This is a genomic window from Corynebacterium sp. Marseille-P8863 (assembly GCF_946902955.1).
In the GTDB taxonomy this organism is placed as follows: Bacteria; Actinomycetota; Actinomycetes; order Mycobacteriales; family Mycobacteriaceae; genus Corynebacterium; species Corynebacterium gottingense.
The window spans coordinates 56043-168721 of sequence record NZ_CAMPQC010000001.1; the positions used below are offsets into that span (position 1 = coordinate 56043).

Here is a 112679-nt window from a genome sequence, read left to right on the forward strand (position 1 = left end):
GGGCGATGCCCGCGGCGGTGGCACCGCCCGCGCCGCGGAGTCTGCCGGCCCAGGCAGTGCCGGCGCTGACGACCAGCCCCACCCCGAGCCCGACAACGAAGCGGCCGAGGAGCAACCCGTGCCCGGGGATACCCAGCATGAGGTAGGCGTTGCCCGCGGTCGCGATGACGGTGCCCGCAACGACGGCGGGCCGTGACCCGAACCGGTCGGCGGCCCACCCGCCGACGAGCAGGCTGGGGAAGAGCCCGACCGCGTAGATGCCGTAAGCGCTGTTGGCTAACACTGCGGAGACGTCGTGGTCGCGGCGCAGGAGAACCAGCACCGACGCGAAGTGGTTCGCTGACCACCCGGCCGTGATGAGGAACGCGAGGGCGAGGAGGAATGGTGCGCGGGCGTTGTCGCGCGGGCCCGGTGCAGCAGCTCCCATGGGGCTCCTTCCGCCCGGGGATGAGCACTGGCGCCCTGGTCCTCGGGACTTATGTGTCGCGGCGGCTTTCCGGCAGCAAGCGGGGGACAACCTTGCCCGTCGCGTTGCGCGGGAGTGTGTCCACGAAGTTTACGTCGCGGGGGATGGAGTGGTCAGCCAAATGGGCTTTGACCCATTCACGAATTGCCTGGGGAGTCAGGCGCGCGCCGGCGTCGGAGCGTTCGCGCACCACCCACACGGCGATGCGCTTGAAGGTGTCGGGGTCGTCGACGCCGCCGGAGTGAAGCTCGTCCACCCCCGGCATCTTCTCCAGGACCTCGGTGACGGATTGCGGGTGCACGTTCTCGCCGCCGACGATGATCATGTCGTCGTTGCGGCTTAAGACGTGGAGGTAGCCGTGCTCGTCGAAGTAGCCGAGGTCGCCCATTTCCACGAGGCCGTCGATGGTCACGATGGGTGTGTCCGGGTTGGTGTAGCCGCGCAGGGCCGTTTCGTTGTTGAGGAAGATGCGGCCGACTTCGCCTTGGGGGACTTCCTGGTCGTTGGCGTCGTAAAGCTTGAGCACCGTGCCCGGCGGGACGCGGCCGGCGACGGAGAAGTCGCTGGCCAGCAGTTCCGGGTCGGCGGCTGCAGCGAGGGCGAGTTCGGTGGAGCCGTAGATGTTGGCCAGGATGGGGCCGAAGCGGTCGTGCATGCGCTCAATGATGGCGGGGGTGAGCGCGTTGCCGGCCGAGCCGATGAACTTCAGGTGCGAGGTCTCGTAGCGCTCGTTGCCGGGGACGTCCAGCATCTGTTTGAAGAAGACAGGGGAGGAGACGAGCCCGTCGCAGCGGAAGTTCTGGATCTGGCGGAACACGTTCTCGGGATCGAAGACGCGCTGGGTCACCACGGTGCCGCGCACGCCGAGCGTGATGTTGAGCGCGGACCACCCCCAGGTGTGGAAGATGGACGCCGTCATCTGGATGGTGTGGCCGGAGCGGAACGGCATGGCTTCGAGGTAGCCGGCTACCACGATCGGCAGCTTCGGCTCGGGGCGGAGGATGCCTTTGGGGATGCCGGAGGTGCCCGATGACATGAGCACCATGTCGCCGTGCGCGGGGAAGGTGGGGAGTGCGGGGAGGTCGCGGGTGCCGCGGGCGATGATGCCGGCCTGGGTCAGCTCGTCGCCGTGGTCGCGGGAAGTGTGCGCCCACACCGTGGTGACGTGGTCGATCCCCTCGGGGATGCGGTCGGCGAACTCGTCGTCGATGAACAGGATATTGATGTCGTTTTCCGCGATGATGCCGGCGAGCTGCTCGGGGGAGGAACCGATGTTGAGCAGGAAGATCGTGCCGCCGGTGTAGCCCTTCGCCGCGAGGGGCAGGATGATGCCGCGGCCGTTGCGCGCCATCACGCCGATGCGCAGCGCGTCGAGGTCCTGCGTGCGCTGGACGTCAAGCATCCAGCGGCCGAGGGCGCGCGAGTGGTCGCGGAGCTGGTGGTAGGTGAGGAGGCCGTCGTCGTCGATAAGCGCGGTGCGCTCGGGCACTGCCGCAGCGCCCTGCTCGACCTCGCGGGCGGTGGTGAAGTGGTAGCGCGCGAGCGCGGGCGCGAGGGTGAGCAGCGCTTTCGGTCCGCCTTCGGCGCTGATGAAGCCGGCGCGGGTGGCAGCGCGGAGGAAGCGGGCCGCGGAGCGCGCGGTGAACGCGGCGCGGCCCACGGGAGAGAGTGCGGGGTACGGCATGGCGCGAGGTCCTTCTTTCCCTGAAAAAACTGGCAGAGACAGTGTATCTGCTTAGTTATACAAAATGATTTGGGGTGTTAATTCAGTAAACGTATGTGACTCATGTTGTGTGGAAAGTATGGCACGGGTAACGTTTGTCCACGACTTGGGGATACACATCCTGTACATAATGCCGCCACAAGGAGCATACGGAACATGACGCGCACTTCACTTCGTACCAAGGTTGCTGCCACCTGCGCAGCGGTCCTGGCCACCATCGGCTCCGTCGGGGTTGCCGGCACGGCCGTCGCACCGGCCGCGCAGGCGCAGGAGCGAAACCTGGTCATCCTCGGCGACTCCGTTATCGCGGACCCGAGCGGCCCGCAGTGGGCGGCGGGCAAGCTCGGGCTGGACCCGCGCGGTTCCTCTTCCGTGACCACGTGGTGCCCGACCTCGCCAACCAGCTGGGGCAAGCAGGCGGCCGGCCGACTCGGGCTGCCCGCCTGGGACTACTCCTGTACGGGCACGGTCTCCATCCAGAAGGGGCCGCAGTTCGCCTCCCAGGTCACCCGCGCCGTCAACGAGGGCGGTCTGACCCCCAGCACGGCCCGCGTGATCATCTCCACCGGTTTCAACGACACCTACCACAACGACGGGCGCGATCGAGCCGCTTTTCGACGCGACTTTGTCGCCGCCATGGTGCCGCAGATCAACCGCATTCGCGCTGCCGCCCCTAATGCGCGCATCCAGATCGTCGGCTACCCCAAGATCACGCAGGGTGATCGCGTCTGCCTCTTCCATGTAGCGCCGAACGTGTCGGACTACACCCCGTTCGCGGCGGTGCAGGAGTGGGAGGACTCCGCGCAGTGGGCGCAGGTTGACCTTGCGCGCGCGACCGGTGTGGAGTTCCTGGACATGAAGCCGTCCACCTGGAACAACAACATGTGCTCACCGGATAACCAGCGCATGTGGGCCGGCCTGGTGGACTTCTACGGCGGGCCGGGCAACCTGCCCATCCACGTCAACCAGCGTGGCCATGCCCACGTCGCGGCTAGGATCGCCGCATCTTAAACCACAATTGGATCGCCGCAGCGCCGGAGCATAACGCGGCAAATCCGAACAAACTGACGCCGACCATGTTTGGCCCGGCCTCGCTGAAGTAGTTGAGCGCCATGTTGGCGAGCGTGAGCAAGAATACGCCGGCGTTGATGTTGGCCGCGCGCTGCAGCTTGCGCTTCGGGCGCGACGGGAGGCTGTGCGCATAGCGCTTCGCGTCACCGAATTCTTCCTCCACCGTCGTGCCGTTTTCCTCGGCGAACGCGTGGGCCTCCGCAAGCACTTCGCGGATCTCGCGCTCGCGGTACTCACCACGGGCGCGTAACTCCCCGGCGACCGTGCTGTCCCAATCGCCGGCGGCAGGAGTGGTGTGTGTGGCGTCGTCGGGCGTCTGCTTCTTCCACGGCAAGAAGAACGCCGCGGCCGACATGATAAGCGCGAGGATCAGGCTCCACCCGTTGCCAAACGGCAGGTCGATCGTGCTCAGCGCCGAAATGAGCCACGCACCGATGAGGCTGAACGCCACGAGCGGGATGGCGGAAATGGCACCGGCCTTCCACTTCGCCATGCGGGTGTAGAGATTCCAGTACGTTGCCAGCGTGGCGCTCAGCCCGAGCGCGAGGACCGCCGGGGTGATCGCCATGCCAAGGGTGACGTCTTCGTTCCAGGTGGCGATGGTAATCCCGATGGCGAAGCCTGCCGTGGCGACGAAGAAGATCCAGGCCAGGCGCGGTGGGCGCGCCGGTCCCTGACTCATGAATGGGTCTGTGCCGCCGTGTGCCAGGTCGTCGCGGACCTCGGCTGCGTGGGATTCTGCCCACTCGTCGGCCTTGCCGAAGGCGGCCTCGGGCGTGAGCCCGTCGGCGTCTGCGTGCGCTGCGGCATCGGCAGCGGCTTGCTCGGCCGCGTCGCGGGAAAAGCCGTGGTTGAGGGTGAGGACGAGGGTTGCGCGGTCGGTCCAGAAGCTCATTTCGTGTCCTTTCGGGTGGTAGTGGGGTTCGCGGAATTGGTGGGGTCGGTGCGCGCCGGGCCGTCGCGAAGCGCCGCCCTGAGCTGGTCGAGTTGGGTGCCGTAGTCGAAGAGCTCGGCCTTGCCCTTGGTGGTGATGGAGTAGGTCTTGCGGCCGGGCCCGCTTTCGCTGGGGGCCCAGTGGGCTTCGATGAGGTCGGCGTTCTCGAGCTTGCCCAGGACGGGGTAGAGGGAGCCGCCCTTTGGTCTGCCGAAGCCGAGCGATTCGAGCGATTGTGCGATGGCGTAGCCGTGCGCGGGCCCGTCGGCGAGGCATCGGAGGACCGCAGCCGACATGAAGGCGCGTATCCAAGGTTGGGGGAATGTCATGTACCTAAGTATGAAACGTATCTAGGTATGTGTCAAGATTTTGGTTGGTGTGAGGGGTAATGCTCGGATAAGTGACAGATCTCCAAATTCTGGTACGGTAGGGCCCTATGAGTATCCAAAAGGTCCAAGGAGTCATCGCTCGCGAAAAGGGTGCAGACGTTGAAGTCACCACCATCGTCATCCCGGAGCCGGGCCCCAACGATGTCGTGGTGAAAGTCCAGGCCACCGGTGTGTGCCACACCGACCTGGCATACCGTGACGGCGACATCGAGGACGCCTACCCGTTCCTCCTCGGCCACGAGACCGCTGGCGTGGTCGACACTGTCGGCGAGGACGTCACCCACGTGGCGCCCGGCGATTTTGTCGTGCTGAACTGGCGCGCAGTCTGCGGCGAGTGCCGCGCCTGCCGCAAGGGCGACACGAAGAACTGCTTCAACACCCACAATGCCTCCAAGGGCATGACCTTGGAGGACGGCACCGAGCTCACCCCGGCGCTGGGCATCGGCTCGTTCGCGGAGAAGACCCTGGTCCACGAGCTGCAGTGCACCAAGGTGAACCCGGACGAGGATCCGGCGGCCGCGGGCCTGCTCGGCTGCGGCATCATGGCCGGCCTCGGTGCGGCCGTGAACACCGGCGACATCCAGCGCGGCGATTCCGTCGCCGTCTTCGGCCTGGGCGGCGTTGGCCTGGCCGCAGTGGCGGGTGCTGCACTCGCGGGCGCATCGAAGATCATCGCGGTGGACATTGACCAGCGCAAGTGCGACGCCGCCACCGAGACTTTTGGCGCCACCCACGCCGTGTGCGCGAAGGACCTCAGCGAGCAGGAGGTCATTGATAAGGTCCGCGAGCTTACCGATGGCTTCGGTACCGACGTGGCGATCGACGCCGTGGGCATCCAGCCCACCTGGCGCCAGGCCTTCTACTCGCGCGACCTGGCCGGCCGCATGGTCATGGTGGGCGTGCCCAACCAGACCGACCACATCGACGTGCCGGCTATCGACGTCTACGGACGCGGCGGCTCCATCAAGTCGGCCTGGTACGGCGACTGCCTGCCGGAGCGCGATTTCCCCACCTACGTCGACCTGCACCTGCAGGGCCGCTTCCCGCTCGGCGAGTTCGTCTCCGAGCGCATCGGCGTCGGCGACGTGGAGGACGCTTTTGCCAAGATGAAGCGTGGCGACGTGTTGCGCAGCGTCGTCGAGTTCTAGTCAGACCGAACCCGAAGGGACCACCATGACATTCCGCGTAGAAAACGTTGTGACCTCCGGCCTGTTCAAGCTGGACGGCGGCGAGTGGGAGGTGGACAACAACGTCTGGATCGTCGGCGACGACAGCGAGGTCTACATCATCGACGCCGCCCACGACGCCAACGCCATCGCCGCCGCGGTGGGCGACCGCCGCGTCAAGGGCATCATCGCCACCCACGGGCACTCGGACCACATCGACGCCGCACCAGAGCTCTCTCGGCTGGTCAACGCGCCGGTGTACCTGCACCCCACCGACGGTTTCCTGTGGCAGCGCGAGAACCCCAACGCGCAGTATGAGCAGCTTGTCGACGGCACCACGTTCCAGATCGCCGGCACCGACCTCAAGGTCCTGTCCACCCCGGGCCACTCGCCCGGCTCCGTGGTCGTCTACGCGCAGGAGGCCGGCGAGCTGTTCTCGGGCGACACCCTGTTCCAGGGCGGCCCGGGTGCGACGGGTCGCTCGTTCTCGTCCTTTGACACCATCATCCACTCCCTGCAGACGTCCGTACTGGACCTGCCCGCGGAGACGGTGGTGCGCACCGGCCACGGCGACCACACCACCATCGGTGCGGAGGCCCCGCACCTGGAGGAGTGGATCCGCCGCGGCTACTAGGCCGAGTGTCTAGGCCGTCGTCTTTAGAAGCCTTGCTCGTCTGCCATTTTGCTGAGCCATTTCGGCTCGTCAACACGCAGAGAGAGGTCGGATTCGACATCCTCGATTCGTTCGTTGTAACGGCGAATGAGGCGAGCGAGGCCTTCACGGATTTGGTCAGAGCTGTACAGAGCAAGTTCCTCGATGTTTGTCCCGATGTAGGATTCTGCCTCGACTATGCCCACGCTGTGGTCAATCGCGGCAACTTCGGCGAGCTGTTTCGCTGCCAGAACGCGAGACGCAGGAACGATAATTACTGGGCGTACCTCTTCGGATAGGTTTTCTCGGCATCGGTCCATGAGCTTCTCCATTGGAGAAACGGTCACGTGAAACGCGGTGGTGCCTAACTGGAAATCGCCATGGCGATCAGTCTGGAGGTCCGCTGTGTTGGCTTTATCCCGTCCCACATCGAGATCCGGGAAACGGAGCTCAAGTTTTGCGCCAATCAGGTGTTGGAGCACTGTGCCGGTGGGGCGGTCTTCTCGGGCAGCAGCTGCCTCGAGGATCTCGCCAACCGTGAGTGAAACGGGCTTGCGGTGGTTCAGGTCGACTTTGATCCGTTGTTTGTCAAAGTAATCAACTTTTGCTTTTTCGACGAAAAAGGACTCGAGTTGATCCGCCAGGGCTGCAACGTCTACGCCGTCGATGTTGACGCGATTCCAACGCGCAACGAGGCCTTGTGCCTTAGGGATAGTCCCGCGGGAGGTTCTCCCACCTTCAGAGGTGTATTTTCTGTGCTCGCCGTGTTCAGCCAGGATTTTCTTTATTGCTGTGCCGGAAAGGCCGCGAACCTGACTTTGATTTTCGGAGAGTAGACGTTCTTGGGGGATTGGAAGACCGTCGCGGACCATCCTAGAAACGATTAATCCAACATTGATCGTATTCGTTTTCGCACTTCTATCTCGCTTGCGATGGTCTTCATACCAGTCTGTCGCTTCACCGAGAAGTTCGATGAACGCTTCTTCTACGCGACTCGTATTTGAGTCGTTAGAGTGCATGCTCGTCATATGCGCCCCCTCGAGTCTTCAGGGCAAGCGGAACCAGCGCTTCTCGCGAAAGCCAAGACACAACTGGCACAGCTACCGCATCGCCAAAGCCGTATTGAATCTGGGATTCTCGTAATCCACTGAGGTTGTACCACCCTGCCCCCATGAGGCGTGCGTACTCCAGGCCGGTCATCCAGCGGACGCGGATCCTGCCATGTCCCATGACCGCTACTGCTTGCTTCGATGAGCCGCCACGTGCCGTACGCAAGCATCCGGCGATGTCTTCCGCGCGCATTTCCCAGGTAGGCACACCGTTTCGCGTTCTCCGGTAAGCAGTGCGAGCGGACAATTCGCGCGCGTTGATAAACGCATCAGCGCGCAGTCGTTGCGTCGTCGACATGGATTGGATGAAGTTGTCGGTTCGCCGACTGTCCCACCACCGTGGGTCATCATCTGCGAGGTGCTCGACTTCGCTGCTGAACCCCTCCTTGCGCGGAGCAGGAACGGGTGGGAAGGGAAACTTGAAGGTGCGCAAGCCGTCCTCTTGGTGCACCCACGCCACTGAATCTGGTCGCAGTGCGGTGTCGTCCTTGCCTCCTTCGAGTGGTTGCTTTGCGCCAATGAGGAAAAGCCTTGGACGGGACTGCGGGATAAACCTGCGTGCATCTATGATGACAACATCTACTGCGTACCCAAGCTCATTGAATTCCCGGATCGCGGCGCGGAGATCATCGCCACCGTGGGAAGACGCGAGGCCGACAACATTCTCTAAGACTGCTACGCTTGGTCCGCGATTCCCCATTTCGCGGAGGACTTTGGTGAAACCAAAGAAAGCAGATGATTCCCGACCGCTGATCCCGCTCCGTTTTCCGGCTAATGACAGATCCGTGCAAGGGGAGGAAGACCAGGCTATGTCTGCGTGCGGTACTTGGTCGGGGTCAACATCAAACACGTTTTCCAGTGCAAAGTCACCGTCGCCCCACTGGCCCGAGTACATGGCAAATTTATTCTTGTCGTAGTCGTTCGCCCAAACCGTCGAAATTCCAGCGTCGGCCATTCCGGCTCGCGCGAGACCGATACCAGCGAAAAACTCGATAGCGGTCGGCTGGTCAGTTGAGGGGACGGGATATAAGTGAGGCATGGGGGACTCCTCGAGGAGCGGTTGAACTTAGGGCTGTCTAGCTTAGCGAAAATCGCATACGAGTTTTTGCTGGCCCCTATGCTCCGGCTTTCTCAAGCTCGGCGTCGATGACCTGGGCAAACTTCTCAAAGGGCAGCGCGCCCTCAAGCACCTGGCCGTTGATGATAAAGGTCGGGGTGGCGGTGACCTCGGACTGCTGGGCGAGCGTGTTCGCCTCCGAAAGCGCCTGGTCGTACTTGTCACTTTCCGCGTCCGAGCGGAACTGCTCGAGGTCCGGCACGCCGGCCTCCTTGGCAAAGCCCGCGAGCTCGTCGAGGGAGAAGTCCGGGTGGCCCTCTACCTTGGAGGCGGCCGCGACGTAGGCCTCCTGGAACTCGAAGAACTTGCCCTGGTCCGCGGCGGCGCGGCCGGCGCGCGCCCCGTTGAGGGCGCCTTGTCCATTGATGACAAAGTCGTTCATCTCGAAGCGGACCTTGCCGGTGTCCACGTACTGCTCCACAATCTCCGGCATCGTTTGCGCGGCGAAGCGCATGCAGTAGGGGCAGGCCCAGTCGGAGAACTCGGAGATGACGACGGGGGCGTCGACGTCGCCAAGCGCCATGGCGTCGTCGGCCTCGCGGCGAGCAACATCCACCTTCGGGGCCTCTGCCTGGGTAGACTGCTGGGCCGTCTCCGTCGCGGCGGGCGGCGTCGCGGTCTGGTTGCCAATGAGATATCCGCCCACGCCGGTGCCGATGGCGAGCACGGCCGTAAAGGCCCACATCAGGGGCGGGATCTTCGTATCGCTCACGGTAAAACTGCTCCTATTCAGGTTGCGATGCTTGAGGCGCTGCGCCGTACGGATCTTCCGGGCGCACCGCATTCTGCAAGGCTACCGCGCGGGCCAAGCGGGCATAACGTAGCTCCTGTTCGCGGAACCGGGTCCACGTGGAGATGGTGGTGAAGAAGAACGCGAAGATGAGCGCGTACAGCATGAGATCCGTGCCGCGAGACACCCCGAGCCAGTTGGCCAGCACCGTGACGTCGTCGGGGCGCAGGATCGCCCAGATTGCCGCGAAGACGAGCACCACGAAACCGAGCTTGACCCACGCCTTCGCGTTCGCCTTCTTGCGGTGAGTGAAGAAGTAGATGACCAGCACCAGGGTCGCCAGGATGAGGAACAGCTGGATCATGGGAGCCTCCTTGCCACAATGCCGTCCGCGAGGATGTTCACACCGTTGATCAGGGACTGGCCCTTGCTCATGGAGTACTCGGTGTACAGGATGTCCACCGGCTCCTCAGCCACGCGCCACCCCCGCGCATCAATCATGCTGACAATTTCGGAGGCGTGCGACATCCCATTCATGCGGATGTTCATCTCGTGTGCCACTTTGGCATTGAAGGCGCGCAGGCCGTTGTGCGCGTCGGTCAGCCCAAGTCTGCGGGTGCGAGGGGAAAGGAGCACCACCGTTCTCAGCACGAGACGCTTGATCCACGGCACCTGCGTCTCCTCCTGGCCTGCAAAGCGGGTGCCCACGACGATGTCAATCGGCTCGGTGCGCAGCCGGTGGATCATGCGCTTAACGTCTTTGACCTGGTGCTGGCCGTCGGCGTCGAAAGTGACAAAGTACTTCGCGCCGGGCTGAGTACGCGCGTACTCAACACCCGTCTGGATCGCGGCACCCTGGCCAAGGTTCACCGGGTGGTTGACCAGGTGTGCGCCCGCAGCGTGGATCGACTCGGCGGAGTTGTCGTGCGAGCCGTCATTGACCGCCACGATATTGGGAAACGTTTCCCGCGCGTGCTCCAACACGTCCTGGATGACCTGACCCTCGTTGTAGCAGGGGACGATGAGCCAGGTGTCGGTGAAGGACTCGTGCGCGCCCTGTTCACGCCCTGGGTATTGCGCCGAATGCTTATCGACGCCGCGAGATTGGTTCATAGCGCTCAATACGTTACCGGTCTCGATGGAAAAGTAGGGCGTACACGCGCGTGAGCAGCCTGTGAGGAATAGTCAGCGAAAACGGTGTTCACTTACTTCGATGGAACAGCACGCCATATGCGCGCTGCATGAGGTGTAGTGGGAGCGCGCGGTAGAGGTTTCGGAGGACGAAGTTGAGGCGCGCGCGCACCGGCGAGACTAGGCCATACTGAACCAGCGCGGTTTGAAGTTCTCTTTCAGCCTCGCGTACGTTGTTCGCGGAACGGCGTCTGAACTGGTCTTGATCCACTCGAAAATATGTTAGAGGTTCTGGGAGATTATAAAGTTTCTTCCCCTGCGAGATCATGCGTGCCCATAAATCGTAGTCCTCCATGCCACGTAGATCGCGGTAACCTCCTACGGCAAGTACGTCGGCGGTGCGAAACATTACCGAAGGGTGGTTCATTGGGGAGTTGAGTCGGACGTATTTTGCAATCGCCGAGGGAGATTCCGGCAGTTTTCTAATATTGCCGTGACCCGCTTCGTTGAACTCCCTCATCGAGGAGCCGACTACCGAGATGTCAGGGTGCTTACTGAGGAAACTGAGCTGAGTCTCGATGCGGTGTGGGAAAGCGGCATCGTCCGAGTCAAGGCGTGCGACAAATTCGGTGTCGACTGCACGAAGTCCAGCTGCCAGAGCTTTCCCGAGGCCAACATTTTCTTCCAACGGTAGCGTATCGACGTTGTTGAGAAGCGAATGGACGTCCTGGGCGATTGGGCCGTCGAGAACTACGAGAATGCGTTCGGGCGGCCGAGTCTGTGCTTGTAGGCTCTTCAGGGCGAAGGCGAGATCTTCAGCTTTCGTATTTGCGTATACGGACATGAGTACTGTGACTTCGCCTACGCGCAATGACTTGACCTGCTTTTCTTCGAATTGTGAACGTGTGATCTCAGGGCAAATTTCTCTGAAGCCCTGAGATTTCGCATCTGGCTAGTTCAAGGTTTTTAAAATACCATTCCCCGACCATGTGTGGCAGAAGTTGACTGCTTTTCTCCAGTCATTTCCTGCGGCGACAGCTGCCCACCTTCCTTGAGCATTGTTGTATAGGTCCATTTCCTTCTCAGCTTGCGGACCGGTTGTGAACTTCTCGTGATTAGTCCCAATCAGTTTCGCTGCATTTTCTCCGAGATCGATTGTCATTGATGCGCTCCACCAGCAGTGACGCCAGGCGTCTCCTCTTCCGTTGTGTGAGGAAGTCGGATAGAAGCGAATAGCTTCGTCGGAAGCTTGATCGGCGAGTTGCTTTGCTTTGTAGCATTTGGACGCGCCTAGCGTGATGCTGCATTGAGCAATCTCAGCAGCACTTAAAACGGTTCGGCTGTAGGCTGATCGCGTTTGTGCGTTTGGGTGCGCAAAGGCGGCTGCATCTTCAAGCTCCGCTGTGACTGCGAGTTTGGTTTCCAGACTGAGGTTGTCGAATTCCTGCCAAAATTCCTCTTCGGAAAGAGTGCGACTTTGTTCGATGAAGGCTTTCGCATCAGCTTCTGCTGTCGGAGTGATTCGGCTTCGGTCAACGCTGCTAAAACCTTCGGTATCAAGCTCCTGGGTATCCGCGTGGGCGAGAGGTGTCAGGCCTAGTGCAAGAGTGAGTGTTGCTGCTGCAGTATTTTTGCCAACATGGCATCTCCTTGGGTGTGTGGGGGCGACCCGGTAGTTTTCCGGGTAAAAGTATTGCATCAAAAAGTGGATGAGGAAAAGTGCTTTGTCAGAACTTTTTCTAGTCCCGCGCTGCGTCCAACAAGTAGCGCCCGTAACCCGATTTCAGCGTGGCGCGGCCGAGGGCCTCGAGCGCGTCGCGGGAGATGAACCCCTCCCGGTAGGCGGCCACCTCGGGCGAGCCGATGATGGTACCGGTGCGCTTCTGCATGACCTCCACGTACGCGCTGGCCTCGCTCATAGAATCAATGGTGCCGGTGTCTAGCCACACGTCCCCGCGGTGCAGCCGGTGGACCTTCAGCGCGCCCTCGCGCAGGTAGGCCTCGTTCACGCTGGTGATTTCCAACTCGCCGCGCGCGCTCGGGGTGATCTGTTTGGCAATCTCCACCACCTTGCTGTCGTAGAAGTACAGGCCCACGACGGCGAAGTTGGACTTCGGTGTTTCCGGCTTTTCCTCGATGGACAGGGCGGTGCCTGCCGCATCGAACTCGACGACACCGTAGCGCTGCGGGTCCGAGACCTCGTAGGCGAAGATGGCGCCGCCGTCCACGTCGCGGGTCTCGCCAAGAATCCGGGTGAGCTGCGTGCCCTCGAAGATGTTGTCCCCCAACACGAGTGCGACCGAGTCGTCGCCGATGAAATCTTCCCCGATGATGAAGGCCTGCGCGAGCCCATCCGGGGAGGGCTGGACTGCGTAGTTGAGCATGACTCCGAAGCGTGAGCCGTCGCCAAGCAAACGCTTGAACGCGCCCGCGTCCTCCGGGGTGGTGATGATGAGGATGTCGCGGATACCTGCGCTGATCAGCGTGGTCAGCGGGTAGTAGATCATCGGCTTGTCATAAATGGGCATGAGCTGCTTCGAAATGCCCTGCGTGATCGGGTACAGGCGCGTGCCGGACCCGCCGGCCAGAATGATGCCTCGCATGCGTCCCAGACTAGCCGGTCACACGACGTCCACCCGCGCTGATGCCGCGTTTACTCCTGTGCCATTTCCTTCATGAAGTCTTCGAAGGTGTAGCGGCCGGCGGCGATCTCGCGCACGTCGAACCTCACTGCCAGGCCCAGCACCGTGGTGAGCACGCCCAGTACGAGCAACGCGATCTGCGGCTTGCTGATCTTGGAGAAATCGCCGCTGGACATCGCCTGCAGGATGTCCGGGGCGGAGGGCGCGGCCGTCGACGTGGTGGTGGTCGGCGTGATCGTGGGGGTGGTGGTGACCGTGACCGTCGGGGTTGTCACGGTGGTGGGACTCGGGGTGGCGGTCGGCGTTGCGGTTGCGGTGGTGGTCCCGGTTGCCGTTGCCGTCGGAGTGGCAGACGTCGTCCCTGTCTGCCCTGTCTGCCCTGTCTGCCCTGTCTGCGCAGCGTGCGCCGGGACTACGAGGCCCGCGGCTCCTAGGACGGCGACGGTGGCCAACGCGACGGACTGCGTGCGGGGCATCTGCGAGCGAGACATGGTGGAGCTCCTTTTACTGTTTCCTCAGGCAAAGCAAGTTCAGCGTCTAAACCTACTGCATCGCGAGGTACAGGGCGAGTGCTGCTCGCCAATTGGTTGGCGTGAATCCGGTCGCCTTGATCTTGTCCAGGCTCAGGGTGGACTCCGCCGGGCGCAGTGCCTCCGGTCCGTTGAGCTCGGCGTACTGCGCAGTGGTCACCGGGTGTACCTCGGAGGGGTCGTGCCCCACGCCGATGAACACGGCCATGGCGATCTCGTCGCGGCCCACCGCGTCCCCGTCCGAGGTCAGGTTGTATACCCCGTACTCAGCTCGGGTGCGAAGCAGGTGCGCGATGCCCTTGGCCAGGTCCTCGGCGTACGTGGGGCGGCCGCGCTGGTCCATGATCACCTTCGGCTCCACCCCGCGCGCGGCCAGCCCTGCCATCGTGGACATGAAGTTGTTGCCGTCGCCGAAGACCCAGGCGGTGCGCACCACGTAGTGCTTGCGCGCCACCTGCGCCGCGGTATCGCCCGCGGCCTTCGACGCCCCGTAGGCCGACAGCGGAGAGGGGGCCTCCGCCTCGTCGTGGACCTCACGGGTGCCGTCGAAGATGTAGTCGCTGGACACGTGCACCAGCGTCAGATCGTGGGCATTGCTTATCCGCGCCAACTGTGCCGGCGCCTCAGCGTTGACCGCCCAGGCGGTGGCGCGGTCGTCCTCGGCACCGTTGACGTTGTTGTACGCGGCGCAGTTGATCACGGCCCAGTACTGGGAGAAGTCCAGGTCGGGCATGTCGGTGAGGTCGAACTCGTCGTGGGTGAAAAAGTCGGCCTCATCCTCGCCGTATACCTGCCTGAGTGCCCGGCCCAGCTGGCCGTTCGCGCCGGTGACGAGGATTTTGCGGGGTGGGACTGGCGTGGCGTCGGCAAGCATTGGGTGCTTCGTGTCTGCCTCCGAAAGCTCGGTGGGCTCGAGCGGCCACTCGACCTCCTTGTACGAGCAAAACGCGTACGAACCGTTCGGGTTGTAGCGCTGATTGACCAGGTAGATGTAGGTCGTGGCGTCCTCGAGCGCCTGGAAGCCGTTGGCCACGCCGCGCGGTACGAACACCGCGATGTCCGGGGTGATCTCTAACCCGAACGTTTTGCCGTAGGTGAGCGAGTCCTCGCGCATGTCCACCCACGCGGCGTAGACGCGGCCCGTGGCCACCGAGATCCACTTGTCCCACGGCTCGGCGTGCATCCCGCGGGTGGCGCCGCGCCGGGCGTTGAAGCTCACGTTCTGCTGCGCGGGCACGAGCGCCTGGCCGACCCAATTCTCCTTGAACCAGCCGCGATTGTCCTTGTGGACGGTCAGCCGTTCAATCTGCAGGCCTTGAATCGGGGTCTCACACATGCTGGCCAGTCTAGAGCCTGCCTATTGGCCGCGCGCCGCGTAGCCCGCCTCGACCGCGTCCTTGCCCGCGGCCCACCAGGACTCGTGGTCGCGGTACCAGGCAATCGTCTGCTCCAGGCCCGCGCGCAGATCCGTGTAGCGCGGCTGCCAGCCCAGCTCGCGGCGCAGCTTCGTCGCGTCCATGGTGTAGCGCTGGTCGTGGCCGGGGCGGTCCGTGACGTGCTCGTAGGTGCCGCCCATCAGCTCGCAGATGGCCTTGATGACCTGCTTGTTGGTCACGTGCGCGCCGCCGGCCCCGATGTTGTAGGTCTGGCCCAGCTCGCCGCGCTCCAGGATGGTGAGCACCGCGTCGTTGTGGTCGTCCACGTGGATCCAGTCGCGCACCTGCGCGCCCGTTCCGTACAGTTTCGCGGGCTCGCCGCGCAGCAGGTTGGTGATTTGCCGGGGGATGAACTTCTCCACGTGCTGGTAGGGGCCGTAATTGTTAGAGCAGTTGGAGATGGTCGCCGGGATGCCAAAGGAGCGGACCCACGCGCGCACCAGGTGGTCCGATCCCGCCTTCGTCGCCGAGTAGGGCGAGGACGGGTTGTACGGCGTTGCCTCAGTGAAGGCGTCCGTGCCGCCGAGGGCGAGGTCGCCGAAGACCTCGTCGGTGGAAATGTGGTGCAGCCGCGCGCCGTGCTCGCGCACCGCCTCGAGCAGCGTGTACGTGCCCACCAGGTTGGTCTGGATGAACGCCGAGGGGTCGCGCAGCGAGTTGTCGTTGTGCGATTCCGCCGCGAAGTGCACCACGGTGTCGGCGCGAGCGACGAGGCGGTTGACCAGTGGGGCGTCGGCGACGTCGCCACGCACGAGCTCCACGTCGCACCCGGCGAGGCTGTCCCGATTGCCCGCGTAGGTGAGCTTGTCCAGCACCACAATCTTGTCCACCCTGCTGAGCGCCATGCGCACGAAGTTGGACCCGATGAACCCGGCACCGCCGGTGACCAGCATTGTTCCCATAGGGAACTACCTTAGCGCGCGCCGCAGCCCCGCCACATGCACCAGCGCGCCGGCCAGGGGGCCTGCGAAGAGGGCAATGCTTATCGACGCCACCGTGCCCCCACCCTCAGCACCCACCGGCGCCGCGAACAAAATCCCAAACGCCACCGCCGTGGCCGTGAGCCACCCGGCGACGTACCAGCCGTGACGCTCCAGGGCGAGCACCGCAACACCGGTGATCATGAGCGCGCCCATGAACGCGGACGCGAAGGTGAGCACGCCCAGCGACACCCCGCCCATCGCGTACTCCGGCGAGAACGCGATGCGCAGGATGAGCGGGCCGACTGCCCACGCGGCGACGAACCCCACCGCGCCGAGGCCCAGGACCGCGCCAATTGGCATGGCCAGCGCCGCGTAGATCCGGTCGCGGTGCTCCACAAACCGGACCACCAGGGCCGACTGGAAGCGCTGCAGCGGCACGAGCACGGGCGCCCTGGTGAGGATCACGGCGTTGATCACCGCCGCCACCGGCGCGCCGGGAAACGCCGCGTTGATCACGGCGGGGAAGCCGGTGATTAGCGCCGCCGACGCCCCGGAGGCCACCATGGCGGTGACCATGCGGCGTACGAACAGGCCGCTGTCCACATCCACCGGCACCTGCAGGTGCTCCCGGCGCAGCAGGGTGAGCCAGCTCGCCGCGCCGATCACGGTGATGAGCAGGAAGACCGGCAGGCCCCACCCGGCGGCCCACGCCACCACGGCGAGGACCAGGCGCACGCCCGAGTCCAGCGTGAAGAGTGCGGCGTAGCGGTCCCACAGGTGTGAGCCGGACAGGACGCCCGCCAGTACCGCCTGGAATACGTAGCTGATCAGGCCGATGGTGAGCAGGGCGGTGGCGGTGCCCGGGGACTGCGGTACGACGGTGCCCATGAGCAGGGCGCCGCCGACCGCCACGACGACGAGGACCACCGCCGCGAGCCGGGCACCGATGCGCCACGGGTTAGCCGCGCCACGCTTGCCGGTCTCGGCGGCGGAGGCGACGGCGCGGGTGGTTTCGTGCGTGATGCCGTCGACAAGCCCGGCGCCCGCGAAGAAGACGCTCCAGAACGCGGCGAAGTACCGGTAGCCCGTCTCCGGGTCCAGGGCGCGGGCGGCGACCCAGAGCACGATGAAGCCGCTGATGGCCGCGAAGATGGTGGCCAGCGTCAGGTTCTTCACTGCGTGCGCTCCGCCGTTGCTGTGTCGCCGATCTGGCGTTCCAGCCAGGTGTAGATCATGGCCTCCACGCGCGCCACCTGCTCGTTGTCGGCCGCGCCCGCGTGCCCGCCGACGGTGTTTTCAAAGTAGTCGACCGGCTGGCCGGCTTCCCACAGCGCGAGCGCGAAGGTGCGCGCGTGGGCGGGGTGGACGCGGTCGTCGCGGGTGGACGTGGTCACCAGGGCCGGCGGGTAGGCGGGGGCGCTGGCCACGTTGTGCAGCGGCGACCACGTCTCAATGAAGGCGCGCTCGGCAGGGTCGTCCGGGTCCCCGTACTCCGCCATCCACGACGCCCCGGCGGAGAGCGTGTGGTAGCGCAGCATGTCCGTGAGCGGGACCTGCACCACGGCGGCGCCGAAGCGGTCCGGGTACTGGGTGAGCGCACCGGAGGTGAGCAGCCCGCCGTTCGAGCCGCCGCGGATAGCAATGCGCTCGGGCGTGGCGTAGCCGCGCGCGACGATGTCCTCCAGCACGGCGCGGTGGTCCTCCCACACCTTGTGGCGGTTCGCCTTCACGGCCTGCGAGTGCCAGTTGGGGCCGAACTCGCCGCCGCCGCGCAGGTTGGGCTGTACGTAGAAGTAGCCCTTGGACAGCCAGGCGATGCCGCGCACGTTGGAAAACGACGGCGTGAGCGAGACCTCGAAGCCGCCGTAGCCGCCCACCAGCGTCGGGCGCGGGCCGCGCGAGAAGTCGCCGGTGATGTAGTAGGGGATCCGGGTGCCGTCGGCGGAGGTCGCCCAGTGCTGGCGGGTCTCCAGCCCCGCGGTGTCAAAGAGGGCGGGGGCGTGTTTGGCCGCGTTGGGGTGATCGGGCGCGGTGGCGTCGAGAAGCGAAAGCGTGCTCGGCGTGGTGAAGCTGGAGGTGTTGAGCCATACCTCATCGCCGTCGAGCGGGCTGGTGGCCACAATGTGTGCGGCCGAGGCCGGCGGGAGCGGGACGTCGGTGCGCTCCCAGGTGCCGAGGGCGATGCGCTCGATGCGGGTGGACACGTTGTCGAGCGTGGTGACGAAGGCGTAGTTGGCGGTCAGCGAGAGGTCTTCAACCGCGCCTGAGTCGGACAAGTCGGACAGGACGCGGAAGTCGCGCTCGCCCGCGAGGAAGCGCTCCAGGTCGGTGACGGCGAGCGCGCCGGCCGGGATCGTTGCGCCCTCCGGCTGGTAGTCGGTGCGCGGGATGATGAACAGCCACTGCTTGTAGGGCACCGCGCTGCAGTCCAGCGGCAGGTCCAGCTCCTGGCCGTCGACCCAGGTCCGGGACGTGTAGAAATCCAGGGCGCGGGTGATCACGGTGCGCTCGTAGCCGGGAGTGGGGTCGTAGGAGGCGCCGACGGCGACGTCGCTTACCTCGCCGCGGAAGATCTCCTCCGCCTGCGCGAGCAGCGTGCCGCGGTGCCAGCGGCGAACCTGCGCGGGGTAGCCGGAGTGGGTGAGCGAGTCCTCGCCCAGGTCCGTGCCCACCAGGAGCGTGTCGCGGTCGACCCAGCTCACATCGGTCTTGGCCTCGTCGATGCGGAAACCGTCGGCGACAAAGGCGCGGGTGTGCAGGTCAAACTCGCGGATGGTCACCGCGTCGGCGCCGCCTCGTGACAAGCGCAGCAGCGCTCGGTCCTGCGTCAACGGCAGCACGGTCGCGCCCTTCCACACCCAGTCCTCACCCTCTGCGCGGGCAAGCGTATCCACGCTCACCAGTTCCTCCCACTCCGTGACAGGAGCCAGGAACTCGGGCAAGGTGGTGCGGCGCCACACGCCGCGGGGGCGCGAGGCGTCGCGCCAGAAGTTGTAGAGGAAATCGCCGCGGCGCAGCACGTAGGGGATGCGCGCGTCGGTGTCCAGGGCGGCGCGGATGTCGCTCCGGAGGCGCGCAGCCTCCTCGGCGAGCGGGCTGCCGGGGGCGGTCAGCGAGGCCTCGGTGTCGGCGGACCACGCGTTGGCCCACGCCAGCGCCGCATCGCCGGTGATCTGGTCGAGCAGCGCCGGGTCGATCGCTCTGCTGCGGGGCTGGGTGCTCTGCTTGCTCTGCGGGTGCATCTACATCCCAAACGCAGGGGCGATGGTGGTGAACCATGCCTGCTGGATGTCGTCCTGCCAGTACCCCCAGGAGTGCGTGCCCGCGTTGCGGAACTCGTAGTGCGCCGGGATGTTCAGCCCGTCGAGCTTTGCGCGCAGGTCGTGGTTGCACTGGTTGATGGCGGCCTCGATCGCGCCACCCTCGACCTGCAACGTGGCGGCGGCGACACCCGCCGCGATCTCCGGCACGCCGGCCTCGCCCACCAGGTAGCTGACCTGGTCCTTCCGGCCAGCCAGGCCGGTGGAGGAGGAGATGTAGAGCTTGGTGCCGCGCAGGCGCTCGGCGTTGGCCAGCCCGTCGTTCCACACATTGTTCGGGCTGCCCATCGGGCCCCACATCTGCTCCGGGGTGATCTCCTGGAAGTTCGGGATGTTCGCCGCGCGGTTGACGGTCACGCGCCCGTAGTTGTATCCGTGCGGAGAGGCGGTGGCGGCGCAGCCGGAGAACGAGGCGGCGGCATCGTAAAAGCCCGGGCGATGCTCCGGCAGCACGAGCGCGCTCGTGCCGGACATGGAAAAGCCGACGATGGCGCGGCGGTTGTCCGCGTTGAGCGTGCGCTCCATCGGGCCGGGCAGCTCCTGGGTGAGGAACGTCTCCCACTTCTGTGGCCCGCGGACGTAGCGCCCCTGCGGGTTTTGGTCTACCCAGTCGGTGTAGTACGAGAACGCGCCCGCCTGCGGGATGACTACGTTGACGCCCTTGCCCGCAAAGAACTCGCGGGTGGTAAAGGACTTCAGCCAATCCTGGTCTTGCTCCGCGCCACCTGCGCCGTTGAGCAGGTAAATGATCGGGGCGTTGGGCACGCGTTGCCCGGCGGAATTGGTCGCCGGGATCACCGCGACCGGGATGTCACGCCGCATGGACGGCGAGTAGACCTGGTACGAAAGCACGTTTTTGTGGTCTACCTGCTGGGTCCACGACTGCGGGCGGTTGGTGTTCAGCGCCAGCGGCGGGTTGGACCGCGCGTCCCACGCCTTCACGGTGCCCACCGGGGTCTGCCCCGCGACCTGGGCGGCGGTGACGGTGGCAGCGTCCGCCGCCGGAGTCATTCCGCAGGCCAGAGCGATTGTCGACGCCGCGGCAACCACGGCTCCCTTCAAATTCATCAGTCCAGCATTCCTTTTCCAGGTTGTCTTGGGAGTAACAGAGAGAAGCGGGGGTGCCCACTGTTTCAGATATTGTCGAGTGCTCATCTTACGTTACTCATGGGGCAATTGAGGTTACAGTGTGCGACAATAGGCCGCACAGTTTGTAACAGCGGTGACAGAAAACGAGGTTTTTCACATGAACGGATTGGAAACCATCCAGGTCCAGATCAACGAGGCGCTCGGCCAGATCCTCAACTTTGGCTCGTCGACCTCCTCCACCATCGCCTACGGCCTGGGGCTGTTCTAAGCCGCACGTTTGTGGCCCAATAGTTTGAGGGCTGGCCTGCACCCGGTGCAAGCCAGCCCTCAAGGCGTTTCCGGCGGGCGACTAGTTGGCGTCGGCCGCGGTGGTCTCCGTCGGCGCTGTGGTTTCAGTGGTTTCAGTGGTTTCCGTTGCCTCATCCGTCGCGGTGGCGGCGGCGGACTCGGAAGGCTCGGCGGACTCGGAGGACTCAGCGGCAGTGGTCGTTTCAGTCGGCTCGGTTGGGAGCGTCGGCAGGGCCGGTGCTTCCGGTGCGGCGGTCCCGGTCGGCTTCTCGGGGGCCGCCGGGGTGTCCTTCTCGGTCGTGGTCTCCGGCTCGTCCGGGAGCAGCGCCGGGCGGATCACGGTTGCCCAGGACTCGCGCATGTCCTCCAGCCAGGACGGCCAGGAGTGGGTGCCGGTGGCGCGGAAGTTGTAGTGCGCCGGGATGCCCTTGGCGTCCAGCTTGGCGCGCAGGTCGTGGGTGCAGGCGTTCATCGCGCCCTCGATCACGCCGCCCTCGACCAGGAGGGTGAGGTGGTTAGAAAAGGCGCGGCTGGATTCCAGGTTGCGCTGGTTCTTCAGGTAGCCGATGGTGTCGGTCTCGCTGACCAGGCCGGTGCCGCTAGAAATGTACAGGTCAGTGCCCTTGAGGTACTCCGCCATGACGAGCGCGTCGTTGTAGCGGTTGTACTCGGAGCCCATCGGGCCCCACAGCTCATCCGGGGTCAGGCCGCCGCCGCGGTTCACCGTCAGGCCGACGAAGAACCAGGGGAGCGGGCGGGAGGTCGCGGCGCAGCCGGAGAAGGAGCCGACCGCCTTGTAGAAGCCCGGGTTGTGCTCAGCGAGCAGGAGCGAGGAGGTGGCGGACATGGAGAAACCGGAGACCGCGCGGCGGTCGTTGGTGGTGTCCATGTACGGCTCGATTGCCTGCGGCAGTTCCTTGGCCAGGAAGGTGGACCACAGCTGCTTGCCGTTCATGTAACGGTTCTTGTCCGGCTCGGTGAGCCAGTCCACGTAGTAGGAGAAGGCGCCCTCCATCGGGATGACCACGTTGACGGGCTCGTGGCCGAGGGTGCGGTCGAGGGTGCCGCCGGCCTGGGCGATCCAGTCCGTGTCCTGCTCGGAGCCGCCGGCGCCGTTGAGCAGGTAGTAGGTCGGCGCGTCTTTGATGTAGTTGCCCTGGTCGTCGGTCGCGCGGATGATCGCGACCGGGATGTCGCGCTCCATGGAGGGGGAGTAGACCTCGACGGCCTCGCCACCGTCGAAAAGCTTGATCTTGTCCACCCATTCCTGCGTGCCGCCGGTGGCGGCGGGCAGGGAGCGGGTGAGCGGCTTGACGGTACCGGCGGAAGTAGCGCGCTCCTCCTGCATGTTGTTCAGCTTGTCGGGGTCGGTTTCGGGGCCGGACAGGACATCGTCGATAAGCGCGCCGACCTCGCCCTCGTCCCCGGTCGGGTTGGAAGCGCCGCCGCCGTTGGCGTCGGTGAGCTTGCTGTCGGAGTCCTCGGCGTCCGAAGTTGGCTCGCTCGGCGCAGAGGACGCAGACGACTCAGTGGACTCAGAAGACTCAGTGGTCTCTGCCGGCTCAGAAGATGCGGTGGATTCCGTCGTCTCCGGCATGGTCGCGGAGGTGGTGGATTGTGCGGCGGCGATCTGCGCGGGCTGGGTGCCTTCCTCGCTGTCGGCGCTGAGGTGGATACCTGCCGGGACCGCGGCTGCGGCGATGGCAACTGCGGCGACGGCGGCGAGTGCGGGGCGCGTGAACTTCACGGTGGCTCGCTTTCCTAGTTAGCTGTGTAAACGGTGTGAACAAACGGGAGGGCTCGTCGTTGCTTCCGTATATATTGCCAGACGGCCGTCACGTTACAGGAGCGAAACCGGAGTACAGGGTGTTTCGGGGTGCTCGGTACCCACATTCGGGCGCTGTACGGCACTCGCGGAAGCGCGATGTGGGGGAATGCATACCCAAAGTTGGGGAATGCACGTATCCTGTGTGGCGTGAGTAAAGAACATTTTGACGTTGTTGTCCTCGGCGCGGGCCCCGGTGGGTACGTTGCCGCCATCCGTGCAGCTCAGCTGGGTAAGAAGGTTGCAGTTGTAGAGAAGCAGTACTGGGGCGGTGTCTGCCTCAACGTGGGCTGCATCCCGTCCAAGGCGTTGATTAAGAACGCTGAGGTTGCAGAGATTTTCAACCACGATGCCAAGACGTTCGGCATTAAGGGTGACGTGGAGTTCGATTACTCGGACGCCCACAAGCGCTCCCGCCAGGTCTCGAAGAAGATCGTTGGTGGCGTGCACTACCTGATGAAGAAGAACAAGATCACCGAGATCAATGGCCTTGGTTCCTTCACCGACGCGAACACGATCGAGATCACCGAGGGCGACGACAAGGGTAAGACCGTCACCTTCGACGACTGCATTATCGCCACAGGCTCCGTCGTGCGCACGCTCCCGGGCATTGAGCTGTCCGAGAACGTTGTCTCCTACGAGGAGCAGATCCTCAACCCCGAGGCCCCGAAGAAGATGGTCATCGTGGGCGCCGGCGCGATCGGCATGGAGTTCGCCTACGTGCTGTCCAACTACGGCGTCGACGTGACGGTTGTGGAGTACATGGACCGCGTCCTGCCCAACGAGGACAAGGACGTGTCCAAGGAGATTGCAAAGAAGTACAAGAAGCTCGGCGTGAAGCTGCTGACCGGCCACGCCACCACCGCCGTGCGCGACAACGGCTCCGAGGTCGAGGTGGACATTCAGAAGAATGGCACCGACAAGACCGAGACGCTCACCGTGGACCGCGTGATGATCTCCGTCGGCTTCGCCCCGCGCACCGAGGGCTACGGCCTGGAGAACACGGGTGTCGAGCTGACCGAGCGTGGCGCCATTGCTATCGACGATCGCATGCGCACCAACGTCGAGCACATCTACGCCATCGGCGACGTCACCGCGAAGCTGCAGCTCGCCCACGTCGCGGAGGCTCAGGGCATCATCGCCGCGGAGACGATCGCGGACGCGGAGACCCTGGAGATCGAAGACTACATGATGACCCCGCGCGCGACCTTCTGTAACCCGCAGGTCGCGTCCATGGGCTACACCGAGGAGCAGGCGAAGGAGAAGTGGCCGGACCGCGAGATCAAGGTTGCGACTTTCCCGTTCTCCGCGAACGGCAAGGCTGTCGGCCTGGCCGAGACCGCCGGCTTTGGCAAGCTCATCGCCGACGCCGAGTTCGGCGAGATCCTCGGCGCGCACCTGGTCGGCCCGCACGTCTCCGAGCTCCTGCCGGAGATCACTCTGGCCCAGCGCTTCGACCTCACCGCCGGTGAGATCGCCCGCAGCATCCACATTCACCCGACGCTGTCCGAGGTGCTCAAGGAAGTTGCCCACGGCGTCGAAGGTCACATGATCAACCTGTAGGCAGTTGCTTGTCGACGCCACCGTCGACCCACCCCAAGCGCTCCGGTTTTCGCCGGGGCGCGTTTTGTGTGCCATGGGGGCGTCGAAAAGCGAAAGCTCAACCTGGAGTTGAAACTAAGGGCGAACTTACCAACGAAAGGTTGACACATTAAGGGGTGCGGGCAGGGGGATCATGAACAAAATGCGGCGAGAGTGTGCAAGGTCACAAATTACCGTAGGGTGGGCTGGGAACGTTGAAAGTTGCTGGGAGCGGGCGCGCTCTGGGGGTCAAGCGAGAAAGGTATTCCCATTATTCGAGGTGGGAGGGGGTGCGGGAGCGCGGAAGTGGCGCGAATAAATAGGTGGGGTGCCCAAAGGTTGCCTACAGTAGTAGCGACACTGGAGGTGCCATGACTGTACAAAACGCAGACCGTGAAGCCATTCGTCACGGTAAAATCACTGAAAAGCCGCTGCGCGAGCGGCCGTCCTACCCAACGTGGGCTTTGAAGCTGACCATGGCCGTCACCGGCCTCATTTTCGGTCTTTTTGTGCTCGGCCACATGGTGGGCAACCTGAAGATCTTTATGCCGCTCCACGCCAACGGGCAAGCGCCGATTGATGAATACGGCCGCTTCCTGCGCGAGATCGGCGAGCCGCTGCTCCCGCACGAGGGCTTCCTCTGGATCGCCCGCATCGTGCTGCTCGTCTGCCTGGTGCTGCACGTCTGGGGTGCGTTCACGCTGAAGGCGCGCTCGTCCCAGTCGCGCGGCAAGTTCAAGCGCACAGGCCTGATGGGTGGCTGGCAGTCCACCGCGACCCGCTGGATGCTCATCACCGGCGTAATCCTGCTGCTCTTCGTCATCTTCCACCTGCTGGATCTGACCACGGGCCAGGTCGTCGCCTCTGACCAGTTCGTCCACGGCGAGGTGCGCAACAACATGCTCGCCACCTTCGCGCCGGGCCGCTGGTGGGTCACCCTGATCTACGTCGTGGCCAACCTCGCGCTGCTGATGCACCTGACCCACGGCATCTACCTCGCTGTTTCCGACCTCGGTTGGCTCGGCGAGCGCGGCCGTGGCCTGATGGTCCTGCTGGCGTACGTCCTCCCGTTCATCGTGGTCATCGGCAACGTCGTGATGCCGATTGCCATCGCGTGCGGATTCGTCCCCGACTTTTCCCGGTAACGGCTGATAGAGGAGAAACACACTATGACTACCGCATACAACCCCAATAAGGGTGCTCAGGGCGGCGCAGCCGACACCGCCGCTACCGGCGCAGTGGGCGCCCAGGGTGCTGCCGGCCAGGAGACGTCCGGCGGCTTCCGCCAGCCCGAGTCCGCCGCTCCCGGCGTGACCCCGGGGCACATTCTGGACGCGGCGGAGCCCAACCGCGACGAGGTCCGCATGAAGGACATGTGGGGCTACCAGAAGGACCACATGAACCTGGTCTCCCCGCTGAACCGCCGCAAGTTCACCGTCCTCGTGGTGGGCACCGGCCTGTCCGGCGGCGCTGCCGCCGCGGCGCTGGGCGAGCTGGGCTACAACGTGAAGGCCTTCACCTACCACGACGCACCGCGCCGTGCGCACTCCATCGCCGCGCAGGGTGGCGTGAACTCCGCCCGCGGCAAGAAGGTGGACAACGACAGCGCGTACCGCCACACCAAGGACACCGTCAAGGGCGGCGACTACCGCTGCCGCGAGTCCGACTGCTGGCGCCTGGCTATCGAGTCCGTCCGCGTCATCGACCACATGAACGCCATCGGCGCCCCGTTCGCCCGCGAGTACGGCGGCACCCTGGCCACCCGCTCCTTCGGCGGCGTGCAGGTCTCCCGCACCTACTACACCCGTGGCCAAACGGGCCAGCAGCTGCAGCTGTCCACCGCGTCGGCGCTGCAGCGCCAGATCCACCTGGGTAACGTGGAGATCTTCACCCACAACGACCTGATGGACCTGGTCATCACGGAAAAGGATGGCAAGAAGCACTGCGAGGGCATTGTCACCCGCAACCTGATCACCGGCGAGATCGTGCCGTTCACCGGCCACGCCGTGATCCTGGCCACCGGCGGTTACGGCAACGTTTACCACAAGACCACGCTGGCCAAGAACTCCAACTCGTCTGCCATGATGCGCGCGTACGAGCGCGGCGCGTACCTCGCCTCCCCGGCGTTCATCCAGTTCCACCCGACGGGCCTCCCGGTCAACGCGAAGTGGCAGGCAAAGACGACGCTGATGTCCGAGTCGCTGCGTAACGACGGCCGCATCTGGACCCCGAAGGAAAAGGGCGACGACCGCGACCCGAAGGACATCCCGGAGGAGGAGCGCGACTACTTCCTCGAGCGCCGCTACCCCGCGTTTGGCAACCTGGTGCCGCGCGACGTGGCCTCCCGCGCCATCTCCCAGCAGCTCAACGCCGGCTACGGCGTTGGCCCGCTGCACAACTCCGCGTACCTGGACTTCACCGACGCCATCGAGCGCCTCGGCGAGGACACCATCCGCGAGCGCTACTCCAACCTGTTCGAGATGTACGAAGATTCCATCGGCGATGACCCGTACAAGGTCCCGATGCGCATCGCCCCGACCGTCCACTTCACCATGGGCGGCCTGTGGACCGACTTCAACGAGATGACCTCCATCGACGGCCTCTTCGCCGCCGGCGAGTGCTCCTGGACCTACCACGGCGCGAACCGTCTGGGTGCGAACTCCCTGCTCTCCGCGTCCGTGGATGGCTGGTTCACCCTCCCGTTCACCGTGCCGAACTACCTGGCCAACCACCTCGGCGAGGAAGTGCTGCCGGAGGACGCGCCGGAAGTCACCGAGGCTGTCAACCGCGCCAAGGACACCATCGAGCAGATCATGTCCGTTAACGGCACCGACCCGCACGGCCCGGAGTTCTACCACGAGCAGCTCGGCGACATCCTCTACGAGCACTGCGGCGTCTCCCGCACGGTCGAGGGCCTGACGGAAGGCATCCAGAAGATCCGCGCGCTTCGCGACGATTTCCGTGCCAACATCTCTATTCCGGGTTCCCCGAACGAGATGAACCAGACCCTCGAGGCCGCACTGCGCCTGGCCGACTACATCAACCTCGGCGAGCTGATGTGCATCGACGCCCTGGACCGCGACGAGTCCTGCGGTGCGCACTACCGCATGGACCACCTCACCGAGGATGGCGAGGCAGAGCGAGACGACGAGAACTGGTGCTTCGTCTCCGCGTGGGAGCCGGCCGGCGAGGGCGAGTTCATCCGCCACGCAGAACCCCTGTACTTTGATTCGATCCCGCTGATGACAAGGAACTACAAGTAATGAAACTGACACTTGAGATCTGGCGTCAGGCCGGACCCGACACTGAAGGGCACTTCGAGACCGTCCAGGTGGACGACGCCGTCGAGCAGATGTCCATCCTGGAGCTCCTTGACCACGTGAACAACAACCTGGTCGAGGAAGGCAAGGAGCCGTTCGTCTTCGCCTCCGACTGCCGCGAGGGCATCTGCGGCACCTGTGGCCTGAACGTGAACGGTCGCCCGCACGGCGCGGACACCAACACCACCGCCTGCCTGCAGCGCCTGTACAACTACAAGGACGGCGACACCCTGAAGATTGAGCCGTTCCGCTCCGGCGCGTTCCCGGTGATCAAGGACCTCGCCGTGGACCGCTCCGCGCTGGACCGCGTGATGCAGCAGGGTGGCTACGTCTCCATCAACGCCGGTACCGCACCGGACGCCGACACCCTCGCCGTGAACCACCACGACGCGGAGACCGCGCTGGACTACGCGGCCTGCATCGGCTGCGGCGCCTGCGTCGCCGCCTGCCCGAACGGTGCTGCGCACCTGTTCACCGGCGCGAAGCTCAAGCACCTGAAGCTGCTGCCGCTGGGCAAGCAGGAGCGCGGCCGCCGCGCCCGCAACATGGTCGACGAGCTGGAGACCAACTTCGGCCACTGCTCGCTCTACGGCGAGTGCGCGGACGTCTGCCCGGCGGGTATCCCGCTGGACGCGGTCGGTGCGATCAACGCCGAGCGCGCACGTGCAGCCTTCCGTGGTGGCGACGACTAGGCCGCCGTATACTATCTACCGAGTATTTGAAGCAGGACGAGAGAAAAGAGTCATCATGGCTTCCGAGCACGCAGTTGCAGACATCAGCAGCGAGTCTTTCCCGACGTACAAGTCGGCACTCGCGGACACCTACATCGAGGGCTACGACCCGGTTTCCCTGGGCGCTCCGCACTCCTCGCTGAACCGATTCTCCACCTGGATCGCGATGGCCCTGATCCTGGCGTCCCTCTCCGGCTTCGGCTTCGCCGTCTGGGGCGGCTCCGCCATGATCGCCGGCTTCGGCGCACAGGAGAATGACTACAGCCAGATCCTGCTCATCCTCGGCCTGATCGTCGTCGCCGCCACCCTGATCCTCGGCGCGGTCCTCATCGCCGTAGGCCGCAAGGACTACAAGGCGTACAGCAAGGCCACCGGCCGCGTGAACTAGCGCCGCACGCCCTGCGCCACTTCCCCCGACTGCGGAATTTTCCCGCGGGCGGGGGATTTTTGGTGCACGGGGGCGTCGCTAAGCAACTCGAACTGCGCGGGGCCGGGCTGCCATAATCAAGGTATGTCTCAGCACGCGATGATGCCCGCGCCCTCGAACGAGGCAGAGCGGCGGCGGATCCTCCGGAATCACAAGATTTTTGTCACGAGCCTGCTCGGGCTCATGGCGGTGATCTTCCTGTCCTGCTCGTGGTGGCAATCGCACGGCGCGCCCGCCTGGGTGGGCTATGTGCGTGCCGCGGCGGAAGCCGGCATGGTGGGCGGGCTGGCGGACTGGTTCGCCGTCACCGCGCTGTTCCGCTATCCCATGGGCCTGCCGATCCCGCACACGGCGATCATCCCCAACAAGAAGGACCAGGTCGCCGACGCGCTCAGCGAGTTCGTCAGCGAGAACTTCCTCAACGCTCGCACCATCACGCAGAAGGTGATGGAGGCGAATCTGCCGCAGCGCGTCGGCACGTGGCTCACCCGCCCCGCCAGCGCCGAGCGGGTCAGCCAGGAGGTCGGCGACTTTACGGTCCGTGTCGTGCGCGGCATCGATCCTGCCGACGCGGAGGCGTTCATCAACACCCAGCTCATCGACCGCCTCGCTGAGCCCACGTGGGGTCCGCCCGTCGGCCGCGCGCTCGAGGGCTTCATCGCCGACGGCAAAGCGGAGCCCATCGTCGAGGACATCCTCGCCTGGTCGCGCGCGAAGCTGGACGGGATGGAGCAGAGCATCGTCACGCTTATCGATGACCGCATGCCCCGCTGGGCACCGAAATTTGCCAAGGACCTGGTGGGGGAGAAGGTGTATACCGAGCTGGTGAAGTTCATGGCGGAGGTGGACCGCGACCCGAACCACGAGGCGCGCCGCGCCATCCGCCGGCAGCTGTCCCAGTTCGCGCAGGACCTGCAGTTTGATAGCCAGATGATTACGCGCGTCGAGGCGCTCAAGGGCGACGTGATGGGCTCCACCGCTGTCACCTCCGCGGCAAGTAGCATGTGGGAGCAGCTCGCGGACACTATCGTGGCCAACGCCACCGACCCGCAGAGCATGCTGCGCCGCAAGGTGGCGGACGCCGCCGCGGAGTGGGGCGGGAAGCTGGCGAACGACCCGGAGGTGCGCGCGTCGGCGGAGCAGAAGCTGGAAAAGGTGGTGCACTTCGCCGCTGAGAACGGCGCGGACCAGATCGTGGGCATCATCGCGGAGACCATCCAGCGCTGGGACGGGGCGGAGGCCTCGGACAAGATCGAGCTCATGGTGGGCAAGGATCTGCAGTTCATCCGCCTCAACGGCACGATCGTGGGTGCACTCGCCGGGCTGGTTATTTACACTGTGTCTCAGCTGCTCTTCTACTAGCTTTGTTACTCGCTCACGCACTCGACTGAAAGGTTTTCTAACATGGCTGACAATTCTTTCGACTCCGCATCCAACCCCTCCGAGTCCGGCGATCTGCGGGCCAACCTGCGCGACGCGGGCCAGGCAATCGTTGCCGCCGGCTCCTCCCTCGGCGCGATGATCAGCAAGCACGCCGGCAAGTACACGGAGGACCTGCCGGAGAAGCTGAAGTCCGCTACCACCAGCGCCCGCGAGCGCCTGGACCAGGCCGATAGCGAGGGCGAGATCCGCGCGGCGGCCTCCAACTTCGTCGCTGAGGCAGAGAAGCAGTTTAAGGCGTTTCAGCAGCGCGACCTGGAGTTCTCCGACGACGTGAAGGGCTCGCTGCAGAAGGCCGTGGAAGATGCGCGCGGCCTGTTCAACGAGAAGATCGGCGAGCTGCGCGGTGGCGGTGCCGGCACCGCCACGGGCCAAGGCGCGGACAGCGTGCTCGATGATGTGCGCGAGCGCCTCGAGTCCCTGTTTGCCCGCGTGCAGGAGCAGTTTGGCGGCGCGAACCAGCGCCCCGATATTATCGATGGCGAAATTGTCGCCGACGAGGATAAGTAACGTATGACCCCGACTCTTGCGAACCTGAGCACCGTCACGATCATCATGAGCATCCCGACGATGCTCAGCGCCCTCTTCTTCTTCGCGGTGGCGATCGCGGGCTTCGCCGGGGTGTACTTTGCGCTGTCCACCCGCGCGGATGCGTTTGACGCGGCGGACCGGCAGAACAAGAACACGTGGGCGCTCATCCTGGGTGGCTCCGCCCTGGTCTGCCTGCTCCACCTGCCGTTCATCATGTGGTTCGGCGCGGTGGCGATCGGCGTGTACTGGCTGGACGTGAAGCCCCAGCTGGATAACATTCTGCGCGGCAACTACGGGTACTAGCGGCGCATGAACGACTACGAGTGGCTGGCCACCCGCCGGGGCACGTTCCTGGCCGGTGGCCCGTTTGCTGCCCCGGACGACCGGGGGAGCGCGGGCCTTGTCGTCGAGCCGACCCAGATCCCACAGGTGCTTCGCCGCAGTCTTCCCGCCATCGCCGTCGTGGGCTGGCCCACCGGCCGCCACCACAGCGTGATCAAGGCGGCGGAGGCGCGCCTGGCCGCCGAGTCCGGCGCCGACGAGATCTGGCTCGCGCTCGACCCCGATGCCGCGCAGGGCGCCGCGCTTGCCGACGCCATCGCGGTCCACCAGTCACTCACCGTCCCAGTGGGCATCGTCTGCCCCGCAAGCGCAACGGATACCGCGCTGCGGGTCGCGGAGCAGCTCGGCGCGTCCTGCCTAGCTGTCCCGGCCGCCGCCGGGGTGCCCGACACGCCTGTCGACGTCGCCGTCTACGGCGCCGATCCGGGCGAGGAGGCCGCGATCACGTGGCTGGAAGTCGGCGCGACCCGGGTCTTCGCCCGTTCCGGAGCACAGTCGGACTAGGCCGCGGCGCCGTACTGGCCCTGCGCGTTCTGCATCTCTGCAAAGTTCACGTTCTCGCCAGTCATGGTGACGCGCACGCCGCCGGGCACGACGCTGAACTCCTGGATGTTCATGCCGTCGGCGCTCTGGTCCTCCATGCCCTGGCTCATGGCGTCGCTCAGCGCGCTCGCGGCCTCCTCGGGCAGGTCCATGCCGAACAGCTGGGTGCCGGTGGCCTCGAAGCGCATCTGGCCCTGCTCGGTGATGGGCTTGAGGTCCAGCGCGGCCACCCCTCCGGTGAACTCGATGTGGACGGTGCCGGCGTCGGGGTCGGTGTTCACGTCGGAGACGTTGATCACGCCGCTGAGGAAGGAGTCCTCGCCCATCTGCTGCTGCAACTGCTGGTTGAGCATCGCGCGGATGAGGTCATTGGTGAGCTCGGTGTCCACACGGAACGACTCGGCGACGGGGTCGCCGGAGTCGTAGCGGATGTTGTCCATGACGATGTGCGAGGCGGGGTCGCCGGTCACCTGGTCGCCGTTGACCACCAGGGTGGACGGGGTGTCCAGGTCGATGTGGGGAAGCTTGCCAGACACCAGGCCGAAGATTACCGGCTGCGGGCCGAAGGAGACGTCGGGCTCCGCGCCGTCACCGCCGCCCTGGGCGGACGAGGTCTCGGCGTTCTTGTTGAACTCCGAGGTGATCTGGTTGGCCATGAACATGCGGATCCCGCCCTCGGCGATGAGGAGCAGGACGAGCAGTGCGGCAAGGATGCCGACGATGACTTTCCACGCGGTTTTCATGCGGCCTAGTGTACGGCAGGGTCCACCGCCGCCCAGTCCACGGTGAGCACGTTGTCGCGCAGGGGTCGCCGCACCGGGTGGATGGGCCACCCCTTGGCCACGAGTTCTTTTCGGGCCTCGCGCCAGCGCACGCGGGGCCCGTATGGGTCGAAGGGGGCGGCGTGGGCGTAGGCCGCGTTGGCGTCGGTAAGCAGCACGTGGATCTTCTCGCCAGGGACGTTGCGGTGGATGAGGGCCTTGGGCAGGCGCTCGGCCACGTCACCCGGTTCGGCGACGTCGAAAGGGTCCCAGGCGAGGGTGAGGGAGCGGGGGCCGGTGGCGTCGAGAAGCACCCAGGTGGCGCGGCGGCCGATCTCGTCGCAGGTGCCTTCGATGAACATGCCGCCGGGGGCGAGGCGTTCGCAGACGGTACGCCAGGCCTCGTCCACCTCGGCGACGTCGTATTGGCGCAGCACGTTGAAGGCGCGCACGAGGTGGGGGCGGTAGCCGGCGAGCTCGAATCCGCCGAGCTCGAAGCGCACGCCGTCGCGCGGCGGCAGCACCCGGTCGGGGTGGATCTCCAGCCCCACGACCTGAGTGGAGGGGTTGGCGCGCCGCAGCCAGCGGGACCACTCGACGGTGGTGGTGTGCGAGGCGCCGTAGCCCACGTCCAGCGCGAGCGGCTCCCGCGCGCCGCGCAGCAGGGAGCGGATCGCGGGGTTGTAAAAGGCCCAGCGATCACAACGGCGCAGGCGGTTGTACCCGGTGGTGCCGCGGGTGATTACTCCGTACGGCTTGCCGGGGCCGGCCTGCGCCCTGAGGTTGTGGTGGTGCGGGGAGATTTACAGGTTCTCCGCGATCCACTGTTCGGTGAGCTTGGCCTCGTTTGCCACGATCTCCTCGAGCGCCTCGGCCACCTTCGGCTCGAGCGCTGCGCCCATGAACGGGATGTCTACCTTGGCCTCGTTGTCGTAGGCGAGGGTGGTGGTGTCGCCCTCGCCGGTCATGGTGATCTCGCCGGAGAAGTCGACCGGGGTGCCCTTCACGTCGCCGGTGAAGGTGTGGTTGGCGGTTGCGCCGTCCAGCTTGCCAATGTTGACCACGCGCTTGAGCTTGAGGTCCTGGCTGATCATGGCCTGCGCGGCCTCGGGCAGGATGGACTTGGGCAGCACTTCAAACAGGGTGGCGGTGTCACCGGTGAACTCGTGCAGCTGGCCCGGCTCCGGGGAGAGCTTCTCCGCGATGAACTCCCAGTACGCCTGGGTGGCGTAGGCCTCGGCGACCTTCTCGGCCGGCTGGTTGATGGTGACGGTGGTTTCACTTCGTGCAGTCATGCCCAACAGACTACCGTTGGTGGGGTGTCTGATTCATCTTTCGCCTCCCTGACCACGCTGCGCGTCGGCGGCACCCCCGCTGACCTGATCCGTTGCACGACCGCCGAGGAGCTCGCGGCCACCGTCGCGCGCCTGGACGCCGCGGGCACGCCACTGCTGGTCGTGGGCGGCGGCTCGAACCTGCTCGTCGCCGAGGGGAAGTTGGACCTCGTTGCGGTTGTCGCAGCAAACGCGGGCATCACGCTTGTCGACGCCCCCTCGTCCCCCTCCTCCCGCACCACCCTGCGCATCGGCGCGGGCACCGTGTGGGACGACGTGGTCGCCTACGCGGTCGAGCGGGGCCTCGGCGGAATCGAGGCGCTTTCCGGGATCCCGGGGTCTGCGGGCGCCACCCCGGTGCAAAACGTTGGTGCGTACGGCGCGGAGATTGCCGAGGTGCTCACCCGCGTGCGCCTGTGGAACCGCGAGACAAACACCGACGAGTGGGTGCCCGCGAGCTCCTTGGATTTGGCGTACCGGTACTCCAACCTGAAGTTCACGCACCGCGCGGTCGTGCTCGAGCTGGAGATCGAGCTGGAGCGCCGCGAGCTCTCGGCCCCGCTTCGCCACCTGGGCGGCGAGCAGGTCCCGCTGGCGCAAGCGCGCGCCTCGGTGCTGGCTACGCGCCGGAAGAAGGGCATGGTGCTGGACCCGGAGGATCATGACACGTGGTCGGCCGGCTCCTTCTTCACCAACCCCGTCGTGGAGTCGGCGCTGGCCGACGCGATTGAGCGCGAGGTTGGCGAGGAGGGGATGCCGCGCTTCCCGCAGCCTGATGGCAAGGAGAAACTGTCGGCGGCCTGGCTCATTGAGCGCGCCGGGTTCCCGCGCGGTTTCCCGGGCGAGGAGGCGCCGGCGCGTTTGTCCACGAAGCACACGCTGGCCCTGACCAACCGTGGCCGGGCGACTGCGGACGATATTGCGGAGTTGGCACGGCGGGTGCAGCGTGGCGTCGAGAAGCGCTTTGGCGTGGCGCTGGTGCCCGAGCCGGTGTGGGTCGGGCTCCCCCCGCTTAGCTGAGCATGTTGAGCAGGTCGTCGCGCACCTCGCGGCGGCGGATCTTGCCCATCTGATCGCGGGCGAGCTCCTCGAAGTGGTAGAAGGTGCGCGGCACCTTGTAGCGGGTGAGGTTCTCGCGGGCGAAGTCCTTGAGCCCCTCCGGGTCGAGCGCGGCGCCGTCGCGCAGCGTGACGCAGGCGACGACGTCCTCGGAGCCGTCCTCGCGGGGGCGCCCCACCACCGCCACATCGATAACGTCGCGGTGCTTGCGCATGACTTCCTCGACCTCGGCCGGGTAGACGTTAAAGCCGCCGGTGATGATGAGCTCCTTGATGCGCGAGACCAGCTTGATAAAGCCGTCTTCCTCCATCACGCCCATGTCGCCGGTGCGGAACCAGCCGTTGTGGAAGGCCTTCTCGGTGGCTTCCTCATTGTTGAAGTAGCCGCCGAAGACCTGCGGGCCCTTCACAAGGATCTCGCCCGGCTCGCCGAAGGGCATGTCCTCGTCAAGGTTGTCCTCGTTGGCGATGCGGATCTGCGTATCCGGGAACGGGATGCCGATGTAGCCCGGGCGGCGGTCCTCGGTGCGCGGGTTGCCCACGATGATCGGGGAGGTCTCGGTGAGCCCGTAGCCCTCGACCAGGTGGCCGCCGGTGAGCGACTCCCATTCCTCGATGACCTCGACGGGCAGCGAGGACGCGCCGGAGAAGCCGACCTGCACCTTGGACATGTCGACGTGCTTTTCGCGGGCCGTCTTCACAATGCGCTCGAAGACGGTGGGCACGCCCGGAATGAATGTCGGCGGGCGCTTCTTCAGGGCGTTCATGATCAGGTTCATCTTCGGCGCCGGCAGCAGGTTAAGCTCGCTGCCCACCAGCATCATGAGGGTGAGGGAGAAGGTGAGGCCGTAGGCGTGGAAGAAGGGGAGGGTGGCCAGCATGCGCTGGCCCGGCTCCTGCAGTTCCTTGACCCAGGCGCGGCCCTGCACCGGGTTTGCGTGCAGGTTTTTGTGCGAGAGCACCGCGCCCTTCGGCGCGCCGGTGGTGCCGGAGGTGTACAGGATCACGGCCGGCGAGTCCGGGGTGAGCGCCTCCGGGATGTCAATGTCCGCGCCCTCGCCGCCGATGGCGGAGCCGGTGAGCGCCTCGAAGGGGACGGTGTTGGTGCACGGACCGGTGAGCTGTGCGCGCGCCTCGCGCACCTTGGGCAGTGGGATGCGCAGCGCCAGGCGCGTCTTGCGCGGCATCGCGCGCGTCATGTCCACGCTGATCACCGTCTCCAGCGGCGTGTCCGGGCGAAGCTTCTCCAGCGTGTCCGCGGTCTTGTCCCACACGATGGCGATGCGCGCGCCGTGGTCGGCGAACTGCGGGCGCAGCTCGTTGGCGGTGTAGAGCGGGTTGTGCTCGACGACGACCGCGCCAAGCAGCTGCACCGCGTAGAAGGCGACGATGTGCTGCGGGCAGTTGGGCAGCATGATGGCCACGCGGTCGCCCTCGCGCACGCCGAAGGCTTTGAGCCCGGCGGCGGCGCGGCGGACGTCGCGGTCCAGCTCCGCGAAGGTGAGCGTGCGGCCGAAGAAGGTCGCCGCCGGCTTGTTCGCGTTGTTCTCCAGGTTCTGCTGGTACATCTCCGGCAGGGTGGTGGTGCCGTATTCCAGGGAGTGGTCGGTCCACTCCGGGTAGTACTGCAGCCAGGGCTTTTCCTGGTTCGGGTTAAAGGCGGAACCGGAGTTGCCGGTGCCGGAGGTATGCACTGTGGAAGACATGCCCCACACCTTACGCTTCCGTAGCTTTCTCTACCGTAGCGGGAGATGTGGGGCTTCTGTGAACTTCTGCGCCTCGTTGCGGCCCGTAATGTTCCGTTATGCGCCGTCCTCTTCCAGCATCCGGATGAGCGTGCGCTGCACGTCCCGTCGGCGGATCTTGCCGGTCTGGTCCCGGTCCAACTCCTCGAAGTGGTAGAAGGTGCGCGGCACCTTGTACCGGGTGAGGCGCTCGCGCGCGAAGGTTTTCAGCCCCTCCGGGTCGAGCGCCGCGCCGTCGCGCAGGGTGACGCAGGCGACGACGTCCTCGGATCCGTCCGCGCGGGGCCGGCCTACCGCGGCGATGTCGGTGACGTCCGGGTGCTGCCGGATCGCCTGCTCGACCTCGTCGGGGTAGACGTTGAAGCCGCCGGTGATAATGAGCTCCTTGATGCGCGCGACCAGCTTGATCCACCCGTCCGGCTCCATCACGGCCATGTCGCCGGTGCGGAACCAGTCCTGGTAGAAGGTCTTCTCGGTGGCCTCGGGGTTGTTGAGGTAGCCGGAGAACACCTGGGGGCCGCGCGCGAGGAGTTCGCCGGGCTCGCCGTCCGGCACGGTCTCCGTCGGGTTGTCCGGGTTGGCAATGCGGATCTCCGTGTTGGGGAAGGGGAGGCCGATGTAGCCGGGGCGGCGGGTGCCGTCGAGTGTGTTGCCCGCCAGGATTGGCGAGGTCTCCGTGAGTCCGTAGCCCTCGATGAGCCGGCCGCCGGTGGCCTGCTCCCACTGTTCGATGGTGTGGGCCGGGAGGGTGGACGCGCCGGAGATGGAGGTGTGGATAGAGGAGAGGTCCGCGTGGGATTCGACGGCCCAGTCGATGATCCGGTCGTACAGGGTGGGCACGCCCGGCAGGACGGTGGGCCGCGTCTTCAGGATGGCCTTCTGGTACAGCTCCGGCTTGGGCGCCGGCAGCAGCACCATCTGCGCGCCGCAGGTGAGCGGCAGCGCGTAGTTCAGCGTAAGGCCGTAGACGTGGAACATGGGCAGGATGCCCAGCACTTTTTCCTCTACCGCGCCCCAGTTTTCCAGCCAGGACACGCCCGCGGTGAGCACGGAAGTGATGTTGCGGTGGGTGAGCGGCACGCCCTTCGGCGCGCCGGTCGTGCCTGAGGTGTACAGGATCACCGCCGGGTCGTCGGCGCTGATCGGCGGCTCGCCGGCCGGTACCCCGCCGCGGCTGGCAACGTGCGCGCCGCCGCGCCCCTCCAGGAGGTCCTTCATATCGATCGTGCCGGGCGCCGGGCCGGTGAGCTGCGCGCGCTTGTCTCGGATTGGGCCGACTGGCACGGAGAGCGCGGCGCGCGTGGCCCAGGGCATCTCGTCGATCATGTTCACGGAGACGACGGTCTCAAGCGGGGTGTCTTCGGTGAGTGTGGTGAAGGTGTCCGCCTGCTTGTCAAAGACGATGGCCACCTTCGCCCCGTGGTCGATGAACTGGTCGCGCAGCTCGTAGGCGGTGTAGAGCGGGTTGTGTTCCACCACGGTTGCGCCCAGCCGTAGTACGGCGGTCAGCGCCACGACGTGCTGCGGGCAGTTCGGCAGCGCGAGCGCGACGCGGTCGCCGCGGCGCACGCCGAGCCCGGCAAGCGCGTTGGCCAGCCGGGTGACCTTCTCGTTGAGCTGCGCGTACGTCAGTGCCTTGCCCATGAACCACGTGGCGTCGCGTTGCGGGGTGGCGGCCACGTTGGCATTGAACATGCTGACCAGGGTGTCGCTGCCCAGCCTAGGGTGCGGGTCCGTCCACTCCGCGTACTGCTGGATCCAGGCCTTCTCGTCGGATGCGCTCACCGTCACTCCTTAGTTATAGTGAAATAAGTAGATGCGAGTATAACCTACGCAACCGTAACTTTGGAAAGTTTTTCGCTTGGAACATCCTCCGAAACGCATTCGCGTTGCACGCTTCCCCCAGCTGCCTTAGGCTTGGTGCCCACACGTTCAGGGGGAACAATTCAAGGGGGATTTCTGTGACCACGCTCAGTGACGGCCCAATCGAGCTCGTCCCGCCACAAGCGCTCGACCACTCCAACCTGGTCGATCCCGTCAAAGCGCCGCCAAAACGCGGCTGGCGCAAACTCGTCCACACCGCCACGCGCGGCCGGATCAACCCCGGCGGCTCGCACAAGGAGCTCGAGCACGAGCAGCTTATCGACGCCATCCGCGCACCCCTCCGCGGCGACTACCGCATCGCCGTGATGAGCCTCAAGGGCGGCGTGGGCAAGACCACGACGACCGTGGCCCTCGGCGGCATCTTCGCCGAGACCCGCGGCGACCGCGTCATCGCCATCGACGCCAACCCGGACCTGGGCACGCTCGCCCAGCGCGCCGCGGCGACCACCCCGGCGACCATCCGCGACCTGCTCGCCGCGCCCGACACCTCGCGCTACCCGCAGGTGCGCGCTTACACCAACCAGTCCAGCTCCCGGCTCGAGGTGATCGGCTCCGAGCGCGACCCCGCCGTCTCCGAGGCGTTCTCCGAGCTGGACTACCGCCGCTCCATCGACATCCTGCAACACCACTACAACGTCATCCTCACCGACTGCGGCACCGGCCTGATGCACTCCGCCATGGCGGGCGTGCTGGACCTGGCCAACGCGCTCGTGCTGGTCACCTCGCCGGCGCTCGACGGCGCCCAGTCCGCCGCCGCCACGCTGGACTGGCTCAATCTCCACGGCTACGACCAACTCGCGGCCAACTCCACCGTGGTCATCTCCGCGGCCGCGCCGGGCAAGCCCACCATTGATACGGACAAGCTCGCTGCGCACTTCGCGTCGCGCACCCGCGCCGTGCATGCAATCCCGTACGACCGGCACCTCGCCGAGGGGGCAGTGGTGGACCTGGACCGACTGGCGGCGCCCACCAAGCGCGCCTACCAGTACCTCGCGGCCGACGTGGCCAGCGACTTCAGCGCCTGGCACAAGCACGCCGCCTACTAGGTACGCGCGCTGCATTACCCTGGGGCGCTATGGATGCAGATGCACTGCGCGTGGGAATGATCTCCATGCACACCTCGCCCCTGGAACAGCCCGGCGTGGGCGATGCCGGCGGCATGAACGTGTACACCTTTAACGTGGCAAAGGGGCTCGCGCGCCAGGGCGTCCAGGTGGACGTGTACACCCGCGCGACCCGCCCCAGCCAGGGGGAGGTGGTGCAGGTGTGCGAGAACTTCCGGGTGATCAACATCGTCGCCGGCCCCTACGAGGGGTTGCACAAGGAGGAACTGCCCACCCAGCTCGCCGCGTTCGCGGGCGGTGTCGTCCAGTTCACGCGCGCCCACGACCTGCGCTACGACCTCATCCATTCCCATTACTGGCTCTCGGGCCAGGTCGGCTGGCTGCTCGCAGACTTGGCCGGCATCCCGCTCGTGCACACGGGGCACACGTGGGCGGCGGTGAAAAACGCGGCGTCGAATAGCAGCTCCGAGGGCGAGGCCCGGCGCATCTGCGAGCAGCAGCTCGTGGACAACGCGGACACCCTCGTGGTGAACACCCGCGACGAGATTGACGAGCTCTCCCGGCACTACGACGTGGACCCCTGCAAAATCAGCGTGGTCACCCCGGGCGCGGATACCGAACTGTTCACGCCGGGCACGAACCGCAACACGGAGCTGGCGCGCCGCCAGCTGGGCATCCCGCTGCACGCCAAGGTCGTCGCGTTCGTGGGGCGCCTGCAGGACTTCAAGGGGCCGCAGGTGCTCATCCGGGCGCTGGGCCAGCTCCACCGCGAGCAGCCGGGCCTGCCGGTGCGCGCGATTGTGTGCGGCGGGGCGTCGGGAAGCGGTGCGAGCGTGGACCACTACCGGCAGCTCGCGCGCGACGAGGGCGTTGGACACCTCGTGCGCTTCCTGGGGCCACGGCCGCCGGAGGAGCTGGTGTCCATCTACCAGGCGGCGGACGTCGTCGCCGTGCCCAGCTACAACGAGTCGTTCGGCCTGGTCGCGGTCGAGGCGCAGGCCACCGGCACCCCCGTCGTCGCCGCGCGCGTGGGCGGGCTGCCGCTCGCGGTGGCGGAGGGGGAGACCGGGGTGCTCGTGGATGGTCACGAGCCCGCCAGCTGGGCCGAGGCGCTCGGGGCATTGCTTGACGACGATCCCCTGCGCATCCCCATGGGCGAAGCCGCCGTCGCGCACGCCGCCACTTTTAGCTGGCAGGAGAGCGCGAAGGCGCTGGTCGGCGTCTACGAGCGGACGATCGCCGAGTTTGAGCCCGGGATGGACGACCGCCGCGCCATCGGCGGCTAGTGCGGGCTAGTGCGGGCGGCCCTGCCCGAGGACGTCGTTGAGCAGGTAGTTCGCCCCAGTGACCGCGAGCTGCTGGGCGTGGTGGTCAGCCGCCGCGCCGGCCATGTTTGCCACTTCCTGCGCGCCCTCCACGGAGTTGACCTGGCTCGCGCGCTGCGCCAGGGTGTTGGCATCCTGCTGCGCGACGGCGACCGACTTGTCCCAGGCCTCCTTCGGCGTGGAGATCTCCACCTCCGGGTTCTCCTCCTGGATTGTGTTCATGACCTGGTCGAACTCCTGGTTCAGCGAGGTGTACTCCGCGTGCGGGGCCGTCGACTGCTCCAGCGTGAACTCCTCGTTGACGTGTCCGTCGGGCACGCCGTAGGCGTCCTCGATGATGCGGTCCGCCGGCTGGGCCTTGCCCAGCGGGCCGATGCCCATGGAGGTGACGCCGATGACGGCGCCGTCGTTCGGGTCGTAGTTGATGCCGCCGGAGTCGCCGCCCTGGTAGTTCAGGCCCCAGGAGTAGACGCCGTTGCGGCTGCGGCCGATCTGCGTTCCGCAGGAGCGGCCGGACGTCGCGCCGTCCTTACAGATGGGCTGGCCGAAGTTGTCCGTGCTGAACTGGTTCACCGGCAGGGTGGGGTAGTCGCGGATGCTGCGCAGCTGCACGGGGGCACTCACCGGGGCGCCGGCCGCGTTGCTGGACTGGGAGATGCTGGTGGCGGGCACGGAATCGTCGATAAGCACGACGCCCCAGTCGTCGGTGTTGACGGTGTCCCAGAAGAACTCGTGCGGCCAGAAGGTGTGCTCGTACTCGGTGGGCTTGTGGGCGGCTTTGCGCTCGCCGATGCGCGGGTATTTGCCGGCGACGGGGACGGTGGCCTCGGTGCTAAACGTCGGGGTTTCGTTGTCCTGGAGCACGCAGTGGCCGGCGATAAGGAGGACGCGCTCGCCGCGGATCGTGCCGCTCGGGCCCTGGGAGCAGGACGCCACGCTGGCCTCAGGTGGGATGGTGATGTGCCCGTTGGCCGCACCCTCGAGTGGCATCTCGGTCTGCGGCTCCTGCGGGAAGACGCGGAACGCGCCGCCGGGTGCTACCAGCGCGGGCTCCTGCGCCGTAGCGGGGGCGGCGAAAGTTGCGGCGAGTGCTGCGGCGGAAAGCGCTACGGCCACGACTTTACGGGTGCGGGCGAGCTTCATAAGTCCTCCTCGAATGGTGGTTTAAAAGGTCTGTCTATGAGAGTACGTGAACGCATGCTGAACGGAATCGTGGCATGCTGGGAACCATGAGTAACGGAAAGCTAATTCTTGTCCGTCACGGGCAAAGCGAGTGGAACAAGTCCAATCAATTCACCGGCTGGGTTGACGTCAACCTGACCGAGCAGGGTGAGCAGGAAGCAATCAACGCAGGCAAGCTCATGGCCGAGCAGAATGTGCTGCCCGACATGGTGTTCACCTCTCTGTTGCGCCGCGCGATCCGCACCGCAAACCTGGCACTCAACGCGGCTGACCGTCACTGGATCCCGGTGGAGCGCAACTGGCGCCTCAACGAGCGCCACTACGGCAAGCTGCAGGGCCTGAACAAGGCGGAGATCCGCGACGAGTACGGCGAGGAGCAGTTCATGACCTGGCGCCGCTCCTACGGCACCCCGCCGCCGGAGATCGACCCGGAGAACGAGTACTCCCAGACCCACGACCCGCGCTACGCCTTCCTCCCGGAGGTGCCGCGCACCGAGTGCCTCAAGGACGTTGTCGAGCGCTTCCTGCCGTACTACGTCGACGTCATCCTGCCGCAGGTGCTCGAAGGTAAGACCGTGATGATCGCCGCGCACGGCAACTCCCTGCGCGCGCTGGTCAAGTACCTGGACAACATTTCGGACGACGACATTGCCGGGCTAAACATCCCGACCGGCATGCCGCTGGTCTACGAGATTGACGCGGACGGCAAGGTCCTCAACCCGGGCGGCACATACCTGGACCCGGAGGCCGCCGCTGCCGGCGCCGCTGCCGTGGCAAACCAGGGGCAGAAGTAAGACCCTAAAGTTGTCTGCATGACCCCACTTATCGCCTTTTTCCTGGGCATCGCAGTCGCCGCGCTCGCCGCTCCAATCCTGCGGCGGGCGCTGCGTTGGCGCGAGCGCAACCGGGAGTACACGGCGGAGTCGGAGCCGCAGGCAAGCTCGATCAGCCAGATGTATCACCTGGCTATTCAGGGCTCCCCCACGGGTATCGCCGTCATGGAGCGCTCGGGACACGTCACGCTTTCCAACGCTCGCGCCCACGACATGTCCGTCGTGCACGACGGCACCGTGAACCCCGAGGTGTGGGCGGTGGCCGAGGAGGTCTTCGACGACCAAGAGGAGCACATCCTCGCCCTCGCCCTCCCGCAGCGCGCAACGGGCAGCCGGATTCGGAACGTGCGCGCCGTGATTAAGCCGCTCACGCTCACCCAGAACTCGTACGCCGTGGTCTACGTCACCGACGAATCCGAGAACGTGCGGATGGAAAACGCGCGCCGCGACTTCGTGGCCAACGTCTCCCACGAGCTGAAAACGCCGGTCGGCGGCATGGCGCTGCTTGCAGAGGCGCTCATGGAAGACCCCACGGACGCGGACATGGTCACCTACTTTGGCGCGAAGCTGCAAAAGGAAGCCCACCGGATGGGGGAGATGATCACAGACCTGATCTCCCTGTCCAAGCTGCAGGGCGCGGAGGCGCTCCCGGACATGAGCCCGGTGCGGGTGGACGAGATTATTGACGACGCAATCGAGCGCAACCACGTCGGCGCGGAAAACCGCTCGATCGAGCTCATCCGCGGGGAACGCACCGGGCTGCGCGTGATGGGGGACCGCCCCCTGCTCACCGCAGCCGTGTCCAACCTCGTCTCCAACGCGGTGAACTACTCGCCCGACGGCAAGCCGGTGAGCATCACCCAGAAGGTGGTGCGCGGCAACGTCCTGTACCTGCGCGTGACCGACCGCGGTATCGGCATCGCCCCCGAGGACCAGAAGCGCGTCTTCGAGCGCTTTTACCGGGTGGACAAGGCCCGTTCGCGCTCCACGGGCGGGACCGGCCTGGGCTTGGCCATTGTGAAGCACGTGGTGGCAAACCACGGGGGTAACATCAAACTATGGTCCCGGCCCGGAACGGGATCGACGTTCACCATTGAGCTGCCGATCTTCGACCCGGAGCAGGCCGCGGAGCGCGCGGAGCTCGAGCGCGCGGCCGCCGAATCGGAAGCGGCGGGCGAGCCAGCAGTGACGGCCAAGGGGCAGCCGAAGTCGGGCACGAACACCCCGGTGCGTAACGTCATGCGTCGAGTGAAAGCCAATAAGTAGGAAAGGGAAGACCTGTGACAACCATCCTGATCGTTGAAGACGAAGAATCTTTGGCTGATCCCCTGGCCTACCTCCTGCAAAAGGAAGGCTTTGACACGCTCGTGGCACAGGACGGGCCCAGCGCACTTGACCAGTTCGGCGACAACGACGTGGACCTGGTCCTCCTGGACCTCATGCTGCCGGGCATGTCCGGCACCGAGGTGTGCAAGTCGCTGCGCTCCGTCTCCTCGGTCCCGATCATCATGGTCACCGCCCGCGACACGGAGATTGACAAGGTCGTGGGCCTGGAGCTCGGCGCCGACGACTACGTGACCAAGCCGTACTCAACCCGCGAGCTCATCGCCCGCATCCGCGCCGTGCTGCGCCGCGGTGGCGAGACGGAGGAGGCGAAGCCGGCCGAGCAGGAGGTCCTCGTTGGCGGCCGCGTCAAGATGGACATTGAGCGGCACACAGTGCTTATCGACGGCACGCCCGTCCCCATGCCACTCAAGGAGTTCGACCTCCTGGAGTACCTGATGCGCAACGCCGGCCGCGTCCTCACCCGCGGCCAGCTCATCGACCGGATCTGGGGCGCGGACTACGTCGGCGACACGAAGACGCTCGACGTCCACGTCAAACGCCTGCGCACCAAGATCGAGGCGGAGCCGTCCAAGCCGAAGCTGCTGGTCACGGTCCGCGGCCTGGGCTACAAGTTCGAGGGCTAAGCCTGCTTCCGGGCCGCCGGGTGAACCGCTTTCGCCTCGGCGGGTAGCGCCGCGCGCGCCGCGCAGTGCGCCGCCACGATCTCGTAGGGCTTCTCGCCGATCAGCGCGGTGAGCTCGTCCTTCATGGACTGCCACACCGGCGTCGCCGAGCCGCTGCCGGTGGGGGTGTGGCAGCTGGGGGCGCTGGTGCACCACCAGTCGAAGTCCTCGCCGCCCCCGCCCCACTGGCGCCGGTCGTACTCGCCGATGGTGGTGCGCAGAATCTCCTCGCCGTCGGAGCGCTCTTCGTACTCGTCCTCGCGCGAAAACGGCACCTGCCAGCACACTTCCGGCTTGGAGCCGATGATGTTGCGGCCCTCCGCCATCGCCCACTGGTGCAGGGCGCACCCCGGCCCCGTTCCTTCCTTTGAACGGTTGGCAAAGATGCACGCGCCGTCGACCACGCGGGTCTTAATGTGCGGCCCGTCGTCCTCTTCCTCGGTGTCGTCCCACTCCAGCCACGGCTCCAGGATGGTCGGGTCGGCGTTGGCAATGTAGGAGTCGGTCTCGGCGGGCCGCAGCTGCCAGTACTTCGCCGGCATTTCCGCAACGGCGTTGTAGAGGTCGTCGCGGTCCGACTCGTCCGAGAGGTACGCGCCGTGGATGCAGCAGCCGACCACGGGGAAGCTCTCATCAATGCCCAGGCACTCGGGCGTGCCAAACCGGCACGACCAGGTGGATTCCAGCCAGGTCAGGTCGAGGCTGAAGTAGTGGGTGGGGTCGTCGGGGTGGACGAACTCGAACCATTCGTGCGGGAAGTCTGGGCGGGTTTCGCGCCCGGCCAGGATGGACTTTCCGGCCGGCGAGTCTGCGGGGAAACCGAGAAAAACTTGGTTCGAAGCTGGCTGATTCACACCTCAACACGGTAGACCCATTACCCTAGTGGTGTGCGATTAGGTGTATTAGATGTTGGCAGCAATACCGTCCATCTCGTGGCGGTAGATGCCCACTCCGGCGGCCGCCCGACCCCGATGAGCGATTGGAAGCAGCCCCTGCGACTTGTGGAGCAGCTGGACGCGGACGGCAATATCGAGGACAAGGGCGTGAGCAAGCTTATCGACGCCGTGCAAGAGGCCAAGGACCTCTCCGACAAGCTCAAGTGCGATGAGTTGCTCGCGTTTGCCACCTCGGCGGTGCGTTCGGCGACGAACTCAGACGCGGTGCTGAAGAAGGTGGAGAAGAAGACCGGCGTGCAGCTGCGGGTCATCTCCGGCGAGGAAGAGGCGCGTTCCACCTTCCAGGCGGTCCGCCGCTGGTACGGCTGGTCCGCCGGTCGCATCACCAACCTGGACATCGGCGGCGGCTCCCTTGAGCTGTCCACCGGCACCGAAGAGGTGCCGGACTTGGCCGTGTCGCTCAACCTGGGTGCCGGCCGTCTGACCCACGAGTGGTTCGACACCGACCCGCCGGAGCGCAAGAAGATTAATGCGCTGCGCGATTTTATCGACGCCGAGCTCGTCGGCCCGGCCGACGAGTTCCGCGCGCTTGGCGAGGCCGGCCTGGCCGTCGGCACCTCCAAGACGTTCCGCTCCCTGGCCCGCCTCACGGGCGCCGCGCCCTCCTCGGCCGGACCGTACGTGCAGCGCACACTCACCGCCCCGGGGCTGCGCCAGCTCATTGCCTTTATTTCCCGCATGACAGCGGCGGACCGCGCGGAGCTCGAGGGCATCAACTCGGACCGCTCCCACCAGATTGTCGCGGGTGCCCTGGTGGCCGAAGCCGCGATGCGTGCACTTAATCTTGATAAGTTAGAGATCTGTCCTTGGGCGTTGCGCGAAGGCGTCATTCTGAAGCGGATTGACCAGGGACTTGCCCCAGGAGATGACGAAGGAGACAACGCCTAATGTCTGAGGAACGGCAGCTGACCGTTGCGGAGCTTCTTGCCCGGGCCCAGCAGGACAACCCCGAGGCAGGCAAGCGCCGTCGGCGTCGCCGCAGCTTGGAAGACGGCGGCGTGTCTGTCGCGGAGCTCACCGGGTCCCTGAAGAAGGTCGAGGCGCGCCCGCCGGAGTCGAAGCACTCCAACGTGCCTATCGACGCACCCCCGCAGCCCCCCAAGGGCGCGAAGCCAACCGGCGCTTCCGCCCCCGTCGAGGTGGTGAAGGTTTCGCCGGAGCCGGCGGAGCCGAAGCAGCCGGCGGAGCCAAAGCAGCCCGCGGAGCCGAAGGCGCCGTCCGCGGGCGACACCGCCGTCCTGCGGAAGGTCCCCGACGCGTCCGCCCCGAAGGCTGCGCCCAGGGCTGAGCCGAGAACTGAGTCTCAGACTGCTGGCGCGTCGCGTCCGGTGCGTACCGAAGACACGTCGCAGATCCCGGTCGTCGCGCCGGAGCCGTCGGCAACCGCGCCCGTCGAGCCGCGCGAGGAGCGCCCCGTCGAGCCGGCAGCGCCTGTCCAGTCGCCGGAAGCAGCGGAGGCAGCGGAGGTGGACGAGCCGGTTGACGAGGGCGTCAACCCCATCGTCCTGGTCCTGCTGGTGTTCGTCGGCGTCCTGCTCGGCGTGCTCGGCTTCCTCGCCTTCCAGTGGGTCTGGGCGCACATGTCCACCATCGTCGCCGCGATCCTGGGCGTGGTCGCCGTCCTCGCCGTCATCTTCGGCGTGCGCGCGATGCGCACCGGCAAGGACGCGCTGACCGTCACGATGGCGGGCATCGCCGCCGTGGTCATGGCGTTTGGCCCGGCGCTGATCTAGACGCCCCCGCAGTACAAACCCTCCACTGAGCCCTCCACTGAGCGCAATTGCCGGTGGAGGGTTTAGTCTGTCCACCATGGAATCCACGACTGCACCCACGTTCCAGGGCAAGATTGCCATCCTCGGCGCCGGCAGCATCGGCGAGGCCCTGCTGTCCGGCCTGGTGGCCAGCGGCATCGACCCCAAACAGATCACGGCCACGAACCGCACGGCGGCGCGCCGCGACGAGCTCGCCGACCGCTACGGCGTCAACGTCACCGACGACAACAACGGCGCCGTCTCCGAATCGCAGGTGGCGTTCCTGTGCGTGAAGCCGGGCCAGATCCTCGGCCTCATCGAGGACATCAGCACCGACATCGCCGATTCCGACTCCGCTACGGTGCTGGTCTCCATGGCCGCGGGCATCTCGCTGCAGGCGATGGAGGAGGCCGTCTCGGCCGCGGGTACCCCGATCGTGCGCGTAATGCCCAACACCCCGATGCTGGTGGGCAAGGGCCTGCTCGCCGCGGCGTTCGGCCGCTTCGTTGACGACGAGCAGCACGCCGCGATCAGCGAGCTGCTCTCCGCGGCCGGCAAGCTCGTCGAGGTCAAGGAGAAGCAGATGGATGCGGTCACCGCGCTCTCGGGCTCCGGCCCCGCCTATTTCTTCCTGGTTGCAGAGGCGCTTGTCGACGCCGGCGTGTCCCTCGGCCTGCCCCGCGACCTCGCCACCGAGCTCGCCTCCGCCACGGCCGCCGGCGCCGGCGCGATGCTGGAGGGGGAGCAGACGCCGACCGAGCTGCGGGCCGGGGTGTCCTCGCCGGCCGGGACGACGGTGGCGGCCATCCGGGAGCTCGAGGAGTCCGGGCTGCGCGGCGCGTTCTACCGGGCGACGGAGGCCTGCGCGAACCGTTCCGCGGAGATCGGGTGATGGTGTGTGGGGGTGGGTGTGGCGTCGATAGGCACTCTGCGTCCCACTCTTCACATCAATGACGCGGTGTCTCTGGGGACTCACAGAAAAATTTTGGCACTCAGGTCGCATTCGGCCCTGGTTTCACGATAGTCTGGTTCAGGCACGTGCGTGTTCGTCCTGTGGGAGGGGAAGCCTACAGCGCGACCGTGCTGAAGGGTTAAGTATTTTATGGCAAACGAAGACAAAGGTAAGTTCCTGACAGTCGCAGAGGTCGCAGAGATCATGCGCGTCTCCAAGATGACGGTGTACCGCCTCGTGCACTCCGGCGAGCTGCCGGCCGTGCGCGTGGGCCGGTCGTTCCGTGTGAACGAGGGCGCGGTGAATGAGTACCTGGAGTCCTCCGTCTACGACGTGGGATAACGCCCTTGCGCTGCAACCGGCGCCGCTCGCTTCCAGTCAAGGCGGGCGGCGCCGGATTTTTGGTTGGACACGCGGCGGGCTGTATGCTGTCAACCATTGATGTCGGCGCACGCCCTGCGGAGTGTGCACCTCACGCCGGCCCGTTCGCCCCGCTTGGCGGGGTGGCGGTCGCGCTGACAGGCACTGTACGTACACCAAGGAAACGAGGAAGCCCCATGGGTTCTGTGATCAAGAAGCGCCGCAAGCGCATGTCCAAGAAGAAGCACCGCAAGATGCTGCGCCGCACCCGCGTTCAGCGTCGTAAGCTGGGCAAGTAGGCCCTGTCGGCCCGCACCCGTTCCCGTTGGGGCGGGTGCTTTTTCGTGCCCGCGCACCTGTGCCGGGTGGGGTGCGGCCTAACTGACGAAGACCGGATGACGAAAATGCGAGAGGTTAGTCGCATCTTCGTCATGGCCGTCTCGTCATCCTTCAAGAGCCGCATCAGTATGGTCGGCGCCCCGCCTCGCCGCGGCCACACCCGCCACACCGGCAACCGCGACCGCACCCGCAACGCCCAGCGCCACGCGGCTGCGCGCCAGCTTGCGCAGCGGCCGGTACTCGCGCACCGCCCACCCGGCTGCGCGGGCGTGGCGGCGCAGCGCCCGGTCCGGGTTCACCGCCACCGGCACCCCGACCATGCCGAGCATGGGCAGGTCATTGATGCTGTCCGAATAGGCCGTGCATTTGTCCAGGTCAAGGCGCTGGATCGCGGCAAGCGCCGCCACCGCGTGCTTCTTGCCGGGGCCGTGCAGGATGTCGCCGACCAGCCGCCCCGTGAACACCCCGTCCTGCTCCTCCGCGACGGTGCCCAGCGCGCCGGTGAAGCCGAGCCGCTTCGCCAGCGCCTGGCCGATCTGCACGGGCGTGGCGGAGACCAGCCACACCTGCTGGCCCGCGGCGATGTGCATGCTGGCCAGCTCGATCGTGTCCTGGTACGCCTTGTCCAGCATCTGGCGCTCCACGATCTCCTGGCACAGCGCCTTAAGCTCGTCGACGCGCTTGCCTTTCACAATCCCCAGCGCCTGCTCGCGCCCCGCGGCGATGTCCGAGTGGCTCTCCGCACCGCGCAGCCGGTACCGGATCTGCTTGAGCAGGGCCGGGAACAGCTCGCCGGCGGTGATGAAGCGCCGCCTCGCCAGCCCCTCGGCGAGCAGGATGAGCGAGGAGCCCTGGATGAGGGTGTTGTCCACGTCAAAGAACGCGGCGGCCTCGGTGTCCTGCGGCACGTCCGGGTCCGGCGGGGTGATGGTGGGGGTGCCGGCGGTGTTGAAGGCGCCGCCGACGGAGTCGATGCCGAGCGAGAAATCGTCGATAGTCAGCCCGAACGTTTCCTCGATGGCGGCCGCCGCGGCGGCTTCGCCGGCAGTGCGTTGGGCGGAGTCATCGAGCGGGGGCAGGGCGAGTTCCTCCAGGAAGCGCCGGAAGTTTCCGTGGGAGACGGACCAGTACGCGAGCAGATCGCGGTGTTCGGTCATGTCCTGCCTTTCGCGGTCGGGGATGCGCGTGAGATAGCTTGGAACTCTGGAATATCGTACCGCTTGGGTTTCCGCGGAGAGGGAGTGACCAAACGTGAAGAGGGTCGAGCTCATGGTGCGCGAGGGCTGCGGGTCGTGCGACCGCGTCGCCGCGCAAATCCGCCCGCTCGTGGCGGAGTGCGGCGCGGAGCTTTCGCTTATCGACGTCGACGCCAACCCCGACAACGCCGCCGAGTACGGTGACCGCGTCCCCGTCGTGGTGATCGACGGCGAGGAGTTCGCCTGCTGGGAGGTAGACTCGGACGACCTCGTCGCGGAACTCAGGTCGTAGCGGGGTATCCTTTAGTTTGATTTTTTCTGGATTTGGCTGGATTGCTGGAGTGATTGTGTGAGTGTGCTCGTCGTAGGGATGTCGCACCGTTCTGCGCCGGTGGCGCTGCTGGAGCGGCTGAGTATGGACGAGACGGTGCAGCACGACACGGCGACGGCGCTGGTGTCCCGGCCCGCGCTGACGGAAGCGATGATCATCTCCACCTGCAACCGTCTCGAGGTCTACACCGTGGCGACCGCCTTCCACGCCGGGGTCGAGGACGTGCTGCACGTGCTCGCGGACGTCTCAGGCGTGCCCGAGGCGGAGCTGCGCGGCTACCTCTACGTGCGCTACGCCGACGCCGCCGCGGAGCACATGTTTACCGTGGCCGCGGGGCTGGACTCCATGGTGATGGGGGAGCAGCAGATCATCGGCCAGGTGCGCTCCGCCTACTCGGACGCCGCCGAGCGCGGCACCGTCGGCCCGGCCCTGCACTCGCTGGCACAGACCGCGCTGCACACCGGCAAACGCGTGCACAGCGAGACTGCGATTGATGATTCCGGCGCGTCGATGGTTACGCTCGGCCTGGACCAGGCCATGCGCGAAATGGAACGAGAGGACTTCTCCGGCACCACCGCGCTGGTCCTGGGGGCGGGCGCGATGAGCTCGCTGGCCGCCACCCACCTGGGCAAGCGCGGCGTGGACAAGCTGATCATTGCGAACCGGACGCGCTCGCGCGCTGAGCGCGTGGCCGAGCACGCCCGGGAGGCGGGCGTTGCCGCGGAGGTCGTGGACTTCAACGCCCGCGCCGGTGCCATCGGTCGGGCGGACATCACCGTCTCCGCCACGGCGTCGGACGACTTCACCATCACCCCCGAGGACCTGTCCGGCCCGACCGTGCTGGTGGACCTTTCCCTGCCGCGCGACATCGATGACGCCGTCACCGAGCGCGACGGCGTGCGCCTGATCAACATCGAGTCACTGCACGCGACGTTGCGCGACAACGACAGCGAGGATTCCCGCGCGCTGCAGCAGGCGGAGGCCATCGTGCGCGAGGAGGTCGAGGAGTTCAGCTCGGAGCAGCGCGTCCGCGACGTCGCGCCGGCGGTGACGCGGCTGCGCAAGACGGCCGCGGAGGTGCAGGCGCAGGAGCTCGAACGGCTGCGCGCGCGCCTGCCCAACCTCTCCGAGGAGGAGTTTGACCAGGTTGGTAGGGCGGTGAAGCGTGTCGTCGATAAGCTTCTGCACACGCCGACGGTGAAGATTAAGGAGCTCGCCGCATCCTCCGAGACGGTGAGTGTAGAAATGGCGATCGAGGAGCTGTTCGGGCTCGGGCGATCCTCGGTGGCGGTGGACGCGCAGCGCCTGCCGCGGCCGGACGAACTGCAGGCGAAGGAGAACTGATGCTCAAGATTGGTACCCGCGGGTCCCACCTGGCCACCACGCAGGCAGGTCACGTGCGCGACGCGCTGATCGCGGGCGGCACTGAGGCGGAACTGCACATCGTGACCACCGCCGGCGACCTGAATATGTCGCCCGTCGAGCGCATCGGCGTCGGCGTGTTCACCACCGCGCTTCGCGACGCCCTCGCGTCCGGCGAAGTTGACGTGGCCGTCCACTCGTTCAAGGACCTCCCCACGGCTGGCGACGCCCGCCTCCACCTCGTCACCCCGGAGCGCGAGGACAACCGCGAAGCGCTCATCGCGCGGGATGGGCTGACGCTCGCGCAGCTGCCGCAGGGCGCGAAGGTGGGCACCTCGGCGCCGCGGCGCGTCTCGCAGTTGCGTTCGCTGCGCCCCGACCTGGACATTCGCCCGCTCCGCGGCAACATCGAAACCCGCATGAGCTACGTCGAGCGCGGCGAGCTGGACGCGATCATCCTCGCCTACGCGGGGTTGTGCCGCGGCGGGTACGCCGAGCGCGCCACCGAGGTGTTCGACCCGGCGACGCTCATGCCCGCCCCGGCGCAGGGTGCGCTGGCCGTGGAGTGCCGGGCGGACGACGCGGCGACGCGCGCGGCGCTCGACGCACTTGTCAGTGCGGAGGCGACCGCGTGCGCCGCCGCCGAGCGCCAGGTGCTGGCCACCCTCGAGGCGGGCTGCACCGCCCCGGTCGCGGCGTACGCGGAACTGGGGGAGCACGGCGCGCTGACGCTCCACGCTGGCGTCTTCGCCGTGGACGGCTCCGCGCAGCTGGTGGAGACGTTGACCGGCACCGATGCCGCGGCGCTGGGGCGCGAGGCCGCCGAGAAGCTGCTCGAGCGCGGGGCCGCGGACATCATGGAGTAAGACGCGGGTTTGGTTTTCGGGCCGCTTCCATCTTAAGGTGTAACTACCATACGTCGGATTGCCCCGGCGCAACTGGGTCCCATGGGGAGGGCGCGCCTTGCTGCGCGCAGCCCGCACTGAGCGTCCTGTTGCGCCGAGGCTACTGTTTTGCGCCTTAGAAAAGATCGTTCTATGACATTGCCCTCGCTTACGCCCCCACCGGGGAAGGTCATCTTCGTCGGTGCAGGCCCGGGCAACCCTGATCTGCTTACCGTCCGCGCACGCGAGGTGATGGAAACTAATTCTATCGCCCTCGTTGATCCGGACGTCGCTCAGGGTGCCCGAGACGTCGTCGCCGCTAAACTGCCTGTTCCCAAGGCTAAAATGCAGGCCGCCGACGAGGCGTACGCGCGCATGGTCGCGGAAGCGAAGGAAGCGGGTGCGCGCCGAAAGCCGCCGCGCCCGGACGACCCGACCGCGGCCGAGGTAGAGGAGCTCGCGCTGTCCGCCGACACCATCGTGGAGGCCGTGCAGCGCGCCCTGGGTGAGGCCGCAGCGTCCATCGAGCGCGGCGAGGCCGGCGACGGCGACGTGGTCCGCCTGGTCCGCGGCAACCCGCTGACCCGCGACGCGGTGATGGAGGAGATCTCCGCCGTCGCCGCCGCGGGCATCGAGTTCCAGGTCGTGCCGGGCATGAGCCTGCCGTCCACGGTGCCGTCGTTTGCGGGCATCGCGCTCGGCTCCACCTACACCGAGGCGGACCTGACCTCCGGTATCGAAGGCATCGATTTTGACCAGCTGGCGTCCGCGCCGCAGCCGCTGGTGCTGCAGGCGGAGCAGGAGCAGCTGGCCGAGATCGCCGACGCGCTCATGGAACGCGGCTTCGGACCGTCCACGCCGGTCGCGGTGACGACCCACGGCACGACGCGCCTGCAGCGCACCGTCGACGCCACCCTGGAAACCCTGGGCAAGCTGGACGCCGACCTGCCCGGATCCCTCGTGGTCACGCTCGGCGCGGTGGCGGATGACCGCTCGAAGTACTCGTGGTGGGAGAACCGCCCCCTCTACGGCTGGCGCGTCCTCGTGCCGCGCGCGAAGGAGCAGGCCGGGCCGATGAACGCCCGCTTGAGCTCCTACGGCGCGATCCCGCAGTCCGTCCCCACCATTTCTATGGAGCCGCCGCGCAACCCGGCGCAGATGGACCGCGCGATCAAGGGCATCGTGGAGGGCCGCTACCAGTGGGTCCTCTTCACCTCCGTCAACGCCGTGAACGCGGTGTGGAAGAAGTTTGCGCAGCTGGGCCTGGACGCCCGCTCCTTCGCCGGCGTCCACCTGGGCGCGGTGGGACAGAAGACGGCGGACGCGCTGCGCGCCCGCGGCATGTTCCCCGAGCTGGTGCCGCACCGCACGAAGCAGAACGCGGCCGGGATGGTGGAGATCTTCCCCGAGTACGTCGAGGACATCGACCCCGTCAGCCGCGTGCTGCTGCCGCGCGCCGACCTCGGCTCTGACCTGCTCGTCGACGGCCTGAAGGAGAAGGGCTGGGAGGTCGACGACGTGGTGGCGTACCGCACGGTGCGTGCCGCCCCGCCGGCTCCCGAGACCCGCGACATGATTAAGACGGGCGGCTTCGACGCCGTCTGCTTCACCTCCGCGTCCACGGTGAAGAACCTCGTGGGCATTGCGGGCAAGCCGCACCAGCGCACCATCATCGCCTGCATCGGCCCGAGCACCGCGGCCGAGGCGAAGGAGCAGGGGCTGCGTGTGGATGTGGTGCCCGAGGTGGCGGACGTGCCTTCGCTTATCGACGCCCTCGCGAACCACGTCGCCAACCTGCGTGCTGCCGGCCAGCTCCCGCCCCCGCGGAAGAAGCGCCGCACCCGCCGCAAGCCCGTGGCCAAAGCGTCCGGCGAGTAGGTACGCACGGCCACGGGGCCTATGATGGTGGCCATGTCTACCTACGATTTGCCCCGCCGTCCCCGCCGCCTCCGCCAAAACGCCGCGATGCGCGCGTTGACCGCGGAGACGCGCTTGCACCCAGCGGACTTCATTCTCCCGATGTTTGTGGCCGACGGCATCGAGGAAAAGCGCGAGATTACGTCCATGCCGGGCGTGTACCAGCACACCACGGACTCCCTCAAGGCGCTGTGCCACGAGGCGCTCGAGGCCGGCGTGAAGTGCATCGACCTGTTCGGCGTTCCCCTGGACGAGGACAAGGACGCCACCGGTTCCGTCGCCTGGGACCCCGAGGGCGTGCTCAACCGCAACCTGCGCGCGCTGCGCGAGGAGTTTGGCAACGACCTGCTCATCATGGCGGATACCTGCCTGGACGAGTTCACCGACCACGGCCACTGCGGCGCCCTGAGCACGGACCGCTACGGCAACCAGTTCGTGGACAATGACGCCACGCTGCCGCTCTACGCCCAGATGGCTGTCTCCCAGGCGGAGGCGGGCGCGCACATCGTGAGCCCGTCCGGGATGATGGACGGCCAGATCGCCGTTATCCGCGAGGCCCTCGACCAGGCCGGCCACCAGGACGTGGCCATCATGGCGTACTCCGCCAAATACGCGTCGAAGTTCTTCGGCCCGTTCCGCGACGCCGTCGGCTCCTCCCTCCAGGGCGACCGCCGCACCTACCAGCAGGACCCGGCCAACATCCGCGAGTCGCTGCTGGAGACGGAGCTGGACCTCGACGAGGGCGCGGACTTTGTCATGGTGAAGCCGGCCCTGCCGTACCTGGACGTACTGAGCCAGGTCGCCGAGATTTCCCCGGTGCCGGTGGCCGCCTACCAGGTCTCCGGCGAGTACGCGATGATGGTCGCCGCCGGCCGCAACGGCTGGATCGACTTCGAGGAAACGATGATGGAGTCGCTAATGTCCATCAAGCGCGCCGGCGCGGACCAGATTCTGACCTACTACGCCATCGAGGCAGCAAAGGAACTGAAGTAGCGTTTATGGTTAGCCTTCCCCCGACGCCCCAGCGGGCACCGGAGCAGCGCCCGATGCCGGGCGGAGGAGCGTCGTCAAGCACTTCGATGCCCGAGGCCGTGCGCCTCATGCTCGCGTGCTGGGCGGTGATGATCGGCGGCGAGCTGATTCACCAGATCCTCACCGTCGTCATGACCGTGCTGGACCCCGCCCCGCTGCGCGAGAGCGCCAAGGAGGCGGCGAAGGGCCAGGATCTCAGCGACGCCATGCTCAACCTCGGCATCTACGGCTCGGTTGTGCTCATGGCGCTGATCCAGCTACTCATCCTGGCCGGGTTTGCCGTCGCGCTGCGCATGGTGGCCAACCGGGGGAAGCGCGCGGCGGCGGCGCGACGCCTCCTGCAGATCTTTGCCACCTTCTTCGCGCTGCGCATGGTCACGCTGTACATGATGTCGCCGGGGTCCACGGCGGTGCCGATCGCGCTGTACGGGGCGGACGGCGTCGTGCAAATCATCCTCGGCGTGGCGGGCGCGATGGGACTGTTCTACGCTTCGCAGAAGGACTCGGGGGACTGGGTAGAGCCGCCGGCGCACCAATCTCCGCAACAGCCACAGCACGACGATCCCGCGGGTAAACAGTAAAGGAGCAACCGATGGCCGGAATGTTTCCCACCTTCGTTGCAGACCCGAACGACCCCAACCGCCGCTACACCGGCAAGGTCGGCGAGGCCTGGCCCGGCCAGTTGCGCGCCGGGTACTACGCAGCGCTGGCCGGCGCCGTGCTGCTGCTGTTGTTCGGCATGCTCATGCTGGCCAGCGGCGCGCCGAAGGACGCGGACGCCGAGTTCGCGGACGCGTTTGCGCGCAACATGCGCATCGTCGCCTGGTGCAACATCGTCCTCGCCCTGGTGATCGCGGGGTGCGCCTCCTACTTTGCGCGCGGCTCCAAGACAGCGCGGCGCGTGTTTGCCATCGCCGCCGCCGTGGCGATCTTCCTCAACCTGGCCGGGTTCTTCCTCAACGTGGCGGGCTGGGGCGTGTTCGCGGTAGTGATCGTGCTGGTTGCGGCGCTGTTCTTCGCGTTCCGCCCCGCGGCGAACGCGTTTGTGGACGAGCGCAGCGGCTCCCCCTGGCGGGGCGTGGACTAGCGCGAGGGATTCAGCATGTCAGAGCAGACTCAGCAACAGACGGCTGCGCTCGAGCAGACCATTGTGGCCGCCCGCGAGGCGGCGAAGGAATGCGGCGTGGACCTGGACTCGCCCCGGATCGGGGCGGATGGCAACCCGCAGTACCCGAACACCTCTTTCGCCTTCGAGCTCGACGGGCTCGAGGACGGACCACAGCTCAAAGACATCGAGGCGGCGCTGGAGGAGCTGGACGGCGTCGCCGCGCGCCTGGTGTACTCCTCCAAGACGGCGTGGATCACCGCGCCGAGCACCACGCCGATCGCGGACCTCGAGGCCGTGTTCGCGCGCTTCGGTGTGAGCGCCCGGCTTACGGATTCCACGCTGCGCCGCAGGGTGCTCGGCCGGGCGGCGGCCGCGCGTCCGGTGCCGCGGCGGGGCGTGCGGGGGCTGAGCGGGAGGCGTCGAAAGTTGCGCCACGACGAGCTGGTCAGCCTGCGCCGCGCCCGCGCGCAGGGGTTCGTGGACTCGGCGTCGCGCGCCGCGCGCGCCCGGGAGAACGAGGACGTCCTGTTCACCGCCCGCGACCTAGTCACGCCGGTGCGGATGTGGTTAGCAATCGTGCTGACGCTCCCGGTGCTGCTCCTCACGTACGTCTCCGACCTGCAGTTTGACGGCTGGCAGTGGGCGTGCTTCGCGCTGACCACCCCGGTCGCACTGTGGTGCGCGTTCCCCTTCCACCGCGCGATGGCGGGCGGCGTGCGCCGCGGCATCTCGGCGCTGGACGGAGCAAGTTCCATCGCCATCCTCGCCGCCTACTTCTGGTCCGCCGCCGTGCTGCTGTTCACGCCGGCGGGGGAGCTCAACTGGCGCAACTACGGCAGCTGGGTCCCGCTCACCATGGTGGAGGAGCCCGGCCTGTTTTTCGAGGTCGCCTGCACCATCACCTCGCTCCTCCTCGTCGGCCGCTTCTTCAGCATGCGCGTGCGCCCGCACCTGCAGGAGGACCTCTCCGGCCGTGTCCCCGACGCGGAGTCGACCTACATGGTCCGCCGCCGCTCGCGCACGGGCAAGGTCATCGAGGAACCGCTGCCCGCCGCCGAGATCAACCGGGGCGACGACATTGTCATCCTCCCGGGCGCGATCATCCCCGCCGACGGCGAGGTGGTCGGCGGTTGCGGCACGCTCGAGCAGGAGCTTATCGACGCCCACGAGTCCCCCACCCTCAAAGTGGGCAGCCACGTCTACGCGGGGTCGGTGCTGCGCAAGGGGAAGGTGAAGATCCGCGTCTCCCGGGTCGGCCACGCGACCCGGCTGGCCTCGGTCAACCGCTGGCTGGAGCGCGCCTCGGAGCACCAGAACGCGACGACGATGGTGTCCACCCGCGCCGCGGGCATGCTCATCCCGGTGGCGTACGTGCTGGCGGTGCTGGACTTCGGCCTGTGGCTGCTGTTCACGGGGAACCTCAACGCGGCGTTTTCCACGGCGCTGGCGATCCTGGCGGTGGTCGCGCCGGTGGCGCTGGCGATCTCGACCGCGCTGGCCATCCGCCTGGGCATCGAGTCAGCAGCGCGCAACGGCATCCTGGTCCGCGACGGCTCCACCTTCCGCACCCTGGAGGCCACCGACGTGGCCGTGTTCAACCGGGTGGGCACCCTGGTGGAGCCGAAGATGAAGGTGGAGACGGTCACCGCGGAGATCGGCGAGGACCCGGCTTTGGTGCTGGGGATCGCGGGCGCGCTGTCGGTGGAGTCGGATCACCCGGCGTCGCGTGCGATTGTGAAGGCGGCGCGCGAGGCCCGCGACAAGCGCGACAAGGACGCGGGCGGGCCGACCTGGTTCGAGCTGGCCAACGAGGACACTACCCCGGACGGCTCGGTGCGCGGCCGCGTCACGCTGACCTACGAGGACCAGCGGACAGAAAACCTGGACGCCATCCTGTGGCGGCCCACGAACCTGTCGCAGCTGCAAGGCCGGCTCTCCCTGGCCGCCACGGCCGGCGGCACCCCCGTCGTCGTGCGCTGGAAGGGCCGCGACCGCGGCGTCATCACCCTGTACGACCCGCCGAAGGCAGACGCCACCAGCGCGATTGACCGGCTGGAATCCATCGGCGTGGAGACCATCATGCTCACGCGCGATACGTACCCGGTGGCGCGCCGCTTCGCCGACTTCCTCGGCATGTCCCGCGTGCTCGCGGGCATCACCGCCCCAGACAAGCCGCACGCGGTGCGCGCGCTGCACACCAAGGGCGCGACCGTCGCCATGGTGGGCGACCACAGCGCGGTGCGCACCCTGCGCGTCGCGGACGTGAGCATCCTGTACGCCGACGACGCCCTGCTGGGCGCGAACACGGGCAAGGTGGAGGAGAAGTGCAACGTGCTCCTCCTGCGTCGGGACGTCACGGCGGTGCCACAGCTGGTGGAGCTCGCGCGCCGGGTGTGCCGCACCATCGACTCGAACATGGTGATCGCCTGGACCTATAACGCGGCCGCGATCCTGCTGGCCATCGCCGGTGTGCTGCCCCCGGTCGGGGCCACGCTGCTCATGCTGGGCAGCTCCCTGGTCATCGAGTTGCGCTCGGTGCGCGTGCGCCATTTCCCGGCCTGATTTCTACCGCGTAGGCTGGGAAACCATGACCAGACGCGACCTTTCCTCCGCCCCGCTCATCGAGGCCGCCAATGGCCGCACCCCGTCGCGCACCCCGGTGTGGTTCATGCGCCAGGCGGGCCGTTCACTGCCCGAGTACCGGAAGGTGCGCGAGGGTATCCCGATGCTGGACTCCTGCTTCATGCCGGAGCTGCTCGCTGAGATCACGCTGCAGCCGGTGCGCCGCCACGACGTGGACGCGGCGATCCTCTTTTCCGACATTGTCGTCCCGCTCAAGGCGGCGGGCGTGGGCGTGGAGATCGTCCCGGGCCGCGGCCCGGTGATGGACGCGCCGGTGCGCTCGCTGGCGGACGTGCAGCACCTGCCGATCCTGGACCACACGGTGGACGAGGTCGCCGAGGGCATCCGCATCATCCTGGACGAGCTCACCGATACCCAGGCGCTCATCGGCTTCGTCGGCGCACCGTTCACCCTGGCCAGCTACCTCATCGAGGGCGGACCGAGCAAGAACCACGAGACCACGAAGGCGATGATGCACGCCGAGCCGGAGACGTGGCACGCGCTCATGCGCCGCCTGGTGCCCACCATCATCACGTTCCTGCGCACCCAGGTCGAGGCGGGGATCGACGCCATGCAGCTGTTCGACTCGTGGGCCGGCTTCCTCACGGAGCGCGACTACCGTGAGTTCGTCCTGCCGTACTCCACGGAGATCCTGGAATCAGTCGCGGGGGAGATCCCGCGCATCCACTTCGGCGTGTCCACCGGCGAGCTCCTCGGCGCGATGAGCGAGGCCGGCAGCGAGGTCATGGGCGTGGATTGGCGCGTCCCCCTCGACCGCGCCGCCACGCGCTTCGCCTCCCCCCGCGTCCTGCAGGGCAATTTGGACCCGGCGATGCTCTTCGCCGGCGAGGAGGTCGTCGCCCGCGAGGTCGCCCGCATTAAGGGCGAGGCGGAGCAGGCGCTTATCGACGGCCACGCCACCGGCCACATCTTCAACCTCGGCCACGGCGTCCTGCCCACCACGGACCCGGACGCCATCACCAACGCCGTACGGCTTATTCACGACACTCACAGCACGGAGGCTTAAATGCACATCGCCATCATCGGCGCCGGACTCGCCGGCCTGACCTGCGCCTACGAACTGCGCGGCAGCGGGCACGAGGTGGACGTCTACGAGGCCACCGACCGCATCGGCGGCAAGCTCTACACCGTCGCGTTTGAGGGCGGCCCCACCGACATGGGCGCCGAGGCGTTCCTGTCGCGCCGGGTCGACGCGGTCGAGTTCTTCACCGAGCTGGGGGTGGGGGACTCGCTCGTCGTGCCGTCCGGCCTCGGTTCGCTGGTGTACGTGGACGGCGAGGCGCGCCCGCTTCCGCGGGGCGGTGTGATGGGGATCCCGGCGGCGTCGGCAAGCGTTGCCCACCTTGTGAGCGAGGAGACCGCCGCGCGTATCGACGCCGAAGGCGACGCCCCCGGCTTCGAGTGGGAGATCGGCGGCGACGTGAGCGTGGGCGCGCTGGTGCGCGAGCGCTACGGCGACGAGGTGGTGGACCACATCGTGACGTCGCTGCTCGGCGGGGTGTACTCGTGCAGCGCCGACGACCTGGGCGTGCGCGCGACCATCCCGCAGCTGGCCGAGGAACTGGACCGCCTGGCCGAGGCGGGCCCGGTGCACCTGTCGGAGGCCGTGCGCAACCTGGAGCAGGCGCGCAAGGAGCTGCCGACCGGCCAGGGCCCCGTCTTCAGCGCGTTCCGCGAGGGCTACCAGGAGGCGTACGAGGCGCTGGCGGAGCAGTCCGGCGCGAAGATCTACATCGACGCGTTCATCTCCGCGATCACGCGCGAGGGCGAGGGCTATCGCCTCAAGGGCGGGGAGGACGCGGTGTACGACCGCGTGGTGCTCGCCGTGCCCGCGCCGACGGCCGCGATGCTGCTGAAGCAGGTCGAGCCGGAGGTGGCGGCCACGCTCGCGCCGATCAAGCTGGCCAACTCGGCGGTGGTGGGCATGCGCTTTGCTAGCGACGACGGCCTGCCCCAAAATTCGGGCGTCCTGGTTGCCGCGGGCGCGGAGGATGTGCACGCGAAGGCGTTCACGCTCTCCTCGCGCAAATGGCCGCACCTGGCCGAGCGCGGCGGGGCGCTCGTGCGCGCCAGCTTCGGTCGCTTCGGCGACGACGTGGCGATCCGCGCCTCCGAGGATGACCTGGTGGACTGGGCGCTCGATGACCTGCAGACTGTCACCGGCTTCGACGGCCGCGAGGCCGGCCTGGAGGAGATCTTTGTCCAGCGCTGGTTCGGCGGGCTGCCGCGCTTTGATGAGCACCACCTCGCCACCGTGGACAAGGCGCTGGCGCAGCTGAGCGAGTCCGGCTCCGGCATTGCCGTCATCGGCGCGTGGGTCGGCGGCGTGGGCGTGCCCGCCGTGATCGCGAATGCGCGCGAAACTGCGCGGGGTCTGGGGAAAGACTGCTAACCTGCTGGGTATGCAGAAAACTCTTGGACTTGTGCTGGCCGCGAGCTGTTCGGCGGCGTTGGTTGTTGCGCCTCCGGCGCTGGCTGAGGACGCGGCGTCGGTGTCGCAGGAGCGCTGTGTCGCGCTGCGCACCGCTGTACACGACGCGACCGACGCGCTGCGCTCCGCCGAAGCGCGCGACCACGAGGCGCAGCAGGCGCTGGACGCGGCGCAGCGCGATGTCGACGCTGCGGAGCAGGAGCGCACGGCGAGCGCGAACCTGGTCAAGGATGCGCAGCGTGCCCTCGACAGCGCGACCCAGGACCGCGACGCCGCGCAGACCGCGGTGCCGGGAGGCGTGACGGTCGACTCCGCCGAGGCGGCACTCACGCAGGCAAAGGCGCGCGCCGAGGAGGCCCGCGCTGCGCTGGAGGCGAGCAAGGCCGAGGCGCGGGCCCAGTTCGACCGGGGCTCGCTCGGATTCTTCGAAGCGATGGGGGCCGACGACGCCGTCGCGGAGCTGCACACGGACTACCGCTTTGACAAGGTCGATGAGGTGACCGGGCAGACCGGGTACCGCATCGCGGACGACACGCGCATCGGCGCCAAAGGTGACGCGACGCACCTGGACAACATGAAGGCGGCAATCGAGTGGCTGCCGGAGGCGAACGAGCTCCGCGAAAGCGAGGGCCGTGACGCGCTGCCCGTCACGGATGCGTTGATGGCGCAGGCGCAGGTGAACATCAACTGGTCACAGCAGCTGCCGCGCGGCCACTCTCACAACGGGTGGGATAACTTGTCGTGGAACGCGGAGAACCCGTTCGACGGGTGGTTCCACGAGGAGCGCCCTAAGTACTTCGAGGCGAAGGAGCAGGGGCGCGACCCCTTCGCCGCGGGCGCCGGCCACTACATGGCCTTGGTGAACCCACAGATGCGCGCGACCGGTTTCGCGGTGAACACGGAGGAGTTCCTCTACCACGGCTTTACGTGGCGCGTCGCGCACGCGCAGACGTTCGCTCACCTCACAGTGGAGGGGCCGACGTATTCGGTAGAGGAGTACACCGAGCGCTTCAACACCTACTACGACGAGCTCGTCAGCGCCGTGAACGAGGGCGATGCGCAGAAGCAGGAAGCACTCGAGCAGCGCGAGGCTGCCGTGGCCCAAGTGGAGGACACGCTTACGGCGGCGCGGGCGCTGCGTGCCGCCGAACAGGCCGTGGCGAAGCGCGCGCAGGAACTCGAGGCAGCGAAGCAGGAGCAGTCGGCGCGCCAGGCCGCGGCCGACGAGGCCCTGGCGGCTGCGAAGCGCTCGCTGGGCGAGGCGACGCAGGCCGCCGAGGCTGCACAGGTGGCCGTCAAGGAGGCCCGCGCGAACGCCGCGGAGGCCACGGCCGAGTACGAGCCCGTGAAGGGGGAGTGCGCGCCGGCGGCCGGTGAGCAGAAGGATGGCTCGTCGACGGGCGGCATCATCGCCGCCGTGGTGCTCGGCCTGCTGGCGGTTGTGGGAATTGCGGTGGCGTCGAACCCTGCGCTGCTGAATATGTTCTAACTCGGTAGACTTTACGTCTATGTCGAGCGAGGACGCGGACGGCGAGGGCAAAGTCCAACAGCACACCCCGGAATCGGAACCGGAGTGGTGGGATCAGCCAGGCATGCCCTGGAACGAAAAGCCCACCAAGGCGGACTACTGGTGCCTGGGCTGGTTCGGCTTCATCGGTATTTTCGGCCTCGCGCTCATTCCGTTCCGCGCCTGGCTGCTGGGCCTGGACCCGCCGATCATGCTGGCGTTGACGGGATCGAGGATTGGCGCGGCGTCGACAGGCGCCCTGGCCTCGGTGGGTGAGGCGCAGCACTGGCTGCTGTACCTGCTCATCGGCTCGATCGTGGCGATCAAGTTCGACTGGGTGTACTGGTGGGCCGGCAAGCTGTGGGGGCGCGGCATCCTGGACGTGCAGGCGCAGAACTCCAAGCGCGCGGCGAAGAACATCGCGCGCGTGGAGCGGTGGGGGATGAAGCTGGGCTGGCTGGGCATTTTCCTGGCGTACGTGCCCATCCCGCTGCCGATCGCGTTCGTGGTCTTCGTGCTCATGGGCATGACTGAGATGCCGCTGTGGAAGTTCATGCTCCTGGACTTCGTGTCCAAGACGCTCTGGTCGCTGGGCTACGTCGCGCTCGGCTGGTGGATCGGCGAGCCCGTGGTGTACGTGCTGGAGCAGTACGCGCGCGTGGCCAATTGGATCGCGATCGGCCTGCTCGTGGTCATCTTCGTCGGGGCGATGCGCCGGAAGGGTAAGTAGGCGTTCGCCCCCATCGCCTAGGATGGGCAACTATGACAACTTCGGCCAAGTACCCAACGTCCGCACACACGTCCCGCTCCGCCGAGCTGTGGCAGCGCGCGCAGCAGGCCACGCCCGGCGGCGTGAACTCGCCGGTGCGCGCCTTCGGCTCGGTCGGCGGCCAGACGCGCTTCATCGAGAGCGCGCACGGGAGCACGCTTATCGACGTCGACGGGAACGCCTACGTCGACCTCATCAATTCCTGGGGTCCGATGATCCACGGCAACGCACACCCGGAGATCCTCGAGGCAGTGCAGAAGGCGATGCGTGACGGCCTGAGCTTCGGCGCGCCCACCGAGGCGGAGGTACAGATCGCGGAGATGATCGTGGGCCGTACCTCGGTGGAGGAGGTGCGCATGGTCAACTCCGGCACCGAGGCGACGATGTCCGCGGTCCGCTTGGCGCGCGGCTACACCGGCCGCCCCAAGATCATCAAGTTTGACGGCTGCTACCACGGCCACGTCGACGCGCTCCTCGCCGCAGCAGGCTCCGGGCTGGCCACGTTCTCCCTGCCGGACTCGCCGGGTGTGACGGGCGCGCAGGCGGCGGACACCATCGTGGTGCCCTACAACGACATCGAGGCCGTGAAGGCCGCGTTCGCGGAAAACGAGGGCGAGATCGCCGCCGTGATCGCCGAGGCAGCCGCCGGCAATATGGGCACGGTTGCGCCGCAGGACAACTTCAACACCAAGCTCAAGGAGGTCGCGCACGCCAACGGCGCGCTGCTGATCCTGGACGAGGTGATGACGGGCTTCCGCACCTCTTACTCCGGCTGGTACGGCGTGGACCACGTGGCGGGCGACCTGACCACCTTTGGCAAGGTCATCTCCGGCGGCCTCCCGGCCGCCGCCTTCGGTGGGCGCAAGGAGATTATGGAGCGTCTCGCGCCGACTGGGCCGGTGTACCAGGCGGGTACCCTTTCGGGCAATCCGGTCGCGATGGCGGCGGGCATGGCGTCGTTAAGCTTGGCCTCGGAGGACATCTACCCGGTGCTGGAGCGCAACGCCAGCACCCTGGCCAAGCTGGTGTCCGACGCGCTGAAGCGCGAGGGCGTGGCGCACAACGTGCAGCGCGCCGCGACGATGCTGTCGTTCCGCTTCGCCGAGGGCGAGGGCCACAACTTTGCTGACATGAAGGCGGCGGACACCTTCCGCTACGCGCCGTTCTTCCACGCGCTGCTGGACAACGGCGTGTTCGCCCCGCCGAGCCCGTTCGAGACCTGGTTCGTCTCCACCGCGCTCACCGACGAGGACTTCGGCCGGATCGAGGAGGCCCTGGTGCCCGCGGCGAAGGCTGCGGCGCAGGCGGTGGCGCCCGAGTGACGCGCACGACTGTGCACCTCGTGCGGCACGGCGAGGTCTACAACCCGAAGAAGGTGCTCTACGGGCGCATGCCCGGCTACCACCTGAGCTCCCGCGGCCGGTCGATGGCGGCGGTGACCTCGCAGTTCTTCGAGGGGCGCGACGTGACGTACCTGGCGGCGAGCCCGCTCGAGCGCGCGCAGGAAACGGCGGAGCCGATCGCGGAGGTGACCGGCTGCGAGGTGCACACCCGCACCGACATCATCGAGGCCGGCAACACCTTCGAGGGGCTGCGCACCAAGGGCTGGCGCAGCCAGCTGGTCAACCCGATCCGGTGGCGGCATATGACGAACCCTCTGGAACCGAGCTGGGGCGAGTCCTACGAGGCGATCCGCGCGCGGATGTGCGACGCCGTGGACAGCGCCCGCGCCGAGGCGGAGGGCCACGAGGCGGTGCTGGTGAGCCACCAGCTGCCCATCGTCATGGTGCAGCGCTACGTGCAGGGCAAACGCCTCGCGCACGCGAGCCGCGAGTGCGACCTGGCCAGCGTGACGTCACTTGTGTTTGACGGCGACGTTGTTGTTGACTGGTCCTACGACACTCCGGCCGAACGCATCTAGCCCGCTCTGCTGGGCCAGCGTGCCGGAGTTTTTGAACAGATGAATTGAGAGGTGCCCATGTCCCGACGGACCGCGCTGAGCGCGATCGCAGCGCCGATGGCCGCGTTGCTCCTGCTCACCGGCTGCGCCAGCTCTGGTGAGGGAGACAACTTTGCGTTCCATTCCCCGGGCGGGCAGACCGAGATCTTCTACGAGGAATCCGAGCGCAAGCCGGTGGAGCACTTCAGCGGCGAATCGCTCACCGAGCCGGGCACTACGGTGGACCTGCACGACTTTGACGGCAAGATCGTCGTCCTCAACGCCTGGGGCCAGTGGTGCGCGCCCTGCCGTGCGGAGGTGGATGACTTGCAGGAGGTGCAGGAGCACCTGGACGCGGACGGCACCGGCACCGTCCTGGGCATCAACGTGCGCGACCCGCAGCCGGAAATCGCCCGCGACTTCGTCGCCGACAACGGCGTGACCTACCCGTCGATATACGACCCGCCGTTCAAGACCGCTTCCTTCCTCGGCGGCGTGCCCAGCTCCGTGATTCCCACGACGATCGTGCTGGATAAGCAGCACCGCCCGGCCGCGGTGTTCCTGCGCGAGGTGACCGCCCAGGACGTGCTTGAGGTGACCGACAAGCTGGCGCAGGAGGGGCAGAGCTAGCGTGGGCGAGGCGTTCTCAGAGGTTGTGGCCACCGGGCCGCTCCTGCTCGGCATGTTGGCCGCCGCGCTGGCTGGCCTGGTGTCCTTCGCGTCCCCGTGTGTGGTCCCGCTCGTGCCCGGCTACATGTCGTACCTGACCAGCGTGGTCGGCGGCGAGATGACCGTGGACCAGGACGGCGTGCGCGTGAAGTCGCGCCGCTGGGCCGTCGCCGGTGCCGCCGGCCTGTTCGTGGCCGGCTTCACCGTGGTGTTCCTGCTGGCCACCGTCTCCGTGTTCGGCGCGATCAGCTTGATCACCCTCAACGCCGAGGTGCTCATGCGCGTCGGCGGCGTGATCACCATCGCGATGGGCGTGGTGTTCCTGGGCGCGGTGCCTGCGCTGCAGCAGGACCGGCGCTTGCAGCCGCGGCGCTGGGCCAACGTGCTCGGTGCCCCGCTGCTCGGCGGCGTGTTCGCGCTGGGGTGGACGCCCTGCCTCGGGCCGACGCTGGCGGCGATCATGTCGGTCTCCGTCGGCACCGAGGGGATGACCGCGGCGCGCGGCGTCCTGCTGGTAGTGGCGTACTGCCTGGGCCTCGGCCTGCCGTTTGTGGTGGTGGCGCTGGGCTCCGCGCAGGCGGTGCGCAGCGTCGAGTTCCTGCGCCGCCACTCCCACACCATCAAGGTGATCGGCGGCGTGCTGATGATCCTCGTCGGCGTGCTCCTTGTCACCGGCGCGTGGAACGTGTTCGTCGGCTGGATCCGACAGTGGACCTTGCAATATGGAGCGACGGTGATCTGAGATGCAACTGGTATCGGCGGCAACGACCTGGCTGCGCAAGACGTGGCACTGGCTGACCAGCATGCGCACCGCGCTCGTCCTGCTCTTCCTCCTCTCGCTCGCCTCCATCCCGGGCGCCCTGCTCCCGCAGCGCAACGTGAGCGAGTCGCTCGTGCAGGACTACCTGGACGCCAACCCGACGATGGGTCCGATTTATGACAGGTTGCAGCTTTTCGACGTCTTCAGCTCCTCCTGGTTCGTCGCCATCGTCACCCTGCTGATGATCTCCCTGGTCGGCTGCATCATCCCGCGTTCCATGGACCACTGGCGCGCCTACCGTGCCACCCCGACGCGCGCGCCGCGCTACCTCTCGCGGATGCCCATGCACGCGCAAGCCACGGTGGACGCCGGCCAGGACGAGGTGGAGGCGAAGGTCCGCCGCCTGCTCAAGCGCTGGCACGTGGCCGCCTACTCGCCGGAGGAGGACCGCGCCGGGACATTCTCCCTGGCCGCCGAGCGCGGCTACACCCGCGAGCTGATGAACCTGCTCTTCCACGTGGGCATCGTCGGCATGATCGTCGCCTTCGCCGCCGGCCGCATGGTCTTCTACGAGGGCCAGGTCATCGTGGTGACCAACTCCGAGTCCCAGTACGCCGTGCCGGTGGAGCAGTCCACCGAGTTCTGCAATACGTCCCCCGCCAACTTTGACGTGTTCCGCGCGGGGCCGCTTTTCGACGGCACCGGGCTCACCCCCTTCTGCATCGATGCACACAACTTCCGCGCTGAATACTTAAACAGCGGCCAGGCGAACGGCTTCTGGTCCGACGTGTCCTACACCGACGACCTGACCGCGCCGAAGGATAGCTGGCAGGAGACCACCCTGGCGGTCAACCACCCGCTGCGCATCCACGGCGACCGCGTCTACCTGCAGGGCCACGGGTTCGCCCCGCAGGTCACGGTGACGTGGCCCAACGGCGAGACTCGCACCCAGATGATGCAGTTCCGCCCGACGGACACGCAGACGTTCCTGTCCTCGGGCGTGATGCGCTTCGACCCGCCCGCCGGCATGTTCCCGGACCTGGCGGACCGCCGCCAGAACCAGATCGCCCTGGAGGGAAACTTCGCGCCGACGGCCCAGTGGGGCGGCCAGGACGGGGAGACGCTGCAGTCGTCGTTCCCGTCGATGGATGACCCGGCGCTGTCCATGGACATCTACCGCGGCGACGCTGGCTTGGACTCGGGCCGCCCGCAGAACATCTTCGTGCTCGACCAGATGCTCATCGCGGAAGGCCAGCTGCAGAAGCTGGAGCGCGTCAACCTCACCCCGGGCGAGGAGATCGCCGTGGACGGCGGGATCAAGGTGCGCTTCGACGGCGCGGCCGAGTACGCCAACTACCAGATCTCGCGCGACCCGACGCAGGTGTGGGCACTGGTCACCACAGTGATCATGCTCGCCGCGCTCGCCGGCTCGCTGACCATCAAGCGCCGCCGCGTCTGGGTCCGCCTCGCCCCGGTCGCCGGCGGCGGGACCGCGGTGGAGATCGCGGGCCTGGCGCGCACGGACCGCGCCGGGTGGGGCCCGGAGTTTTCCGAGCTCGTCGAGGAGATCCTGGGGGAGCACCCGGATGATGACGGGGACGATGACGAGCTGGATGACCTTGGATAATGGCCCGCTGATGGAGTAGATTGAGCACCATGCTTGTCAACACCACCATGGCGGAGTTGTCCGATCTGACCTTCCGCACCGCGTTCATCATCTACATCGTGGCGCTGCTCATGGCGTGCGTGTACTACGGCCGCGTCCTTGCGGTCGTGGACGTGCGGCGCGAGCGCCGCGCGGCGCAGCAGGAGCGCGCCGCGGAGAAGGTGGCGGTTGGGGCTGGGGGGCCGGTGGTCGTCGAAAAGCAACTGCCCCCGGAGCCCGAGCTCGACGACGCCTACGAGAAGCGGGTGGCCGCCGCCCGCAAGTGGGCGGGCATGACGCAGGCCCTGGTGTGGGTCGGCGTGGCGCTGCACATCGTCGCGTTTGTCACGCGCGGCATCGCGGCGCGGCGCTTCCCGCTGGGCAACCTGTACGAGTACATCCTGTTCATGACCGCGGTGATCATGGTGGCCGCCGCGATCGTGATCGGGCGGAAGGGCTGGCACACGGTGTGGCCGTGGCTGCTGTTCCCCATGGTCATCGCGATGTTCCTCAACTCCACGGTGTTCCACATGCAAGCCGCCCCGGTGGTGCCGGCGCTGCAGTCCTACTGGATGCCGGTGCACGTTTCCACGGTGTCGATCGGTGCCTCGGTCGGCATCGTCTCCGGCGTGTTCGCGCTGCTGTACCTGCTGCGCATGTGGCAGCCGAAGGGCGAGGAGCACGGCTTCATTGGCAAGATTGTGCACCCGTTGCCGTCGGCAAAGACGCTGGACCAGATCACCTACAAGACGGCGATCATTACGCTGCCGCTGTTCGGCATCGGTATCGTCTTCGGCGCGATCTGGGCCGAGGTGGCCTGGGGTCGCCCGTGGAACTGGGACGCGAAGGAAACCGTGTCCATGATCACCTGGATCCTGTACGCCGCTTACCTGCACGCGCGGGCCACCGCCGGCTGGAAGAACGCGAAGGCGGCGTGGATTAACGTCTTCGCGCTGGCGATGACCATCTTCAACATGACCTACGTGAACACGGTGATTGCGGGTCTGCACTCGTACGCGGGCCTGAACTAGCTGCGTTAGACTCACCGGTTATGAAAGTTCTTATCACTGGCGGGGCCGGCTTTATCGGCTCCACGATCGCTTCCTGTTGCGCCGACAACGGAATTACCCCGGTGATTCTGGACGATTACTCCACCGGCCTGCGCGCCTTCGCCGAGCGCTTCGACCACTACGAGGGCGACATCGCCGACGTGGCGCTGCTGCACCGCATCCTGGACGATCACCCGGACGTCGAGGCCGTGGTCCACTGCGCCGCGAAAATCGTCGTGCCGGAGTCCGTCTCCCGCCCGCTGTACTACTACGAGAACAACGTGGGCAAGGCCACGACCTGCGTGCGCACCCTGTCCGAGCGTGGTGTGAAGCGCGTCCTGCTCAGCTCCACCGCCGCCATGTACGTCCCCGGTGAGGACCTGATGGTCACCGAGCAGAGCACGGCAGACCCGTCGAGCCCCTACGCCGCCTCGAAGTGGATGCTGGAGCGAGTGCTTGCCGACGCCGCCTCGGCCGGCCTCATCCGCGCCATCTCACTGCGCTACTTCAACCCCATCGGGGCGGACCCGCAGCTGCGCACCGGCCTGCAGAACCCGGCCCCGTCCCACGCGCTAGGCAAGATGATCTCCGCCTACCAGGCCGACGAGCCGTTCACCGTCACCGGCGTGGACTGGCCCACCCGCGACGGCTCGGGCCTGCGCGACTACGTCCACGTGTGGGACCTGGCCCGCGCGCACGTCGCCGCGCTGAAGGCCGAGGCGTCAGCGCTGGCGGACTACGAGGTGATCAACCTGGGCACCGGCCAGGGCACCACCGTCTTCGAGCTGGCAAACGCGGTCGGCGAGGCCACGGGCAAGCCCCTCGAGGTGCGCACCGCCCCGCCGCGCGACGGCGATGTGGTCGGCTGCGCCACCCGCACCGAGAAGGCCGAGCAGTTGCTCGGCTGGCGCGCGGAGTACACCGTGGCGGACGGCGTGCGCCACTCGCTCGCCTGGGCGGAGAAGCTGCCCGAGGTGCTGGAACAGCGCTAGTTCCGGCTAGCTGCCCTCCCCGTCGCGGCGCTTGCGGCGCTCTTCCTCTTCGCGTCGCTTGCGCTCCGCCTCCTCGCGGGCGCGCCGCTCCTTGAAGCGGTTCTTCTCAATGTTCCAGAGGAACTCCTCATCATCGTCGGGCCCCTTGATCTGCGGCCGCTCCGGCGCCTGCTCGACCTGCTTGTTCGAGCCGGGCCCGAAGGCGCGCCACATCAGGTACACGGCGAGGACGATGAGTACGAGGAGTAGTAGCCTTCCCATGACTTCCAACATACTTGGTGGCCGTCTAGGGTTAGGCATATGCAACAACAACCGCCGGAAGTTGATCCCGCCGCCCGCTCGCGCGCCAATAAGGCCGCCGCGATCTACGGGCTGTGCAGGCTCGTGCTGTTCATCGCACTCACCGTGGTGATCCAGGGCGCGGCCATGCTCATCGGCGCCCCAGTGCCGCTGATCATCTCCGCGCTCCTCGCCCTGATCGTGGCGTTCCCGCTGTCCATGCTGGTGTTCAAACGCCAGCGGATTGAGGCCACCGAGGCCGTGGCGCACTGGCGCGAGCAGCGCAAGCTGCGCAAGGAGTGGATCTCCAGCGAGCTGAGCGAGCGCTAGCGCCTACCCGAACAGGGCGGCGATGGCGAGCATGGCGGGCAGCGAGAGGAACGTGGTGAGGAAGACGGTGTCGCGCGAGACCGTCTGGCCGACCTGGTAGGTGGCGGCGTAGTTGTACACGTTTTGCGCGGTGGGCAGCGCCGCGAGGATGAGCGCCGCGTAGAGCTCGGTGCCGTCGAGGCCCAGGGCGTACCCGACGCCGAGGGCGATGGCGGGCATGCCGACGAGCTTGAGGAGGGTGGCGGTGAGCGTCGGTAAGCGATCATGCGTGAGCACGGAATCCCCTTTCAGCGAGGCGCCGAAGCTCATAAGGATGAGCGGGATGGACGCGCCGCCGAGGATCTCCAGCGGCGCGAGCACGGGCTCGGGGACCTCCCAGCCGGAGGCGGAGACGGCGAAACCAGCGAAGGCGGCGAGCACGACCGGCGCCGTTATGCCCGCGACGATGGAGCCGCCGATCGAGCGCAGGCTCGCCCCGCCCGCGTTGAGGCCGGCGATGATGACGGGGGAGAGCACCGCCATTTGCAGCACGAGCGCGGGCACGACGTAGGTGGCGTCGCCGATCACGTAGGTGGCGATGGGCAGCCCGATATTGACCGAGTTGTAGTAGCTTGACGCGGCCGCGCCCGCCATCGTCTCGGCGAAGCTGCGGCGGAACAGCAGGGCGCTGAGCAGCCAGTACAGGAGCATGGTGGCTACCGACGCCACCGCGATCACCCCCACGACCGGCGACAGAAACGCGGACGTGTCCGAGGTGGACACGCTGGAGAAGATGAGCGCCGGGGTGCACGCCCAGAACGCGATGCGGTTGAGTTGCAGGCGCGCCTCGCCCTGCCCGATCACGCCTCTGTGCGCCAGCAGGAACCCCACCGCGATGACGGTGAAGATGATGGCGAAACCAGTCAGGACGTCGAGCATCCGCGGTTCCCTCCTTCTGTAATCTTGGTCGAGGTAGTGGCACCAAGTATGACACCTGGGAGGAATCGTGATGGGACCGCGGTGGCGGATGTTGGTAGTTTACGTGGTGGCGTCGACAGGCTTGCTCCTCGTCTCGTCGATCTTCGGGCCGATGGGCTGGGCCGTTCCGCTCTTGGTGCTCAACCCGCTGCTCGTCGCGGTGCTGGCGTGGCGCGACACGGCCCGCCGCGGCGCGACCTGGTGGTGGTTCGCCGTCCCCGTTTTGGCGGGAGCCTTGCAGGCGCTCGTCCTCATGAACGCATCCGCGCTCCCGTTCGTCGCGCTCCTGCTGGTTGGCGCGGGCATCGGCACCCTGGGTGGCCGCGCGCGGAATTGACGGACTTTCCCAGGCGGGCGGCCAGCGCTACGTAATAGTTGCCGCCTACGTTGGTTCGGGCAATTGCAGCCTATCGACGAAAGGCCCAACGTGAGCAGGACCGCATCCGTCATCGCAGTGGTGTGCGCTTCCGCAGCGGCGCTGACTGCCTGCGGCAACTACGTCAACGTGGACGTCATCGGCGCCGCCGGGTTTTCCCACGACGAGGAGGGCCACATCATCGCGCACGTGAACACCTGCGGCGAGGAGATGAGCGAGCTCGAGGTCGCCTCCGACCGCATCGGTCTCGCCGAAGACGAGGAAAACCGGGTGCTGGCCAAGTTCACCGCCGCCGAACCACAGACCGGCCACGTGCAGGTGCCGCTTGATGGACCGAGCTCTGGCACGTGGGCCGCGGAAGCACCGCTCGACGCCTCCTATCCCGAGGATCGCACCCTCTTGCTTAACCCGGCGCCGGACGACAGGGGCGGGCAGGGGCCCTTCAGCAAGGAGACATCCTTCACTCCCGCCAGCGCCGCCAAGCAGCAGATCCTGGAACAGCCCGCCGGCACCATTGTGTCCGTGAACCCCTACGACGGCTCGACAGACACGTGGAGCCCCGCGGATTTCGACGCCGCGTGCGGGGAGTAGCTGCCGTCTACTCTGCGGCCGCAGAGTAGAAATCGTTTCGCTCGCTGTCACAGGAGTGCGGTTTTACCCCATTTGCAAACAAAACAGACATACACCTTGCGGTCGAACAAGTGTGTGAGTATAACTGGTGGCAATGAACTACTTCACTACTCACTAGCTCCGCCCTGCGAAGATCTGGGAACGCAACGGGCATATCCACTACCGTTTTGCTGACGGTTCCCGCTACACCGCCTACAACCGCGCCCACCCCGTCCGCGAGCCGGATCCGCTCACTCATCGAACCGACAGCACTGATTCGTGCGCATACGAGTGCTCGGAGCACTGCACAGACTGCGCTCCCCGCGTTGATGATGACCCGTGTACTGAGTGCCCCATTTACAACCATCTTTGGGCGAACCGTTCGATCGTGAACGCCGGATCCGCACCCGATTCAGCGCCACCAGGGTGCAGCAAGCAATAGCGCAGACATGAAAAACCGCCCCGGTCTCCCTGTACAGCAAGGAGTTTCGGGGCAGGTCGAGACATGGAACTGGCAAATGCAGTGCAGCTCACTCAGCAGGCGACTACTGCACTGCCGTGTACGGTACCGCTTCACCTCCACCCCAAATTGGGAACCCGAGGGCAGTAAACGCAACGGCGGTGAGCACGGACCAGATCAGCATGGCCCGACCATTGATACCCAGCACAGGGATGAGGTCTTTGCCCTTTGCCTGGTCGCGCTGCACTTTCAGAATGGAGGAAACGGCAAACGGCAAAGCAGCGAAACCGAGGAGCGCGAGCGAGTTACCAAGCAGCAGGGAGACGACAAATGGCGTCAACGTCAGCACAGTAAACAGGCGACGAGCCCTCACCTCGCCGATGCGCACAGCAAGGGTGTGTTTGCCGGCCGCGGCGTCGGTGTCAATATCGCGGATATTGTTTGCCAGGTTCACGGACGCGGAAATCGCGCCCACACCGATGGCCACCAACCACCCCTCGGCAGTCAGCCATCCTGACTGTGTGTACTGCGTACCTAGCACAGCGACCAGCCCGAAGAAGATGAACACGGCCAGCTCGCCGAATCCGTAATAGCCGTACGGCTTCGTCCCGCCGGTGTAAAACCACGCTGCCGCGATGCAAGCCGCACCGACCAGGATGAGCCACCACGCACTCATGACCGCAAGGATCACGCCAAGAACGGCAGCGACGAAGAAGGAAGCGAATGCTGCGAGCTTCACATCCTGCGGCCGCGCCAGCCCGGACGCGGTGATGCGGCTAGGGCCTGTCCGTTCGTCGTCAGTGCCGCGCACACCGTCGGAGTAGTCGTTGGCGAAATTCACGCCGATAATCAGTGCCCACGCAACGCCGAGTGCGAGCAGCGCCTTGCCAAGGTGCATGCCACCAATGTGTGCAGCCAGGCCGGTGCCGGCGATCACTGGGGCGAACGCGTTCGGCCACGTGTGCGGTCGCGCCGCCTGCCACCAGTCGTGGAACGTTGCCGAACTGCCAGTGTCGGCCCGTTCTGTAGTGTTCGCTGTCTGCTGGTTGTCAGTTCCATTACCGCTCGTGTCAGTCATGTCTCCCATCATGCCCCGATTTGGTCAAGTCGGCTAAAGTTTTGGCTCATGTGGATTGACTACGCGCTTCGGCAAGCACTCGGTGGGGCTGGTGCACTTTTGCGCGCGCCTCAGCTGCGGGTGGTGGCGCGGAAATCTCCGGCTAGGTTCCCACAGGAGGGCGACACCGTTATTTCGCTGACCTCCCATGGGCCCCGGCTGAAGTCGGCGGTGGTGGCGATTTCCTCGCTGCTCGTCGGCACGACACGCCTGCCGGTGTATCTGTGGCTGGATAAGGAGGACTACGAGGGTGAGTGGCCGAAAGGTCTGCACACCCTTGTGGAGCGCGGCCTGCAGGTGTGCTGTTCGGACGGCCACTATGGTCCGCACACCAAGTATTACGGCACGTTTCAACGGTTTGCCGGTACTGGCACCCGCGTCATCACCGTTGATGACGACATGATGTACCCCAAGTGGTTCGCCAAAAAGCTCCTCAACGCCTCGGACGCCGATCCGAACAACGTGGTGGCGTACCGCGCTCACGAGATCGTGCTCCAGGACGGCAAGTTGGCGCCGTACAAGCAGTGGAAGTCTGTGCAGGATACGGATCCGGACCCGCGCCACTTCGCCACCGGCGTCTCCGGTGTTGCGTACCCGCCGGCGATGGTCGATGCAGTTGCCGCGCAGGGCAAGGCGTTCCAGGACTGCGCCCCACACGCCGACGACATCTGGCTGAACCGTTGCGCACTTCGCACGGGCCACTTCGTGCGCCAGGTCTTCCCGCACCCGCGCGAGTTCTCGATGGTGCCGGCGTCGCAAGGCGTGGCGCTCGTGCGCGGCAATCTCCGCGGGGGCAATGATGCCCAGCTGCGCGCCACCTATGCGCAAGAAGAGCTGGGCATGCTTATCGACGCCGCGCTGTCCCTCAACGAACCAGCACGGTAATCCCCGGCGTATCGGAAGCGGTGCGCAACCGTAACTACCTGCAGATCTGGTTGAAGCTGAAACCCGGGTGTGAGCAGGGGTGTTTGACATGCGCCGCAGGAAGCATCAATCTAAACGTGTGTTTTAAGCTTCCCTAAAGTGCTCGGGTAGCGCCCTTAACTGCATTTTTGTAGTCACCTAAAGTTCATTTGGGTTTTCCGAATTGGAAATTTGCTGGATTTATGATGTGTGGCGGTTGAACAACCATCCACTTTTTTTGGCTTTTCATGTGAAGGAACCCCACATGCGTATTCCGTTTAGAACACTGACCGCCGTGGTCAGCGCTTCCGCGCTGGCCCTGGCGAGTCTCCCCACAGCCTCTGCCGCACCGGCGGAGCAGAACTTTAACGGCAAAGAGTCCTGTGTGACCCTTGACGCCGAAGGCAACTTGGTGAACGTCCCACAGCCGGGGGATTGCACCCAGTTTGGCAAGGGCGGGCAGGGCAACACCGACGCCCAGGCCCGCAACGTGATCTTCATCCTGGGCGATGGAATGGGCCACCAGGAGATCACCGCAGCGCGTAACTACCTCAAGGGCGCGAACGGTCGCTTCGAGGGCCTGGACGAGCTGACGGCCTCAGGTGCTTACACCACCTTCGCCGTCTCCCAGGAGGGCAAGCGCCAGTACGTGACCGACTCGGCGGCTTCTGCCACCGGCTGGTCCACCGGCACGAAGACCTACAACGGTGCGCTCTCTGTCGACGTGGCGGGCACACCGCACGAGAACCTGATCGAGATGGCGAAGAACGCCGGCATGCGCACCGGCAACGTCTCCACCGCCGAGATCCAGGACGCCACCCCGGGCGCGCTGCACTCGCACATTTCTCAGCGCGGCTACTACGCGCCGTCGGGCGACAAGAAGGTCGTGCAGGGCAAGGAGGCGCGTGAGAACGGCGGCCTGGGCTCGATCTCCGAGCAGATCATCGACACCCGCGCGGACCTCACCCTTGGTGGCGGCCGCAAGTACTTCGACACCGAGGTGCAGGCGGGCGGCGAGAACCGTAACCCATTCCTCACCGAGAAGCACGACGGCGGCGCGGAGTGGGAAGCCGGCAAGACTGTGCGCGAGAACGCAGAGGCTAAGGGCTACACCATCGTCGATGACGAGGCTGGCCTCGACGCGGTCACCGTGGCTAACCAGGACGCGCCGGTCCTCGGCCTGTTCAACGACGGCAACATGACCCGCCGCTACGAGCAGACCGTCCCGGGCAACGCCACCGACAAGGAGCCGGAGACCTGCACCCCGCAGGACACCGGCAACGAGCCGACCGCGGCGGAGATGACGAAGAAGGCAATCGAGCTTCTCGACGACCCCTCGTCCGACAAGGGCTTCTTCCTCCAGGTGGAGTCCGCCTCTATCGACAAGGCGGACCACGCCGCTGACGCCTGCGGCATGATCGGTGAGACCGAGCAGATCGACGAGGTCATCAAGGAAGCCCTCGACTTTGCTAAGAAGGACAAGGACACCCTCATCGTGGTCACGGCTGACCACGCACACACCGCAGAGATCGTGCCGGACGGCCGTCCGTCGGTATCCGCAGTGACCCGTCTGAAGTCGCAGAAGGACGGCGGCGCGGTGATGTCCGTCGGCTTCGGCACCCAGCCGTGGTCCATCAATGAAAGTGGCGAGCTGGAAACCAAGTCGATGATGCACACCGGCACCCAGGTGCGCATCGCTGGCTTCGGCCCGGGCTCCGAGAACGTCAACGGTCAGCTCGACCAGACTGACGCTTTCTACGTCATGGCGAACGCGCTCGGCCTCAACGGCGGCACCGAGGGCGGTCAGGATCCGTGGGAGATCAACAAGGGCAACAAGGTCATGTCGCTGGCTACCCGCTCCAAGGCGAAGCCGGGCGACCAACTGTGCTACCTCGTCTCTGAAGGTGCCGCTCCGAAGGTCGGCGACTGCGCCCAGTTCGGCACCGCCGGCCAGGGCATTGATAACGCGAAGGCGAAGAACGTCGTGCTGCTGATTGGCGACGGCACGGGCGACTCCGAAATCACCGCTGCCCGCAACTACCTGAAGGGCTCCGCGGGCCGCTTCGACGGCCTGGACAACCTGGACTACACCGGCTACCTGACCACCTTCTCCCTGGACAAGGAGACCGGCCTGCCGAACTACGTCCCGGATTCCGCCGCGACCGGCACCGCCTGGAACTCTGGCGTGAAGGCCTACAACGGCGCGATTGGCGTCGATAGCAAGGGCAAGCCGGTTGCCACCCTCGGCGAGCTGGCCAAGGCGAAGGGCATGAAGATCGGTAACGTCTCCACTGCGGAGATCCAGGACGCCACCCCGGCGGCCTTTGCCGCACACGCGCTTGACCGCTCCTACTACGCGCCTTCCGGCGATAAGAAGGCGGCGCAGGGCGAGCAGCTACGCGAGAACGGCGGCCTCGGCTCCATCTCGGAGCAGATCGTCGACCTGCGCGCCGACGTCACCCTCGGCGGCGGCATGAAGTACTTCAACACCGAGGTCGTTCAGGGCGGTCAGTGGGGCGAGAACGGCAATACCTGGACCGCAGGCAAGACGGTGCTGGAGAACGCGAAGGACAACGGCTACCAGGTCGCGACCAATCTTTCCGAGCTCAACGCCGTTGACAAGGCGGACGCAGAAAAGCCGGTGCTGGGCCTGTTCTCCGAGGGCAACATGCCGCGTACGCTGAACCAGTCCATCCCCACCATCGACGGCGGCGACATGGATCCGGCGACGTGTGTAGCTAACCCGGAGTTCACCGCGGAGACCCCGCGTCTGGCGGACATGACCACCAAGGCGCTTGAGCTGCTGCAAAACGACAAGGGCTTCCTTCTCCAGGTGGAGTCCGCCTCCCCGGATAAGGCCGACCACGACGCAGACGCCTGCGGCCTGATCGGCGAGGTCGGCCAGCTCGACGAGGCCGTCCAGGCCGTGCAGCAGTGGGCGGACAAGACCGGTGAGGAAACCCTCATCGTCGCTACTGCGGACCACGCGCACACCGCGCAGATCACCTACGAGGACAGCAACACCGCTGGCCGCGTGACCCAGCTGACCACGGTCGAAGGCTCCACCATGGCGGTCAACTTCGCCACCTCTAAGACCAACGAGGACGAGGACGCCCTCGGCGGCCAGCAGCACACCGGTGCCCAGCTGCGCGTCGCAGCTTCCGGCCCGGGTGCGGCCAACCTGACCGGCCAGATCGACCAGACTGACCTCTTCTTCGCCAGCCTTAACGCGCTCGGCATCGACCCGATCAACCACGACCTCACCTTCGAGAACAAGATGAAGCAGGTCGACGAGCAGCCGGGTACCACCACTGGCTCCTCTGCAGAGTCTCCGTGGCTGATCGCCGTGCTGACCATCGCGGGCCTGGCGGGCCTGCTGTCCCTGATCGCCCTGCTGCTGCCGCAGCAGGTAGATAAGGCGCTCGGCCCGATCGCCAAGCTCTAAGCGCTACTTACTTGCCCACCATCGGCAGCTTCGGCAGCTTCAGTCCGAGCTGTGGCAGGGCAAGCAGCCCGAGCAGCGCCAACAGCGCTGCGACGACCCCACCGATGATGGCTGGAACGTTCAGATCTGGCTTCGCGGTGGGGTAATCCACATTCGCCTGGGGGCCCTTGGCGCAGGCTGCGGCAGCGGCCACGTCGGCGTCGCTAAGCTGCACCTGCTTCACAGCGACCTTCCCGGCAGGCGTGGTGGACCAGGCGTCGTACAGTGCGGCGTCGCTCTTTGCGACTGCGAATGGCAGCTCGACGGGCTTCGTGTCGGAGCCGACGTGCCAGGAGTCCGTGTTGATGTCCTCGAGCGTGCGCTCTGTCGTCGGGTGGGTCTCCTTCAGCGTCTTCTGCGCGCTCGCGTACTGCCCGGCGAGCTGGGCGGGCAGCACCTTGGTCAGGTCTGCCTCCTCGCCCTTGAGCGTCTTCTCGTTTTCCGCGATGACGCCGGGGTAGACCGACTCAACTGCGGCGATGAAATCGCGGGCTTGCTCGTGCTCACCGATGGCCTTGGACTCGTCGAAAAGCGTGGAGATGAACTGCTTCTCGCCGGCAGTGAGGCTGACCGCACAGGTGCCTTCCTTGTCCTTCTGGGCGACGGTTGCGGCGTGGGCGGGTGCGGCGAGTGCGGAAAGCGCGATCGCGGTTGCGGCGACGCAAGCGGTGAGACGATGCATGGTGTCCTCCTTGTTTGAGGGATGGGTATGTACAACCCAAAGTGTGAAGGACACCGTGTTGCGAGAGCGTAAACGTTGAAGGCTAGTTCCCGCCAAACATTTCCGCCACCGCCACGCGGTCGACCTTGCCCGGGCCGAGCTGGGGGAGGGAAGGGACGGGGCGCAACTCCTTCGGGATCTGCCAGCGGGGCAGGTCTTGGAGCGCGTCCATCAGCTCGGCCACCGTGGCGGAGCCGGTGTAGGCGGCGCAGATGCGCTGGCCGAATCGCTCGTCGGCAACGCCGACAACGCAGGCGGAGGTCACGCCGGGCTGGGCGAGTAGGAAGCGCTCGAGCACTTCCGGCTGCAGCTTGAAGCCGCCGGTGGAGATCACGTTGTCCAGGCGGCCCTCGACGGTGAGTACGCCGTCGGTGATGTGGCCGGCATCGGAGGTGGTGAACCAGCGCTGGCCGTCGGCGTCGGTGGTGAACGGGTCGGGCTGCACGTCACCGCGGTAGCCTTCGGCCACCATGGGGCCGCCGAGGACGATGCGGCCGCCGTCGAGGCGCACGCGCGCGCCGGCGATGGGTACGCCGTCGTAGACGCAGCCGCCGGAGGTTTCGGAGGAACCGTAGGTGGTTACGACGTTGATGCGCAGCTTCTTCGCGGAGTCGAGGAGGCGGGGGTTGGTGGCGGCGCCGCCTACGAGGATGGCGGTGAAGCGTCGTAAAGCATCGATGCCCTGCAGGCTCGAGGTGGCCTTGGCCAGCTGGTGGGGCGAGAGCGCGGTGTAACAGCGCTCGCCGGTGGCCGCGAGTTCCTCGGTGCGCTCGGCGAACTCGTTGATACTGAAGCCGTGGGAGAGGTCCAGGGCGGCGGGCTCGACGCCGGCGACCATGCTGCGCACCAGCACCTGGATGCCCGCGATGTAGGCGGCCGGCATGGCGAGCAGCCACTGGCCCTGGCCGCCGAGCGCCTGGTGGGTCGCGTCCGCGCTGGAGATGAGGTTGGCGGCGGTGAGCATCGCACCCTTGGGGCGGCCCGTGGAGCCGGAGGTGGCGACGACGAGGGCGACGTTGGCGTCGATAAGCTGCCCGACGCCCTGCGTATTGCGCAGCAGGTTGGCGCGGGTGGGGTCGTTGGTGGGCACCGGCAGGAGGGCGCGTTGGCCGGTGAGTGCCTCCTCGAGCGCGGGCATGATGGCCAGCGGGTTCGCGGGGTCGACGGGGAGGATCTCTAGGCGGTTGTTCACGGATCTAGCCTAGCAAGCCGTATGAGTCTTTATGATTCGGCGATTCATAAACAGGTATAAAGGGGGCATGCAGCCAAGCCCGTACACCCCAGGCGAAATTGCGCCGGAAGTCTTCGGCCGCGAGCAGATCCTCGAGGACATCCGCCGCGACCTCGCCTTCATTATCGTCGAGCCGCGCTTTGTCGGCCGCATCCAGGTCTTCGCCGGCCCGCGCGGCGTGGGCAAAACGAGCCTACTGCGCGCCGCGCAAACCGACGCCGCGGCCAAGGGATTCGACACCCTCTGGGTCACCGCGGGCGACGGTCCGCTGCTCGCCTCGCTCGTCGAGGCGCTCGAGGAGGTCTCCAGCACCTGGCAGGGCTCGCTTGTCGACGCCCTCCGCTCCCTCATCTCCACCGCAAAAGTTGAGGTCGCGGGCATCTCGGTCAGCGGGGCGGCCCCGCGCAAGGGCGCGGAGACAGGCAGCCAGGGACGCCGGCTGCAACGGCTCCTCGCCGCAGCGGGCCGCGCAGCGCGGGAGCGCTCGCGGGGGCTCGTCCTGTTCATCGATGAGATCCAGAGCGCCGACGCCGACGGCATCAAGGCGCTCGCCTACGCCTGGCAGCACATGCAATCCGAGCAGCGCGACCTGCCCATGGCCGCCTACACCGCAGGACTCAGCCACACTCAGGACGTGGTCACGGACGCGGTGAGCTTCGCCGAGCGCTTCGCCTACCAGCACCTGCACAACCTCACCCGCGACCAGGCCGCGGACGCGCTGCGCAGCCTCGCCGCCGCCAAGGGGGTGCGCTGGTCCGACGACGCGCTCGAGGCCGCGCTCGGGTTCGCGGGCGGCTACCCCTACTTCATGCAGGTGATCGGCGACGAGACGTGGCGCGCCGCTGGCTTCCCGGGACCGGGCACGGTGCTGGAGGTGCCCCAGGTTGAGGCCGCCGGGGAGGGCTTCAACCAGATGCGCCAGACCTTCTTCCGCGCCCGGTGGAAGAAAGCCACGCCCGCGGAGGCACGGATGCTGCGCGCGATGGCGGCAGCGGGCGAGCCCGAGGGCGACGCCCCGGTGAAGCGCAGCGCCATCGCCGAGGCCATGGGACGCGACTCCAACGACCTGAGCATGGCGCGGCGATCCCTACTGGACAAGGGGCTCATCGACACCTCCAGCCACGGCTACCTGGAGTTCACCGCGCCGGGCTTCGCCGAGTTCGTCCGGGGGCTGTAGGCGGTGAGGATGCGTACGGTCGACCTGGTCCTCGCCGGCCTCGCTGCGGTGCTGGCGCTGGTGTACACGGCCAGCGCGTTCGCGGAGCCGAGCGACGCATCCGGGTGGGTGCAGGCCCTGCTGTCCTGGGGGTTCGTCGCGGCGTTCGGGGTGGTGACTTTGCGGGCGAAGTGGGCGTCGATAAGCATGATTGCCCTGAATGTGGCCTGGTCTGCGGTGTGGATCCTTGCGCCGATCAACCTGGGCTACACCCTCTGGGTGCTGGCGGTGCCCGTGGCGGTGTTCGTGGCGCGCAGGTTCGTGGGCGGGCGCTTCGGCGCGGGCGTGCTTGCCGCGGCGATGGTGTGGGCGCTGGCCTCGCCGTTTATGTGGGCGTGGGACGAGCGCTTCGTTCTGTTCTACCGCTCAGGGGTGGACGCGGTACTCGCGCTCGCTGCGCACTGGACGGTGCTCGCCGTGGCGTACCTGCTGGGCGCGAACCTGGCACGGGAGGAGGCAGGAAGGCGCGAGCGGCTGCGCGCGGCGCGCGAGCAGGAGCGGCTAGCCATCGCTGGCGACATCCACGACCTGCTCGGGCATACGCTCACGCTGATACGGGTGCAGGCGAACGCAGGGCTCGCGGCCGGGAACGAGCGTGAGGCGCTGAAACAGATCAGCACGGAGGCAGGCGAGGCGCTCACGGACATCCGCCGGCTCGTGCGCGGCCTTCGCGACGGTGGCAGCGGGGTGGAGCCAACTGCGGGTGCGGAGGAGCTGCCTGAGCTGGTGCAACGCTTCCGGGACGCGGGGGTGCGCGTCAGCTACGAGGGCGGCGCGCTGCCGCAGGTGCCCGCCGTGAGCAGCCTGGCCGCCCACCGCATCGTCGCCGAGGCCGTGGCCAACGCCGCGCGCCACCAGGAGGACCCGGACGTGCGCGTGCGGGTGGAGGCGGCAGACCGGCTCGCCGTGACCGTCGCGTCGACCGGGCCGATCCGCCCCCGCCCCGGCGCGGGCACCGGACTGGAGGGCTGTCGCGAGCGCGCCGCCAGCGCGGGCGGCACGCTGTCGACCGAGCAGCGCGGGGACACCTTTATCGTGCGCGCGGAGCTGGGCCGATGATTCGCATTTTGCTTGCCGACGACCAACCGCTCCTCCTTTCCGCCCTGTCCACCATCCTCGCGGCGCAGCCGGACTTGGAGGTCGTGGCCACCGCGAAGGACGGGGCGCAGGCGGTGGAGCGGGCGCGGGCGCACCGCATCGACGTGGCGGTGCTGGACATCCGCATGCCGGTGCTCGACGGCATCGCCGCCGCCGCGCAGATCCTCCCGCTCGGCACGCGGGTGATCATGCTTACCACGTTTGACGACGACGCCCTGATCCAGTCCGCCATCGACGCCGGCGTCCACGGCTTCCTGCTCAAAGACGCGGACCCGGACGTGCTTGCGGACGCGGTGCGCACCGTCGCGCGCGGCGAGTCCGTCCTGGCCAGCGGGGTGACGGGGCGCGTCATGGAATGGGTGCGTGGCGGCACCCCGCAGGACCGGTCGGTGCTCGAGGGGCTCACGGCGCGCGAGCTGGACGTGCTCGCCGAGGTCGGCCGCGGGGCCACCAACGCCGAGATCGCGCAGCGGCTCTTCATCGCCGAAACCACCGTGAAAACGCACGTGTCCAGCCTGCTGTCCAAGCTGGGCGCGCGCGACCGGATCGCGCTCGTGCTCATCGCGCAGCGCGCCGGGATCTCCTGATCTCCTCCCACGGGAGGAGTGAAGTTCCGCCCGCGGGGCGATGTGGTGCGCTAGGCAGATGGCGAGGATTGGGGTATGACTTCACCACAGCTAGCGTGCGAGGGCGTGACCGTGTCCTACGGCGCCCACCGCGTGCTTACCGACGTCTCCCTGCACACCACTCCCGGCCGCGTACACGCGCTGCTCGGGCCCAACGGGGCTGGCAAGTCCACGCTCATGAAGGTCCTGCTCGGGCTCCTCGCGCCTGAGGACGGCGAGGTCACGCTCATGGGCCAGCCCTTTGTGCGGGCAAACCTGCGCCACGTGGGCGCCTCCATCAACGACCCTGCCTTCTACGGCCACTTAAGCGCCCGCAACAATCTTCGCGTGCACACCACGCTGCTCGGCCTGCCGGATTCCGAGGTGGATCGCGTCCTCCAACTCGTGGGGCTCCAGGACGCGGGCAAGAAGAAAGCGGGCGCGTTTTCCACCGGTATGAAGGGCCGGTTGGCGCTCGCGCAGGCCCTGCTCGGCGAGCCAGAGGTGCTCATTCTCGACGAACCCCAGAACGGACTTGACCCCGAGGGCATCGCCCACCTGCGCGCCTACCTGCGCGAATACGCCGCCGCGGGGCGCACCGTGCTGGTCAGCTCCCACCAACTCGGCGAGGTCGTGCACATAGCTGACGACGCCACCGTCATCGCCGGCGGTAGCGTGCGCTTTGCCGGCCAGCTCGCGCAGCTGGGGCCGAACCTGGAGGAGTCCTTCTTCCGGCTCACCACCGGCGGGAACGGGGGAGCGCAGTGAATTACCTGCACGCTGAATGGATCCGCTCGCGCGGCTCGACCCTGTGGTGGCTCGCCGGGGCGGGCCTGCTGTTCGGCTGCGTGTTCGCGGCGTTCTCGCTCGTCGGCCGGGTAGAGACGGCACGCGACCTGATGAACTGGCAAGGCCTCCTGGTCACCGCACTCGCCGCGCCGGTCGCGACCCTGTTCGCCGGCGTGGCGGAGACCCGCGAGCGTTCGTCACGTTCGGGCGGGACCGACTGGCGGCCGGTGGACCCCCGCCGCGTGCGCGCTGCCCGCCTCGCCGTGGTGTGGGCCGCACTCGGTGTGTTCTGCCTCGCGGACTTCGGGGTGAACTGGCTGGTGGCCTCCGCCGTCGGGCTTTCCGGCGCGGGGGCGGTGCTCGCTGCCGGCGCTGCCGTCTGGGTCGGCATGTGCGGCGTGGCGGGCGTGGCCGCCGCGCTGGTGCGCCGGGTCGGGATGCTACCCACATTGGTGGCGGCGATGGCGTACCAGGTCGAGCTCGGCTACTTCTGCGACCGCGTCTGGTGGTGGGCCAACCCCGCCGCCTGGCCGCTGCGTCTCGAGCTTCCGCTCATGGGGCTGCAATTCAACCTGCTGCCGTTGGAACCCGGATCGGCCCTGGACCGGCAGTCGCCCTGGGCGCCACTCGCGCTGTGCCTCCTGCTTGCCGCCTTCGGTGCGGCGTGCGCGGTGTGGACGGAGCCGCGCCGGGAGCGCCGGCGTCGCACGACCGCACACGTCGTGGCCGCTCCGCGGGCGGCGGGGGCTGCGGTGCCGCGCCCGGCGCGGGTGGGATTCGTTGCGGCGCTGCGGGGTGTGTATGGGGCGGGGCGGGTGGCGTCGTTAAGCGTGCTGCTCCTGCTCACCGCGCTGGTGATGCTGGTGGCGATGCGCTACCCCGTCGAAGTGCGGCGCGCGCTGGAGACCTACCTCATCCTGCCGGTCGGCGCGGGGCTGCTGCCCACCCTGGTGTGGCCGAGGCTGCGGCCCGCGTGGCAGCTCATGCGCGTCGAGCACCCGGGCGTGGGCGCCGCGCTGCGGGTGTGGACGTGCGGCGTGGTCGCGCTCGTGGTGGTGTTCGGGGCGCTGACCAGCGGGGTTGGGGGAGTTGGGTGTGCTATCGCACTGCTGACGACGAGTACGCTCGCGCTGACCGCGCTGCATATTACTGTGCGGTTCGGAGTCGCGTGGACGCTCGCGGCGACGCTGGTGTGGACCGCGTTGTCGGTGACCATTGGCGGCGACGTGCTGGCGGGCAGCTGGCTGTGGGTGCTCGCCGTGCCGGCCTGGGCGGAGACCGCGACGACCCCGCTGCGCGCGGCGGTGGCGCTGGGCGGTGGGGTGCTGCTGGTGGTGAGGGCGTGGACTGCGGCGGGGAGGGCGTTGGCGGATCCCGCTCGGCGACACTCGGCTGGGTGACGAGAAGGGGGTGACGAACTCGTTGATTTCTCCGCGTCCTCGTCATCCTCCTCTCGTCATCTGGGGCGGCAGCGCCGTCTAGCCAGCAACGAGCACCAAAGCGCCCCTAGTAGTAAAACGGGAACTCGTCCCAACGCGGCGGGCGCTTCTCCAGGAAGGAGTCGCGGCCCTCGACGGCCTCGTCGGTCATGTACGCCAGGCGAGTCGCCTCGCCGGCGAAGACCTGCTGTCCCATGAGCCCGTCGTCGGTAAGGTTGAACGCGAACTTCAGCATGCGCTGCGCGGTGGGCGACTTGCCGTTGATCTCGCGGGCGGCCTGGATCGCTTCCTCCTCCAAGTCGGCGTGCGAAGCGACGATGTTCACCGCGCCCATGCGCTGCATCTCTTCGGCCGAGTAGGTCCGGCCCAAAAAGAAGATTTCGCGCGCGAACTTTTGCCCCACCATCTTGGCCAGGTAGGCGGAGCCGTAACCGGCGTCGAAGGAGCCGACGTCCGCGTCGGTCTGCTTGAAGCGGGCCTCCTCGCGCGAGGCGATGGTGAGGTCGCAGACCACGTGCAGCGAGTGCCCGCCTCCGGCCGCCCAGCCGTTAACCACCGCGATGACCACCTTCGGCATCGTGCGGATCAGGCGCTGGACCTCCAGGATGTGCAGGCGCCCGCCCTCTGCCTTCACTCGCGCGGTGTCGACGGTCTCGGCCGTATCGCCACCGGCGTACTGGTATCCGGAGCGGCCGCGGATGCGCTGGTCGCCGCCCGAGCAGAACGCCCAGCCACCGTCCTTTTCGGAGGGGCCGTTGCCGGTGAGCAGCACCACACCGACGTCAGGTGAGCGCCGCGCGTGGTCGAGTGCTTGGTAGAGCTCGTCAACCGTGTGGGGACGGAACGCGTTGCGCACTTCCGGGCGGTCAAACGCGATGCGCACGATTCCGTCGGCGCGGGACTCGCCGACGTGGCGGTGGTAGGTGATGTCGGTGAAGTCGAAGCCCTCGACGCTGCGCCACTGGGTGGGGTCGAACGGCTGGGAGGTGGAGTAACTCATGGGACTGCATCCTACCTACCTGCGCGTGAGCCCCCGCAGGCAAATTACAGTAGCAAGAACATGACGATGTACGGAAGGGAAAACAGTTTGCTGCCCACCGCCGACGAGATCCTGCAGCGCGCGCACGTCGTGACGCTGCCCATGGCCGTGCGATTCCGCGGTATCACCACCCGCGAGGCCCTGCTCATTGACGGGCCCGCTGGCTGGGGCGAGTTCGCGCCCTTCCTCGAGTACGGGCCGGAGGAGTCCGCAGCGTGGCTGCGCGCCGGGATCGAAGCCGCCTTCGAGGGCCTCCCCGCAGCTGAGGGCGAGGTCGAGGTCAACGGCACCGTTCCCGCCGTGCCCGCCGACCAGGTCGAGCGCGTGCTCGACCGTTACCCGGAGGGGATCAACACGTTCAAGGTCAAGGTCGCGGAGAAGGGGCAGTCGCTTGCCGACGACACCGCCCGCCTCGCCCGCGTCCACACCCTCCGCCCCGACGCGCGCCTGCGCGTGGACGCCAACCGGGCCTGGACCGTCGACGAGGCCTGCGAAGCGATCGACGCGCTCGAGCGCGTGGCCGAGCTCGAGTACGTGGAGCAGCCCTGCGCCACCGCCGAGGAGCTCGCGGAGGTGCGCCGCCGCGTCGCCTCTCCGATCGCCGCGGACGAGTCCATCCGCAAGGCGAGTGACCCGTACCGCGTCGCCGAGCTGGGCGCGGCGGACGTCGCCGTGTGCAAGGTCGCCCCGCTGGGCGGGGTGCGCCCGCTGGTGCGGATCTCGCGCGAGCTGGGCCTGGGCGTGACCGTGGCCAGCGCGCTGGACACCGCAGTGGGCATGGACGCCGGACTGGTCGCCGCGCAGCTCACGGGCTCACGCGCGGCGGGCCTGGCCACCCAAAACCTGTTCGCGGAGGACGTGGCGGCGCCGCGCGAGATTGTCGGCGGCCGCCTCCGTATCAGCCGCACCGTGCCCGATCCGGAGCGGCTCCACGGCCTGTGTGCGGGCGGCGAACGCGAAAACTGGTGGTTCCAACGCGTGCGCGACTGCCTCCCCTACATACGGGGGTAGTGCGCCCGGGAGTGCCCTACGGAATGCCAACGGAATGTCCGGTTTTTCACCCTGTGCACTAAACTTTTTTACAGGTGATTGTGAAAAAGAATACCAATCATGCTGTGGAAACAGTACTGAACACGTTGGAAAGTAGGTGGGGCAATGTCTACCCCCGTTGTGCATGACTCATCCGCGCTGTCGGATGGCGATCTCGCCAAAGCCCCAGAACCAGGCGAGTGGCGCCGCCAGCTGATCGGCCTGATCCTCGGCGTTGCACTCGCGGCGCTCATCTGGTTCATCTTCCCCGCAAGCGCCCCGGACACGGTGTCGCAATCCGCGGGCGCGAAGCCTGACGTGGAGTACACCGCGCAGGCGATGCGCGTCGTCGCCGCCACCACGGTGCTCATGGCGGTGTGGTGGATGACGGAGGCCATCCCGTTGGCCGCGACCGCGCTGCTGCCCATTGCCATCTTCCCGGTGATGGGGGTGGCCGAGTTTTCCAAGGTGTCCTCCCCGTACGCCTCCGCCACCATCTTCCTGTTTATGGGCGGCTTCCTCATGGCGCTGGGCCTGCAGCGCTGGAACCTGCACCGGCGCCTCGCGCTCGTGGTGGTCAAGCTGGTGGGGACGAGCCCGAAGCGCATCATCCTGGGCTTTATGATCGCCACGGGCTTCATGTCCATGTGGGTTTCCAACACCGCGACCGCCGTGGTCATGCTGCCCATCGGCACCTCCGTACTCATGCTCACCGCGGACACCGTGGGCGGCATGCAGAACCAGAAGAAGTTCGGGACCGCGCTGATGCTGGCGATCGCGTACTCGGCGTCGATAGGCTCACTCGGCACGCTCATCGGCACCCCGCCGAACGCGCTGCTGCTGGGCTACATGAAGGAGGCGCACGGCATCACCATCGGCTTCGGGCAGTGGATGTTGGTTGGCATGCCGGTGGCCATCGCGTTCACCTTCATCGCTTGGTGGGTGCTCATCACGGTGTTCAAGCCGGAGATTGACCACATTCCGGGCGGCAAGGAGCTCATCGAGACGGAGATCCGCAAGCTCGGTCCGTGGACCTTCCCGCAGATTGCCGCGGGCATCATCTTCCTCCTCGCGGCGCTGGCCTGGATCTTCATCCCGCTGGGCATCAACCAGTTCGGCTGGGACTTCCCGTACGACGATGCCATCGTGGGCATCATCGCCGGCCTGCTCATGTTCATCATCCCGGGCAAGAAAAACGGCAAGCGCCTGCTCGACTGGGAGACGGCGAACGAGATGCCGTGGGACGTCCTCCTCCTCTTCGGCGGCGGACTGTCGCTCTCCGCCATGTTCACCGCCACGGGCCTGTCGCTCTGGATCGGCGAGGCCGCCAAGGGCCTGGCCGTCCTGCCGGTCTTCCTGCTCATCTTCGCCATCGCCGCCCTCGTGCTCGGCCTGACGGAGCTGACCTCCAACACCGCAACCGCGGCGACGTTCCTGCCCATCATGGGCGGTGTGGCAGTGGGCATCGGGCTTACCGACGCCAGCGAGATGAACGTCCTCCTCCTCGCCATCCCCGTGGCGCTGTCCGCCACCTGCGCGTTCATGCTTCCGGTGGCCACCCCGCCGAACGCCATCGCGTACTCCTCGGGCTACGTCACCATGGGCGAGATGATCAAGGGCGGCATCTGGCTCAACGCGATCGCGCTGGTCCTCATCGCCCTGGCCACCTACTTCCTCGCCGTCCCCGTGTTCGGGTTGGTGCTCTAGATACCGCCCTGCTGTCACTGGCGCGTTAGGCTATCCGCATGGATAACCAGACGCGCCAGTTTGGCGTTCCGGAGGAACCACCGCACCGCCCCCGCCCCAAGCAGTACTTCCCCGACCCTGCTGAACAGGAACGCCCGCGCTACCAGGAGCCCCCGCGCTACGAGCAACCCCGTTACGAGCAGCCGCAGTACACCCAGCCGGCGCCGCCGGAGCCCGAGCCGCGCTACTACGAGGAGCCGGAGGAGCGCTCCAACACACTCGCCATGGTGCTGGGCGTGCTGCTCGCCATCGCGCTGGCGGCGGGCGTGGTGTTCTTCCTCCTGTGGCGCGGCGCGTCCGCCGAGGCCTCGAAGCCGCCGGTGACCGTGACCAATACCCAGACCGAGACCGTCACGTCGACGGAGACGACCACGAAGCGCCCGTCGCTGTTCGGCGACCGCGACAGGGATTCCCGTGAGCCGGAGCCGACAGCGCAGACAGCGCCGACGGAGTCCGAGCTGCCCGACCTCCCGGAGGCGCCCGACGTGCAGGTCCCCGACGAGGTGCGCACCGGTGCAGAGGACCTCCTGGACGAGCTGCGCCGCGGCGCGGACGACATTCTTCAGAACCAGTAGCCACCGCTAGACTGGGCACTCATGGAAACGCTCCCTGAATCGCTTGCCGTTGCCCGCGTGATTGCCCAGCGCCTGGCTGACAACGTCACCGACGTGGTCATGAGCCCGGGTTCGCGCAATTCGCCCCTGGCCTACGCGCTCATGGCCCGCAGGGACCTCCGCGTGCACATGCGTATCGACGAGCGCTCGGCCGCCTTCACCGCGCTCGGCCTCGCGCGCGTGCAGCGCCGGCACGTGGGCGTCGTCATGACCTCGGGCACCGCGGTGGCGAACGCGCTGCCCGCGATGGTGGAGGCGCACATGTCGCACACCCCGCTGGCCGTCGTGAGTGCGGACCGCCCGGCCCGGCTGGTGGGCACGGGGGCATCGCAAACCATTTGGCAAGACGGCATCTTCGGCCGCTACGCCGCCACCCAGCAGGTGGCCACGGAGGCGGACGCCGCCGCCGTGTCCTTCGCGGCGGACCAGGTCCACATCAACGTCGCCCTGGACACCCCGCTCGTGCCCGACACGCTCCCGACACCGGAGGGCGAGCCGCGCCGGGTCGGCCCGGGCCGCCTGAGCACGCCGCCGACCTGGGTGGACCACGGCGCCGTGGACGTGGACCTGACCCGCAACACCCTCGTCATCGCGGGCGACGAGGCCTGGGACGTCCCCGGCCTCGAGCACGTGCCCACCATCGCGGAGCCGACCGCGCCCGCCCCCTTCCACCAGGTGCACCCGCTGGCGGCGCGCTTCTTTGCCAAGAGCGAGGTCGCCATCTCTCACGACGGCGGCGACTTCTCCGCGGAAACCAAGCCGGACCAGCTCATCGTGGTGGGGCACCCCACCCTGCACCGCGACGTCATGGCGCTCATGGCGGACCCGGACATCGAGGTCATCGGCATCTCGCGCACCGACACGTTCACCGGCCACCCGGACCGGCGCGGCTCCCGCGTCAACGCCACCGGACAGTCCACGGACGCCTGGATCAAGATCTGCGAGGCCGCGGGCGAGGTCGGCGCCCAGACCGTGCGCGACGCACTCACTGAGGACGAGTTCGGGCTGACCGGCATGCACGTCGCTGCCGCCGTGTGCGACACCCTCGGCGTGGGCGACACGCTCGTCGTCGGCTCCTCCAACCCGGTTCGCGACGTGAGCATGGTGGGCATGCCGTTCGACGGCGTGACCACCATCTCCGCGCGCGGGGCCGCGGGTATCGACGGCACCGTCTCCCAGGCCGTCGGCGTGGCCCTGGCGACGCAGGCCCTGCACCCCGACGAGATCAGGGCCCCGCGCACCGTCGCCCTCATGGGCGACCTAACATTCCTGCACGACGTAAACGGCCTGCTCATCGGCCCCGACGAGCCGCGCCCCGGGAACCTCACCATCGTGGTGGCCAACGACGACGGCGGCGGGATCTTCCACACGCTCGAGGCTGGGGCGGAGAGCGTGGAGCGCGACTTTGAGCGGGTGTTCGGGACGGGGCATCACGTGGGCGTCGAGAAGCTTGCCCAGGCATATGGCGCCGACTACGAGCACGCCGGCAGCCTGCAGGAACTCCTGCAGACCCTGATCCGGCTCGAGGCGGAGCCGAACCCGATCACCGTGGTGGAGGTCGACACGACGCGGGCGACCCGGCGGGCACTGGCGCAGAGGCTCGCCCGGTGATCAATTGGTGGCGGCGCGGGCAACAGGCGCTGCTGGCGCTCTACCTGGCCGCGCTGCTGGGGGCGGTGGCGATGGTCGGGGGAGCAGCGATGAACGACGCCCGCATCATGGCCGACCCCGGACGCGGCATGGCCACGGTGACCGGGGTGAGCGCGGTGCGCACCTCCGTGGAATACCAAGACGAGGAGGGGCGGCACTTCTCGCCCCCGAGCGGGCTGCTTTACCCCTCCGGGCTGGGGGAGGGGCAGCAGGTCTGGGTGACCTACGCCAAGAGCAACCCGGACCTGGTGAAGGTTGAGGGGCGCGGGTGGGTGCTCTCGCTCATCCCCGCGGGCTCGGTGGCGCTCGTGGCCACCGGTGTGTTCGCGCTGGCGTGGACGTGGGTGCGTCGATCAGTGCCTAAACGTTCACGTTGAGTTAGAACAAAGTTTGATCACTCGTAGAGTCTCGTTTGCATGCATATGGGAAGGTTCGAAAGTATGCGAGTCGGAATTGTCGCGGAATCATTCCTCCCGAACATCAACGGAGTCACCAACTCGGTGCTCCGCGTCCTGGAGTACCTGAAGGCGGAGGGCCACGAGGCGCTCGTCGTCGCGCCGGGTGCTCGCGACTTCCAGGAAGAGGTCGCGGACTACCTGGGCTTTCCTATCGTGCGCGTGCCCACGATGCGCGTGCCGCTGGTGGATTCGCTGCCCATCGGCGTGCCCACCACCACCGTGACCGCGGCGCTGGCGGAGTTCGAGCCGGACATCATTCACCTGGCCAGCCCGTTCGTGCTCGGTGGCGCGGGCGTGTTCTCCGCGATGCAGCTCGGCGTGCCGGCCGTGGGCCTGTACCAGACCGACGTGGCCGGCTTTGCCACCAAATACCAGCTTTCCGCCGTGGCCGCGCTGGCCTGGGACTGGACCCGCAACATCCACAACCGCTGCCAGCTCAACCTCGCCCCGTCATCGGAGGCGATCCGGGAGCTGGAGTCGCACGGCATCAAGAACGTGAAGCGCTGGGGTCGCGGCGTGAACGCGGAGCTGTTCAACCCGTCGAAGCGCTCCGACATGCTGCGCTACCAGTGGGATCCCACCGGCACGAAGAAGGTCGTCGGCTTTGTCGGCCGCCTGGCCAGCGAGAAGAGCGTGTGCCGCCTGGCCGTGCTTGAGCAGGACCCGGACATCCAACTCGTGATCGTGGGCGACGGCCCGGAGCGCGACGCGCTCCAGGAGCTCATGCCCTCCGCTGTGTTTACCGGCGCGCTGTCCGGCGAGCAGCTGGCCCGCGCCTACGCGTCGCTGGACCTGTTCGTGCACACCGGCGAGTTCGAGACCTTCTGCCAGGCCATCCAGGAAGCCCAGGCCTCCGGCGTGCCCACCATCGGCCCGAAGGCCGGCGGCCCAATCGACCTCATCCAGGACGGGGAGAACGGCCTGCTGCTGGAGGTCGACACCTTCAGCGAGGAACTTCCCGACGCCGCCCGCTACCTGCTTGACCCCGCCCGGCTGGACGAACTCAAGCACAACGCGCGCGAATCCGTAGCGGATAAGACCTGGGACGCCCTGTGCGAGCAGCTGATGGGCTACTACGAAGAAGCGCGCGCTGGCTACCACGGCAATGTGATCAACCTGCTCGGGCGCAGCATCGCGCTGCCGAAGTGGGCGGGGAGGCGTCGCAAGTCGCGCGGGGCTTAAAGCCGGGTAGACTGGCCCACTATGTCAGTCTCGGACCTGTCTGCAAGCACCCAGGATTACCTCAAGGCGATCTGGGAGCTTGAAGAGTGGTCGGACCAGCCCGCTTCCACCTCGATGATCGCGAAGGCGCTGGGCGTGAAGCAGTCGACGGTGTCCGACACCGTGCGCAAACTGGCTGACCAAAAGCTCGTCTCGCACAAACGCTACGGCTCCGTGCAGCTGACGGAGCAGGGGAGGGCATACGCAGTGCAGATGGTGCGCCGCCACCGGCTGATCGAGACTTTCCTGGTGCAAGTACTCGACTATTCCTGGGACGAGGTTCACGATGAAGCCGAACAGCTCGAGCACGCCGTCTCCGACCTTTTAGTGGAGCGGGTGGCGGCGCTGCTGCACCACCCGACGCGCGACCCCCACGGCGACCCGATCCCCGCCGCCGATGGCTCGATACACGCCCCCGACGCAGTCACCCTGAGCACGGTGGAACCAGGCAGCGACGTAGTCATCGAGCGAATTTCCGACGATGACCCGGAGCTGCTGCGCTTCCTGCACGCCCACGGCCTGAACGTCGGCTCGCACCTCCACGTGGCCGAGGGCGCGCCCTTTTCCGGGGCAGTGGAAGTGCAAAACGCGGCCGACGGCGTGATTATCCCGCTGGGGCGTGCTGCGACTGACGCGGTGTACGTGAGCGCGCCCGGGCACGCACCAGCCCCCGCGGCCCAAAAAGGTACACGAGTGTAAACACGCACGCCTGCGCGAGCACCATCATCGCCCCCGTGGCGGTGTCCAGGTAGTAGCTACAGTACAGGCCAATGACCGCGCAGGCCGCGGCCATGGCGGGGGCGATGAGCAGCATCTTCCCAAAGGAGTCGGTGAGCAGGTACGCCGTCGCGCCGGGAATAATCAGCATGGCAACAACCAGGATCACCCCCACGACCTGCAGCGCTACCACAGTCGTCAGTGCGAGCAGGGCGAGCAACCCGGCACCGAGCGCGCGCGGGCTCAGCCCGATCGCGTGCGCGTGGATGGGGTCGAAGGCGTAGAGCGTCAGATCCCGCCGCTTGATGAGCAGCGCGCCAAACACGAGCACGGCAAGACCGATTACTTGCAGCATCTCCGCGCGGGACACGCCCAGCAGGTTGCCAAAGATGATGTGGTTTAGATCCGTGTGCGAGGGCGTGACCGAGATCAGCACCAGCCCGAAGGAGAAGAGCGAGGTAAACACGATGCCGATCGCGGCGTCCTCTTTGACCCGCGAGGTGTTGCGCACCAGGCCGATCAGGGCGACCGCGAGGAAGCCGAAGAGCACGGCGCCGACGGCGAAAGGCGCGCCCACGATGTAGGAGAGCACCACGCCGGGCAGGACCGCGTGGGAGACCGCATCGCCCATCAGCGACCAGCCCACCAGCACGAGCCAGCAGGACAGCATCGCGCAGACGATGGAAGCAGTCAGCGCGGTGGCCAGCGCCCGGCTCATGAAGCTGTAGTTCAGCGGATCCAACAAGAGTGACATCATGCGTGTGCCTCCGTTTGCGTCGGGGTCATGCCGAAGCCGAGGGCGAGGTTTTCCGGCCGCAGCACGTCTTCGGTGGGGGCGTGCATGAGCACGCGCTTGTTCAGCAGAACGGATTCCTCCGCGAGTGCGGGCAGGGCGGCGAAGTCGTGCGTGGAGACAAACAGCGTGGTGCCTTCGGCGACGAGTTCGCGCAGCAGTGCGGTGATCGTCGCTTCGGATTGCTTATCGACGCCCGCGAACGGCTCGTCGAGAAGCATAATGCTCGCGCCCTGCGCAATGCCGCGCGCGACGAAAGCGCGCTTCTTCTGCCCACCCGAAAGCTGGCCGATCTGGCGGTCGGCGAAGCGGGTCAGGTGCGTGCGCTCGAGGGCCGCATCGACGGCGGCCTCGTCGCGGCGGCGCGGGCGACGCGTCAACCTCATGTGGCCGTAGCGGCCGGTCATGACGACCTCGCGCACGGTGATCGGGAACTGCCAATCCACCTCTTCGCTTTGCGGGACGTAAGCGACTACCTGGGCCTTGCGTGCGGCGGCGGGGTCCGCGCCGTTGATCTGCACTGTGCCCGCGTCGGGCTTGACCAGGCCCATGATCGCCTTGAACAGGGTGGATTTGCCCGAACCGTTCATTCCGATGAGCCCGCAGGCTCGGCCCGGGGCGATGGCGACGCTGGCCTCGCGCAGGGCCTCGACGTCGCCGTAGCGTACGGTCACGCCTTCGACGCTGATCGCGGGCGTCATGATGCCTGCCCCGTAAGGCCCTCGATGATGGCGGAAGAGTCGTGCTTGATCAGGTCCAGGTAGGTGGGCACGGGGCCGTCCTCGGGTGAAAGGGAGTCGACGTAGAGGGTGTCGCCGAGCTGGGAACCCGTGGCGTCGACAACCTGCTGCATGGCCGCGTTGGAGACAGTCGACTCGCAGAAGACGGCGGGTACCTCGTTGTGCTTGACAAACTCGATGGTGCGGGCGATCTGCTGCGGGGTCGCCTCGTTTTCTGCGTTGACCGGCCAGATGTACTGCTCCTGCAGCCCGGCGTCGCGGGCGAGGTAGGAAAACGCGCCCTCGCAGGTCACCAGCGCGCGCTGCTGCTCGGGGAGCGCCGAAAGTTCGCGCGTCATCTCGTCCTGGATTTCCTGCAGCTGCGCCTTGTAGCTCGCCCCGTTTTCCGCGTACTGCTCGGCGTGCTCCGGGTCGAGCTCACTGAAGGCGTCGACGATGTTGTCCACGTAGGTCTGCACATTTTTCGGGCTCATCCAGGCGTGCGGGTTGGGTTTGCCGGCGTAGGCGTCCTCGGTGATGTCGATCGGGTCGATGCCTTCGGAAACGACTGTGTGCGGCACATCGGTCTCTTCCACGAACTGGGCGAACCAGTTTTCCAGGTTGAGACCGTTATCCAGGATGAGATCCGCCTCTGAGGCCTTGGCGATGTCACCCGGGGTGGGCTCGTACCCGTGGATCTCGGCACCAGGTTTGGTGATGGATTCCACCCGCAGGTGTTCGCCGGCGACGTTGGCGGCGATGTCTTGGATGACGGTGAAAGTGGTCAAAACGACCGGTTCATCGCCGGAGGAGGGGGTGTTTGCGCAGCTTGTCGTGCTGCAGGCCAGGAGGAGGGTGGCGCAGACGCCGAGTGCCCGTCGGATCATGGTGTGCCTTTCTCTTTCGATGTGTCTTGGCGAAGAGAAGTTTAAACTTCGACGCATCAAAGTTACAAGAGGGGCTCCGGCGAATACCCACTGAAGAGGGGCGGAGCCGTACAATGCATTCCTATGGCCAAGGCAGATCTGGAGAAAAAGCCCTTCGACGTCGCCGGCATGTTTGACGGCGTGGGCGAAAAATACGACCTCACCAACACCATCCTGTCTTTTGGGCTGGATAAGTACTGGCGGCGTCGTACGCGCAAGCGCCTCCAGCTCAAACCGGGGGAGAAGGTCCTCGACCTCGCCGCCGGCACCGCGGTTTCTACCGTTGAGCTGGCCAAGTCGGGTGCCTGGGTGGTGGCCTGTGACTTCTCCCAAGGCATGCTCGCCGCGGGCCGCGATCGCGACGTGCCCAAGGCGGTGGGTGATGCGATGCACCTGCCTTTTGCCGACGCCACCTTCGACGCCGTCACCATCTCCTACGGCCTGCGCAACGTCTACGACTTCGAAGCAGGCTTGCGCGAGATGGCGCGCGTGACCAAGCCAGGCGGGCGCCTTGTAGTCAACGAATTTTCCACCCCTGTCGTGCCCGGTTTCCGTACCTTCTACAAGGAGTACCTGCCGGTCGCGCTGCCGCTTTTGGCCAAGGTCTTTTCCTCCAATGCGGAGGCCTACGAGTACCTCGCCGAGTCCATCCGCGCCTGGCCGGATCAGGAGGCACTTGCCGCAGCGATCAACCGTAATGGCTGGCAGGACGCAGGCTGGCAGGATTTAAGCGCGGGCATTGTGGCGCTGCACAGCGCGACGAAGCCTGCCTAGCCCCGCACACGCGTTAGCGTGGGTCCCACAGCGCCTCACCACGTGGGGCGAGGCGCCCGGCGGCGCGCCACGCGCGTGCGATGAGGTCCGTGTCTTCCTCGGTGACCAGGTTGCCCATCAGTCGTGCCGCCGCCGGCATGAGGTAGCGCCCGCCTAATCCTCGCAGCGCGAGCGGGCCGGCGGCGGGAAGGAACTGCGGGTAGGTCAGCAGGAGCGCCGCGGTGCGCGCGAGCGCGAACGCATCCCCGTAGGCGCGGCGCAGCGCGTACGGCCACGCAAGGGTGAGGTCCTTGCCCTCGCCGAGGAGCTCCACGGCCATCACGGCAGTTTCCATGCCGTAGTCAATGCCCTCGCCGTTGAGCGGGTTGACGCAGGCGGCGGCGTCGCCAATCAGCGCCCAGTTCGGGCCCGCCACGTTGGACACTGCGCCGCCCATCGGCAGCAGCGCCGAGGTCACGTGTTTCGGCTCGCCCAGGTCCCAGGCGTCGCGCTGTTGGCGAGCGTAGTGCGCGAGCAGCTTCTTCGTGTTCACCTTCGCCGGGCGCGCCTGGGTGGACAGGGCGCCGCAGCCGAGGTTCACGGTGCCGTCGCCAAGCGGGAAGATCCAGCCGTAGCCGGGCTGGATCTCGCCCGCGTCGTCGCGCAGCTCTACGTGCGAGTGCATCCAGGGCTCGGCGCTTAACGACGTCGCGCAGTAGGACCTCGCTGCAATCCCGTACACCTGGTCCTTGTGCCAGGTCCGCCCGAGCGACTTGCCAAAGGGGGAGCGCACCCCGTCGGCAACGATCACCCAGCGGGTGCGCACCGGGCCACGGTCCGTGTGGACGGCGGTGATGGCGCCGTGGGCGCCGAAGTCCGCCCCGGTCGCCGCGCAGCCGTGCCAGACGGTGGCTCCGGAGGCGGCGGCCTGGTCGGCGAGGGTGGCGTCGAAAAGCGAGCGGGGGCTCGCGGAGCCTTGCGTGCCGTAGCGGCCGGTGGGCCAGGGTGCGGTGACGCTGCCGCCGTAGCCGTGGAGCTTAAGGCCGCGGTTGCGGTAGGCGGGGAGTGCTGATTCGAGGCCGAGCGTGCGCAGCGTGTGGACGGCGCGCGGGGTGAGGCCGTCGCCGCAGGTTTTGTCGCGGCGGTGCGGTTGGGCGTCGAGAAGCAGGGTGCTCAGGCCCGCGCGCTGGGCGGCGATCGCCGCGATCGAGCCGGAGGGGCCAGCGCCAACAACAACGCAATCAACAACATCCATCACGGACAACATTGTGCCAGAGGCGTTGACAGCCCCCGCTGGTACACCCGGTGGCCAGCTTGCACTACGGTTGAGTGCGATAATTGTGCGCCGCAAAGCGCTGTCCGGGAACCGGGTGGCGCCGCGGCCGTCTCGCCCAACCTGCAAGGATGGTACCGATGGCCAACATCAACCACCCGTCGCCGCGCCATGGATACGACATGGACCTCGGCGACGACGCCCTGAACACCCGCATTGCGCAGGGGATGGGCGAGGTTGAACGCGTGCTGCTCGAGCGGCTCTCGCAGGGCGAGGAGTTCATCACGGACAAGGTCACCCACCTGGCCGTGGCCGGGGGCAAGCGCTTCCGCCCGCTGATGGCGCTGTTGTGCAGCGAGTTCGGGCCCGACACCGCGTCGGAGAACGTGGTGAAGTCCGCCGTCATTACAGAGATGGTCCACCTGGCCACCCTCTATCACGACGACGTGATGGACGAGGCGGAGCGGCGCCGCGGCGTCGACTCGGCCAACTCGCGCTGGGACAACACCGTGGCCATCCTGGCCGGCGACGTGTTGTTCGCCCACGCGTCGCGCATCATGAGCGAGATCGACACCGCCACGGTCGCGCACTTCGCCGACACCTTCCAGGAACTGGTCACGGGGCAGATGCTGGAGTCACTCGGCGCGCGCGGCGGCGACCCTGTCGAGCATTACATGAAGGTGATCGAGGGCAAGACGGGCGTGCTCATCGCGTCCGCCGCGTACCTGGGCGCCACCCACGCCGGCGCGAGCCAGGAGGTGGTGGCGAGCTGCCAGCGCCTCGGCGCCGCCGTCGGCATGGTCTTCCAGATCGTGGACGACATCATCGACATCTTCTCCGACCCCGCGCAGTCCGGCAAGACCCCCGGCACGGACCTTCGCGAGGGCGTGTTCACCCTCCCGGTCCTCTACGCCATGCAGGAGGACTCGGAGGCGGGCCGCGAGCTGCGCGCGATGCTCACCGGCCCGCTGCAGACGGATGAGGAGGTGCAGCGGGCGCTCCAGTTGATCGGCCAGACCAACGGGCGGGAGCGAGCGCTTGACGACGTCAACGCCTACCTCGCCGCCGTCAACCGCGAACTCGAGACGCTCCCGGCCGGGCCCGCCAGCGACGCGCTGCGCCAGCTGTCCCGCTACACCGTCGACCGCGTGGGATAGCGCCTTTGGTGCTGCTGACCAGCCGATTTGCAAAGAGCTGGCGGTAGTGTTGTAAAGTATTCAACGCACTTAAGGTGCACGCCAGGTTGCCCGAGCGGCCAAAGGGAGCGGACTGTAAATCCGCCGGCATTGCCTTCAGAAGTTCGAATCTTCTACCTGGCACACTCACCCACCACCACGTACGCGAGTACGAGGCGGTGGGTTTTTCGTGCGTGGGGGCGGGGCTTGGGCGGGCTTGGGCGGGATGACGAGAACGGCCTGTTTGACGAGATCAGGATGACGAGGGTGCGGGGATTTTGTCGCATCCTCGTCGCGGGGTTCTCGTCTAGTAGGTGGCAGCCTGAACTATCCCTCGCCACAGCGACCCGCGGCAGCGACATTGGCGCCTGCAGCGCCGGAGGCACGGTACCGCCGCCGCGTGGAGGGGCGCACGGTCGCGCCTCCAATGCGCAGGGCCCAGATAGCGTTCATAAGCGTGTGAAAAACGGCCTAAAAACCCGCCCTGTAGTGGCGATTTGTGTTCTTTAACGCTATCGGGTTAATCTTCTTAAGGCTTCAACGGAGCGGGTCACACCGAAAGGTGAGACTCACAACAAAGAGGCTGTGCCCCCTTAGCTCAGTCGGCAGAGCGTTTCCATGGTAAGGAAAAGGTCGACAGTTCGATTCTGTCAGGGGGCTCTGTTGTTTGCGTAAGGCAAACACATGGCGGTGTAGCTCAGTGGTAGAGCAAACGACTCATAATCGTTGTGTCGAGAGTTCAATTCTCTCCATCGCTACTCACCTCAAGCGGATGCTCCGGCGTTCGTGGTAGGGTTAGGCCCCTGTAATTGTTTACAACGCAGGGACCTAGGGGCGTGGCGCAATTGGTAGCGCAACGGTCTCCAAAACCGTAGGTTGCAGGTTCGAGTCCTGTCGCCCCTGCCAAAGCATGAATGTGGAGGAGTTTTCTTGACTAACCCCAACGGTCAGAACCCGGCACGGCCAACCGGTAAGCGTCAGCTGGGCGGGGCTTCTCCGATCTCCACCGACTCCTACGAAGAGAAGCGCACCCCCGCGAAGCGCGATGGCGATGACGCCGAGAAGAAGAACGGCGCCGCAGCATTCCCGGGCGAGGTTGTCTCCGAAATGCGCAAGGTCATCTGGCCGACCGGCAAGGAGATGCTCAACTACACACTCATCGTGTTTGCCTTCCTGATCGTGTTGACCGTCATGGTGTGGGGCACCGACAGCCTGGCTAGCCTGCTGGTTGAATGGATCTTCATTCGTTAGCTATAATGCGAACGGTTACTTAATATCCCGCTTCCTCGGACTCCGAGGGGCGGGATAAGTTTTTGTCCCACCGCGCGCGAACCACCAACGTGAGTACGCTAGGGCGGGGAATTTACGGAGATAAAGGAGACGGACCATGGCAGTGGAAAACAACGACGCCCTGAACACGGTCGAGGAAAACGAGCTGGAAATGATCGACGAGGGCGCGCCCGTCACCGATCAGACCGACCCCGAGGAGGAGCTGGCTGAGCAGCAGGCCGATTCTGCCGAGCCGGAAGCGCCCTCCGAGCAGGAGGAGGAGCTCGAGATGGTCGACGAGGGTGCCCCGGTCACCGAGGAAACTGACCCGGAGACGGAAAGCACCGAGGGCGCGGAGGCCACCGAGGGAGATGCCGAGGCAGCTGCCGCCGCGGCGCTTGGCGACGATTCCGCGGCCGAAGCGGACAGCGAGTACCGCGCCCGCCTGCGCGCTTACGTCCGCGAGCTGAAGAAGCTGCCGGGCGAGTGGTACATCATCCAGTCCTACTCGGGCTACGAGAACAAGGTGAAGACCAACCTGGAGATGCGTATCCAGACGCTCGAGGTGGAGGACTCCATCTACGACGTGGTCGTGCCGATCGAGCAGGTGCTGGAGAAGAAGGATGACAAGCGCAAGCTGGTGAAGCGGAAGCTGCTGCCGGGCTACGTCCTTGTGCGCATGGAGATGAACGACGCTGCCTGGTCCGTTGTTCGCGAGACCCCGGGCGTGACCAGCTTCGTGGGCAACGAGGGCAACGCGACGCCGGTGAAGCACCGCGATGTGGCGAAGTTCCTCATGCCGAAGGCGGAGCCGGTTGAGGGAAAGAGCGTCGCGAATGCGGAGGGCGAGACCGTCATCGCGATGCCGGAGGAGGAAGAGAAGCCGAAGGTCACCCACGACTACAAGGTGGGCGAGGCCGTCACCATCCTGTCGGGCGCGTTCGCGTCCGTTGCGGGTACGATCTCCGAGATCGACGAGGAGACAGGCAAGATCCAGGCGCTGGTGTCCATCTTCGGCCGCGAAACTCCGGTCGAGCTCACGGCTGACCAGATCGAGCGGATTATGTAGGCGTGGCGTCGAGAAGCGTTTTGCTTCTTGCGCCCCACCTGCCGTAAGGTAAAACGTCGCGCGTGCCCGCACAAGGGCTGCGCGACGTTTTCTATTCGTCTCCCCGGTGGCTCTGCGAATATCAGGGCATCCGGAGGTGCACTGCCGTCATCGTGGGTGGTGCGCCGTACCAAGGAATTGAGGTTTAACGATGGCTAAGAAGAAGGTCACTGGCCTGATCAAGCTGCACATCGAGGCAGGCATGGCGAACCCGGCACCGCCGGTTGGCCCGGCGCTCGGTGCGCACGGCGTGAACATCGTCGAGTTCACCAAGGCCTACAACGCCGCCACCGAGTCCATGCGCGGCAACATCATCCCGGTGGAAATCACCGTCTACGAGGACCGCTCCTTCGACTTCATCCTGAAGTCCCCGCCGGCAGCTTCCCTGCTGCTCAAGGCTGCGGGCATCAAGAAGGGCTCCGGCGTCCCGCACACCCAGAAGGTCGGCTCTGTGACCTGGGATCAGTGCAAGGAGATCGCTGAGACCAAGAAGAAGGACCTCAACGCCCGCGACATCGAGGCTGGCGCCGCGATCATCGCTGGTACCGCCCGTTCCATGGGCATCACCGTCGAGAAGTAAACCCGCTCGACACAGGTGGGAGGGCCGGCCAGGCCCGTACCACCACTCCTGACATCACATACGAAGAAAGGAACGCAACATGGCTAAGAAGTCCAAGCGTTACAACGAGACCCTCGCACAGGTCGACCGCGACGCCCTGTACCACCCGCTCGACGCGGTGAAGCTGGCGCAGGAGACCTCCTCCAAGAACTACGACGCCACCATCGACGTCGCCATGCGCCTGTCCGTCGACCCGCGCAAGGCTGACCAGCTGGTCCGCGGCACCGTCAACCTGCCGCACGGCACCGGTAAGACCGTCCGCGTCGCAGTCTTCGCCGAGGGCGAGAACGCCACCAAGGCACAGGAAGCTGGCGCCGACATCGTTGGCACCGACGAGCTCATCGAGCAGATCAACAACGGCCAGCTCGACTTCGACGTTGCTATTGCAACGCCGGACCAGATGGCCAAGGTCGGTCGCGTCGCTCGTGTCCTCGGCCCGCGTGGTCTCATGCCGAACCCGAAGACCGGCACGGTTACCCCGGACGTCGCAAAGGCTGTCCAGGAGTCCAAGGGCGGCAAGATTGCCTTCCGCGTGGACAAGGCAGCGAACCTGCACGCGCTGATTGGTAAGGCATCCTTCACCGCTGAGCAGCTCGCCGAGAACTACGGCGCGCTCCTCGACGAGGTGCTGCGCCTGAAGCCGGCATCCGCCAAGGGCATCTACCTGAAGAAGATCGTGGTTTCCGCGACCCAGGGCCCGGGCGTCCCGGTTGACGCCTCCGTGCAGAAGGATTACGCCACCAAGGCCTAAGTTTCGCACACTCTCAGCGCCCCGGCGCCAGACTTGAGAAAGTCCGGCGCCGGGGCGCTTTTTGCTTGCTCACCTGGACGACTTGCCATGCGTGCTTAATGAAAATAGTCTTCATTAAGTGGAAATCTTCGGAGTGACTTGTGGGCGACGCAAGGTGGCGTCGATACTCTCTGCGCTGTTGCTGGTGTTTCTCGCGCCGATCGCGCACGCGGCGGAGCTCAGCCTGGATACCGGGCACATCGACGCGTTTGCGGTGCGCCCCGACGGCGACGGGATTGCGCTGAGCCTGCAGGAGGACGTGACGGGGTCGCATGTGCAGCACGCCCCCGAAGACGTCACCCTTGTTGTCGGCGAGCAGGCCTATACCGCCGACACCGAGAGTGTCGACGGGATTGGCGCGCCAGGCTACCTGCTCCCGCAGACGCAGCAGTCGGACCTCATCTGGCCGGGCTGGGACACGCAGGCGCTCGCCGGCGCGGGGATCAGCGACATTGACATCGAATTCCTTGACGTCTCCGGACCAGGCGAGGTGTACCTTTTCCAGGCGCAGGGGCTCGGCGGCGTTGGGCCAGTGCTTGACGACGCCACCCTCGCCCTCAACGCAGGCGCGACCATCCACCAGGACACGCCTGCGCACGCGCACGCAAACTGGTTGTTCACCGAGCCCGGCACTTACACGATGCGGGTCGTGGCGCACGCGGGCGGCGCGACGTCGAACGAGGCGACCTACACCTGGATGGTGGGGGAGGCTGACTCGGCCGAGACAACACCGACCCCGGCGGACTCTGCGACGCAGAGTGACGACACTTCGGCGCTCGGCGGCTTGGCTGACACGGACGAGCCGGAGGCGTCGCACCGGGTGGAGACCTACGCTGGCGAGCCTGCCGAGCCCGCCGAGGGCACTGAGGCCGCAACCGCCGCGTCCAGCGAGTCCTGCAAGCCGGCCCTGAGCCCGCAGGTGAAGGACGACCGACAGGTGCCCGCGACGTGGAACGACCCCGCCACGATGGTCTTCGGGCTCGGCGACGCCGCAACGACCACACTGCCCGAGGACGTCGGACCGATCCCGGCCGGAGAGGCCTGGATGATCGGCGCGACCCAGCAGGCCGGTGTGCCGTGGCTGGGCGCGAACACCCAGCACGAGTCCCTGCTGGAGCACACCACCGGCGAGGTGACGTGGGAAGTCACCGACTTCGACGGGCCCGGCAACATGTTCGTGTTCACCCAAGGCGGCTTGGGCAAGATTGTGGGCGAGGAGTGGTTCCGCGCCGAGCACGGCACCGCGCAGGGCGCCCACACCATTCCGGCGAACTCGCACGTGCACCCCAACTGGGTCTTTAGCGCCCCAGGCACCTACCACGTGACCGTGCGCCACACCGCCACAGCGAAGGACGGCACTGAACTCAGCGGTACTGCGACGCTCACCTTCGAGGTGGGCGGTTCCGGTAACGCCGACGACGGCCACTTCGACTTCGGCTCCGTCTACGACGCGGAGGGGGACTGCGGTGGCGCGGGCGCAGCCGGCACCGGCTCCGCAGGCCCCGAAGGCTCCGCGGGCCCCGCAGATTCCGGCAGCGAAAGCGCGGCCGCCGGGGGAGCTCAGCGTTCGGCGTCCGGGTCCCGCAGCGGCGGGCTCGCCGAGACCGGCCCAACCGTGATGACGCTGCCCATCGCCGTGCTGGGGATTGGCGTGCTCGTCTTCGGCGGCGGCATGCTCTGCCTGGACACGGCGCTGCGGCGCCGCCTGCTCGCCGCGCTTGGGGCCACCAAGTGAGGCGCGCGACCACCCGTGCCGTCGGCGCGTGCGCCGTCGTTGCGTTGGCCGCGTCGCTGGGCGGCTGTGGCAGCGCGAGTGGCGACCAGGGCGACGACGGCACCCTCAACGTCGTCGCGTCCACCTCGATCCTCGCGGACGTGGTGAGCAACGTCGCGGGCGACGATGCGACCGTGACCTCGCTGATGGGCCGCGGGGTCGACCCGCACACCTACGAACCGAGCCTGCACGCCACCCGCGACATCGCCTACGCCGACGCCGTATTCACCAACGGCCTGCTCCTCGAGCCGCAATCGCTGTCCCACACCATCGACTCCACCGTCCGCGAAACGGTGCCCGTCGTGCCGGTCGCGGAGCAAGCGCAGCGCTACGGGTTCTCGCCAATCCCGCTCGTCGAGGACGCCAGCCTGGACACCGTGTGGCTCGGCCTCCGTGTGGACACCGGCAAGTCCCTGCCACCAACCGGGGTGACAGAGCTTTCGCTTATCGACGCCCACGGCCCCGGCAATGCCTACGCCTTCATCCTCGGCACCTTCGGCACCCCCGAGGTGGTGTTCGATTCCCACGACGGCATTGACACCAAGGACTCGACGGTGCTGCCCGTCGACGCGCACACCCACGTCAGCTGGGCGTTCTCCGAGCCAGGAGTGTACGAGCTGACCATGCGCGGTGAGGTCCGTGACTCCGTGGAAGATGCGGCAACCCGCGGCGAGGCCGAGGACACGTTCACGGTGGTCGTCGGCCAAGACCCGGCCCAAGTGACGCCCGGAAAAACGGTGCTGGACCAGGGGCACGTGGACATCACCACCACGCTCCGCGACGGCGAGACCCGCCTCACCCTGCGTGATGATGACCTGGGCGACCTCGACCCGGCCGACGCCGTGATCGCGGTGCCGACGACCACGCTGCAGCCCGTCCCGCCGGAGCGCGCCTTCCGTTTCCTGGGCAACCCCGGGGAGGAGACCTACCTGCTGCCGCAGGCGGTGCTGGGCAACCACGTCCACGGCGAGCTGGACCCGCACTTCTGGCATGACGTTGCTGCGGTGAAAGCCGTGGTCAAGGTGGTGCGCGACGAGCTCAGCACCGCTGACCCCGCCAACGCGGAGGACTACGCCCGCAATGCCACCGCGTACCTCGCGCAGCTGGACGCGGCGGACCAGAGGATGCGGCAGGCGGTGGAGCGCATCCCGGAAGCGAACCGCAACCTGGTGACCACCCACCACGGCTACTCCTACCTGGGCGCGGCCTACGGGCTGCGCATCGCCGGGTTTGTCACGCCGAACCCCAGTATCGAGCCGAGCCCCCGCGACGTCATCGCCTTTACCCGCACGCTGGAAAACCTGCACGTCCCCGCGGTCTTTCTGGAACCACAGCTGGAAGGCAGCAGCAGCGTGCTCACGGAGACGGCGGCGCACCTGGGAATCCAGGTCTGCCCGATCTGGGGCGACACCCTCGACCCGCCGGGGGAGGGGCCCGCGGATACGTATGTGCACTTTGTAGAAGAAAACGCGGCGTCGATAAGCACTTGCCTTGCGCCATAAGAAAGGAACCCTGACATGAAACTTCAACTTGCAGCCCTCACCCTCGCCGCGGCGACCGCGCTCGCGCCCGTTGCTGGCGCACAGGGGATGGACAATGACCCCGCGCTGCAGCAGACGGTGCGCAGCGACGAGGCGATCGCGCCCGCCGGCGAGCAGGCCGTGATCTCCGCGGGCCACGTCGACCTCGGCGCGACCTTCGACGGCGACGAGCTCACCTTCCTCGCACGCGACGACTCGCAGGACCCGCCCGTGTGGCGCAGGCTTGACGACGTCGTGTTTCAGGTCTCCGACGACGCCAAGCAGACCCTGCCCGACACCGGAGCGTTTGACTTCACCGGCGCGGGCGCGGGCGATGATGTGTGGGTGATCCCGCAGACCGAGGTGCAGGGCGTGCCCTGGCTGGGGTGGAATACGCAGTCGCCGTCGCTGCTGGAGCGCTCCTCAAACGGCGTGAGCCTGGAGTTCGGCGGGCACGAGGGCGACGGCGACTTCTCGCTCTTCCTGCAGCCGGGCGGGTTCCACGAGCCGCAGCTGCTGTGGTCCTCGCGCGAAGACGGCACGCAGCCGATGTGGGTGGAGCCGAATACGCACACCCACGCCAACTGGGTGTTTACCCAGCCGGGCGTGCAGCTGGTGGGCGTGCGCGCCGTGGTGAAGGACAACGAGGGCAACACCCACACCGACGAGGAAGTCGTGCGCATCGCGGTGGGCAGCGATACCGACCCCGCCGAGGCGCAGGCGGCCGAGTTCTCCGGCCCGTGGCGCGGGGCCGAAAATGGGGACGAGAATGAGGCCACGGACGGCGCCACGGATGCTGCCGCGGGCTCATCTGCTGGCAGCAACGCCGGACTCCTCGTCGCCCTGGGGATTGGCGTGCTCGTCGTCGCGCTGGTGGCCCTGTTGGTCGTGCGCTCGCGGAAGGGGCGCGCGTAATGGCCGCGAGTAGTCAAGATGCGCTGATTCGGGTCTCGGGACTCAGCGCCGGGTACCCGGGGCGCGCCGTGTTCGACGGCGTTGACCTGGACATTCTGGGCGGACAGTTTGTCGGCCTGCTCGGGCCGAACGGGGCGGGCAAAACGACGCTGCTGCGCGCCATGCTCGGCCTGATCCCTGGCGCGCGCGGCACGGTGCGCGTCGCCGGGCGCAGTGGCGTGCAGGTGCGCAAGGCGGTGGGGTATGTCCCACAGCGTCACGACGTGGCCTGGGACTTTCCCATCGACGTCGCGTCCGCGGTGCTCAACGCCACGCTGGACCTGCGGCCCTGGTACACACGCGCGGGTGCCGCGGAGCGCGACGCCGTCGCGGACGCCCTGGACAGCGTCAACCTCACCGAGCTGTCCGCGCGCCCCATCGCGGATCTCTCGGGCGGGCAGCGCCAGCGCGTTCTGGTCGCCCGTGCGCTCGTGCGCAAACCCCGGGCCCTCTTCCTCGACGAGCCGTTCACCGGCCTGGACATCCCGTCCACCGAGCAGCTGCTCGCCCTGTTCCGCGAGTTGGCGGGCCACGGCATCGCCATCGTCATGTCCACACACAACATCGTCGAGGCCGTCGATTCCTGCGACCGCCTCATCCTCTTCCGCGGCGGGGTCGTGGCTGACGCGGCCCCCGGGCAGCTGTGCGACACCCAACCGTGGATGGACACGTTTGGGGTTGGGCCCGAATCGCCCTGGCTGGCCGCCCTGCAGACCCACGTGCAACGAGCTCAACCACACCGCGCCGAGGAGGCCACGCATGCTTGAGATCGGTTTCCTGCAGTTCCTCGCCGACGTGGCCAACCCGCAGCTCGCGTTCCTGCCCCGCGCGCTCGTGGCGGCGGTGCTGGCCTCGGTGCTGTGCGCCGTGGTGGGCTGCTTCGTGGTGCTGCGCGGGATGGCGTTCATCGGCGACGCCGTCGCCCACGCGGTCTTTCCGGGGGTGGCCATCGCGTTCGCGCTCCACGCCTCGGTGCTGCTCGGCGGGGCTGTGGCCGGGGCGGTCGTCGCCGTCGTGATCGCCGTGCTGTCGCAGCGCAGGACGATCAAGGAGGACGCGATCATCGGCATCGTGTTCGCCGCGGCGTTCGCGTTTGGGTTGGTGATTATTTCGCGGGTCGAGGGCTACACGGCGTCGTTAAGCGCATTTCTTTTTGGCTCCCTGACTGGCGTAAGCGTGCGCGACCTGTGGGTGAGCGGCGTGACCGGCGCGGTGATCATTGCGCTGGTTGCGGCGCTGCGGCCGTGGCTCACCGCGGTGGCGCTGGATCGCGAGACCGCGCGTGCGATGAATCTGCCCGTGGCCGCGCTCGACCTGGTGCTCTACCTGTGCGTGACCGCTGCCGTGGTGATTTCGGTGCAGACCATTGGCAACATCCTGGTCATCGCGCTGCTGGTCACGCCCGCGTCCGCCGCGCGCCTGTTCACGGACAACCTGGAGACGATGATGGTGCTCGCCGCGCTGATCGGCATCGTCGGCAGCGTCCTCGGCGTGTGGCTGGCCTGGTCCTTCGACTCGCCCACGGGCGCCACGATCGTTCTGTGCGTGACCGCGATTTTCGGGCTGAGCTGGCTGTTCGCGCCGCGCCGCGGAGTGCTGCGCGCGCCGGGCCGGACGCCGCGGAAGGAGACCGTCTAGATGCGACTGCTCAGACTCGTCGCCGCGACGGCGCTCGTTGCTGCCAGCTCTCCGGTGGCTGCCGCCGCCGAGCTGACTGACACCGGGCACGTGCCCGGCGATGCCGGCTTCGGCGTCGACCTGCCGGCCGATACCCCGTGGGCAGGCCGCGACGGCACGACGCACCCCTGCGCAGGCCGCAAGCTGCTCTATCACTCCCACAACGACGCGCTCTACGGCACCCGCGTCGGCGGGGACCTCACCGTCATGGCAGTGGACGGGCAGCAGGTCGTAAACCAGGACGATGTCTGCTTCCGCCTGCCGCGCGACGCCGATCCGGACGGCAACGAGGTCTCCCGCATCCAGATCCCGGACGACGGCTCGCTCGACTTCCTTGGTCAGCCCGGCGACACCGTGTGGCTCGCACCGCAGTCCGTGGACTGGGCCGACAACTGGCGCCCCATCTGGTCGGGTCTCGGCGCCTTCGATCCCGCCCACGAGGGCGACCCGTCCGCCATCCCCAGCAACTTCGAGGACGACCTCATGCACTTCGACCTCACAGACATCGAGGGCCCCGGCGACGTGCAGATCTTCTTCAAAAATGCCATCTCGCCCGCGGAAATCGTCTTCAATAGCGCCGACCCGCAGGCCCGCACGGTCGACTACGAAGTCGGCGCCCACGGTCACTTCAACTGGGCCTTTTCCAAGCCCGGCATCTACGCCTTGACGTGGCAGGGCAGGGCCTCGCTTATCGACGGCACGCCGCAGCACACCAAGCCCATCACCCAATACTGGCTCGTCGGCGATGACGGCGATGTGGGCCTGGCCGACGGCACCACCACCGAACTGCGCAAAGTGACCAACTATGTTGGCGGCGACCCGGGGCAGGGCGTTGAGGACGGCGGTGCTGGCGCGGAAGCTGGCACCGGTGGCACCGACCAGAGCGCGCCGCTGACCACGGTGCAGCTGCTTCCGGAGGAAGGCGAACCCAGCCAAGAACCCAGCAGAGAACCTGATGATGGCTCCGCGCCGGCCGGGGGTGCGGTGGCGTCGACAAGCGAGCAGCCCAGCGCGACGCGACCGGACGAGGGGCGCTGCGAGGCGGCGCGCGCACTGCGTACCAAGCCGGAGGCGCTGATCAGCGCTGGTCACATGGATATGGGGCTGGTGGATGACGGCGGCATTGAGGCGAAGCTCATCGATGACAGCGATCCGCGCTCGCCGACCCCGCGCGACTCCGGCACGTTCCTGTTCGAGGTGCCCGACGCAGCGAGAACGAAGATCCCGACGAACTTCCGCGCAAGCTTCCCCGGCGAACCAGAAACCATGTGGGTGCTGCCGCAGGCCCAGGTGAAGGGCCTGCCGTGGCTCGGGTTTTCCACGACGCGGCTGACGCAGGACAGCTTGGCACCAGGCAGCAACGTGAAGGTGACCATGAAGGATGCGGAAGGCCCCGGGCGGATCTTCTCCTGGCACGAGTCGCTCGGTGGCACGACACTGGAGCTCGATTCCGGCGACGCTGCGACCGCGCTGGAGTACGGGGTCAACGACCACGACCACCAGGCGTTCGGCTTTACCAAGGACGGCCTCTACTCTGCGACGTTCCGCTTCGAAGGCACCGCCAGCTCGGGCGAGGCGTTCTCGAAGGAGCTGACGGCGGCGTTTGCCGTGGGTGACTCCGCAGTGGCGCAGGCGAAGGAGTACGCGTCGAGTGGGTACGCATCGCTTGACGACACCGACTGTGCCAATACCAGCGACGAGCCCGGCGCCGATTCTGGTGCCGGCAGCTCGGACACGTGGGTGGGGGCCCTGGCCAAGGGGATCCGCTCCGTGGACAAGGAGTTTGGCGCCTTCGGGGAGAAAGCAGGGCCGTTCTTCGCGCACCTGCGTGGTGGGGGTAAGGATGCCGTCGCGACGACGTCGCTGAAGCCGCCGGCACCACAGCTGACGTCGCCGAAGCCGCCGGCACCGGCTCAGAGTGCTCCCAGCAGGCGGGGAAGTGGCGCGGCCGCCCCGACACGCGAGCAGCGGGTCAGCGCCTCCGCCGGCGGCAGCGGC

General features: G+C 66.9%; 108 protein-coding genes and 4 tRNA genes (2 of these 112 cut by a window edge). 75 read left to right on the forward strand and 37 right to left on the reverse strand.

Going from position 1 to position 112679, the window contains the following annotated elements:
* Together OVO38_RS00285 and OVO38_RS00290 are read right to left on the reverse strand one after the other, a co-directional pair.
* Window positions 1-427: the beginning of an MFS transporter gene (locus OVO38_RS00285; protein ID WP_267207472.1), read on the reverse strand. It extends 761 nt beyond the left edge of the window; 427 of the gene's 1188 nt are visible here — the first part of the coding sequence; the start codon lies at window positions 425-427; the stop codon falls past the left edge of the window.
* Window positions 428-476: 49 nt separating this feature from the next.
* A complete protein-coding gene (locus OVO38_RS00290) occupies window positions 477-2150 on the reverse strand; it encodes an AMP-binding protein (protein ID WP_267207473.1) in 1674 nt (557 codons plus the stop codon).
* A gap of 195 nt (window positions 2151-2345) precedes the next feature.
* Between OVO38_RS00290 and OVO38_RS00295 the strand changes: the two genes are divergently transcribed.
* Window positions 2346-3200: a GDSL-type esterase/lipase family protein gene (locus OVO38_RS00295; RefSeq protein WP_095275173.1), complete on the forward strand. Its 855-nt coding sequence runs from the start codon at window positions 2346-2348 to the stop codon at window positions 3198-3200.
* On the opposite strand, the gene OVO38_RS00300 is transcribed toward OVO38_RS00295, so the two are convergent.
* Both OVO38_RS00300 and OVO38_RS00305 read right to left on the reverse strand, forming a co-directional pair.
* Window positions 3181-4155 (reverse strand): hypothetical protein, encoded by a 975-nt coding sequence (locus OVO38_RS00300; RefSeq protein ID WP_267207474.1) that lies wholly within the window; start codon window positions 4153-4155, stop codon window positions 3181-3183. The genes OVO38_RS00295 and OVO38_RS00300 overlap by 20 nt on opposite strands.
* Window positions 4152-4523 (reverse strand): PadR family transcriptional regulator, encoded by a 372-nt coding sequence (locus tag OVO38_RS00305; RefSeq protein ID WP_122084586.1) that lies wholly within the window; start codon window positions 4521-4523, stop codon window positions 4152-4154. Before OVO38_RS00305 ends, OVO38_RS00300 begins: the two co-directional genes overlap by 4 nt.
* Window positions 4524-4630: 107 nt before the next feature.
* On the opposite strand from OVO38_RS00305, the gene OVO38_RS00310 reads away from it, so the two are divergent.
* Both OVO38_RS00310 and OVO38_RS00315 read left to right on the forward strand, forming a co-directional pair.
* Window positions 4631-5731: an S-(hydroxymethyl)mycothiol dehydrogenase gene (locus tag OVO38_RS00310; RefSeq protein ID WP_267207475.1), complete on the forward strand. Its 1101-nt coding sequence runs from the start codon at window positions 4631-4633 to the stop codon at window positions 5729-5731.
* 25 nt (window positions 5732-5756) lie between these two features.
* On the forward strand, window positions 5757-6383 hold the full coding sequence (locus OVO38_RS00315) for an MBL fold metallo-hydrolase (protein ID WP_095553297.1): 627 nt from the start codon (window positions 5757-5759) through the stop codon (window positions 6381-6383).
* 23 nt (window positions 6384-6406) lie between these two features.
* Here the strand turns inward: OVO38_RS00315 and OVO38_RS00320 are convergent, their stop codons facing one another.
* The 15 genes from OVO38_RS00320 to OVO38_RS00390 form a co-directional block, all read right to left on the reverse strand.
* The gene (locus tag OVO38_RS00320; RefSeq protein WP_239215587.1) at window positions 6407-7429 is read right to left on the reverse strand and encodes a DUF4928 family protein; all 1023 of its coding nucleotides are present in this window, start codon (window positions 7427-7429) and stop codon (window positions 6407-6409) included.
* Complete coding sequence (locus OVO38_RS00325) at window positions 7410-8549, reverse strand: DNA cytosine methyltransferase (protein WP_239215576.1); 1140 nt, start codon at window positions 8547-8549, stop codon at window positions 7410-7412. Before OVO38_RS00325 ends, OVO38_RS00320 begins: the two co-directional genes overlap by 20 nt.
* Before the next feature lie 76 nt (window positions 8550-8625).
* Entirely contained in the window at window positions 8626-9339 is a 714-nt protein-coding gene (locus OVO38_RS00330) for a thioredoxin domain-containing protein (RefSeq protein ID WP_239215574.1), read from the reverse strand.
* Between the two features lie 13 nt (window positions 9340-9352).
* Window positions 9353-9721 carry a DUF2304 domain-containing protein gene (locus tag OVO38_RS00335; protein ID WP_095535199.1) on the reverse strand — a complete coding sequence of 123 codons (369 nt, stop codon included), beginning with the start codon at window positions 9719-9721 and terminating at the stop codon, window positions 9353-9355.
* On the reverse strand, window positions 9718-10470 hold the full coding sequence (locus OVO38_RS00340) for a glycosyltransferase family 2 protein (protein ID WP_095547719.1): 753 nt from the start codon (window positions 10468-10470) through the stop codon (window positions 9718-9720). Before OVO38_RS00340 ends, OVO38_RS00335 begins: the two co-directional genes overlap by 4 nt.
* Window positions 10471-10558: 88 nt before the next feature.
* Window positions 10559-11332 carry a glycosyltransferase gene (locus tag OVO38_RS00345; RefSeq protein WP_095547718.1) on the reverse strand — a complete coding sequence of 258 codons (774 nt, stop codon included), beginning with the start codon at window positions 11330-11332 and terminating at the stop codon, window positions 10559-10561.
* Between the two features lie 108 nt (window positions 11333-11440).
* Window positions 11441-12187, reverse strand: a complete 747-nt coding sequence (locus OVO38_RS00350) for a DUF6973 domain-containing protein (protein ID WP_267207476.1) — start codon at window positions 12185-12187, stop codon at window positions 11441-11443.
* 40 nt (window positions 12188-12227) lie between these two features.
* Window positions 12228-13091, reverse strand: coding sequence for a glucose-1-phosphate thymidylyltransferase RfbA (rfbA, locus tag OVO38_RS00355; protein ID WP_095275165.1), 864 nt, complete (start codon window positions 13089-13091; stop codon window positions 12228-12230).
* Between the two features lie 50 nt (window positions 13092-13141).
* Window positions 13142-13621: a hypothetical protein gene (locus OVO38_RS00360; protein WP_267207477.1), complete on the reverse strand. Its 480-nt coding sequence runs from the start codon at window positions 13619-13621 to the stop codon at window positions 13142-13144.
* Window positions 13622-13673: 52 nt separating this feature from the next.
* Window positions 13674-14996 carry a sugar nucleotide-binding protein gene (locus tag OVO38_RS00365; protein ID WP_267207478.1) on the reverse strand — a complete coding sequence of 441 codons (1323 nt, stop codon included), beginning with the start codon at window positions 14994-14996 and terminating at the stop codon, window positions 13674-13676.
* Window positions 14997-15017: 21 nt separating this feature from the next.
* On the reverse strand, window positions 15018-15998 hold the full coding sequence (gene rfbB, locus OVO38_RS00370; protein ID WP_267207479.1) for a dTDP-glucose 4,6-dehydratase: 981 nt from the start codon (window positions 15996-15998) through the stop codon (window positions 15018-15020).
* Between the two features lie 6 nt (window positions 15999-16004).
* Complete coding sequence (locus tag OVO38_RS00375; RefSeq protein ID WP_267207480.1) at window positions 16005-17195, reverse strand: hypothetical protein; 1191 nt, start codon at window positions 17193-17195, stop codon at window positions 16005-16007.
* Complete coding sequence (locus OVO38_RS00380; RefSeq protein ID WP_267207481.1) at window positions 17192-19261, reverse strand: prolyl oligopeptidase family serine peptidase; 2070 nt, start codon at window positions 19259-19261, stop codon at window positions 17192-17194. The genes OVO38_RS00375 and OVO38_RS00380 overlap by 4 nt, the downstream gene beginning before the upstream one ends.
* On the reverse strand, window positions 19262-20407 hold the full coding sequence (locus tag OVO38_RS00385; RefSeq protein WP_267207482.1) for an alpha/beta hydrolase: 1146 nt from the start codon (window positions 20405-20407) through the stop codon (window positions 19262-19264). It lies immediately after the preceding gene.
* 370 nt (window positions 20408-20777) lie between these two features.
* Complete coding sequence (locus OVO38_RS00390) at window positions 20778-22463, reverse strand: alpha/beta hydrolase (RefSeq protein WP_267207483.1); 1686 nt, start codon at window positions 22461-22463, stop codon at window positions 20778-20780.
* Between the two features lie 177 nt (window positions 22464-22640).
* On the opposite strand from OVO38_RS00390, the gene lpdA reads away from it, so the two are divergent.
* The 9 genes from lpdA to OVO38_RS00435 all read left to right on the forward strand — a co-directional run bounded on the left by lpdA (window position 22641) and on the right by OVO38_RS00435 (window position 31417).
* Complete coding sequence (gene lpdA / locus OVO38_RS00395) at window positions 22641-24104, forward strand: dihydrolipoyl dehydrogenase (protein WP_095553306.1); 1464 nt, start codon at window positions 22641-22643, stop codon at window positions 24102-24104.
* Between the two features lie 389 nt (window positions 24105-24493).
* Window positions 24494-25267, forward strand: coding sequence for a succinate dehydrogenase cytochrome b subunit (locus OVO38_RS00400; RefSeq protein WP_095275158.1), 774 nt, complete (start codon window positions 24494-24496; stop codon window positions 25265-25267).
* A 24-nt stretch (window positions 25268-25291) separates the two neighbouring features.
* Entirely contained in the window at window positions 25292-27385 is a 2094-nt protein-coding gene (locus tag OVO38_RS00405) for a fumarate reductase/succinate dehydrogenase flavoprotein subunit (protein WP_267207484.1), read from the forward strand.
* Window positions 27385-28134 (forward strand): succinate dehydrogenase/fumarate reductase iron-sulfur subunit, encoded by a 750-nt coding sequence (locus tag OVO38_RS00410; protein WP_095535209.1) that lies wholly within the window; start codon window positions 27385-27387, stop codon window positions 28132-28134. The genes OVO38_RS00405 and OVO38_RS00410 overlap by 1 nt, the downstream gene beginning before the upstream one ends.
* Window positions 28135-28189: 55 nt before the next feature.
* Window positions 28190-28561, forward strand: coding sequence for a hypothetical protein (locus tag OVO38_RS00415; RefSeq protein WP_267207485.1), 372 nt, complete (start codon window positions 28190-28192; stop codon window positions 28559-28561).
* 123 nt (window positions 28562-28684) lie between these two features.
* The gene (locus tag OVO38_RS00420) at window positions 28685-29962 is read left to right on the forward strand and encodes a DUF445 domain-containing protein (protein ID WP_095275154.1); all 1278 of its coding nucleotides are present in this window, start codon (window positions 28685-28687) and stop codon (window positions 29960-29962) included.
* A 42-nt stretch (window positions 29963-30004) separates the two neighbouring features.
* Window positions 30005-30550: a CGLAU_01105 family protein gene (locus tag OVO38_RS00425; RefSeq protein ID WP_095535211.1), complete on the forward strand. Its 546-nt coding sequence runs from the start codon at window positions 30005-30007 to the stop codon at window positions 30548-30550.
* Between the two features lie 3 nt (window positions 30551-30553).
* A complete protein-coding gene (locus OVO38_RS00430; RefSeq protein ID WP_233125689.1) occupies window positions 30554-30874 on the forward strand; it encodes a DUF2516 family protein in 321 nt (106 codons plus the stop codon).
* 6 nt (window positions 30875-30880) lie between these two features.
* Window positions 30881-31417, forward strand: coding sequence for a hypothetical protein (locus OVO38_RS00435; protein WP_267207486.1), 537 nt, complete (start codon window positions 30881-30883; stop codon window positions 31415-31417).
* Here the strand turns inward: OVO38_RS00435 and OVO38_RS00440 are convergent.
* Genes OVO38_RS00440 through OVO38_RS00450 form a run of 3 tightly spaced genes read right to left on the reverse strand, consistent with a single transcriptional unit; the run spans window position 31414 to window position 33512 of the window.
* Window positions 31414-32199 carry a DUF2993 domain-containing protein gene (locus OVO38_RS00440; protein ID WP_095535213.1) on the reverse strand — a complete coding sequence of 262 codons (786 nt, stop codon included), beginning with the start codon at window positions 32197-32199 and terminating at the stop codon, window positions 31414-31416. The two genes, OVO38_RS00435 and OVO38_RS00440, sit on opposite strands and share 4 nt — an antisense overlap.
* A 5-nt stretch (window positions 32200-32204) precedes the next feature.
* Window positions 32205-33020: a class I SAM-dependent methyltransferase gene (locus OVO38_RS00445; protein WP_267207644.1), complete on the reverse strand. Its 816-nt coding sequence runs from the start codon at window positions 33018-33020 to the stop codon at window positions 32205-32207.
* Window positions 33021-33512, reverse strand: coding sequence for a DUF2505 domain-containing protein (locus tag OVO38_RS00450; RefSeq protein WP_095275330.1), 492 nt, complete (start codon window positions 33510-33512; stop codon window positions 33021-33023).
* On the opposite strand from OVO38_RS00450, the gene OVO38_RS00455 reads away from it, so the two are divergent.
* Complete coding sequence (locus OVO38_RS00455) at window positions 33474-34571, forward strand: UDP-N-acetylmuramate dehydrogenase (protein WP_267207645.1); 1098 nt, start codon at window positions 33474-33476, stop codon at window positions 34569-34571. The genes OVO38_RS00450 and OVO38_RS00455 overlap by 39 nt on opposite strands.
* On the opposite strand, the gene OVO38_RS00460 is transcribed toward OVO38_RS00455, so the two are convergent.
* Both OVO38_RS00460 and OVO38_RS00465 read right to left on the reverse strand, forming a co-directional pair.
* The gene (locus OVO38_RS00460) at window positions 34564-36315 is read right to left on the reverse strand and encodes a long-chain-fatty-acid--CoA ligase (RefSeq protein WP_267207487.1); all 1752 of its coding nucleotides are present in this window, start codon (window positions 36313-36315) and stop codon (window positions 34564-34566) included. The two genes, OVO38_RS00455 and OVO38_RS00460, sit on opposite strands and share 8 nt — an antisense overlap.
* Before the next feature lie 96 nt (window positions 36316-36411).
* Window positions 36412-38139, reverse strand: coding sequence for a long-chain-fatty-acid--CoA ligase (locus tag OVO38_RS00465; protein ID WP_267207488.1), 1728 nt, complete (start codon window positions 38137-38139; stop codon window positions 36412-36414).
* Window positions 38140-38315: 176 nt separating this feature from the next.
* Here OVO38_RS00465 and OVO38_RS00470 point away from each other — a divergent pair, with 176 nt between their 5' ends.
* The gene (locus OVO38_RS00470; RefSeq protein WP_233125686.1) at window positions 38316-39284 is read left to right on the forward strand and encodes a MinD/ParA family ATP-binding protein; all 969 of its coding nucleotides are present in this window, start codon (window positions 38316-38318) and stop codon (window positions 39282-39284) included.
* A 44-nt stretch (window positions 39285-39328) separates the two neighbouring features.
* Entirely contained in the window at window positions 39329-40588 is a 1260-nt protein-coding gene (gene mshA / locus OVO38_RS00475) for a D-inositol-3-phosphate glycosyltransferase (protein ID WP_416358558.1), read from the forward strand.
* A gap of 6 nt (window positions 40589-40594) precedes the next feature.
* Here the strand turns inward: mshA and OVO38_RS00480 are convergent, their stop codons facing one another.
* The gene (locus OVO38_RS00480; RefSeq protein ID WP_267207490.1) at window positions 40595-41770 is read right to left on the reverse strand and encodes a hypothetical protein; all 1176 of its coding nucleotides are present in this window, start codon (window positions 41768-41770) and stop codon (window positions 40595-40597) included.
* An 86-nt stretch (window positions 41771-41856) separates the two neighbouring features.
* Between OVO38_RS00480 and OVO38_RS00485 the strand changes: the two genes are divergently transcribed.
* The 3 genes from OVO38_RS00485 to OVO38_RS00495 are packed head-to-tail and all read left to right on the forward strand — an operon-like array spanning window position 41857 to window position 44612.
* The gene (locus OVO38_RS00485) at window positions 41857-42603 is read left to right on the forward strand and encodes a phosphoglyceromutase (RefSeq protein WP_267207491.1); all 747 of its coding nucleotides are present in this window, start codon (window positions 41857-41859) and stop codon (window positions 42601-42603) included.
* 18 nt (window positions 42604-42621) lie between these two features.
* A complete protein-coding gene (locus OVO38_RS00490; protein WP_095546980.1) occupies window positions 42622-43908 on the forward strand; it encodes a sensor histidine kinase in 1287 nt (428 codons plus the stop codon).
* Between the two features lie 14 nt (window positions 43909-43922).
* Window positions 43923-44612 (forward strand): response regulator transcription factor, encoded by a 690-nt coding sequence (locus OVO38_RS00495; protein WP_095275143.1) that lies wholly within the window; start codon window positions 43923-43925, stop codon window positions 44610-44612.
* On the opposite strand, the gene OVO38_RS00500 is transcribed toward OVO38_RS00495, so the two are convergent.
* Window positions 44609-45505, reverse strand: coding sequence for a hypothetical protein (locus tag OVO38_RS00500; protein ID WP_095275142.1), 897 nt, complete (start codon window positions 45503-45505; stop codon window positions 44609-44611). The genes OVO38_RS00495 and OVO38_RS00500 overlap by 4 nt on opposite strands.
* A gap of 33 nt (window positions 45506-45538) precedes the next feature.
* Between OVO38_RS00500 and OVO38_RS00505 the strand changes: the two genes are divergently transcribed.
* The 5 genes from OVO38_RS00505 to OVO38_RS00525 all read left to right on the forward strand — a co-directional run bounded on the left by OVO38_RS00505 (window position 45539) and on the right by OVO38_RS00525 (window position 48969).
* On the forward strand, window positions 45539-46495 hold the full coding sequence (locus OVO38_RS00505; protein ID WP_144717795.1) for a Ppx/GppA phosphatase family protein: 957 nt from the start codon (window positions 45539-45541) through the stop codon (window positions 46493-46495).
* On the forward strand, window positions 46495-47340 hold the full coding sequence (locus OVO38_RS00510; RefSeq protein WP_267207492.1) for a hypothetical protein: 846 nt from the start codon (window positions 46495-46497) through the stop codon (window positions 47338-47340). Before OVO38_RS00505 ends, OVO38_RS00510 begins: the two co-directional genes overlap by 1 nt.
* 76 nt (window positions 47341-47416) lie before the next feature.
* Window positions 47417-48250 (forward strand): pyrroline-5-carboxylate reductase, encoded by an 834-nt coding sequence (gene proC, locus OVO38_RS00515; protein WP_267207493.1) that lies wholly within the window; start codon window positions 47417-47419, stop codon window positions 48248-48250.
* 210 nt (window positions 48251-48460) lie between these two features.
* The gene (locus OVO38_RS00520) at window positions 48461-48652 is read left to right on the forward strand and encodes a helix-turn-helix domain-containing protein (protein WP_095275138.1); all 192 of its coding nucleotides are present in this window, start codon (window positions 48461-48463) and stop codon (window positions 48650-48652) included.
* 215 nt (window positions 48653-48867) lie between these two features.
* A complete protein-coding gene (locus tag OVO38_RS00525; RefSeq protein WP_003855542.1) occupies window positions 48868-48969 on the forward strand; it encodes a 30S ribosomal protein bS22 in 102 nt (33 codons plus the stop codon).
* Window positions 48970-49113: 144 nt separating this feature from the next.
* On the opposite strand, the gene OVO38_RS00530 is transcribed toward OVO38_RS00525, so the two are convergent.
* On the reverse strand, window positions 49114-50166 hold the full coding sequence (locus OVO38_RS00530; protein WP_239215537.1) for an HAD-IB family hydrolase: 1053 nt from the start codon (window positions 50164-50166) through the stop codon (window positions 49114-49116).
* 112 nt (window positions 50167-50278) lie between these two features.
* Here OVO38_RS00530 and OVO38_RS00535 point away from each other — a divergent pair, with 112 nt between their 5' ends.
* From OVO38_RS00535 to galE, 19 genes are all read left to right on the forward strand, one after another.
* On the forward strand, window positions 50279-50497 hold the full coding sequence (locus OVO38_RS00535; RefSeq protein WP_095275327.1) for a glutaredoxin family protein: 219 nt from the start codon (window positions 50279-50281) through the stop codon (window positions 50495-50497).
* Window positions 50498-50554: 57 nt separating this feature from the next.
* On the forward strand, window positions 50555-51880 hold the full coding sequence (locus tag OVO38_RS00540) for a glutamyl-tRNA reductase (RefSeq protein WP_267207494.1): 1326 nt from the start codon (window positions 50555-50557) through the stop codon (window positions 51878-51880).
* Complete coding sequence (hemC, locus tag OVO38_RS00545; protein ID WP_267207495.1) at window positions 51880-52764, forward strand: hydroxymethylbilane synthase; 885 nt, start codon at window positions 51880-51882, stop codon at window positions 52762-52764. Before OVO38_RS00540 ends, hemC begins: the two co-directional genes overlap by 1 nt.
* A gap of 171 nt (window positions 52765-52935) precedes the next feature.
* Window positions 52936-54660: a uroporphyrinogen-III synthase gene (locus OVO38_RS00550; RefSeq protein ID WP_095547051.1), complete on the forward strand. Its 1725-nt coding sequence runs from the start codon at window positions 52936-52938 to the stop codon at window positions 54658-54660.
* Between the two features lie 33 nt (window positions 54661-54693).
* Window positions 54694-55692, forward strand: coding sequence for a porphobilinogen synthase (gene hemB, locus OVO38_RS00555; RefSeq protein WP_165765491.1), 999 nt, complete (start codon window positions 54694-54696; stop codon window positions 55690-55692).
* A gap of 5 nt (window positions 55693-55697) precedes the next feature.
* Complete coding sequence (locus OVO38_RS00560; protein WP_133064814.1) at window positions 55698-56312, forward strand: hypothetical protein; 615 nt, start codon at window positions 55698-55700, stop codon at window positions 56310-56312.
* 11 nt (window positions 56313-56323) lie between these two features.
* Window positions 56324-56818 (forward strand): hypothetical protein, encoded by a 495-nt coding sequence (locus OVO38_RS00565; protein WP_095547692.1) that lies wholly within the window; start codon window positions 56324-56326, stop codon window positions 56816-56818.
* A gap of 15 nt (window positions 56819-56833) precedes the next feature.
* On the forward strand, window positions 56834-59401 hold the full coding sequence (locus OVO38_RS00570; RefSeq protein ID WP_144717782.1) for a heavy metal translocating P-type ATPase: 2568 nt from the start codon (window positions 56834-56836) through the stop codon (window positions 59399-59401).
* Window positions 59402-59426: 25 nt separating this feature from the next.
* A complete protein-coding gene (gene hemE / locus OVO38_RS00575; protein ID WP_095547047.1) occupies window positions 59427-60488 on the forward strand; it encodes a uroporphyrinogen decarboxylase in 1062 nt (353 codons plus the stop codon).
* Window positions 60489-61874, forward strand: a complete 1386-nt coding sequence (locus OVO38_RS00580; RefSeq protein ID WP_267207496.1) for a protoporphyrinogen oxidase — start codon at window positions 60489-60491, stop codon at window positions 61872-61874.
* Window positions 61875-61884: 10 nt separating this feature from the next.
* Window positions 61885-63402: a hypothetical protein gene (locus OVO38_RS00585; protein ID WP_267207497.1), complete on the forward strand. Its 1518-nt coding sequence runs from the start codon at window positions 61885-61887 to the stop codon at window positions 63400-63402.
* A gap of 19 nt (window positions 63403-63421) precedes the next feature.
* Entirely contained in the window at window positions 63422-64150 is a 729-nt protein-coding gene (locus tag OVO38_RS00590) for a DedA family protein (protein ID WP_095535235.1), read from the forward strand.
* A 32-nt stretch (window positions 64151-64182) separates the two neighbouring features.
* A complete protein-coding gene (hemL, locus tag OVO38_RS00595) occupies window positions 64183-65511 on the forward strand; it encodes a glutamate-1-semialdehyde 2,1-aminomutase (RefSeq protein ID WP_267207498.1) in 1329 nt (442 codons plus the stop codon).
* Window positions 65508-66110, forward strand: a complete 603-nt coding sequence (locus OVO38_RS00600) for a histidine phosphatase family protein (RefSeq protein ID WP_095547042.1) — start codon at window positions 65508-65510, stop codon at window positions 66108-66110. The genes hemL and OVO38_RS00600 overlap by 4 nt, the downstream gene beginning before the upstream one ends.
* Window positions 66111-66167: 57 nt before the next feature.
* The gene (locus OVO38_RS00605; protein ID WP_267207499.1) at window positions 66168-66758 is read left to right on the forward strand and encodes a TlpA disulfide reductase family protein; all 591 of its coding nucleotides are present in this window, start codon (window positions 66168-66170) and stop codon (window positions 66756-66758) included.
* Between the two features lie 52 nt (window positions 66759-66810).
* Window positions 66811-67539, forward strand: coding sequence for a cytochrome c biogenesis CcdA family protein (locus OVO38_RS00610; RefSeq protein WP_095275326.1), 729 nt, complete (start codon window positions 66811-66813; stop codon window positions 67537-67539).
* Window position 67540: 1 nt separating this feature from the next.
* Window positions 67541-69184 carry a cytochrome c biogenesis protein ResB gene (locus OVO38_RS00615; protein WP_267207500.1) on the forward strand — a complete coding sequence of 548 codons (1644 nt, stop codon included), beginning with the start codon at window positions 67541-67543 and terminating at the stop codon, window positions 69182-69184.
* A 29-nt stretch (window positions 69185-69213) separates the two neighbouring features.
* Window positions 69214-70233 (forward strand): c-type cytochrome biogenesis protein CcsB, encoded by a 1020-nt coding sequence (ccsB, locus tag OVO38_RS00620; RefSeq protein WP_267207501.1) that lies wholly within the window; start codon window positions 69214-69216, stop codon window positions 70231-70233.
* Window positions 70234-70253: 20 nt separating this feature from the next.
* Window positions 70254-71243 carry a UDP-glucose 4-epimerase GalE gene (gene galE / locus OVO38_RS00625; protein ID WP_267207502.1) on the forward strand — a complete coding sequence of 330 codons (990 nt, stop codon included), beginning with the start codon at window positions 70254-70256 and terminating at the stop codon, window positions 71241-71243.
* A gap of 6 nt (window positions 71244-71249) precedes the next feature.
* Here the strand turns inward: galE and OVO38_RS00630 are convergent, their stop codons facing one another.
* Window positions 71250-71504, reverse strand: a complete 255-nt coding sequence (locus OVO38_RS00630; protein ID WP_095535241.1) for a hypothetical protein — start codon at window positions 71502-71504, stop codon at window positions 71250-71252.
* 39 nt (window positions 71505-71543) lie between these two features.
* On the opposite strand from OVO38_RS00630, the gene OVO38_RS00635 reads away from it, so the two are divergent.
* Window positions 71544-71852: a DUF4229 domain-containing protein gene (locus OVO38_RS00635; RefSeq protein WP_095535242.1), complete on the forward strand. Its 309-nt coding sequence runs from the start codon at window positions 71544-71546 to the stop codon at window positions 71850-71852.
* A gap of 3 nt (window positions 71853-71855) precedes the next feature.
* Here OVO38_RS00635 and OVO38_RS00640 read toward each other — a convergent pair whose 3' ends face one another.
* Complete coding sequence (locus OVO38_RS00640) at window positions 71856-72770, reverse strand: AEC family transporter (RefSeq protein WP_095547682.1); 915 nt, start codon at window positions 72768-72770, stop codon at window positions 71856-71858.
* Between the two features lie 88 nt (window positions 72771-72858).
* Here OVO38_RS00640 and OVO38_RS00645 point away from each other — a divergent pair, with 88 nt between their 5' ends.
* Both OVO38_RS00645 and OVO38_RS00650 read left to right on the forward strand, forming a co-directional pair.
* Window positions 72859-73146 carry a hypothetical protein gene (locus OVO38_RS00645; protein ID WP_095535244.1) on the forward strand — a complete coding sequence of 96 codons (288 nt, stop codon included), beginning with the start codon at window positions 72859-72861 and terminating at the stop codon, window positions 73144-73146.
* A gap of 90 nt (window positions 73147-73236) precedes the next feature.
* Complete coding sequence (locus OVO38_RS00650; RefSeq protein WP_267207503.1) at window positions 73237-73776, forward strand: hypothetical protein; 540 nt, start codon at window positions 73237-73239, stop codon at window positions 73774-73776.
* 563 nt (window positions 73777-74339) lie between these two features.
* On the opposite strand, the gene OVO38_RS00655 is transcribed toward OVO38_RS00650, so the two are convergent.
* Window positions 74340-75332, reverse strand: coding sequence for a 1,4-dihydroxy-2-naphthoate polyprenyltransferase (locus OVO38_RS00655; protein ID WP_095535337.1), 993 nt, complete (start codon window positions 75330-75332; stop codon window positions 74340-74342).
* A gap of 48 nt (window positions 75333-75380) precedes the next feature.
* On the opposite strand from OVO38_RS00655, the gene OVO38_RS00660 reads away from it, so the two are divergent.
* Complete coding sequence (locus OVO38_RS00660) at window positions 75381-76256, forward strand: glycosyltransferase (protein ID WP_095535246.1); 876 nt, start codon at window positions 75381-75383, stop codon at window positions 76254-76256.
* A 283-nt stretch (window positions 76257-76539) separates the two neighbouring features.
* Window positions 76540-79719, forward strand: coding sequence for an alkaline phosphatase (locus OVO38_RS00665; RefSeq protein WP_095547034.1), 3180 nt, complete (start codon window positions 76540-76542; stop codon window positions 79717-79719).
* Window positions 79720-79726: 7 nt separating this feature from the next.
* Here the strand turns inward: OVO38_RS00665 and OVO38_RS00670 are convergent, their stop codons facing one another.
* Together OVO38_RS00670 and menE are read right to left on the reverse strand one after the other, a co-directional pair.
* Window positions 79727-80440, reverse strand: a complete 714-nt coding sequence (locus OVO38_RS00670; RefSeq protein ID WP_095553335.1) for a hypothetical protein — start codon at window positions 80438-80440, stop codon at window positions 79727-79729.
* A gap of 82 nt (window positions 80441-80522) precedes the next feature.
* The gene (gene menE / locus OVO38_RS00675; protein ID WP_267207504.1) at window positions 80523-81671 is read right to left on the reverse strand and encodes an o-succinylbenzoate--CoA ligase; all 1149 of its coding nucleotides are present in this window, start codon (window positions 81669-81671) and stop codon (window positions 80523-80525) included.
* Window positions 81672-81738: 67 nt separating this feature from the next.
* Between menE and OVO38_RS00680 the strand changes: the two genes are divergently transcribed.
* The 5 genes from OVO38_RS00680 (at window position 81739) to OVO38_RS00700 (ending at window position 86818) form a co-directional block, all read left to right on the forward strand.
* Complete coding sequence (locus OVO38_RS00680; protein WP_267207505.1) at window positions 81739-82887, forward strand: ATP-binding protein; 1149 nt, start codon at window positions 81739-81741, stop codon at window positions 82885-82887.
* A 9-nt stretch (window positions 82888-82896) separates the two neighbouring features.
* A complete protein-coding gene (locus OVO38_RS00685; RefSeq protein WP_267207506.1) occupies window positions 82897-83985 on the forward strand; it encodes a sensor histidine kinase in 1089 nt (362 codons plus the stop codon).
* The gene (locus OVO38_RS00690) at window positions 83982-84611 is read left to right on the forward strand and encodes a response regulator (protein ID WP_267207507.1); all 630 of its coding nucleotides are present in this window, start codon (window positions 83982-83984) and stop codon (window positions 84609-84611) included. The genes OVO38_RS00685 and OVO38_RS00690 overlap by 4 nt, the downstream gene beginning before the upstream one ends.
* Before the next feature lie 75 nt (window positions 84612-84686).
* Window positions 84687-85397 carry an ATP-binding cassette domain-containing protein gene (locus tag OVO38_RS00695; RefSeq protein WP_267207508.1) on the forward strand — a complete coding sequence of 237 codons (711 nt, stop codon included), beginning with the start codon at window positions 84687-84689 and terminating at the stop codon, window positions 85395-85397.
* Entirely contained in the window at window positions 85394-86818 is a 1425-nt protein-coding gene (locus OVO38_RS00700) for a hypothetical protein (RefSeq protein WP_267207509.1), read from the forward strand. Before OVO38_RS00695 ends, OVO38_RS00700 begins: the two co-directional genes overlap by 4 nt.
* 106 nt (window positions 86819-86924) lie before the next feature.
* On the opposite strand, the gene OVO38_RS00705 is transcribed toward OVO38_RS00700, so the two are convergent.
* Window positions 86925-87857 (reverse strand): 1,4-dihydroxy-2-naphthoyl-CoA synthase, encoded by a 933-nt coding sequence (locus OVO38_RS00705; protein ID WP_154880741.1) that lies wholly within the window; start codon window positions 87855-87857, stop codon window positions 86925-86927.
* Window positions 87858-87917: 60 nt separating this feature from the next.
* On the opposite strand from OVO38_RS00705, the gene OVO38_RS00710 reads away from it, so the two are divergent.
* The 7 genes from OVO38_RS00710 (at window position 87918) to OVO38_RS00740 (ending at window position 95313) form a co-directional block, all read left to right on the forward strand.
* On the forward strand, window positions 87918-88907 hold the full coding sequence (locus OVO38_RS00710) for an o-succinylbenzoate synthase (protein WP_267207510.1): 990 nt from the start codon (window positions 87918-87920) through the stop codon (window positions 88905-88907).
* A gap of 144 nt (window positions 88908-89051) precedes the next feature.
* Complete coding sequence (locus OVO38_RS00715; RefSeq protein WP_267207511.1) at window positions 89052-90632, forward strand: SLC13 family permease; 1581 nt, start codon at window positions 89052-89054, stop codon at window positions 90630-90632.
* Between the two features lie 38 nt (window positions 90633-90670).
* Window positions 90671-91246, forward strand: coding sequence for a hypothetical protein (locus OVO38_RS00720; protein ID WP_267207512.1), 576 nt, complete (start codon window positions 90671-90673; stop codon window positions 91244-91246).
* 21 nt (window positions 91247-91267) lie between these two features.
* The gene (menD, locus tag OVO38_RS00725; protein WP_267207513.1) at window positions 91268-92896 is read left to right on the forward strand and encodes a 2-succinyl-5-enolpyruvyl-6-hydroxy-3-cyclohexene-1-carboxylic-acid synthase; all 1629 of its coding nucleotides are present in this window, start codon (window positions 91268-91270) and stop codon (window positions 92894-92896) included.
* The gene (locus OVO38_RS00730; protein WP_416358559.1) at window positions 92896-93312 is read left to right on the forward strand and encodes a DUF3592 domain-containing protein; all 417 of its coding nucleotides are present in this window, start codon (window positions 92896-92898) and stop codon (window positions 93310-93312) included. The genes menD and OVO38_RS00730 overlap by 1 nt, the downstream gene beginning before the upstream one ends.
* 63 nt (window positions 93313-93375) lie before the next feature.
* Window positions 93376-94575: a glycosyltransferase family 4 protein gene (locus tag OVO38_RS00735; protein ID WP_267207515.1), complete on the forward strand. Its 1200-nt coding sequence runs from the start codon at window positions 93376-93378 to the stop codon at window positions 94573-94575.
* Between the two features lie 21 nt (window positions 94576-94596).
* On the forward strand, window positions 94597-95313 hold the full coding sequence (locus OVO38_RS00740; RefSeq protein ID WP_267207516.1) for a metal-dependent transcriptional regulator: 717 nt from the start codon (window positions 94597-94599) through the stop codon (window positions 95311-95313).
* Here OVO38_RS00740 and OVO38_RS00745 read toward each other — a convergent pair.
* The 3 genes from OVO38_RS00745 to OVO38_RS00755 are packed head-to-tail and all read right to left on the reverse strand — an operon-like array spanning window position 95219 to window position 97730.
* Window positions 95219-96088 (reverse strand): metal ABC transporter permease, encoded by an 870-nt coding sequence (locus tag OVO38_RS00745; RefSeq protein ID WP_416358555.1) that lies wholly within the window; start codon window positions 96086-96088, stop codon window positions 95219-95221. The two genes, OVO38_RS00740 and OVO38_RS00745, sit on opposite strands and share 95 nt — an antisense overlap.
* Entirely contained in the window at window positions 96085-96825 is a 741-nt protein-coding gene (locus OVO38_RS00750; protein ID WP_095275097.1) for a metal ABC transporter ATP-binding protein, read from the reverse strand. The genes OVO38_RS00745 and OVO38_RS00750 overlap by 4 nt, the downstream gene beginning before the upstream one ends.
* Complete coding sequence (locus OVO38_RS00755) at window positions 96822-97730, reverse strand: metal ABC transporter substrate-binding protein (protein WP_095537579.1); 909 nt, start codon at window positions 97728-97730, stop codon at window positions 96822-96824. Before OVO38_RS00755 ends, OVO38_RS00750 begins: the two co-directional genes overlap by 4 nt.
* Window positions 97731-97853: 123 nt before the next feature.
* On the opposite strand from OVO38_RS00755, the gene OVO38_RS00760 reads away from it, so the two are divergent.
* Entirely contained in the window at window positions 97854-98543 is a 690-nt protein-coding gene (locus tag OVO38_RS00760) for a demethylmenaquinone methyltransferase (RefSeq protein ID WP_267207517.1), read from the forward strand.
* Between the two features lie 13 nt (window positions 98544-98556).
* Here the strand turns inward: OVO38_RS00760 and OVO38_RS00765 are convergent, their stop codons facing one another.
* Complete coding sequence (locus tag OVO38_RS00765) at window positions 98557-99777, reverse strand: geranylgeranyl reductase family protein (protein WP_275433067.1); 1221 nt, start codon at window positions 99775-99777, stop codon at window positions 98557-98559.
* Between the two features lie 158 nt (window positions 99778-99935).
* On the opposite strand from OVO38_RS00765, the gene OVO38_RS00770 reads away from it, so the two are divergent.
* From OVO38_RS00770 to OVO38_RS00840, 15 genes are all read left to right on the forward strand, one after another.
* Window positions 99936-100952, forward strand: a complete 1017-nt coding sequence (locus tag OVO38_RS00770) for a polyprenyl synthetase family protein (RefSeq protein ID WP_267207518.1) — start codon at window positions 99936-99938, stop codon at window positions 100950-100952.
* 80 nt (window positions 100953-101032) lie between these two features.
* Window positions 101033-101114, forward strand: a tRNA-Tyr gene (locus OVO38_RS00775).
* 443 nt (window positions 101115-101557) lie between these two features.
* Window positions 101558-101630: transfer RNA gene (locus OVO38_RS00780), tRNA-Thr, on the forward strand.
* Between the two features lie 26 nt (window positions 101631-101656).
* Window positions 101657-101728 (forward strand) — tRNA-Met (locus tag OVO38_RS00785).
* Between the two features lie 72 nt (window positions 101729-101800).
* Window positions 101801-101876 (forward strand) — tRNA-Trp (locus tag OVO38_RS00790).
* A 24-nt stretch (window positions 101877-101900) separates the two neighbouring features.
* Window positions 101901-102221, forward strand: coding sequence for a preprotein translocase subunit SecE (gene secE / locus OVO38_RS00795; RefSeq protein ID WP_095275092.1), 321 nt, complete (start codon window positions 101901-101903; stop codon window positions 102219-102221).
* A gap of 136 nt (window positions 102222-102357) precedes the next feature.
* On the forward strand, window positions 102358-103308 hold the full coding sequence (nusG, locus tag OVO38_RS00800) for a transcription termination/antitermination protein NusG (RefSeq protein WP_267207519.1): 951 nt from the start codon (window positions 102358-102360) through the stop codon (window positions 103306-103308).
* A 190-nt stretch (window positions 103309-103498) separates the two neighbouring features.
* Window positions 103499-103927, forward strand: coding sequence for a 50S ribosomal protein L11 (rplK, locus tag OVO38_RS00805; protein ID WP_095275090.1), 429 nt, complete (start codon window positions 103499-103501; stop codon window positions 103925-103927).
* A gap of 79 nt (window positions 103928-104006) precedes the next feature.
* Window positions 104007-104717 (forward strand): 50S ribosomal protein L1, encoded by a 711-nt coding sequence (gene rplA / locus OVO38_RS00810; RefSeq protein ID WP_095537575.1) that lies wholly within the window; start codon window positions 104007-104009, stop codon window positions 104715-104717.
* A gap of 118 nt (window positions 104718-104835) precedes the next feature.
* On the forward strand, window positions 104836-106491 hold the full coding sequence (locus tag OVO38_RS00815; RefSeq protein WP_267207520.1) for a TIGR03773 family transporter-associated surface protein: 1656 nt from the start codon (window positions 104836-104838) through the stop codon (window positions 106489-106491).
* A complete protein-coding gene (locus OVO38_RS00820) occupies window positions 106488-108032 on the forward strand; it encodes an anchored repeat ABC transporter, substrate-binding protein (protein WP_267207521.1) in 1545 nt (514 codons plus the stop codon). The genes OVO38_RS00815 and OVO38_RS00820 overlap by 4 nt, the downstream gene beginning before the upstream one ends.
* Window positions 108033-108047: 15 nt before the next feature.
* Entirely contained in the window at window positions 108048-108965 is a 918-nt protein-coding gene (locus OVO38_RS00825; protein WP_095275087.1) for a choice-of-anchor M domain-containing protein, read from the forward strand.
* Entirely contained in the window at window positions 108965-109771 is an 807-nt protein-coding gene (locus OVO38_RS00830; RefSeq protein WP_095275086.1) for an anchored repeat-type ABC transporter ATP-binding subunit, read from the forward strand. The genes OVO38_RS00825 and OVO38_RS00830 overlap by 1 nt, the downstream gene beginning before the upstream one ends.
* The gene (locus OVO38_RS00835; protein WP_095275085.1) at window positions 109764-110642 is read left to right on the forward strand and encodes an anchored repeat-type ABC transporter permease subunit; all 879 of its coding nucleotides are present in this window, start codon (window positions 109764-109766) and stop codon (window positions 110640-110642) included. The genes OVO38_RS00830 and OVO38_RS00835 overlap by 8 nt, the downstream gene beginning before the upstream one ends.
* Window positions 110643-112679 carry the 5' portion of a choice-of-anchor M domain-containing protein gene (locus tag OVO38_RS00840; RefSeq protein WP_267207522.1) on the forward strand. It continues 462 nt past the right edge of the window, so the window shows 2037 of its 2499 coding nt (coding positions 1-2037); it begins with the start codon at window positions 110643-110645; its stop codon lies beyond the right edge, outside the window.

Coding starts and splice junctions, on each gene's coding strand:
- OVO38_RS00530 (WP_239215537.1), bottom strand. CDS start 50,166: ATGACCGAACACCGCGATCTGCTCGCGTACTGGTCCGTCTCCCACGGA.
- rfbB (WP_267207479.1), bottom strand. CDS start 15,998: ATGGGAACAATGCTGGTCACCGGCGGTGCCGGGTTCATCGGGTCCAAC.
- OVO38_RS00655 (WP_095535337.1), bottom strand. CDS start 75,332: ATGACTGACACGAGCGGTAATGGAACTGACAACCAGCAGACAGCGAAC.
- OVO38_RS00580 (WP_267207496.1), top strand. CDS start 60,489: ATGCACATCGCCATCATCGGCGCCGGACTCGCCGGCCTGACCTGCGCC.
- OVO38_RS00340 (WP_095547719.1), bottom strand. CDS start 10,470: ATGAACCAATCTCGCGGCGTCGATAAGCATTCGGCGCAATACCCAGGG.
- OVO38_RS00750 (WP_095275097.1), bottom strand. CDS start 96,825: ATGACGCCCGCGATCAGCGTCGAAGGCGTGACCGTACGCTACGGCGAC.
- OVO38_RS00685 (WP_267207506.1), top strand. CDS start 82,897: ATGCGTACGGTCGACCTGGTCCTCGCCGGCCTCGCTGCGGTGCTGGCG.
- OVO38_RS00490 (WP_095546980.1), top strand. CDS start 42,622: ATGACCCCACTTATCGCCTTTTTCCTGGGCATCGCAGTCGCCGCGCTC.
- OVO38_RS00755 (WP_095537579.1), bottom strand. CDS start 97,730: ATGATCCGACGGGCACTCGGCGTCTGCGCCACCCTCCTCCTGGCCTGC.
- OVO38_RS00450 (WP_095275330.1), bottom strand. CDS start 33,512: ATGACTGCACGAAGTGAAACCACCGTCACCATCAACCAGCCGGCCGAG.
- OVO38_RS00630 (WP_095535241.1), bottom strand. CDS start 71,504: ATGGGAAGGCTACTACTCCTCGTACTCATCGTCCTCGCCGTGTACCTG.
- nusG (WP_267207519.1), top strand. CDS start 102,358: ATGGCAGTGGAAAACAACGACGCCCTGAACACGGTCGAGGAAAACGAG.
- OVO38_RS00425 (WP_095535211.1), top strand. CDS start 30,005: ATGGCTGACAATTCTTTCGACTCCGCATCCAACCCCTCCGAGTCCGGC.
- OVO38_RS00615 (WP_267207500.1), top strand. CDS start 67,541: ATGCAACTGGTATCGGCGGCAACGACCTGGCTGCGCAAGACGTGGCAC.
- OVO38_RS00585 (WP_267207497.1), top strand. CDS start 61,885: ATGCAGAAAACTCTTGGACTTGTGCTGGCCGCGAGCTGTTCGGCGGCG.
- OVO38_RS00430 (WP_233125689.1), top strand. CDS start 30,554: ATGACCCCGACTCTTGCGAACCTGAGCACCGTCACGATCATCATGAGC.
- OVO38_RS00550 (WP_095547051.1), top strand. CDS start 52,936: ATGACATTGCCCTCGCTTACGCCCCCACCGGGGAAGGTCATCTTCGTC.
- OVO38_RS00295 (WP_095275173.1), top strand. CDS start 2,346: ATGACGCGCACTTCACTTCGTACCAAGGTTGCTGCCACCTGCGCAGCG.
- OVO38_RS00400 (WP_095275158.1), top strand. CDS start 24,494: ATGACTGTACAAAACGCAGACCGTGAAGCCATTCGTCACGGTAAAATC.
- OVO38_RS00525 (WP_003855542.1), top strand. CDS start 48,868: ATGGGTTCTGTGATCAAGAAGCGCCGCAAGCGCATGTCCAAGAAGAAG.
- hemC (WP_267207495.1), top strand. CDS start 51,880: ATGCTCAAGATTGGTACCCGCGGGTCCCACCTGGCCACCACGCAGGCA.
- OVO38_RS00665 (WP_095547034.1), top strand. CDS start 76,540: ATGCGTATTCCGTTTAGAACACTGACCGCCGTGGTCAGCGCTTCCGCG.
- OVO38_RS00745 (WP_416358555.1), bottom strand. CDS start 96,088: ATGATGTCACTCTTGTTGGATCCGCTGAACTACAGCTTCATGAGCCGG.
- OVO38_RS00345 (WP_095547718.1), bottom strand. CDS start 11,332: ATGTCCGTATACGCAAATACGAAAGCTGAAGATCTCGCCTTCGCCCTG.
- OVO38_RS00570 (WP_144717782.1), top strand. CDS start 56,834: ATGTCAGAGCAGACTCAGCAACAGACGGCTGCGCTCGAGCAGACCATT.
- OVO38_RS00365 (WP_267207478.1), bottom strand. CDS start 14,996: ATGTGTGAGACCCCGATTCAAGGCCTGCAGATTGAACGGCTGACCGTC.
- OVO38_RS00720 (WP_267207512.1), top strand. CDS start 90,671: ATGGATAACCAGACGCGCCAGTTTGGCGTTCCGGAGGAACCACCGCAC.
- hemE (WP_095547047.1), top strand. CDS start 59,427: ATGACCAGACGCGACCTTTCCTCCGCCCCGCTCATCGAGGCCGCCAAT.
- OVO38_RS00660 (WP_095535246.1), top strand. CDS start 75,381: ATGTGGATTGACTACGCGCTTCGGCAAGCACTCGGTGGGGCTGGTGCA.
- OVO38_RS00420 (WP_095275154.1), top strand. CDS start 28,685: ATGTCTCAGCACGCGATGATGCCCGCGCCCTCGAACGAGGCAGAGCGG.
- OVO38_RS00300 (WP_267207474.1), bottom strand. CDS start 4,155: ATGAGCTTCTGGACCGACCGCGCAACCCTCGTCCTCACCCTCAACCAC.
- OVO38_RS00610 (WP_095275326.1), top strand. CDS start 66,811: ATGTTGGCCGCCGCGCTGGCTGGCCTGGTGTCCTTCGCGTCCCCGTGT.
- OVO38_RS00715 (WP_267207511.1), top strand. CDS start 89,052: ATGTCTACCCCCGTTGTGCATGACTCATCCGCGCTGTCGGATGGCGAT.
- OVO38_RS00325 (WP_239215576.1), bottom strand. CDS start 8,549: ATGCCTCACTTATATCCCGTCCCCTCAACTGACCAGCCGACCGCTATC.
- OVO38_RS00590 (WP_095535235.1), top strand. CDS start 63,422: ATGTCGAGCGAGGACGCGGACGGCGAGGGCAAAGTCCAACAGCACACC.
- OVO38_RS00435 (WP_267207486.1), top strand. CDS start 30,881: ATGAACGACTACGAGTGGCTGGCCACCCGCCGGGGCACGTTCCTGGCC.
- proC (WP_267207493.1), top strand. CDS start 47,417: ATGGAATCCACGACTGCACCCACGTTCCAGGGCAAGATTGCCATCCTC.
- OVO38_RS00415 (WP_267207485.1), top strand. CDS start 28,190: ATGGCTTCCGAGCACGCAGTTGCAGACATCAGCAGCGAGTCTTTCCCG.
- OVO38_RS00710 (WP_267207510.1), top strand. CDS start 87,918: ATGACGATGTACGGAAGGGAAAACAGTTTGCTGCCCACCGCCGACGAG.
- OVO38_RS00385 (WP_267207482.1), bottom strand. CDS start 20,407: ATGAATTTGAAGGGAGCCGTGGTTGCCGCGGCGTCGACAATCGCTCTG.
- OVO38_RS00560 (WP_133064814.1), top strand. CDS start 55,698: ATGGTTAGCCTTCCCCCGACGCCCCAGCGGGCACCGGAGCAGCGCCCG.
- OVO38_RS00440 (WP_095535213.1), bottom strand. CDS start 32,199: ATGAAAACCGCGTGGAAAGTCATCGTCGGCATCCTTGCCGCACTGCTC.
- OVO38_RS00290 (WP_267207473.1), bottom strand. CDS start 2,150: ATGCCGTACCCCGCACTCTCTCCCGTGGGCCGCGCCGCGTTCACCGCG.
- OVO38_RS00380 (WP_267207481.1), bottom strand. CDS start 19,261: ATGCACCCGCAGAGCAAGCAGAGCACCCAGCCCCGCAGCAGAGCGATC.
- hemB (WP_165765491.1), top strand. CDS start 54,694: ATGTCTACCTACGATTTGCCCCGCCGTCCCCGCCGCCTCCGCCAAAAC.
- galE (WP_267207502.1), top strand. CDS start 70,254: ATGAAAGTTCTTATCACTGGCGGGGCCGGCTTTATCGGCTCCACGATC.
- OVO38_RS00640 (WP_095547682.1), bottom strand. CDS start 72,770: ATGCTCGACGTCCTGACTGGTTTCGCCATCATCTTCACCGTCATCGCG.
- OVO38_RS00760 (WP_267207517.1), top strand. CDS start 97,854: ATGGCCAAGGCAGATCTGGAGAAAAAGCCCTTCGACGTCGCCGGCATG.
- OVO38_RS00310 (WP_267207475.1), top strand. CDS start 4,631: ATGAGTATCCAAAAGGTCCAAGGAGTCATCGCTCGCGAAAAGGGTGCA.
- ccsB (WP_267207501.1), top strand. CDS start 69,214: ATGCTTGTCAACACCACCATGGCGGAGTTGTCCGATCTGACCTTCCGC.
- hemL (WP_267207498.1), top strand. CDS start 64,183: ATGACAACTTCGGCCAAGTACCCAACGTCCGCACACACGTCCCGCTCC.
- rplK (WP_095275090.1), top strand. CDS start 103,499: ATGGCTAAGAAGAAGGTCACTGGCCTGATCAAGCTGCACATCGAGGCA.
- OVO38_RS00825 (WP_095275087.1), top strand. CDS start 108,048: ATGAAACTTCAACTTGCAGCCCTCACCCTCGCCGCGGCGACCGCGCTC.
- OVO38_RS00670 (WP_095553335.1), bottom strand. CDS start 80,440: ATGCATCGTCTCACCGCTTGCGTCGCCGCAACCGCGATCGCGCTTTCC.
- OVO38_RS00690 (WP_267207507.1), top strand. CDS start 83,982: ATGATTCGCATTTTGCTTGCCGACGACCAACCGCTCCTCCTTTCCGCC.
- OVO38_RS00830 (WP_095275086.1), top strand. CDS start 108,965: ATGGCCGCGAGTAGTCAAGATGCGCTGATTCGGGTCTCGGGACTCAGC.
- OVO38_RS00765 (WP_275433067.1), bottom strand. CDS start 99,777: ATGGATGTTGTTGATTGCGTTGTTGTTGGCGCTGGCCCCTCCGGCTCG.
- rplA (WP_095537575.1), top strand. CDS start 104,007: ATGGCTAAGAAGTCCAAGCGTTACAACGAGACCCTCGCACAGGTCGAC.
- OVO38_RS00480 (WP_267207490.1), bottom strand. CDS start 41,770: ATGAAGCTCGCCCGCACCCGTAAAGTCGTGGCCGTAGCGCTTTCCGCC.
- OVO38_RS00770 (WP_267207518.1), top strand. CDS start 99,936: ATGGCCAACATCAACCACCCGTCGCCGCGCCATGGATACGACATGGAC.
- OVO38_RS00510 (WP_267207492.1), top strand. CDS start 46,495: ATGTCTGAGGAACGGCAGCTGACCGTTGCGGAGCTTCTTGCCCGGGCC.
- OVO38_RS00350 (WP_267207476.1), bottom strand. CDS start 12,187: ATGCAATACTTTTACCCGGAAAACTACCGGGTCGCCCCCACACACCCA.
- OVO38_RS00605 (WP_267207499.1), top strand. CDS start 66,168: ATGTCCCGACGGACCGCGCTGAGCGCGATCGCAGCGCCGATGGCCGCG.
- OVO38_RS00740 (WP_267207516.1), top strand. CDS start 94,597: ATGTCAGTCTCGGACCTGTCTGCAAGCACCCAGGATTACCTCAAGGCG.
- OVO38_RS00410 (WP_095535209.1), top strand. CDS start 27,385: ATGAAACTGACACTTGAGATCTGGCGTCAGGCCGGACCCGACACTGAA.
- OVO38_RS00520 (WP_095275138.1), top strand. CDS start 48,461: ATGGCAAACGAAGACAAAGGTAAGTTCCTGACAGTCGCAGAGGTCGCA.
- OVO38_RS00680 (WP_267207505.1), top strand. CDS start 81,739: ATGCAGCCAAGCCCGTACACCCCAGGCGAAATTGCGCCGGAAGTCTTC.
- OVO38_RS00835 (WP_095275085.1), top strand. CDS start 109,764: ATGCTTGAGATCGGTTTCCTGCAGTTCCTCGCCGACGTGGCCAACCCG.
- OVO38_RS00705 (WP_154880741.1), bottom strand. CDS start 87,857: ATGAGTTACTCCACCTCCCAGCCGTTCGACCCCACCCAGTGGCGCAGC.
- OVO38_RS00735 (WP_267207515.1), top strand. CDS start 93,376: ATGCGAGTCGGAATTGTCGCGGAATCATTCCTCCCGAACATCAACGGA.
- OVO38_RS00535 (WP_095275327.1), top strand. CDS start 50,279: ATGGTGCGCGAGGGCTGCGGGTCGTGCGACCGCGTCGCCGCGCAAATC.
- OVO38_RS00305 (WP_122084586.1), bottom strand. CDS start 4,523: ATGACATTCCCCCAACCTTGGATACGCGCCTTCATGTCGGCTGCGGTC.
- OVO38_RS00565 (WP_095547692.1), top strand. CDS start 56,324: ATGGCCGGAATGTTTCCCACCTTCGTTGCAGACCCGAACGACCCCAAC.
- OVO38_RS00320 (WP_239215587.1), bottom strand. CDS start 7,429: ATGACGAGCATGCACTCTAACGACTCAAATACGAGTCGCGTAGAAGAA.
- OVO38_RS00315 (WP_095553297.1), top strand. CDS start 5,757: ATGACATTCCGCGTAGAAAACGTTGTGACCTCCGGCCTGTTCAAGCTG.
- OVO38_RS00645 (WP_095535244.1), top strand. CDS start 72,859: ATGTTGGTAGTTTACGTGGTGGCGTCGACAGGCTTGCTCCTCGTCTCG.
- OVO38_RS00405 (WP_267207484.1), top strand. CDS start 25,292: ATGACTACCGCATACAACCCCAATAAGGGTGCTCAGGGCGGCGCAGCC.
- lpdA (WP_095553306.1), top strand. CDS start 22,641: ATGTGGGGGAATGCATACCCAAAGTTGGGGAATGCACGTATCCTGTGT.
- OVO38_RS00460 (WP_267207487.1), bottom strand. CDS start 36,315: ATGTCTTCCACAGTGCATACCTCCGGCACCGGCAACTCCGGTTCCGCC.
- OVO38_RS00695 (WP_267207508.1), top strand. CDS start 84,687: ATGACTTCACCACAGCTAGCGTGCGAGGGCGTGACCGTGTCCTACGGC.
- OVO38_RS00335 (WP_095535199.1), bottom strand. CDS start 9,721: ATGATCCAGCTGTTCCTCATCCTGGCGACCCTGGTGCTGGTCATCTAC.
- menD (WP_267207513.1), top strand. CDS start 91,268: ATGGAAACGCTCCCTGAATCGCTTGCCGTTGCCCGCGTGATTGCCCAG.
- rfbA (WP_095275165.1), bottom strand. CDS start 13,091: ATGCGAGGCATCATTCTGGCCGGCGGGTCCGGCACGCGCCTGTACCCG.
- OVO38_RS00485 (WP_267207491.1), top strand. CDS start 41,857: ATGAGTAACGGAAAGCTAATTCTTGTCCGTCACGGGCAAAGCGAGTGG.
- OVO38_RS00360 (WP_267207477.1), bottom strand. CDS start 13,621: ATGTCTCGCTCGCAGATGCCCCGCACGCAGTCCGTCGCGTTGGCCACC.
- OVO38_RS00635 (WP_095535242.1), top strand. CDS start 71,544: ATGCAACAACAACCGCCGGAAGTTGATCCCGCCGCCCGCTCGCGCGCC.